Below are 96,523 nucleotides of genomic sequence, written 5' to 3' on the forward strand. Positions count from 1 at the left end.
CGATTGTGGCACACGTGATTCATGGCTTGCCAATTCTTCATATCCCAGAACAGCTTCTGATTGCCTCGGTGCGGAATAACGTGGTCCACCACATCCGCAGGTAGCGGCTGGCCTGATGCCTTGCACCGCTCGCATTCACAGGTAGGATGCTCGGCTAAAAATGCTAACCTGGCCTTGTTCCACTTCGAACCGTAGCCTCGTTTGGCGGCGCTTTGCCGTCTGCTATCGTATGAAGTCTTGCGGTGCTTTTCGCAATACCTGTCACGGGTAAGCTCATGGCAGCCCGGATAACAGCACACGTGTAAACTCTTTTGCGGCATTACCTCACCTCCTTGAAGCGCCGTACCTGGAATGGTTCATGGCATGTTTGGCTGCAACGAAACACTTGCACGCGCCTGTCCCACCGATATGTATTACGTTAGCAGAGCATACACCTTTATGATTGTTTAAGCAGGACCTGCGACAGCATTGTACTTTCGTTTGATTCACCATGACTCTCCTTGATACGACGCCTCAATCATGTATCTAGATTACTAATTACCAAATAGCATTGCGCTTTGATAAATAAGAATAGACTACACCACATGTCGTTTCTCGCGCTCTTTTATACAAGAATTTTCTACATGTAGTATCTTCATCGCTCACAACCTATCCGATGAAATACTTTACAGCTTCTAAAATTAGATATATACTCGAGATGAATTTCGAATTCCATGATACCAAGTAAGACATGGATCACTTCATTTGCATCTTCATCTCTCAAGAAACAGCCCCGGGTCATAACGACTTGGGGCTGTTTCTTTGTTACGGCCCACACAAGCAAACGGCAAAGGCGACGCCTGCAATAGACGCCGCCTCGGCTGTAAATAAAACTACGTTGAAATTAGTAGTTGAGGGCTACCGCAGCAACCCTCATCGAACAGGTCTCCGCAGGGATGACTGCCCCATACTCGCACGGGGGCCCGTAGGCCTTTCCGTACTCTTCACACATACACTATATCATGTCAAGAGTGTATCATTTTAGTACCCCCCCCCCTAAATATTTTTGAAAATTTTTTAACGCTCGATGGTGCAGCCGATGCGTGCTCGGCCACGAAATCCCCATGCTAAACGCTATCGCCTCCCAGCGCTCATTAGAGATGTACCTTCGCGTTAATACTTCTCGCTGCTTTTCACTTTCAATCGCTGCAATAAGGCGCTTTGCCTTTTCCCTTTCGTCAATTAGCCTATCCCAGTCCTCGTTTGCCTTACGAATCAGCTCATCGAGTCTTACAATTTTCCCCGATATATCAATCGGGCTGCCGCCGGTAATCTTATCCCTGCTATAGTCCAACGCCTGTATGCTACAAATATCGTTCCGCAGTTGCGTTATCTCAAGCTCCTTTATTCGTAATCGAGTATCCAAACTTCGAACGTATTCCAAATACTCTTTAGCCGTCATTTCACGCCTCTTCCCAATGCTCGATAAGTTTAAACAGGAACTTAACAATGCCGGCATAAAGTAAAGCCCCCAGTGCCATCGCATAAAACAGGGTCATGTAAACGCCGGCTTCCTGGTTAATACATAAACCAAGAAAAATTAGAATTATCGTTGCAAAATCCACCAATAAAAACGTCCGAATTACAAATTCGATCACAATACCATTTTCTCTAATAAAATTCATAGCTCTCATCCTTTCACAAATATAATCCAGTGAGTCTTTCCTCGTTTATCCCCGAACAAGGGGTGTCGAATTGCTAACTCTAGTACCTGCTTCAAAGGTATCTGGTCTGTACTCCACTTAAATATCAGTACGCCGCCTTTCTTCAAAACTCGGAAACACTCGTAAAAGCCAACTCGTAAATCGCTTTCCCAAGTGTCTTTGTTTAATACCCCGTACTTCTTAGCTAACCAAGAGCTCTTCCCGACTCGAAGTAAATGGGGCGGGTCAAAGACAACCATGTCGTATGTCTCGTTGTAAAACGGAATCGCCCTAAAGTCTCCAACGATATCGGGTTTAACAGTAATCTTTCGTCCGTCGGATAATTCAACCTCTCCTTCTCGGATGTCCATATAAGTTACAAGAGGACTTTCTTTGTCATAATAAAACATACGGCTGCCGCAGCACACATCAAGAATTTTCATTGGCTTCCACTTCCTTGCTTAAAAGGGTCAGCATTTCATTGGATTTTGCATGAAGGACCCCTATCACTTCTTTTATCGCGCCTGCATTATCCGGCTCAATCTCACATCTTGCAATGGCAATGGCGGTAGCAGATATCTTTATGACTATCTCGGTAGCACAAAGCTCCGCTTCTTTTAATTGCAGTAATTTGTTTTCCATGTTTTTCTCTCCTTATCTTGTTATCCACAACACAAATTTTAGGGTTAATATTTCAACAGCAAGCCCAATCGTGGCGACTGCTACACCCAATATCGATAATTTTTCGTTAATGTACGCCCATAACGCGTTTGTTATGGCCAAGGCTACAATTATACTAACGGCTATGGTAAAACCACACAGAAGCCAAAATTCGATAAGATTTTTAGTATTCCTAATCATCAGCGTTTCCTTTCAGAACCATCAACATGTCAATGTACTGTTTGGCTTTCTGTAAATCTTTTAAAGGTGTGCCTTTCTTCGGATATCGGTACAAGTACTTCACAACAGCCCCGAGATAGTACGCCTCTTTACCCTCAGCCCCCTGTGTAAGCTCGCCTATAATTTCTTCGCACACCTTACCTCTCCAGGTATAGTGGTTCGGGCTCTTAATATCGTCGGCTTCAATTTGTCCGTTTATGGGGCTTCTTGATATGTTTGTCATTACGCATCACCCCCAGGGTTTTTAATTATGGAAACAATAACTACCGGTAATTCTTCACCCGCAATGTATACCCGAAGCACCCGATCGTCGTATACATCGATGCTTTTAGCTGACAGCGGCAAATATTCATATAAAAATTCTGACACTAAGATTTCCTGACCCTCTGTGCCATATATAAACTTTTTTGCTTTAATATTTCCCTCTACGATTTTTGTTTCACCAGTATCAAAAACACGTTCCGCTTTACCATTTGTAATTATTTTTCTCATACGTTGGCGTATGTTTTCATTTTTTCGGTCCGCTTTAAATGGATGCGGGCACCCCTTCGGAAGTCTTATGAGAACATACTTCTTGGCAGATACAAACCCTATATCGGGAATGTCTTGGCTATAGAATTTTTCTTCATCTATTTGCGCTATGTTCCATAATTCAAATATTCCCTGCACTAATTTCTTCTGAAGGTTATCCATGCTTTTGTTCTCCTTTCACTTTATCAATTCTTGCTTTTAGACTCTGTAATACGTACTCCTGTGCGTCGGCCTTTCGATTTAATGCTTCCATCATATCCTCATCTCGGGTACCGATACTGATGAGATGATGAATGATGACCTTCTCTCTTTGCCCTTGGCGGTGAAGTCTCTTATTAGCCTGTTGGTATAACTCAAGGCTCCAGTTCAGGCCGAACCATATAACGTGGTTGCCCCCGTCTTGAAGATTCAACCCGTATGCCGTACTTGCAGGATGCGCCAAGAGTACATCAATCTTTCCTTCGTTCCACTCTCGCTCTTCCGTGGCGCCTTTTAACTCCTTTACGATTAATTTCGACTTGTCCAGTGCCGCTTTCAACCGCTCAAGGTCATGCTTGAAGTTATAGAACACCAGTGCCGGCTTTCCGGATAGCTGTTCAATCAGTTCCTTAAACGCTTCAATCTTACAATCATGTATCTCATGTACGTTGCGAAGCTCATCGTATACTGCACCGTTTGCCAGCTGCTGTAATTTCGTTGATAGTGCTGCCGCCGATACGGCTGTAATTTCTTCGCCGCTTTCGACAAGCTCCAGTACCATCCGTGTTTCCATCTCGTCATAATCTCGTTGTGCCTTCGGCGATAATTGCACCGGTACGATATCTTCAATAACAGGCGGTAGCGTCAGGTAGTCTTCCGATTTCATAGACACACACAGATGAGATATGGCTCTAAGTACATCACCTTCTGCCGTATCTTTAGGCTTGTAACTGTAGATAACCGTCTGTGACCGCTGATCGGGTATAAAGTAGTGCTCCCTAAAGCTCGTGTATGTTCGCCCCAGGGACTGCCCTCGATCCAGCAAATAGATTTGCGCCCACAGGTCAATCAACCCTTTAGGTGTAGGCGTTCCCGTAAGAAGTACCATCCGTTTGATGTGATTATACATATGGGCTAACGACTTGAATCGTTTTGCCGCATGGTTTTTAAAGCTGCTGGACTCATCGGCCACTACCATATCAAACGGCCAGTCGTTCTTGTAGTAGTCGACCAGCCAGGTCACATTATCCCGATTGATGATGTAGATATCGGCCGGAGTGTTCAAGGCCTTTACTCTCTTACTAAGGCTCCCCAGGACCGTTGAAATCCGAAGGATTCCAACTCCGTCCCACTTCTGTGCTTCCCGTTGCCATGTCGCTTCGGCTACCTTCTTCGGGGCAATGATTAAAACCTTCTGCACGGCGAAGCGGTTATACTTTAGTTCGTATATTGCCTGTAAGGTGATGATGGTTTTCCCAAGACCCATATCCAGGAAGAGCCCTATCTTCGGCTGTTTTATGACCCTATCAATGCAATAGGCTTGATACGGATGCGGCTTAAACTCCATGTTTCATTGACCTCACATTGAGATATGCGTTCACGGCGTCCATGCCGTACAGGATATGTACGTTGCACTCCATCGCTTGCAGTCGGGCAATCTGTGTGGCCTGTGTTTTTGACAACTGCCCCTTTGCTGTTTTAAGCTCGATGAATTCGATACTGCCGTCAGGCCATATGACAATTCGGTCAGGTACTCCAATATTTCCCGGTGATACAAATTTATAAGCCCGACCGCCCAACTTTTTCACGCCTGCCACTAATTTTTTCTCGATGTCTCTTTCCAGCATTTTCCTATTGACACTCCTTTCCGTTTGTTGTATAATCGCGCGCATATTTTGCGCACACGCGCGCGCCCGTACACTTGCCCGTATTTAAGGGCGTAAAGGACGATATATATCCTTTAATTACTTACTTTTTATACCTTTTAAAATAAATGTTGACATTGTTTACAAGTCCTATAAATATAGATAAACACTAGTTCTATGCGGCAACATTAGGTGTCAACATTCTAAAAGTTTGTTGACATACCTCTGTCAACATTTTCCTGAGAATGTTGACAAAATCGGGTAGAATGTTGACGCTTTTCTAACATGTTGACGGTAGAATGTTGACACATCCCGATATAAATTAAACTGCCTTTTCCGCTTTTTCTTGATTGATTTTAAACCCACGCTGTTTTCCATACTCTCCAAATCTCATAACTTTACTTCCGCCTTCCGTATACGGCGAGTCCATCAGAATTTGATTTATCTCCCGGGTATCGACTTTCTTCATTCGTGCCGGGTCTTGGCCAAAGCATTCGTACCAGACTTCTACCGCACATATACGGTCTCTGTATTCGAGGTCTTCGTCGGGCGTGTGACTGCCCATGGTAAGGTACGTACGTCTGGCCGATCGGCTCATCGTATTCCAGTTTTTCGGTACTTTTTGTAATAAGAACTCATTGATAAGGCCTTGCTTAGAATTAGACTCCATATGGGCCTCTCGTGCTGTTTCTGCTATCTTTAAGGCCGCTTCATTGTCCTCGATAATGAGTGACTCACCATTCTTGTACCTTACGACGGCCTCCGCCCAGATTTGGTCTACTTCACCAGGAAGATTCACATATACGTTCTTCGTAGGCTTCTGCGCCTCGATGTCCACGGGCCAAAAGCGACGATTACCGGTAATATCCTTTAAAAACTCATACTGATTAGAACTTCCGAAAAATACGCAGCGTCTGGGGTACTCTTGTGTTCGCCTACCATACGCTTGCCTGAATACATCTACTTGCCGCGATAAGAATTGCTTTGATGCGTTCTCTTCGGCTCTTGTATACCCTGCCATTTCGCCTGCTTCGATAATCCATTTTCCTTGGATGTTCTCGGCCGCTTCTTTACCTTCAAAAGTTGATAAGCCGTCAGCGTACCACTTCTTACCCATCGTTCGAATTAATGTACTCTTACCGGCTCCCTGACGGCCGATTAATATCGGCATGGTGTCATACTTGCACCCGGGCTCAAACGCCCGTGCTACAGCTGCTGTGAGGGATTTACGGGCTACGGCGCGGGTGTAGACATTGTCCTCTGCCCCAAGGTAGTCGATAAATAGCTTATCGAGTCGTTCTATGCCATCCCATTTAAGGCTGTTCAAGTAATCCAGAACTTCATTAAACCCATTTTGTTCGGCGCACATGATCATCGCATCTTGGACTTTATCACGGCCTGTAACTTCGTATTTATTCTCTAAATACCAACGTAATCCTGCATCGTCAGCATCTGTCCAAAGCCTAGTTCCGGGTGTCATATTCCACGGCAGCGCCCCTTTGGCCACGTACCTTGACGCGAATCGGTCGTAAGCGACACGGCCTGAAAGGGCTTGGTCATGCACGAGTATCTTTAGCATGTTGTCAAGCGTCGGTTTGACCCGTCCGTTGTCGTCATACCGTAATGTCGAGGTCTTCATCCATTCGACATCTGTTAAGGCGTTCGGGTTTAGGTCCGTAATCTCTTGCTTGCCCTTTTCTTCCTTCTGTATGAGGTCGGCAAAGACGTTCTGCGCCGACTCCTGGGCTCTAGCGGCATTAAGCTCGGCTACAACCGCATTATCTTGCATCACAAGCTTACTCATAGCCGTATAAGACGGCAGCTTATGAACGGGCGTGCCGTCTTTGGCTGTCTCGTCCAAGTCGTGGAACTTGTGAAGCCGCACCAAGTCGAAGGCGTTCACGAGCTGACCGCCCCCCGGGTCGGTGTTGTGGTGGCTATATAAGAACTGGCCATCGTCGTAGATAACCGCCCCCGCTACCGTAGAGCCTGTAGCAAAGGTCAGACGGTCCGCGGAGCCTTCAACAGCCGTATACGCATGCGGTAGATACTCGTCGAGAGCCTCACGGATGTTGTAGACCCGGCAGAAGGCTCCGACGATACCGTGCTTCGTCTTCGGGTCCCCCTGCTTAGCTAAGAGCTGCCGTTCACGCTGTGACGCCTCGTGTCCCGGCACTTGCGGCCAGGACCGTACATCGTGCCAATCATCGTATAGCCCCAGCATGCCGTCTGCTGAAAGGAAGCGTTTATCGCCGTAGTGGAAGACGTACTGCGCGTCTTTCGGGCAACTCGGCCAATACATAAGCCTGGATGCCTCAAACGTCGTGCCATCACACATGCCGATGCCTATGAGAGACGCCAGTTTACGGGCTATCGGTTCATATTCGTCAACGGTCATCGTTCGATCCGTCGGTACAACTACCCGTAGCCTCGGACGGTGCTCCGTATGGGACCTCGTTGAGTAGATAGCGTATGCCATGCCGAGACTATCAACCGTACGCACGACATGGTCCGTGTCACCCGGGCTAATCGAGTCCAGATCAAGCGTAATGAGGTCACGACCAGTCACGTTGATAGCCTTACGCTGAAGACCGCTGAGAGTGCCGCCGACGAAGCCGCCGATGTCCTTGAGCTTGCCCTTGTCGGCCTTCTTCATCTTGTGATACTCTTCGACGGTCTCCTCGGTCCGTACAGGGGTCTTGAGGCGGTCGCACAGTTCGGACCAGAGCATCGTTGTCTGTGTCCACTGCATAGACCACCGACTCGCACCTATGCTGATTGATATTTTTTTGTCGTTATTCATCACTATCAATCCTTCATGTAGTAATCATTGGTGAATCCTGCGGCTGTGAGCGCTAATCCTTCCGCCCACGGGATAGGAAGCGCAAACGTCTTCTCGACAATATCCAGATACTCGTCTGCCTCGTCCTTCGGTACTTCTATCACCGCTTCGTCGTGGATGTGCATAATAGCCGGTAGACCGTTGCCTGATAACCGCATCAGTGTAAGAGCTAAGCAGTCACGAGCGACGGCCTGTGTGATGTTTTCAACGAGTTTCCCTCCGTAAGTTGACTCCGTTACCCAGGCGTTATTGAGCTGAGTCTTGAAGTGTACCGCTTCCTTATCGAAGTTATTCAACTTGATGTGCGGATCAGGATAGAAGAGCTTACGCCCAGACGGCAGCTCAATCGTCATATACCGATATCCGTAGAACGGGTCGACTTCCAGGCGAAACGTAATGCCGTGGTCAAGAGTCATCGGATTACCGGTCGTAACCGTGTACACGGCGGCCTTTTCAACCGTGTACCAGAACTTTACGATGTTAGGAGATGCTTGCCGCCAGAGCCCCACGATATTCGGCAGCTCTTCTTCCGTAAGGCCCATATCAAGAGCCCCCATGGCCTTCAAAGCGTTGACCCCGCCTTGATAGCCCAGGGCGAGTTCTGCTACTTTTCCTTTCTGCCTTAAGTGCCCGTTCACGCCGTGCTTCACAACGGGGACCCCGAACATCGAAGAAGCGGATGCACAATAGATGTCGCCACCTTCAGCGAAGACCTTCTGCCGCCACGTCTCGCCGGATAACCAAGCAATAACGCGAGCTTCAATAGCTGAGAAGTCGGCTACGCATAACGTATATCCTTCCTTAGCGATAATGGCCGTTCTGATGAGCTGTGAGAGCGTATCAGATACATCTCCGAATAAGAGCCCCAGGCCTACTCGATTGGAAGCTTTGACGAGGCTACGGGCGGTGTCGAGGTTCGTAATGTAGTTCCTCGGCAGGTTCTGTACTTGTAAGAGCCGACCCGCCCATCGACCGGTTCGGTTCGCCCCGTAGAACTGGAGCGTACCTCGTAGACGGCCGTCTTGACCTGTGGCGCTTGCCATCATCTCGTACTTCGATACGGACGACTTGGCAAGTTTCTTACGGATGGTGAGGACCTTCTTCGCCAGGTCGTCGGCGTCTGTCATGGCTGCGGCCACTGAGTCCTTCGTAAGCTTCTCAAGCTCAAGGTTCGTGTTGGAGTTGAGCCAATCGAGCAGTTGGTTACGACTGTTCGGATTGCTGAGCCCCGTCAGCTCATAGGCCTCTTCTAGGAGCGCCTTCTTGTTCTCTTCGTCGATTGTAAGGGCTCCGTCTACCAGCTGCCGGTCAATGCCAACACCCGTAGCGTTCATACGAATGTCTACTTGCCACTGCTTTTCGACTTCTTCAGGGACAGGGAACGCGGACAGTCTTCTGTAGCACTCCATCTCAGTGACGACGTCTTGCTTGTTGTAGGCGATATACGCCGCCCACTTGTCAGGATCATGCTTCGGCAGGTTTCTCGTGCGGCCGCCGTTCTTCTTCGTCGGCTTACAAGGCACCGAGAAGTACCGTATAAGTGCTGCCCCTGCTTTATCCTTCATCTTGTCTTGAGTAAGCCCCAGGGCCTTGCCGAGTTTTGCTAGACCCATCGGGTACCCGAGATATGCCCCGTGAATCATCGTGCATCTCCACTGTTCGACGAAGGTCTGATACCCGGCACGATTTAAGCAAGTAATTTCAAACTGCGCGTTATATGCATGCTTTATGACTTCGTCTCTTTTAAGGTCGAGTACTACATCATCGGGTATTGTCTCGCCTGACGCCAGGTCTACAACGTGAACCTCCCCGAAGGCGTAGGCATAAGAGAACAGTAATATCTCGAATTCTTCGGATTCGGAATATTTGTAAACGCCGAACGAGATGTCGTTCGGCGAATACGTTTCTATGTCAATGTTGAGGTGCCGCATTTGGGCCTACATCGGCTGACCGGTAATCGGGTTAACCTGCGGAGCCGCATCTACGCCGCCGTATACGTTTGCCGCGCTCCCTTGCGGTGCTCCGAATACTGAAGCTGCAGAAGCGGGGGCTCCTCCGAGGGCTTCACCGTCGCGGACTTTTTGAACAGGCCCTAAGCTGCACGCAATGCCTTGAGATTGGTTATCGTAGTAATAGAACGTTACAAGAACATTGGCGTACATACCAGAGTAAACTTGCGCATGATCGGTAATCGGTGCACCCGTCATATCAACGACTTCAACCTTATACTTGGGGTCTTGCCATGCGGTAAAGACCCAATGACCTTTCGCTTCAGGGCCGAACTCTTTGCCGTTTTGCGTATACCCGTCGCCGTCCCATACGGGGGTTTTCGGCTTAGCCGGTACGCTCTTCGCGCCGTACTTCTGACGGCCTTCTTCAACAGCGGCGGCAATGGCTGCGTCAATTGCTTGTTTTTGCGCTACGTCACTCTTCGGCAGGAGAATCGTAGTCGAGTACTTCGGCTTTGTCTGGTTCGGAGCCGTGTGCGGCTCCATGATATGAACGTAAGACAGACGAACATTCTTGAGTAATACTTCGGTTGCTTTCGGTGTAAACATAGTTAATACCTCCATGAATTAAGAATTAAATACGTCAGCCGCTGTCGGCTGGTTAGTGATTTTGGGTCTTTTATCAGATTCTTCGACAAGGGTCGGCTTACCGGGGTTCTTCACGACGAGATTCCCAACAATCTCTCCGAAGGCCTTCTTACCAACGGCCTTTTCCATTTGAGCCAGTGTCAAAACTCGGCGTTCGTAGAGAACACTCTCATCGATTCCGTTCTTGATGAGAATATCGACCGCCTCGTCTGTATCGGTAAATGCCCTACTACCGCGACCTTCAACAGCCTTCCAACCCGGTACATCTGCACCGGCTAGAGATTCAGACAGCGCATACTCCTTCATATCTTCGAGCCAGGCAGCCATATCACGACCACGCTTTAGATATTCACCAAGTTCCTCAAGCGTAATAAGCCTCGGATCGTGCCGTGCTGACAGCTCAGGATATAATGAGTCATTCGACTCGTACCGCGTCTTGCACTGCTGCTTGGCTCTACAGAAGCGGCACCAATCACCTGCTTCAAACGTTCCGTTGCCCGATATGGCCGCTTCGGCCTTCGGCTTAACGACCGTTTCACCCCATTCGATAAGTTCGTCGGCCGACATCGTGAACTCCGATATGTTGTTAACTCGAGGCTGTACGATAACCATATGGACCGATTTGAAGCGGTACAATAATGACAACTCGTCCATAGCTCCTAGAGCGTAGAGCATCATCTGCGGATTATGATCTGCATCGACCACAACACCCTTACCGTGCTTATAATCGATGACGTGCAGCGTATCGCCGGCTAATATTAAGCAGTCGGCTGTTCCAAAGCCCTCGGGGACGTAGCGACTAAAGTCGACCCTTTTCTCGATAAGTACAGCAGGGGCTATTTCGCACGCCAGCATAATTCCTTTAACGTACTCGAGATAGGCTTCTGACGTTCCTTCCATCTCGTTCTGCCACAGCTCGGACTTCATTATCTTGTTGTGCGCTCTTGTATACGTTCCCTTAGTCATTACGGTCGTATACTTCTTGAGCTTCAGTTCGCAGAGCTCATGCGCAAGCGTGCCCTCTTGCGCATAAACCGATGTAGTATCGGGGAATTCTTTTTCAAGAAGCGGGCTACCGGTGCAGTGCAGCCACCGGTGCGCGCTACTTGCGGATAATACTGCGTGTTGAGTCGGCATTAGATTTGCGCCCCCAATGCCCGTAAGTCAGCTGCAAATACGCCGTATTGGTCTTTCGGAAGGTCGACCAGGCTTACAACTTTGTACTTAGCAAGAAGGGCTTGAAGTTCTGCAAGTTTTGTATTGATGAAGGGCTGCATCGCTACTTGCAGCTCTTCTAATTTATATTCTTTGACGGCGGCAACGGGTACGGCCGCCATCGGATCTTCCGCAGGTTTAGCTTCTTCCTTTGCCGGTTCTTCGGGCTGTACGTCCTGAGTCGTCCAGTTCTTCGGCATTTCTACGGCCGATTCAGGTACCGGCGTAAAGACTTCCTTTGCTTCCTTCCCATTAGTGCTGCTTAACGCGTTTACGAGAGCCTTCATTTCAAACATTACTGATTTCGCGTTTCCTTCAAAGGTGATTTTTAACATAGTTTCATATGCCTCCTATTTTTCAGCTTCAAGTTTCTTAACTAATTGGTCGCGAGCATAAAGCAAGTCTTTAAACTCAACCGACTGATCCGCAAGGATGGTATATACGTCTTCTATGCTGTTCTTGTTAATCCAGTCGCACATAGCTTTTTCGGCTTTACCGACCTCTTTAATAAGTTTATTACGAGCTACTATATGCTCGATGTTCACGAAGTCGACAACTTGACGAGTTACGTTCTCCTCGCTCATGCCCGCGTTAAGCGCTAAGTTAATACCCCCGTCTGACTTCTTAACAATACGGCCGACGGCTAAGCCCCGGCACGTGTCTACGACTACATATTGCCCGATGCTAACGTCATCTAACGGCCCGAGGTCGTCTTCATAGAACTTGAACCAGTATATTCTTCCTATACTGAACCTCGTAATGTCCGTATAATCCATGTCGTTAAAGTTATGTGTCACACCTACGTATTTCATGTACATTCTCCTTTGTGTTATAATATTTGTATCCTCTTATATTTCTTTGCTTTGGTCGCTTCCTAATGCTGCAGGGAGCGGCCATTTTTCTATGCATTCATCGGGGATACAATAATCTTTATTAGGGCAGTTCTCGCAATTCATCTCATTACACCTTTACATCACAGCGAGAACTACTATAAACAAATGGGCTATTATTGCGCCAAAGATAACTTCTATGGCATCTTTATAAGTGAACCGGATGCTTTCGGGATTTTTTACCGGCCTGTTTCTGATTTCGTAGTACCGCCTGTTAACCCAATCAGGCGGCTTTTGTAGGGTTATCGCTTTCAACGCTTACCTCCTTTTTGAATTATGTCGAGCGCTATCCATAACGCCCAGGCAATTACAATTGCGCACGTAATAGTTACCAGTGTATTTACCATTTCAGTTTCCTCCCTATTCTCCGGTGCTCCCGAATCCGCCTTCACCACGATCGGTTTGACTTAATTTATCCGCTTCTTCAAACTCTACCGGGATGTTCCTTTCAATAAGGCCCTGCATGAATCGCTCCCCGGCTCGTATCCATTTCGTTGAATCTCTTCCTGTTGCCGCCTTGAAGATTCCTCTTACTTCTCCTCGATAGCTGCTATCGATAATCCCGACGCAGTTGGCAAGGAATATTTTCTTTTTCGCTCCATAGCTACTTCGCATGAAAAGCTTCATGTGGTAGCCTTCAGGAATTTCAAAGGCAAGTCCTGTCCTTACAAGTGTTGCCGGGCCTTTATGCATAGACCTGATCTCCGTGTCTTCCAGTGCGTAGAAGTCGAAGCAGGCGTTCCCTTGTGTAATAAGGGGTAAGCGGGCCTGGTCGTGAGTCTTTTTTATTTTTATTTTTAAAGGTTCCACGTCTTCTCCTTTAACGGAATCGTTCGCCTTGTCTCATTTCAGCTTTCTTCCGCAGCCACTCGTTGAGAGCCTCTACGTGAATGAGCCTTTTTCCTCCGCGCTGCCCGATTATGAAACTCGGGAAATCAACATCATTTGCTGCCCACCTACTCATTTGTTCGTAGGATACCGAAGCAGCTTTAGCAGCCTCTTCAACTGTCATGCACAACTTCATTGGCACTCAGCTCCTTTTTAATATCTGATAGCTAATTTCAAATGTGGTTTTGTGATTCGTTATGGGGTACACTATTGGGTATAAGGAGGTGATCAAGTTGAAAAAAACACCTGCATTGTCGTTTTATGAGTGGTTAGTTTTGTTCAGGGGCGTTGATAGGCCCATTGGCGATTTAGCACAAGATGCGCTACGAGACCCGGATTTTCCTAAACATAAAAACTTTGAAGAAATCCGTGACCATCTTCAAGCTAAACACGCATCACAAGAGGCGCTGAAAACCCTCGACGACTCCTATGTGTACTACAAACTTGATGAGCTGTTGTAGAGATTTCTAGTCATCAGATTCAGAGAAAGTGTGCACTCTACGTCGTACGCTTTCTCTATTCTTTTGAGCATTTCAACGGCTTTATTAATGGCCTTTTCATTATCTGTGTTTACAGTTACGTTGATTTTCATGTTTTAATCTCCTCTCTTTAATTCGCTAATCAGTAATAACACCGCTGTGGCGATGACAATCGCACACGTTAGATTCACCAGGATGATCATTGACGTCGCCCCTTTCTACCCTTTCAACTACATATTCGATTTCATCCGTCCCATATAAGATATTGAGTGCGACTTCTAGCGGCCGTTCAGGACGAAAGTTGATAAATCGTGCGGTCGGTATTTTCTTTTTCGTTTTAATCACCTTCTTTTTTAGTGATAAAATCACCTCAAAGAAAGGAGGTGATTTTATTGGCTAATGTTTACCACTTTCGAGACTTGTCTCAGGAGATGCAGGCTGCCTTGATTAAATACATCAAATCGCACTTCACGGTTCGCCCCAGCATAAACCCTTACGTATCTGCGTATGGTCTTAAGCAGCGATTTACTCGTCTTGCGCAATCCCCTGAGCACGTTACATCCCAGTGTTTCGCCGAAGCTATGGAGCTTTGCGGTTTTCGGGCTAAACTCATCGGCGACAAGATAACCCCCAACTCTAACTGGCGTTTCAACGTTTACGTTCTAAAAAAGCCTCGAGACTTGAAGTAATCTCATCTCTGGAAAAAGAATCGTTCGGTAAAGGCACGCAGAACGATTCTTTTTTCATGCACAAAGCAATGGCGCCTTCATGATTGCAGACCGCCATACACCCCGAACGAATAGAATCGCAATCCTCGGGAGCATAGACGTTTTTGAACCATGCGTTACGCAAGGTTTCTACCAGCTTTGTCTTACCTAACCCGGGGCCGTAAAAACTGATATGGCTTTTTCCTAAGTTCCGGGCTAATACGTCAATCTGGTCATCTGTTAACATCGAGCGAAGATAATCAATAAAATTAGTTTTTTCCATCCTTTTTATCTCCTTTCATTTTGTAAATCACTACGGTTTCACGGTATAATGCCCGTATGGGAGGTGGTTATGGTGGTAAGGGTTTACCACTTTAGGGATTTATCCCCTGAGATGCAGCGTGCCTTGATTAAATACATCAAGTCGCACTTTACGATTCGCTCCAGTATTAACCCTTACGTATCTGCGTACGGGCTTATGCAGCCGTTTATTCACGCAGTGCGCTCTGAGGAGCGCATCACTTCCCGGTGTTTTACCGAAGCCATGGAGCTCTGCGGCTTTCGGTCCAGGCCCATTGAAAATACAATCCACTCCGAGCCTAACTGGAGATTTAACGTTTATGTCTTACAAACCCCTCGAGACTTGTAAGGCCCCCCGGTTGTTAAAAAAAACCGGAAAGCTCCTTATTTAAATTGGTTTACTGTTGCCCCGTAAGGGGACGGAAACTTGCCGGGCCTTTATGCATAGACCTGCTCTCTGTGTCCGATTTAATCACCGTTACCCCGTAAGGGGACGGAAACGGAAACACTATTTAAAGTTGTGTCGAGCCAGTTTCAGTAGCTCTTCACGAATACCTCTATCAGCCAAGGAGTACAACAAGCTTAAGCGTTCCTGCTCGTCATCAATATCGCTAAGGTACTTCCTGGTTGTTTCTGCTATTCGCTCTCTAATCTCGATGTAAAGATGTAACAGTTTCAAGTGTTTCCTACTGTTAAACGGAGCTTCGTCCATACGAAGCTCTTTTTCTTTTTCTTCCATTTTCTTTTCTCCTTTTCTTATATTTTGTTTATCATGTTAAACTTATTCTGTAAAAAAAATAGAACATAGTCTTTCGTCAAGCGCATCAGCTATTTTAGTTAAAGTGTTGGTTCTAACAACCTTTATTGAACCATTTTCTATTCCAACAATAATTGTTCTAGCTACGTGTGCTTGATGAGCTAATTCGGCCTGGGTTAGACCGGCCGCTTCTCTTACCTCTTTTAACCGATTAGGTATTCCCATCTACTCACCTCCTCTGATTGTCACAAGTTTAACATGATAAACTATGATTGTCAACAATGTTAAACATAAATCTTGTAAATTTGTTTATCATGCTGTACAATCTGATTAATAGAAAGCGAGGTATCTAATGGAGAATATAGGAGATTTAATTAGAGAATATCGCCAAAGCCATGGGCTGAGTATGGAAGAGTTTGGGAAACGAGTTGGATTGAGCAAGGCATATATATCACTAATAGAACGCGGCAAAAACACTCGTTCAAACAAACCCATCGTGCCTTCTATTGATACCATGAAGGCTATTGCCGATGGGCTTGAAATGGATTTAGATGTTCTTTTAAGATCCATTGACCCTTCCCAGAAAATTAAAATCAACAATACTCACCCCAAAGGAGTCCAAATCCCCGTACTTGGCAGAGTCGTAGCGGGAGTGCCCTTAGAAGCCGTCGAGGAGATTCTAGATTACGAAGAGATCACACCGGAGCTTGCGGCAACGGGGGAGTTTTTTGCCTTACAGATTCGCGGCCGATCTATGGAGCCACGGATGCTTGAGGGCGATGTAGTGATAGTTAGGCGTCAAAGTGACGTGGACTCCGGAGATATCGCAATTGTCCTAGTAAACGGCGATGAGGCTACCGTTAAACGAGTCAGTAAGTCCGATAGAGGTATTACCCTTATCGCTACCAACCCAAACGTATACGAGCCACACTTTTACTCCAGTGAAGAAATAAACGACCTTCCCGTTCAGATCCTAGGGAAAGTCGTTGAGTTGAGGGGGAAACTTTAAATATCGGAGGCCAAATGTGCACCGGTTTTTCCGAACATTAGTATGAAAGAGCTTGTATTGAGCACTTTTATAAAACAAAGTGAAATAGATTAAATATAAAAGGAGATAATCATATGTTTAAAAAAACTTTATTGGCCACTCTTGCTATGTCTCTAGTATTACCCTTAAACTCTATGGCGTATTACACCGTTATAAAAAACGCAACCCCCCAGCAAATTCGCGATGCGATTGTTCAGACGGCAGCCCAGAGCGGGCAGCCATTCACTATTGAGTCCTCGACAGACTATGGCATAACTATTGTAACTAACAGCACTTTCGGCGCGGGGCTGTTCGGCGAAATACCCATCGCGGTCGAAGACAAGCATGCCTTCACATTCACTGACGCTCCTAATGGAGTAGGTGTAAACTGCAGTATCATAGAAACTCGCTCGGCAGCTACCGGAGCAAATTTTACGCAACCACTGCCGCCGATAGTTGAGGTTCAAGACCTAGCATCGATAAAAGAGAAATTTGACGGCCTATACTGGTTTGGATTTGACCTCGCTACGAAAAAAGAAAAAGGAGGATACGCGCTCACTGAAGTAACCCCTGGAATGCCGATGGCGCAGGCGGGGTTAGAAGTTGGTGATATTATTCTCAAAATCAACGGGAAAAAAATTCCGAAAAACAAAGCCACAGGGCAGATTGACACTATCATTCTTGGGCAGAACAGACTTGCTCAACAGGTGTGGAACTTTGAGGTCTTAAAAAAGAACGGGCAAAAGCAGACATACTCAGTATCCTCTCAGTTCTATACGCCCGAAGAAATGAAGAAAATCAGAGATTCACTGTATCAATAACTCACATACAAAGTGCCTTGCTGCCACTCTCATAAAAGTCGGGAATGTCGTTGTTTTAACCCATGAATAGCTATTGCATTTAATACTTCCATAGTGTATATTGATGATAGTGAACTATCCCCTTCGCATTGCGCGGCTGGGATACTGAGGACTTCGCCATCATCAGATGGAGGGGTCCTCTTTTAGTATTACAGTGAACTTATAGACGATGAATTGCACTTTTATAGAGCGCTGAGTAAAACACCTTTACCCAATAAAGGTATGCTTAAAATACCCTTATTTTTTAGAAATTTTTAAAGGTATTTCATTGATGCCTTTACGGAGTCTTTATTACTGAATAGTGTAGACGCTACTTCACCAATATTAAACTTGCAAAAATTAATTTTCTTTAAGGAGTCGATACGATGGAAGCTAGCTTTAATGAAAACCCCAATTGTGAATTTGTTGTGGACTATATTACAAATCGTAAATATTGGTTTGTTCGGACAAACGGTGGCGAATATTACGATGAATATTTACGTAAAGGCTTCATCGCTGTTGGCTTTAATTGGATTATCGACGCCTCTTTGATTAAACAAGCAGAAAAAGATAATGCATCTAAAAGAGCACTGTATGAAAAGATAAAAGCTGAAGCAGCTGAAGATGATGGAAAACAAATAAAACCCGGGCTTGTTGTAAACCAAATAAAGCGCTTCTTGCTGGAAATGAACCCGGGAGATATTGTTCTAATTCCTAGTGAAAATTCTCAGTATATCGCTTTTGGAGAAATTACAAGCGATACGTATATTATTAATGAGTCCGAATTACAGGAAAATTGCTGCCCCTTTATCAAACGTAGGAGAGTAAAATGGGGTAAAAAGCTAAGCCGAGACTCACTAGACCCTTACTTATTCAAGGCTATATATTCACATCATGTAATCACGGATGTATCAGATTCATCCAGCTTTATAAACCGCTCGTTGTCTGGTATGTACGTGTCAGGTGACAAGGCACATATTACATTTCGCGTTAGCACGCAAGAAGCGGTACGGCTTTCTGATATTCAACCGTTACTTTATGGTTTTGAAGAGGTCGCTATTGCCGCGCACTTTCCCGCCAACATAATCTCAGAAATCGAAGCCACTGAGCTAAAAATAAACGTTCAATCCCCCGGCCCAATAGAATACATAGTTACAACGGTAGGGCTTATTGGATTTTTAGCAATCACAATAGCAATTAATATGTTTCGTGCAACGTCTGCAGCAAAGAAAAACGGCGGAACGCTCAGCCTTAAAATTCTTTGGCTCTCTTATAAGTGTAAAATTAACAAACCCAATAATTCATCCCATGATATATCAACAGAGGATTTAGATAAGTTAATCGAAAAAATCGCTAACAATCCAGAAGCACTGAGCAAATTGGATAAAATGGCTAACGCCATCAATAAGTTGGATGCAAAGCTCCCAAATGAAAAAGAAGACCAGTAACCTAGTCTTCTTTTTCAAAGTCGATTCGTATTCGCAAGTATTTGATTTGTAAAAATATTGCAATCGCTATAGCCAGTGGCCCATTAATAAAAAAGCCATTCACGTATATATTTACGCTATCAATATATATGGACGGTAATAATAATAGTATTGTGATTACACAAATTGACAAAATATTAGATGCCAATTCCAACTGTTTAAAACAGTTCATATGAATCACCCCTACTCTGCATTAACCTATATTACGGATTTCAGTAATTCAATTATAAGTGTTTTATATCCTTTAGTGCAAGAATTTTTTTTCACTTCTAAAAAAAGCCCGCACTCTGCTACTAACAGAACACGGGCGCGCCGCCGTACCATCAATACCACGGCTAACATTACTCTACCTACGAAGGCTGATTACGATATAAGTATATCATAATCAGCCTCTTTTATAGCAGAAAGGAGCTGTATTTTTTATGTCTAAAATCAAAAAACGTCCTGACGGACGCTATGTAATGACATTTACCACTAACGGCAAGCGTAGATATTTCTACGGGCGTACCCGATCGGAAGCACAGGCCAAGTATGACGAATTTATAAAAAAGTCCGAAAACCTGGCTAACTTTGATGGGAATATTACTATAGCCGAATGGGCGAAAGAGTGGTTGAGAATCAAAGAACCTTCTATAACACCCAGCACCCTCGATAGCTACCGAAATGTTATTCGTCATTATATTGTTCCCGAAATTGGGACCATTAAACTTGTTGACTTAACAGCTCCGACAATTCGCCGACTGCTTACCATAAAGATGGAGACCCTCTCCAGTCGTACCGTTCGATATATCCATACGCTCTTAAACGCTATGTTAAAACAGGCTGTCTTGGATGAAATTATCGCTACTAATGCAGCCGCTAAGGTCCGCAAGCCTAAACTACACAGGACAAAAGAAATGGTGACGCTAACGGCTGATGAGGTCAAATTATTTTTGTCTAAGATCCCAATCCCTGAGCACCATATGCTGTTCAAATTGGCTTTCGCCTCCGGACTTCGTCGGTCAGAACTTTTAGGGCTGCCGTGGTCGAATGTAGACCTTGATAAGAAAACTATCACGATCACACAGACCGTCATAAAGATAGATAATGAGGCGGTTATATCAGAAACGACCAAAAACGCCTCTTCCAGACGTTCTATAACGCTTGACGACGAAACTATCGCCGAGCTCAAAAAACACGCGCAGAGAGTAAAAGCAACGCGATTGGCATCACCTAATTGGGTTCACAACGATTTAGTTTTTCCCGGCAAAGACGGAAAACCTATATTCCCTGACTCAGTCTCCCAACTTTGTAAGAGATACGCTGCCCAAATTGGAAAGCCTTCCTTTTCTATGCACGGGACCAGACATACCCACGCCACTCTTCTTATTGAGGCTGGAGTGAATTTTAAAGTAATTCAAGTACGCCTTGGGCATTCATCATTTACAGAAACAATGAATACCTATTCACACCTGACCCCTACTATGGAATACGATGCCGTAGAGAAGATAGAACAAATTTTATCGTAAGTGGTCAAAATGTGGTCAAATATCGCTTGACTTTATGTGGTCAAATAAAAATAGCGCTCCATAAGAGCGCTATTTTCCTTGGTGCCGGAGGTGGGACTTGAACCCACACGACTATTCATCGCTTGATTTTGAGTCAAGTGCGTCTGCCATTCCGCCACTCCGGCAAACAGACTTATGCGTTAGCACGTTCTTTATTATAAGCAAAAAGTCTGTCGTCGTCAAGTAAAAATGACGAGGTCTATAATTTTTTTCTTACACAAGCCCTAACCGTTCTCCACCACTGTTTCTCCGGTTTCTTTTTTCATTTCTATTTGCTTCACATGTTCAAAGTAAAGTTTCGTTTCACTTACTACTACACCGCTAAGTCCTATGAGTGCCACTAAGTTAGGTATCGCCATCAGACCGTTTACGATATCCGCTAAAATCCAGATAACATCAAGTTTAAGAAAAGCTCCGCAGGCTACGAGAATAATAAACACAATACGATAAGGCAAGATTCCCTTAACTCCTACCAAGTAATTAATGCAACGTTCGCCATAGTAATTCCAGCCTAAAATAGTAGTAAAGGCAAAAAGTGTAAGCCCGACACAAAGAAGCAGACTGCCGGCAACGGGATAGGCCTGGCAGAAGGCTTCATTAGTTAAAGCCGCGCCGTTCAAATCACCCGTCCAGGCACCGCTGATAACAATAACCAGTCCGGTTAATGTGCAAATGATAATGGTATCAATAAAGGTTCCTGTCATAGAGACAAGCCCTTGTTCAGCAGACCACTTCGTCTTTGCCGCTGCCGCTACGATGGGCGCCGAGCCAAGACCCGATTCATTGGAAAATACGCCGCGAGCTACCCCGTTGCGCATAGCCAACATAACAGTGGCCCCGGCAAAACCGCCGACAGCCGCTGTCGGTGTAAAAGCATCTGTAATAATTTGCATAATTGCCGACGGTACTTGTTCACGGAAAATAATTAAAAATACGACAGTAACGGCAATATACAAAACAGCCATGGCCGGAACAATTTTAGCGGCGGCCCGTGAAATGGATTGCAATCCGCCGATAGTAACGGCGGCAACCAATACGGTAAGTACGACTGCCGTATATTCAACGGGAATATCCGTTGCCAATTTTGTGATTTCAACGATAGAGTTTACTTGAGCAAAGGTGCCGATACCGAAGAAGGCTACAAGAACCCCGAATATAGCGAAGAGTTTTGCCAAAGGTTTAAACTTTTCCCCTAAGCCTCGTTCAATATAATACATGGGACCACCTGCAATATCCCCGTTTTCATCGGTTGTCCGAAACTTAACGGCCAAACAGCCTTCGGCATACTTCGTCGCCATCCCCACAAAAGCGGCAATCCACATCCAAAAAACCGCTCCGGGACCACCTGCATGAATAGCCGTCGCTACGCCGACAATATTACCGGTCCCGACAGTGGCCGCCAAGGCCGTACACAAAGCCTTAAAGCTGTCAATATCACCGTCACCCTTATTCTCAGCTGTGAAGATAAGTTTCAAAGCTTGCGGCAATTTAAAGAACTGAATCAACTGTAACCGAATCGTCAGCATCAAGCCGGTACCGATCAAAAGTACCAACAAGGGCGGCCCCCATACAAAGCTGTCAATACTGTTCAACACATCCGTTATCATCGTATCATCTCTCCTCAATAAAAAATTCCTGCTTCCGAAAACTCCGGAGACAGGAACAAGAAAAGACAATACAAATCGCCTTATAAATTCATCATTGCCCTCTGTCCTTTTGCCTGAGAGATAAGAAGCTATCGCTTCGTGCACCTTCGGCGCTCATTAAGAGACTCTCCAGAGATATGTCCGCATCCGGTCCCGTTCTTTCGAACACCTGAGAGTTTAACTCCTTCGGTTGACTTATGTCATCTCCCGGAATGCATCATCCATGTATATTCGGTTTTGTCGTTATTATAAACCCAAAAACGTTATTTATGCAAGTGTTTTTTTATTTTTAATCAATATTTATGAAAAATAAGTCGGTCTCCCGTCTCCATGGCCGCCGTAGCCGTTTGTTGCCATCTCAAAGGCGTAACCGTGATTTTCCCCGCTTTAATATTAGCTATGTCGCTGAATGTCGGCGCTGTCGACATATCAATATCACCGACAATGCGGATACAGGAATCACCGTTTTCATCCTTTTTCTCTACAATAACATTTTTGTAAAACTGTACCGTTTGCGGTGCTACAACAACGTTTTCCAGACAAATATCGCCCTTTTTTTCCGGTACGTTAACATTCAAAATCCCCGGAAACTTTCCGGTAAAGATGACTCTTTCGATTAACTGCATCACCAACTTTGCCGTTTGCCGGGCACGCCCCTCATTCATCTTACCGATAGACACGGCTACAGCCGGAGTCAAATAATAGGGGCCTTCCATGGCTGCCGAAACGGTCCCTGAATATAAGACATCGCTTCCCAAATTATATCCGTTATTAATTCCCGAAATAATCAAGTCCGGTCGATCTTTCTTCAGGATAAATTCCATGGCCGTCTTAACACAATCCACAGGAGTGCCGTCCAAAGAGTACTTAGTTACATTGTGTAAAGGTGACGCTATCCGCTTTAAATACAAATCCTTATTAATCGACATGGCATGTGATGCCGCACTACGTTGTCCTTCAGGCGCTACTACGGTCACCTTATCTGCAACGGTTGCGACAACTTCTTCCAAAATACTTAAGCCCTTAGCTGTAATTCCGTCATCGTTGGTAAGTAAAATATGCATGTACGTTCTCCTAATTATTTTTTATTTTCTTTACGCAAGAGAGCCGTACTGTCGTATGAAACGGCACGCGTATGAACCGTATGACTCCATTTCATGTCATGACGATCCTTAAACCCGAGAAAATTTACAGGTATCCAACTATACATAAAAAGCGGATACACAATTAAATAGACCCACGACTTTAAGGGTACCTTGATTTTCAAAAGGACGATAACGGGAATAGCATATTGAGCCACAAACAAAACCGTCCAAATTTCCATGGGCATAAGTTGATTGAGTATATTCGTATAAAAAACATACCACGTCGTATTAATATATGATAACCCGGCGTAAATCGTCGACATCATCATAAAAAACGGTTGTGATAATGTAATAATCCCGTCGAGCATACGAATATTTCCCGTACGAATGCCTTTGACAAAAAGTTTAGGTATAAAGCGTTCGCCGCAATCGGTCTGTCCTTGTGCCCAGCGCTTACGCTGACGACATGAAGCCATGAAATCGACAACTTTTTCATCATAAATAATGGCGTCGTGCGCCCAACAGGTACGAACGCCTTCGAGAAGGACCTTCATAGAAAATTCCATATCTTCCGTCAAGCAATCGCAGCCCCACCCATACTTACGGACCACATCGGTAGCAATACACATGCCCGTGCCTCCCAATGCCGTGGATAAACCGATATTGTACTTGGCACGATGCCACATATGATTAACCAGCCAAAACGCAATCGAAAAGGTACCGGAAATCCAAGAATCCGTCGGATTCTTAGAGTCCATATACCCTTGTATGACTTGTTCTCCTTTACAGAGATGGTTGTTCATTTCCCGTAAAAATTCGGGATGAACCAGGTTATCCGCATCAAAGACGACAAAGGCATCATACTGCTTTTCTTGTTGTAACAGCCGTTCAAACATCCAATCCATGGCAAAACCTTTACCCACGTCTTCCCTGTTCGTCCGTACGGCTACTATGGCTCCGTGTTCTTTACATACATCTGCAGTATGATCTGTGCAATTATCCGCTACCACATAAATATCGTACATATCTCGCGGATAGTTAAGACACTTCAGGTTATCAATGAGTTGCCCTACAACCGCTTCTTCATTATGTGCACAGATAACAGCCGCAAACGTATGCTGCGGCTGTACCGTAACTTTATCTTCTTTTTTTATGAGGCCGAATAAGGCGAGTACAAAGTAATACAAGGTATAAAACACAATAATTACTTGTACGGGAATCATGACCAAATCCGCTATATGTTCCATAATGAAGACTCCCGGTCTATACGAGCTTGCCGTTCATAGCCGTATTAATCAAGCCGTATACGATATAAAGGCCGAAAGGCAAGGTCAGTGCCAAATGCCAATCATAAATGACAACGGCTGCACCGATAAGCAGTGTAATAATAAGCGCCGATTTATGAAGTACATCGGCACTTTGTCCTTTAAAGTCGGGATGATGTACCTTGCTGACCAAATCGTAACCCACGAGTACGACCAGAACCGCAATGAGCGGTGCCGGCAACATGACTCCTGAAAGGACATAGGTAGCAAAAAGACAACCGCCGTTCGGAATCGGCATACCTTCAAAATATCCGTGTACGGTCGCCGTATTGATATTAAAACGTGCCAAGCGAATACCGCCGAGTGCGGAATAAATAAGTACGGGAATAACTCCGATCCAACCCAGAGTATGCAAGGTGTAATTATACATTAAGAAGGCCGATGCGGCACCGAAAGAAACACAGTCCGATAAGGAATCGAGCTCTTTTCCGAATTCACCGCTTACGCCCAAAGCTCGGGCCGAGCGTCCGTCCATAGCATCACAAAGCATGGCAAAGAAAATACATAGGGCACCCCAAAAGAAGTTCCCTTGCGATGATAAAATCATGCTGAGAACACCGAAGCACAAGTTACCAGATGTAAATAAACAGGGAATTACCTTTTTCATTCAACAATCCTCCCGATTATCGATTCTCCGCCGCGAACCCGGTCGCCTTTTTTGACGGAAATCTCTACATTATCCTGCACATATACTTCTATGCAGGAGCCGAACTTGATCATGCCGTATAGCTGACCGTGCTCCAGTGCATCCCCCAAGGTAACCCACGATACAACACGGCGTGCCAAAACGCCGGCGATGAGCGTTACCAACAACTGTGTACGCCCGTTATCAATGCCGATAGAATAGCGTTCATTTTCATAACCTACGCCATCTTGATAAGCAGGTCGAAACCGTCCGCACGTATATTGTTGGAACTTAATAACTCCCGACAAGGGGGTACGATTAACATGAGCGTCAAAGATGGACAAAAAGATGACCACCTTACGACAGTCCTGTCCTAAAAATAAATCTTCATGCACCGATTCCACGCTGACAACCGTCCCGTCTGCCGGTGAGACGAGAAGAGACGGATCATCAGGAATGATACGATGCGGATTTCTGAAAAAGTACGTAAAATAGGCTGCCAAAACAAGGGGAACAACGGCAACATACAAATTAATAAAATAAGCCGCCAATAGGGCCAGCACTAAGGGAACGGCTATAAACGGATAGCCGTCTTCAATAATAAACGGTTTATTCATAAGTCACCTCGCCTCAAACTCGGCTGCCGAATTTCACGGCAACCACAAATTTCGGCAAAGCAAGCATACGCATAGCTCGACTCGGTTCCTTGTACAGGCGGTAAAGCCATTCAAGACGATGTTCCTGCATCCACTTGGGGGCTCGACATACATGACCGGCCAATACATCGAAGGTACCGCCTACACCCATGCACACACAAGGTCCCAATTCATATAAATGACGATGTATCCACTTTTCCTGCTTCGGTACGCCGAGAGCTACGAATAAAACAGATGCCCCCGAATTCCGTATATCTTCAATGATTTTCGGCTCTTCTTCAGGCGTAAAAAAGCCGGACCGAATACCAACAACGGGAAATTCGCCCACCGACTCTTTCATATTTCGAGCCGCCTTTTCGGCAATTCCCGGAGCCCCGCCGAAGAAATATACCTTTGTCTGTCTTTCAACACAACGGGCCATAATCCGACAAGCTAAATCTACGCCGGCAACTCGTTCTTTGAAATGTTTTCCTTGTTGTTCCGCTGCCCAAAGCACTCCGGCTCCGTCGGGCACGACCAAGTCGGCTTCCGCCAAAATACGGGCCAACTCGTGATCTTCTTTGGCCCTCATAATCATTTCCGCATTGGCTGTAGCGACAGTCGTCGCTCGACCTTCGGCGATGCGGGAAAAGACAAAATCCGTCGCTTCGTCCATCGATACATTACGAACGGGAACGGACAATATTTCTATGGTCTCTTCCATTAGGACCTCCGTTTTCTAGTTTACGCTGTAATTGGGTGCTTCTTTCGTAATGCTGATATCGTGCGGATGGCTTTCTCTCAATCCGGCACTGGTAATCTGAATAAATTGTGTGTTTTCAATCATTTCTTTAATCGTATGGCAACCACAATACCCCATAGATGCTCGCAATCCGCCTACCATCTGGAAAATCGTGCTGGCTGCCGGTCCCTTATAAGGCACGCGACCTTCAATGCCTTCAGGAACAAGTTTTTTGGCATCTTCCTGGAAATAACGGTCCTTACTGCCCTTTTCCATAGCGCCGATAGAACCCATACCACGATATACTTTATAGCTTCTGCCTTGGTAAATAATCGTTTCACCCGGACTTTCTTCCGTTCCGGCTAAAAGGTTACCGATCATGACCACATTACCGCCTGCTGCAATAGCCTTGGCCATATCGCCCGAATACTTGATACCGCCGTCGGCAATGATAGGAATGCCGAAACGTTGCGCCACTTGTGCACATTCATAAACGGCCGTAATCTGCGGTACGCCGATGCCGGCAATAATACGAGTCGTGCAAATAGAGCCCGGCCCGATCCCCACTTTAACCGCATCGACACCGCATTCAATCAGGGCTTCCGTCGCTGCCGCCGTAGCCACGTTGCCGGCAATAACCGGAAGATGAGGATAATTCTTTTTAATTTCTTTCAATGTATTCAGCACGCCCTGAGAATGGCCATGAGCCGTGTCGATGACAACTACATCCACTTTAGCCGCTACTAAAGCATCAATACGATCAATCATATCATGCGTTACACCTACAGCGGCGGCAACGAGAAGGCGTCCGTCCGAATCTTTCGCCGAATTCGGATACTTTGTAGCCTTTTCAATATCCTTAATCGTAATAAGGCCTTTCAAGTTGTTGTCTTTGTCGACAAGGGGTAACTTTTCAATGCGGTGACGCCGCAAAATTTCTCGTGCTTCTGCCAAAGACGTCCCTACAGGTGCGGTAACGAGGTTTTCCTGAGTCATGGTATCCCCGATGCGTCGAGACATATCTTCTTCAAAGCGCATATCACGGTTCGTAATGATCCCTACAAGCTTCCCATCTACTGTAATAGGTACACCGGAAATGCGATATTTACCCATCAACTCATTGGCATCTGCCAAAATATTGTCGGGATGAAGGAAAATGGGGTCAATGATAATGCCGTGTTCCGACCGTTTAACCTTATCCACTTCACGAGCCTGTTCGGCAATAGACATATTCTTATGAATAACACCGATACCGCCCTCACGAGCAATGGCAATCGCCATAGGGGCTTCCGTTACGGTATCCATTCCGGAACTCATAATAGGCACGTTCAGCTTAATATCTCGTGTCAAATTAGTAGAAATATCGACGTCTTTCGGCAATACATCGGATTTTGCCGGTACCAGCAGCACGTCATCGAATGTCAAGCCTTGCATACCGAATTTATCAGTTCTCATATTCGCACCTCTATATTAATAAAATATAATAAAAGGGGAATTTCACCCTCAACAGCTTTATCCCTAATTATAGCCGATAAACACCTTTCTGTATATACAATTGAATTAATTGTCTAAAATACGTAAGAAGTCATTGCCGAAGCGTTTTTTCAGAGCCTCTTTCACGATCTTCTCCGTTCCCGGCAAGCGCAGGTACGCTTGTGCCCCGTCTCTTGCAGGAATGAGAAGGTCAGCGTCCTCAATAATGCGGGCCGCCTTCAAATCGGGTAACCCGTGCTGCATACTACCGAAAAGTTGGCCGGCACCTCTTAGAAGTAAGTCCTTTTCGGAAAGGGAGAAGCCGTCATGAATCGTCTCCATCCACTTAAGACGCTGCCTCGTTTCCTCATTGCCGCTCTTTGCCAGTAAAATGCAGTAGGCCTGCGCCGCTCCGCGCCCTACACGGCCGCGCAACTGGTGCAACTGAGCCAAGCCGAATCGTTCCGCACCGTCAACACACATAATTGTCGCATTCGGTACATTCACACCCACTTCTATAACACTCGTGGCAACCAGAAGTTTTATATCGCCCCTTTGAAAGCGTTCCATGACCTCGTCTTTTTCCTTGCCGCTCATACGGCCATGTACCAACCCACAGGAAATATCGGCAAAATCAGTACTTTTAAGGGATTCATACAGTGCCGTAGCAGCTTGTAAGTCCGCACTTGCCGACTCTTCCACCAAGGGGCATACAACATAACATTGATGTCCTGCCGCAATTTCTTTACGCATAAAGGCATATATCCGACTTCTCATTCCTTCCGTTACGGCATAAGTTTTGACCGGTTTACGACCGGGCGGCAATTCTCGCATAGTCGACACATCCAAATCCCCGTATACGGAAAGGGCCATAGTTCTCGGAATAGGCGTAGCCGTTAAAAACAGTGTATGCACATCCTTCCCTTTATTCCTCAAAGCTGCCCGTTGCCGCACACCGAAGCGATGTTGTTCATCTGTAACAACCAAGGCCAAGTCGGAAAAAATCACATCGTCTTGAATCAAAGCATGCGTACCCACTAAAATATCAACTTCTCTATGAGCTGCCTTTTGTAGTATCAATTCTCTTTCTTTACCTGTCGTCCTACCTGTAAGCAAGGCTATACGTACAGGCAAGTCTTTAAAAAGTCGATTCAGCTCTTCATAATGCTGTATCGCCAAAATTCCGGTCGGAGCCATCAGTGCCCCCTGATAGCCGTTTTCCACGGCCTTAGCCAAGGCCAACGCGGCAACAACAGTCTTCCCCGATCCGACATCCCCCTGTACGAGTCGTTGCATAGGTACTTGAGTCTCCGTATCGTTCACAATATCGGCAAACGCTTCCGTCTGCCCTTTTGTCAACAAAAAAGGCAGGTTGTTCAACAGGCCCTTAATCAGCTTGCCGTTCGGCCCGAATTTAACGGCTTGCCCCGACTGTTCCGCACGACGCTTCAATAACAACCCGGCCTGCAAAGCAAAGAGCTCTTCAAAGGCCAACCTCTTACGAGCCCTTTCCAGGGCTTCAAAGGACGCGGGAAAATGCAAGGCTTTATACGTCTCTACGCTTACTTCAGTGCCCTGAATATCCAACGATAGGCATGGCGGAATCAAGTCCTTTACAGACGCTTCATCGGCAAAGAGGGCCGCGACGGCCCTGCGTACATCGGCCTGACGCAAGCCCTCTGTCAAAGCATACACGGGGACCAGGCCGCCGGGGACAGCCGGACCCGGCTCCGCCTCCGGTGAATTCATTTGCAAGCGCCCGTATGCCCGTTCCGTTTTCCCGAAAGCATGAACGTCTTTCCCGACCTTAAACAGACGCTTTTTGAAGGGCTGATTAAACCACACCAGTTCTAAACCGCCCGTACCGTCACTGATTAGCACTTTGAGAATCGTCATACCGCGCCGCGGTCGTAGCTCAACGACAGACTTCACGGTTCCGTTGACAAGAACGGGCCGGTCGTCATTATTACTTATATCTTTTATGGCCCGTATTTTCGATCGATCTTCGTAAGCACGAGGAAAATACTGCACCAAATCACTTGCCGTTTCAAGTTTCATACGAGCAAACAGCTTAGCCCTGGCCGGTCCTATTCCTTTTATATCCTTTATAAACTTTATCATCTTTACACCGTCACTTCGCACACCCAAGGTGTACACCTTGTTATTTCCTTTTGTTTATTGTATCATATTTACGTATAGAATCAGGAATTTGAAGGTAAATAATTCTTGCTTTGCCTTATTTTTTATGCTATTATTTGTATGTTGTACTGTGACACTGCAAGGAGGTGTGTGCGTCATGGCAAATTATTGTGAAATTTGCGGCAAGGGTACCATGAGCGGTATGAACGTCAGCCATTCCCACTTGAAAACGAAAAGAACGTGGAAACCGAATATCCAAAGAGTACGTGCCATCGTAGACGGCGAAGCAAAACGCGTTAATGTTTGCACTCGTTGCCTTCGTTCCGGCAAAGTACAGCGCAATGCGTAAAGGAATATAAAAAGAGATGATTCTGTGACGAGTCATCTCTTTTTATGTGCCTTGAACGAACCGAAAAAGAACAGACCTGCCCTCAACTATACAAAAACAGCCGTCTTGAAGTGACCTTCTCCACTTCAAGACGGCTGTTTTTTTACTCATCGTACAGCTCTTTATTCCGTTTTACAATATCCAAAATCAAGTTAGCCGTTTCTTCAATAGCCTTTGCCGACACGTCTATAACCGGACAGTGAAGACGACGCATGACGTTTTGTGCATATTCCAGTTCTTCATTGATTCGTTCTACATCGGCATAGTTTGCATCCGGTTCAAGACCCATAGCCCGCAACCGTTCAGACCGGATATAATTCAGTTTATACGGATCAATAACAAGCCCTACGATTTTCCGCGCCGGTACTTCAAATAGCTCCTGCGGTAAAGGCACTTCCGGTACCAAGGGCAGATTGGCCGCCTTTACGCGCTTATGTGCCAAATACATGGATAAAGGGGTCTTCGACGTTCGAGAAACACCGATGATGACAATATCGGCCTTTAAAAACCCTAAGGGATTTTTGCCGTCGTCAAACTTAACAGCAAATTCGATAGCATCGACACGCTTGAAATATTCACCATCCAGACGATGAATCATACCGGCCTTAATGGTCGGTTCCGTATCGGTCAAATGGCCGATACCGTTCATCATAGGTCCGATAATATCGATAACGGGAATATGGGCACTTTGCGCCAATGTGCTCAAACGTTTACGCAAAACAGGAGAAATGATGGTATAGCAAATCATGGCATTTTCATCCGTTGCTTTTTGTACAATTTCTTCAATTTGCTGTTCCGAACGAATATAGGGAAGTCTTACTATATTAAATTCCTGTTTATCATATTGGCTGGCCGCCGCTCGAGCAACGCGTTCCGCCGTTTCCCCCAAGGAGTCGGAGCAGGCGTAAATAATAGGTCTATCCATTTAGGCTCTCCTTCCTGCCGCACAATCTGCAAATAAGCGTGTAATATTAGTCTTTGATATACGACCTAAAATATGAAGCTCTTTCTTTTTCGACTGTTCGTCTTCTTCAATACGCACAACGGGCAAGCAGTCAATTTCAAATTCCAGCAATCGCTGTGCCGCCACCAAGGCCTTTTCATCGCCTTCAACATAAATGATTTTACTTACAGGTGTCATAACCATCCGTACCGGTAAGGTCCGTAAGTCATTGTTGCCCATAGCGGCTTTCAACAAATCCTTTCGCGACACGAGTCCGACCAGAATTTCAGCGGCCGTTACGAATACAGTTCCCACATCTTCCGTAAACAAAGCAATAACCGCATCATAGGCCGTCATTTTCTCATCGATTACGACGGGTTGGGAAAGATAGTCGGTTACGTTAATTTCTGTCAAAGCACGTGAAAGTAAATCTTCTTCCTTATTGCCCGTATAGAAATAACCTAACTTGGGTCTGGCATCAATAAGGCCCAACATGGTAAGAATGGCCAAATCCGACCGCAATGCCGCCCGGGTAACATGCAATTGCTCCGCAATATGTTGACCTGTCACGGGGCTATTTGTCCGAACAATTTTCAAAATTGTTTCCTGTCGTTCCGTCAACACGTGCATCACCTCCGACACGTGAAAAAACAGCATATACTACTGTTATTTATCATACTATATTTTCTTTTTTAAAAAAAGCCTTGCTGCCAAAACAGCAAGGCTTTTAGTATGTCTGCAAGAAGGGAGGATTTTTTATTCCTACCAGCTGTAATCTTCCGTATCCGCCCTACCCTTTCCTGTAAGAGAATCCATGAGAATACGCTGTTCGATTTGTGCTACACTCTTACGCGTCGAAGCTACTACATCAGGGTTGACGGAAATAGAATCTATACCGCTCTTGATTAAGAATTCCGTAAAGTCCGGATATACACTCGGTGCCTGCCCGCAAATTGATACGGTCTTGCCTTCTTTATGTGCGACTTCGATTAAGTGACGAATAGCACGTTTTACAGCAAGGTTGCGTTCGTCAAAGAGAGGTGCTACCGTTTCGTTGTCTCTGTCGCAACCCATGACCAACATAGTCAAATCGTTTGAACCTATGGAATACCCGTCGACAAACTTATTAAACTGATCGGCCAGAATAATATTCGAAGGAATTTCAGCCATAAGCCATACCTTGAAGTCCGGTCCGCGATGGAGCCCTTCAGCATCCATTAATGCTACTACTTTTTCCATTTCATCAACGCGACGGCAGAAAGGAACCATAACATTCAAGTTCTTCAAACCGAATTCTTCACGCACTTTACGTACCGCTTTCAATTCCAATTTGAAAGCTTCAATGTATTTCGGATCATAGTATCTGGATGCACCGCGCCATCCGAGAAGAGCACTGCTTTCATTCGGCTCGAACTTATCTCCGCCTTTAAGGTCACGATATTCACTCGATTTAAAATCGCTGAAACGCAAAGTAACCGGGCGGGGTGCCATAGCCTGGCACATCTTGCGAATACCTTCAGCCAATTGATCGACAACGCGTTCGGGATGTCCGATTTCGATGAGATATAACGGATGTTCGTGAATGAAGGTCGTCCAAATAAATTCTTCACGCATCAAGCCGATACCGTCGCAGGGTAATACGCTGTATTTTTCAGCCATGTCGGGGTTACCGAGATTCATATAAATCTTCGTGCCAGTAATCGGGGCCGGTTCAACAACAGTCATCCCGCCTTGAGCCTGTTCCTGTTTCGGTTTTACCAGGTCTTCCACATACCCTTCATACACAACCCCGTTCGTTGCGTCAACCGTAATGTCGGCACCGTCATGAATCGTCGTTGTAGCTTCCGTGCTGCGACTCTTTGTACCCACAATGCAGGGAATACCGAGTTCACGACTGACAATGGAGGCATGGCAGGTCATTCCCCCTGCATCCGTTACAATGGCCTTGGCCTTCTTCATCGCCGGTACCCAGTCGGGAGCCGTCATGGTCGTAACCAGAATTTCTCCTTCTTTAAATTCATCAATACGCGAGGGGTCTAAAATAACGTGAGCCTTACCTGCTGCTTTTCCGGGGCTTGCAGGCAAGCCTTTAACGACGACAACACGTTCCGACGTAACTTCCATGGTTTCACCTTCCGTTGAGGGTTTCTTTTCCTTATTTTTCTTCGACCAAACTGTTTCGGGACGAGCCTGGAGCAACCAAATCTTATCGTTCCGTTCATCAACGCCCCATTCCATATCCATGTAACAACCGTAGTGTTTTTCTATGGCTTTAGCATATGATGCCAATTCTTTAATCTGTTCTTCTGTCAAGACTTGCACCTTTTGCAAATCTTCAGGAACAGGCAATTCTTCGCAATCTCCACCGGCTTTGCGAACAAGTTGAATGGGCTTCGTATTTACCATAGTCGATACGATGCTTAAATCATCTTTTTTAACCCGGAAGTTATCGGGTGTAACAGTACCTTGCACAACATATTCGCCCAGGCCCCAAGCGCCTTCAATAGTAATCGTCGAATCGTCGCCGGTTACAAGGTCAACAGTAAACATGACACCTGCACTCTTAGAGAATACCATCATTTGAATAGCTGCACTCAAGGCTACTTCCAAGTGGTCAAATCCTTTTTTCGTGCGATAGTATGTAGCTCTGTCCGTAAAAGTAGATGCATAACATTCTTTTACCTTCTGAATAACCATATCGGCGCCGCGTACATTCAAATATGTATCCTGTTGGCCGGCAAAGGATGCGTCAGGCAAGTCTTCAGCTGTAGCACTGGAGCGAACAGCCACGAAAGGATCCGGTTCGCCTACTTTTTGACCCAGCTCTTCATACCCTTTTCGAATCGATTCGGCCAATTTCGGCGGCATCGGAGCGGCACAGACGGCTTCACGAATCTTAGCTGTTACTATACGAAGTTGCACTGGATCTTCGACATCCGTCAATTCTTCAAGCATTTCTTTAATCTGTTTATCAAGACCTGTTTCGGTCATGAAATATCTATATCCCGCCGCTGTCGTAGCAAAACCGTACGGTACCGGCACGTTTGTAGCCGACGTCAATTCACCTAAAGACGACGATTTACCTCCGACTAAGTCCACATCTTCACGACGAAGTTCGTCAAACCATAAAATAAAAGCACTGTTTCTGTCCATGGCTCTACCTCCCGATAATCGGATATATTATTCGTAAACACTGAATTTATTACTTTGCTTCTTTATGGTATATTATTTAAATTTAAATGTCAACTACTTTGTGCTAAAAGGTGTGTTTTTATATATTTAGTATACTCTATATTTTATCTGGTGACTTTCCGAAAACTGCCATTATAGAGATTTATATGATATCTATGCCTTTTATCACATTTTTTCAAAATAAATTTCCCTTTCCTATATTAGATGATATATAATAGGAACGATAATATCGACGTGATATGCCTTAAACGGCCTTGCGCCTTAATCGAACACCCAATAGGAGGATATGATGTATACACCCAGACATAGAGTTCGAACGAAAAAGAAAGGGCCTTTTCGTTCTATTCGCGTCATGGCGGCTCTAGTGCTCGTCATTATTGCAGGCCTCATGTTCGGCTATATATTCGCGGCATACCAAAGCTTACCCGAAGTAGGTAATAACATGCGGCCTGCCGTCTCATCACAGGTTTTTGACAGTCAGGGAAAGCTGATTACGACTCTGCACTCCGATCAGAACCGGCTGCCCATTGATATTAACAAGGTCCCGAAAAACTTGCAGAACGCCTTTATTGCCGCCGAAGATAATCGATTCTACGACCATATCGGTGTCGATCCCATCGGGATTTTACGTGCCGTCGTAACCAACTTGACTAATCGCGGTATTGCTCAAGGCGGCAGTACGATTACTCAACAGTTAGCTAAGAATGCTTTTTTATCCCAAGACCAGACATTAAAACGTAAAATTCAGGAAGCCATCTTAGCTCTTGAATTGGAACGTAAGTACAGCAAAAAAGAAATTCTGGAAATGTATATGAATCAGATTTATTTTGGTCGCGGCGCTTACGGCATTCAGACGGCGGCCCACACATACTTCGGCAAAGATGTAGGCGATCTTACTCTGGCCGAATGCGCTATGATTGCAGGCCTACCGAAGAGCCCCAACTACTATTCCTCCAGTGTTAATGAAGCCACCGCCCGCAAAAACGTAGTGGTAGGCCAAATGGAAAAATACGGATACATTACACCTTCCCAAGCGGAAGAAGCTAAAAAATCAAGTCTGGATATTAAGCAAAAATCGACAAGCAATACACCGGACGAAACGGCATACTTCATCGACTATGTTACTCAGGAAATAGCACAAAAGTACGGTGACGACGCGCTTTACAAAGATGGATTGAAGATTTACACGACTCTTGATACGGATAAACAGCATGCAGCCGTTCAAGCTATGCGCCATCTCCCGGAAACACATACGGATGATCAGGGACTTACTCAACCGCAAGGAGCCATTATCTCTATTGACCCGAAAACGGGCCATATCCTTGCCATGGTCGGCGGCCGCGGCCAAGACAGCTTTAATCGTGCCAGCATGGCAGTTCGCCAACCCGGGTCGGCATTTAAACCCTTTGTCTATATGACGGCTATGGAACACGACATGACTCCCGATACGATAATGGAAGATAAGAAGGTTGAATACGGAGGGTGGTCACCGCATAATGCCGATAACAGCTACCAGGGCCGCATGCCTTTATGGAAGGCTCTGGCATTATCCGTAAATACGGTCGCCGTTCAATTGGCTGACAAGGTCGGCCCTTCCAATGTCATTGCCAATGCCAAAAAGTTGGGTATTACGACCTTGGTGGAAGACGGCAGTCCCAACGATGATAACTTGGCTTCAGCCGCTCTCGGCGGTTTGACTAAGGGCGTTACCCCGCTGGAAATGGCGGCAGCTTACGGAGCCTTTGCCAACAAGGGAGTATATATAAAACCGACAGCTATCGTAAAGATTCTTGACCGCAACGGCAACGTTTTGGAAGATAACTCTTCAGATGTGCAAAAGACTCAAGTTATGTCCGAAAAGACGGCCTACGAAATGACCAGTATGCTCGAAGGGGTTATTGCAAGAGGCACGGGCACGGCCGCTTCCATCGGCAGACCTGCGGCCGGCAAGACCGGTACGACCGACGACAATCATGATGCATGGTTCATCGGCTATACGCCTGATATTGTAACAGCCGTTTGGGTCGGCGATGACACGGGAAGTCAAAGTCTCGGAGAAATTTACGGCGGTACTGTACCTGCACAGATTTGGCATGACTACATGGCTTCTGCCGTCAGCGGCACATCGGCTGATGATTTCGATGTCCCTGCCGGTATGGGAAAAGCTTACTACGAAGAACCTAAAGAAGACGTCAAATCTGATAAAAAGAACGATAAAGAAGACAAAAAAGAAGAGTCCGCCTCAAAGGATGACTCTTCAAAACAATCCGTTTCGGACAAACCGCAAAAGCGAAAATCATCTAAGCGCTAAAAACGCTCCCGCCGACGGCACCGGAAAGTTAACCCCGACTTTCCGGTGCCGTTTTGTCAACGGGAGCGTTTTTTATTTTTTTACGCAGCCTGTCGTTTATCCGTCACTTTATGAACAAGGACAGATAGTAGGACAACTGCAACAATTACGGGGAAGGTAATTCCTAAAGGGGTATCCCAATCGAGAAGTTGCCGATAAAGGCAAAAACCCATAGCCCATAAAACTAAATTCGTAAGATTCACACTCGTGTCTCTGCGGTCAGCATGCAATACAAAATAATCGGCTATTAAGACAGCTGTCATAGGGGCAAAGACAGAACCGATGAAATAAAGAAAATCCTGAAAAGCATCTGTATCGAAAAAGACAGCCAGTATCACGCCCAGAACACAGGTTACTAAGGCACAAGGCGTATCTTTTAATCGAGGAGAAATGGAAGAAGCGCTGATGCCGGCTGACAGAGCATCCAGAAAAGTCGTCGTAACGGTCGACAACAAAACGATTAAGATACCCATACAGCCGAGACCGGCAGCAGCCATAACCGCCGCCAAGTCATCACTTCCCAAATAAATAACGGCTCCCATACCGATAAAGAACATCCAACAGCTGGCTATAAAATAAGACAGGCAGGAACTGACCGTCACTTTCACGGGAGATTCGGCCGTACGCGTATAGTCGGCAATAAGAGGCAACCACGACAAGGGCATGGCTACAGCCAACTCTACTGCTCCGCCGAAGGTTATATCCCCGCTCACAGGTTGAGGAATACCGTCAAAAACAAGACGACTTAAAAACAGGGTGAGAAGAAGCAAGGCTGCCATAATAACACGGTTAACCTTATCCAAGTTCTTAATACCCAATAAAATCCAAAGAGCAATTCCTGCACCGGCGATAACGCTCCACACTGCATTGCCCCAAGGCACTAAAGCATCCGCCGAAGTAGCCGCAGTCGCAATCATGACAGCTGTCCAGCCGATTAGCTGAATAACATTCAGCAAGGCAAACCAAAGCCTTCCCTTACTGCCGAAAGCCATCCCTACGGTTTCCATGGACCCCACACCGGTCCTGGCTCCGATCAGTCCGGCTGCAAACATAACGGCGCCGCCGATTAAATGGCCGATTAATATAGCCGTCGCCCCTTCGACAAAACCCAAGGGTGCTACGAGCATGCCTGTCAAAATTTCGGCAATGGAAATACCGGCCCCGAACCATAACAGCCCGTTACTTACTACTGAAGTTTTCATACACACAACCCCTCTCTTCAAGGGGTGCAAAAAACGGCCGCCTGAAAGACGACCGTCACATAAGTATATATGTCCCTACGTTGGCATTATCCACATCAGGTTACGGGTCGAATAAAATTTCCTCTCAGCCGGTTAAAGCTCCCCTTACATATATTAAGTATACCATAGGTGCTAAGCCTGTCAATTTCCCTACTGTCAAAGAGATGTTTAGATTTTTTAATTTATGAATTATAGGCGATACGTCAAATATATGATATACTGGTACTCATATTATTAAAATATTTTTCTTTATATAGAATCAGGTGAACTTATGAAGTTAAACGTACAAAATCTTAAAAAACGACCGAAACTTTTAATCGCCGTCGCACTTGTTGTCATCTGTTCAATAGGCGCCTATGCCTATTATGAGCATACGGTATCCGCCTCTAAAGCCGGTGCCGTGGAAACGGCGGAAGTCACACGCATGAATATTAAGTCCAGCATTTCCGCTACCGGTGTTATCAGCCCTGTAAATTCCGTTGAAGTATCTCCTAAAATTACAGCTCGAATCAGTACTGTAGCCGTAAAAGAAAATGACCGTGTCGAGAAAGGACAGGTCGTCGCCACCTTGGACGGTAAAGACTATGCTGCAAAGAAAGATCAAGCTCAATACAAATTGACCAATGCACAGCTCAAATACGAACGAGCCAAAGCCCTATACGAAGCCGGTGCCGGCAGCAAACAGGACTTGGATAATGCCCAGTTCGAATATGATACGGCTGCCAGCAGTCTGAGTGAAGCCGAATCAGATGTTGCCGAAACGGTCATTACAGCGCCCATGAGCGGAGTAGTGGTCGGTGAGCCTAAGACCCCCGGAACGATGGCCGTACAAGGCAACTCCAGTCCCACCGTTATTATGAGAATCGCCGACACGGGAACAAAACAAATCATCGCTAAAGTTGACGAAACTGACATCGGAAAAATCAAAGTCGGACAAGATGCAACTTTTACGGTAGACTCTTATACGAATAAGACCTTTACGGCTCATGTTTCAAAAATTTCTCAAACCGATACCACCTATTCATGGGACACGACGAATACGACCTCTTCAGCATCTGCTTCTTCAGCCAGTGTTATTTATTACTATGTAACCTTGGACGTAGATGACCCGAACGACGACCTTCGCCTCGGAATGACAGCTCGTGTCGATATCAGTACTTCTCAAAAGGAAAATGCACTGGTCGTTCCCATTGCCGCCTTGAAAACGAATAATTCCGGTTCTTATGTCGTCGTTGTTCACGATGACGGCTCAACGGAAAACGTAATGGTTCAAACGGGCATTTACAGCGACGACTATGTTGAAATTACAAGCGGCCTGTCCGTCGGCGATAAAGTTTCTATCGCCTATACTTCATCGGGTAAGTCATCGGAAAACAATAAACAACAGGGTCCGCCGCGGTTATAAGGCAGGAATCTCCTATGGATAATATTATGATAGCCCTTCAGGACATTCGCAAAATCTATCACATCGGTTCTCAAGATTTCGCTGCCCTGGCAGGCATTACTCTACAAATTAAAGAGGGCGAATTTGCAGCACTTATGGGGCCTTCCGGATCCGGTAAGTCTACACTCATGAACATTCTGGGATGTCTCGATCGCCCTACCTCGGGTTCCTATAAATTAGGGGGCAAAGAAGTCGCCCATTTATCGGATGATGAATTGGCTGTTACACGTAATAAAAGCATCGGTTTCGTTTTCCAGAATTTTAATCTTCTCGGCAAAATATCAGCCTTGGATAATGTGGCCTTACCGCTGGTCTATGCCGGCGTTGGCAAAAAAGAACGAACTGAACGAGCCATGGAAAAGCTCCGTGCTGTCGGCTTGGAAACATGGTCACACCACAAACCCAACGAATTATCCGGAGGACAACGTCAACGCGTCGCCATCGCTCGTGCTTTAGTCAACGATCCGCATATTATTATGGCCGATGAACCTACGGGTAACTTGGATACAAAATCAACACGGGAAATCATGGATATTTTCGAAGAGCTTCACAGTCAGAAAAAAACGGTAATTCTCGTTACCCACGAACCGGAAATAGCTGCCTGTGCAAGCCGTCAGCTGTTACTCAGTGACGGTTTGATTACTAAAGATGCCGGAAAAGGGGTGGTTATGGATGTTATTTAAAGAAAGCGTTACCATCGCTTTAACTGCCCTTTTGAGTAATAAACTACGCTCCATCTTGACCATGCTCGGCATTATTATCGGTATCGCCGCCGTCATCGTCATGATTTCCATCGGCATGGGAGTACGAAAAAATATTACGGACTCCATTGCCAGCTTGGGCAGTAATATGCTTATCGTCACCCCCAACTCGTCCAACTCCCGCGGTATGCGTGCCGCTGCCGGCTCAGGTAAGAAGCTGAAACTCGACGATGCAACAGCTATAAAAAAACGAATCAAAAACATTGATTATGTAGCCCCGACAGTCAGTGCTTCTTATCAAGTCGTCAACGGGAACGAAAACTGGAATACGAGTGTCTACGGAGTGACTCCCGAATACTTGCAAATCCGTTCCCTTACGGTTACATCCGGGTCCTTCATCAGCCAAGCCGATTTGGATTCACGCAATCGTGTCGCCGTCATCGGTTCTACCGTAGCCGGAAATCTCTATGGCTCTGAGAACCCTGTAGGTAAAAACATTCGCGTAAACAATCAGCCGTTTAAAGTCATCGGCGTCCTGGAAAAAAAGGGGCAAGCCTCTATGGGCGGTGACCAGGACGATGTCGTCCTCGTCCCCCTGACAACCGCACAGGAACGCTTAATGGGGATTACGTACATTCGCTCTATTAACATCCAAGTCTCTTCTTCCGACAAAATCGATGAAGTCCAAGACCAAGTCGGTACCCTTCTGCGCCAGCGGCATCACTTAGGTATAGGCAAGGAAGATGACTTTACCATTAACAATATGACGAGCCTCATGGAAACGATGAATTCCACGACGGCAACGCTTACCCTTTTTCTCGGTAGTGTAGCAGCTATTTCACTCCTCGTCGGCGGTATCGGCATTATGAATATTATGATTGTCTCCGTTACGGAACGAACCAGAGAAATCGGTATTCGTAAAGCCCTGGGAGCTACATATCGGACTATTATGACGCAATTCTTAATCGAAGCCGTTATTATCGGCCTCATCGGCGGGGTCTTGGGAATCGCCTTGGGCATCTCCCTCGTCGAAGTATTCAAAAAATTCGCCGAAGTACCTCCCGTTATCACCTTGGCTCCTATTCTTATTTCCTTTACCTTCTCTGTCGGTATCGGCCTCTTCTTCGGTATCTATCCGGCACGCAAGGCTGCACGCCTTGATCCTATCGAAGCCTTGCGCTACGAATAGCTTCACAAAATTAAAATCAACGATATAAGTAAAGAGCCGCTCAAAATCGAGCGGCTCTTTACTTATAAAATTTTACACCCTATTATGAAGCGGCGAATCCTACTTACCGTCTAAACGCTCTGCATTCAAGCCGTTATACGCATTGACATACGAATTGTACTGTTCGTACATGCCCGCTCTGGTTTCTTCATCGGGATTAGCCATAAATTCCCTAACGTCACCGATTAATTCATTTCCTTCGGTCTTCAGTATATCCCCTTCGCTTGAGCTGATACTTCCCAGAAGAGTCGAAACGGCTCCCAATTCTTGTTCAATTTTAGCTTTGTCGGGATTTTGATCATGCGTTCCCAATTCATCCATAATCGCTTTGAAACGCACAGTAGCTTCTAAAGCGGCTGCCATATTTTTCTTCCCGGCAGATTTATACTGTTCAATCTCTTTCTGACTGTTTTCTTGATTAACCTGTCCGATGGCATCGTCTAACTTATCCATAGCGGCATTAAACTTATCTACCGCTGCTAAATACTTAGGTGCTACTTCTTTAACTTTCGCATAATTATCATTTAAATAAGTCTTAGATTCGTAATAAGTCTGAAGATCCGTGGCTACGGGAACCAATTCATCTAAGGCACTTAAAACCTTATCAAGTTCCGCATCAACGTTCTTATAAGTAGCACCGCCGGCTTTTACGGCTTTCAGTGCTTCTTGCAGAGACTTGTAATCGGGAGCCACAAAACTCTGATCGTATACGCCGTTTCTTAAGCCGTCGTTAAACTGCTTTTCCTTGCCTCCGAATGAAAGTCTAAAGTCAATGTAGTTATTTTCCGCATCAATCAGCTTATTAAAATTTTCAACTTGACTACCGCTTGCTTTTTCCGCCGCACTGCTTATTTTACCTACAGTTCTGGAAAGGGAGCATCCCGATACAAAAGCGGTCGATGTCAATACGGTTACACACATAAAAACGGATAAAAGGCGTCTCGTAGATTGCTTCACTATAACAGTCCTCCTAAGACTCATTTATATTCTATACTGCACCCATTTTATCTTATTTCTTCCTCGTTTTACAATAGTCTTCTACTTTAAATAACAAAACCGCATACAGTCGATATCCGGAAATACCGACTGTATGCGGTTGTATCACTTTTCTTTATCGCTTTGCAATATCACGTAAGGCTGCTAATGCCGCTTCTACTTCTTGCTTCGTCGTAAAGAGGCTGAAGGAGAAACGAACAATACCTCGCTTATCCGTGTGTAATTCTTTATGAATCAAAGGGGCACAGTGGAAACCCGCTCGTGTTGCCATTGCATATTCTTCCCAAAGAATTTCACCGACCAAAGCGGCTTCAGCTTCACCGATATTAATGGCAAAAACATTGACGCGCGGCCGCGTCAAATCGGCATACAAGGTAAGGTTCGGGATTTCCTGCAGGCCTTTAATAAAAAGGTCCGATAATTCTCGCTGTGTTCGAACAATATCTTCTTCGCCCCGTTCCAACAACAGCTGAATACCCGCCTCCAATCCGGCTATACCGGCTATATTTTCCGTACCTGCTTCAAATACACCGGGAACTGTATGAGGAAATTCTTTGTCAAAGGTATGAATTCCGTCTCCCCCTGTAATAAGGGGCTTTACATCAACATCGGTTTTAACAATCATACCTCCCGTACCGCCCGGTCCGTATAAAGACTTATGCCCCGTAAAGCAGGCCGCCGTAACGATATCATCCGACAGGTCGATAGGATAGGCACCTGCCGTTTGCGAAATATCGACAATAAGCATCAACCCGTGACGCTTACAAAACGCCTTAATAAAATCCAAGTCGATAATATTTCCCGTCACATTGGAAGCATGGTTGCAGACCACGGCCTTCGTTTCGTGACGAAGTAGTTTTTCAAACTCCTCATAGCAGAGAGCCCCCGTCTTACTGTCAGACCTTACAAAGTCGAGAGTTACTCCCTCTTGCCCCATTTCATATAAGGGGCGTAGCACTGCATTATGCTCCCATGTAGTGGAGATAACATGATCGCCCTTACGTAAGAGCCCTTTGATTACCATGTTCAAGGCGGTCGTCGAGTTATGCGTAAAGGCTACATCGTATGCAGGGCCGGCGTGTACCAGTTGCTTTACACTCTCTTTAGCGGACAATACGACCTTATAAGCTCGTATAGCATAGTCATGCGCTCCCCGTGACGGATTGCCGTATTCCTTTTCTGCCAGTGCTTCATATACGGCTCTGGCTACCTCTTCCGGTTTATGAGCTGTTGTTGCGGCATTATCAAAATACATGTTAATCTCCCCGATCTTTTTCTTCAGTCGCCGGATTTATCGTATCGCTTATAACCCGAATCGAGCAAAAATCGTGTCAACGTGACTGAGCATCTTCTTTACGTCAAAGCAAGCTTCAATTTCTTCATGCGTCATAACGGTCGCAATATCTTTATCTTTTTTCAGGTTTTCCAAGAAGTCTTCCCCTTCAAGCCAACGTTTCATAGCATTACGTTGCACCCAGCGATAAGCCTGTTCACGAACGGCACCTTTTTCAACAAGGGTATTTAAAAGAATGGGGCTATAAATCAGTCCGCCTGTCAATTGCAGATCTTCCATCATCTTTTCAGGATAGACAATCAGCTTATCGACAACGCGAGTAAACGTTGTCAACATATAATCAAGTGCAATCGTACTGTCCGGCAAGATGATACGTTCTACGGAAGAATGGGAAATATCCCGTTCATGCCACAATGCTACATCTTCCAAGGCAGCCTGTGCGTTGCCGCGAATAACGCGAGCCAAGCCGCACATGCGTTCACACGTAATAGGATTCCGCTTATGAGGCATAATGGATGACCCTTTTTGTTTAGGGCTAAAATATTCTTCAGCTTCACGTACTTCCGTTCTCTGTAAGTGACGAATTTCCGTTGCAAACTTATCGATGGAGCTGGCAATAACAGCCAAGGTCGTAACGAATTCGGCATGACGATCACGTTGCAATGTCTGTGTAGAAATGGGCGACGGCGTAATGCCCAACTTCTTGCACACATACTCTTCTACAAAGGGATCTACATCGGCATAAGTACCGACAGCACCGGAAATCTTACCGACAGATACGACTTCCTTAGCTCTTTTCATGCGTTCAATATTGCGTTCCGTTTCGGCCAACCACATGCACAGTTTCAAACCGAAAGTCGTAGCTTCGGCATGAATACCGTGGGTACGACCGATAGTCGGTGTATATTTAAATTCAACAGCACGACGACGCAAAACATCACGAAAGGCTTCCAAATCGGCCAAAAGAATTTCGGAAGCTTGTTTCAACATGTATCCCAAAGCCGTATCTTTTACGTCCGTTGAAGTCAACCCCAGATGCACATATTTACCGGCTTCTCCTATGTTCTCGGAAAGATTAGAGACGAAGGCGGCAATATCATGGTGAGTTTCCGCTTCGATTTCATGAATACGGTCAACGGAAAAAGCAGCTTTTTCCCGAATCTGTTCGGCAGCTTCCTTGGGAATATTACCCAGTTCCGCTTGAGCTTCGCTGGCAAGAATCTCTACCTGCTTCAGTGTATCCCATTCATTTTGTTCGCTCCAAATACTGCCCATTACTTCATTGGTATAGCGTTCAATCACGTCAAATCTCTCCTTTTTCTGTATATGAGTTTATAATACCTCTATATTATAACAGCCGCCTTGTGAATCCTCAATGAATTTACCTACGGAGGATTTTCTTTCTAAAAAAAGCAGACAGGCCAGCCCATGCGTGCCTGTCTGCTTGTATGAATTATTTCCGGACCATTAAATCCGTACCTTCTTTTGCCGTTACATAGCCGATGATTTTACCGCACGGCAAGTTGTCACTCAATTCCTTTTCCAACGCCGGCGCATCCTTTTCACTGACGGCAATCATCAAACCGCCCGAAGTCTGCGGATCGTAAAGAATATCCAATTCCGCTTCACTAATCGGCCCTTCGGTACGTACATGACCGTCCGTATAATCACGATTACGATAAGCACCTGCAGGAATAAATCCCTGTTTTGCCATTTCAATCGCTTCTTTATGATAGGGCATGTTGTTCATATCAAAATGAATAGTCATGCCGCTACCGGACGCCATTTCATAGGCATGTCCCATAAGGCCGAAGCCCGTAATGTCAGTACAGCTGTGCACATCATACTTCATCATAATATCACGGCCGTACTTGTTCAGTTCCGCCATTTCCTTATAAAGCTGCTGTTCCAAAGATTCGTCCACAAGTCCGACCTTAGCCGCCGTCGTTAAGATACCGACACCCAAAGGTTTGGTCAATAAGAGAACATCCCCTTCACGAGCCGACGAATTGCTGAGCAGATCCTTCGGATGCATAAAGCCCGTTACGGATAAGCCGTACTTCGGTTCCTTATCTTCAATCGTATGACCGCCCGTAATCAATACACCCGCTTCATAAGCCTTGCTATAGCCGCCTTGTAAGATTTCCCGAACCGCATCTTGACCCATAGCCGAGTTAATAGCCATGACATTCATTGCCAATTTGGGATCGGCTCCCATAGCAAAAATATCGCTCAACGAATTGGCCGCCGCAATTTGTCCGAACATATACGGGTCATCGACAATAGGCGGGAAAAAGTCTACCGACTGAACAATGGCCAAATCATCGCGCACAACATAGACAGATGCATCATCACTCTTATCGTACCCTACAATAAGTCGATCATCTTGATGTCGGGGAATGCCGTTCAACATTTGTGCCAGTACACCGGCACCGATTTTTGCGCCTCAACCGGAGCAGGACGCCATTTCTGTTAATTTTACTTTATCACTCACTGTAATCATCCTTTACATCGAACTGTAAATCTTTTCAAATCCGGATTCCGTTTCCCGGACTACTTGTTCGACTTCACCACTTTCATCGCCTGAATAGGTGTAGTCGTCAGGTGCCTCAAAGCGGGCACAGGTGCCGCAAGACGAGCTCAGGTTTCGCGGCACGGGCATCAATTCAATAGATGTCACCGACGGATGAGCTTCGTTTTTAAAACGAATAGCACCGAAATGCGAATAAAAAGTAGCGATAAATTTCATGTTTACACCGACCTTACCTACTATTTTTTCTTGAAGACAAGTTTGTAGTCGTCTCCTTCGGCTGTCGAAACAACCGTATACCCGTTATGGGATACATATCGAGTTACGTTTTCCATAGCCGTCCGAGAGTCTACCAACATTTCATATTCCTGTTCCTGTGTCGCCAATGCCTTTTGAGCCATAATTACCGGCTCGGGGCAAGAATATCCTCTAGCATCTATCATCACGATTCCTCCTTATGCACCCTGTTTACGCGTATTGACAACGGCAATAATCAAAGCTACGACAAAGCCCAAAACAACAGCTACTTCACCATTGAATGTAGGCCCGTTGCCGCTTGCGGCAAGACCGAAATTATGAGCAAATGCCGCACCGATAACAAGACCCAAAACCGTAATGGCCGAGTCCGTATTACCTTCACCCGTCATAATAAGCTGACGCATGGGGCAACCGCCGAGCAAAATACTGCAAAAACCTGCCAAAGCCATGCCGAGGAAGTTCCATAAACCGTCCGTATGGGCAATAGGCTGATTGGCAAAGCCGGGATGGAAGTTACCGAAAGCGAGGTTAACGAGGAATGCCGCTACAAAAACAGCAACGAAGCCCATCAACAATTTCGTTTCATGGAATAAGATTATATCACGAATACCGCCAACCATGCAAAGGCGTGTGTATTGCGCCAAACCGCCGACGACAATTCCGGCAATAAGAGATACGGCCCAGAAAGCATGTACCGCCCCAGGACCTTTTTCACTGAAGAAAATGAAAGCCGGAGCCATTACGACGAGAATCAACAATCCTACCATAAGAACCGGCATAACTGCCGTATCAAACTTGGGAAGGCTATACGTACGCTTTAACGAATACCCTCTCTTCAAGAAGAAGGTCCCCGCACCGATGCCGACTGCAAAGCCTACAAAGCCTAAAATAGCATTCCAGTCGCCGCCGGCAAGACGCAGAATCAAGCGGAAGGGGCAACCGAGGAACATGAGGCAACCAATCATAACGAAAAAGCCGAGAATAAAACGCGTCATGGGAGCGCTGCCGCCCTTAGCCTGATGTTCGCCGCGAATAAAAGATAATAAGAACGCACCTAAAACAAGACCGATGATTTCCGGACGAATATACTGTACCGGTGCCGCCCGGTGCAACCCGAGTCCGCCTACAGTATCACGAATAAAGCAAGCAATACAAAAACCCATGTTCGCGGGATTCCCTGCCAGGACCAAAAATCCCGCAATGGCGCCGATGATTAAACCGGCAATGATAATAGCGCGTTTTTCATGTGCTAAACCCAAAATAAATCCTCCTCTCAAACTGAACCCATGCACCGTTCTGCATTAATAAATTATTTCTGTATTAAAACTCCTTATCGATTTACCTAAAACGAACATTTGTAAAACGACCGGATGTCGACTATACTGAACGGAGCAAGTCATTTCATCCATAGGAGACAGAAAATGCGAAGAATATACCTTGATAACGGGGCTACGACTTTCCCCAAACCTAAGAGTGTTCCCGAAGCCATGAGCCGTTTCATCAGTGAAAGCGGCGTCAATATTAATCGAGGTTCGTACGCTCCTGCTTACGACACGGAAGAAACAGTCTACCTGACCCGACTTTGGCTAAAAGAAATGTTCGGCGGCGACGATGTGAAGAATGTCATCTTCACACAAAATGTCACGATGAGCCTCAACATGGCCATTAAGGGGTTACTCAAAAAAGGCGATCACATTCTCGTATCGTCCATGGAGCATAATGCGGTCATGCGGCCTCTTGTCCAGATGGAAAAAGAAGGCCTGACCTTTGATCGTCTGCCCTGTCGGTCTGACGGTTCACTCATTCTTGAAAGCCTTGACGATTTCGTCAAAGAAAACACGAAAGCCGTTATCATGACCCATGCATCCAATGTCTGCGGGACCGTAATGCCGTTAAAAGAAGTCGGGGCCTTTTGTCGCAAACACGGCCTGCTTTTCATCGTCGACTCGGCACAAACGGCCGGTACGATACCTATCAATATGAAGGATATGAATATCGACATCTTATGCTTCACCGGACACAAGGGACTTCTAGGACCTCAAGGTACAGGCGGCATGGTTATTCCCGACTCGTTGGCAACAATCATGACCCCTCTCATTGCCGGCGGCACGGGGAGCCTTTCACATACGGAAGAAATGCCGGACTTTCTTCCCGACCGTTTCGAATCGGGTACTTTAAACCTACCCGGAATCATAGGCCTTCATGCAGCCCTTGACTTTATCAAAGCGGAAGGCATGGAAAATATCCATCATAAAGAAATGGCTCTTACGTCTCGTTTCTTAGACGGAATCTCCGACCTGTCGAAACTGACCGTTGCCGGCAAAAGGGATTTACAGGACCGTACGGCCGTCGTATCTGTTGCCGCTAAAGAAATGGATAATTCGGCAGTGGCCTTCAAGCTTGAGTCCGAATACGGAATCCTCACCCGCGTCGGCCTCCACTGTGCCCCGTCAGCTCATAAAACATTAGGAACCTTTCCGGGCGGAACAGTCCGCTTCTCCTTTGGATATTTCAACACGGAAGATGACGTTGATACGGCCGTGAAAGCTCTGCGTGAAATCTGCGGCTAAGCCGTATTAAGACCTGCTGTATAAGGCAAGTCTTTTTTTATTCACAGCCCAATTTACCGCAAGCATCGGCACGACAACGACTGCAATGCGTCATTTGTTTCATCGAACCGCTGATAAATTGCCGTACTCGGTGTATATCTTCCTTAGACGGTGTTTCAATGCCGGCAAAGGGAGTGTCATGCACAGGGATCATGGCCATACAATTCATAATATCGGCCTTCCATTCTTTAGCCTTAGCGGCAATTTGCGGTACATGATCCATATTAATTCCGGGAATGACGACCGTATTAATCTTGACGATCATACCCGCTTCCTTCAGCTTGCGAATCCCTTCATCTTGACGAGCCAGTAAAATGGCAGCTCCTTCTTCGCCCGTATAAGTTTTGCCGTTGTAACGAACCCAAGCATAAACTTTACCGCCCACAGAGGGAGTAACGGCATTGACCGTTACTGTCACATGACTGACTCCGATACGCACGATGTCATCTACATGTTCGGGTAAGGCCAAGCCGTTGGTGGAAAGACACAGCATGAGGTGCGGGAACCGAGCACGGCACTTTTCAAATGTCGGCAAGGTCTTATCGGCATCACACATGGGATCTCCCGGTCCGGCAATGCCGATAACCGAAATATCCTGTCTGTCCTTAAAAAGTTTTTCCAAATAAGCCACGGCTTCATCAGGAGTGTACACCTTCTGAGTAACGCCGGGACGATTTTCATTAGCGCAGTCGTACATACGATTGCAGAAGTTACATTGAATATTGCAATTCGGAGCCACCGGTAAGTGAACCCGCCCCCAATTAACCGAAGCCCCTTTGTTGAAGCAGGGATGATTATTTAAAAAGCTTTGTGTATGTACGTCCATTACTGTTTACCTTTCCGCCCGAATTTAATAGCGTTCTTATGGCAAACATTCAAGCAATCCCCGCAGTTCGTGCAGTTCATTTCGTCAGGACGCGTACCCATATCACACTTACGCAGGCAAGCATCACAGTTGTCACAGGCATCGGTCTTGAAAATACGGAATATGGAAATCTTGCGTATCAATTCCATGGCCCCGCCGACAGGACAAATAAACCGACACCAGAAATTCGAAATAATGAGCGATGCCGCAATAAGTGCTACGACGATAACCGTACGAACAGCCCAATACCAATCGGCAAAGCGAATGGACATAATAAGCGAGTTAAAGTATTCATCACTCGTACGAATAGGTATCATAACGCGCGGGTTGTCATAAATGAAATATACACCCAGTCCGATTAAAATCGTAACAACCATCCCCAACTGAGCCCATCTCATCTTTTTGTTGCGTATCTTCAGCTTCGTAATTGCTACCTTACCGAGCATTTGATTGACAAAACCGCTCGGGCAGAGCCAGCCGCAAAAAGCTCGTCCCAGGAAGATAGCCAACAGAGGAATGAATAACCAGAATCCGAAGAAGTAGGCTGTAATACGCCCCCAACAGGTGATTACGGGACATCGTTCACAGTTGACAAAGGGGACGATGAAGGGACATCGGAAAATTCCGTAGTATATCCACTTACCCATGACGGCCAAGAATATAAGTTGTACCAAATGCCGTAACTTCGGTAAGTAGAATTCTTTTTTCTGTGCACTTGTATTATTGGACATCTTTTACGCCGAACCTTTCTATTAAGTCTAAGCCTCGTGCCGAGTGGACGGATGTGAAACCGTTTCTTTCCAGTATTTCCTGACCGTCGGAACGGACGAAATCCGAATAGTCTTCAGCCAACTTTTCATCCTTTACATACTTCATTACATTGAGAGTAAAGGTAAGAGGTGCCGGCGGAATAAACTTCGGATCAATAGGCATGTACTCAATTTTATCCTTAAAGCGATCGTGTGTAGTCAAACGTTTTTCAATAATGGAAGCATCGCCTTTTCCTTCTACGAGGCCGCACATCATCTTAATGACACACGTTTCGTTAACCGTCATATTCTGCATGACAGGATCCGTAAGACCCGACTTCTTCAGAATCCCCTTGACGGAAGCACTGCCCGGAGGTGAAGCCCCTAACGGCAACATGACACGAACCCCCGGTTCCGCCAAATCCTGCAAGTCGCGAATACCTGCCGGATTCCCCTTAGGAACTACAAGAACATAGTCCGTAAAGCAAAGGGGTTTAAAACGAAGGCTGATTCCCTTTTTACGTAAATTTTGGGCCAGTTCCAAACCGCGTGCTCCGAACATCTCCGTTTGTCCTTTTAAGGTTAACAGAGATTTACCCAATGCCCCCGCAAAAGCACCGGTGTACTGAATGTTATGGCCTGTTTTTGCTTCATATGCATCGTTGATTTGCAAAAAAGCTTCCGATAAGCCGCCGCAAGTCCACACCTCTAGCGAATCGGATTTAAAAGGTGTATACCCGGCGGAGATCAGCTTAGGCCCAGCCGCCGCTACGGCAGCCGTCGCTACAGCGCCCTTTAAGAACTGCCGTCGCGAAATTTTGTCTTTCAAAAACTCCATACTTTGTACTCCTTCTTAATAAAGAATAATATTAAGGTCCCCATTATTGTATCACTTTTTACCTTCCTTTTTCTCATCTCATTTATAAAAAATTATCCATAATTAACAGGGTGTTAATTATGGATAATAATAAATGGATGCGTATTGATAATTTTTATTACTGTTTGCCTTTCCGCTCGAATTTAATAGCGTTCTTATGGCAAACATTCAAATAATCCCCGCAGGTCGTGCAGTTCATTTCATAGGAATGCGTCTCTATCACCAAACAATGATTGCTCCTTCTTTTTACATCATATATTTTTCGCATGTAATCATAGGAATCCCCTATGATCCGGTAAAAGTCCGAAAAACTGACGTAACAACGATAACCTATGGTATAATGTCATCAATGTACCTTGTTTCGAAAGGAGTTACCCTCATGAGTCAACGACACCGTGACCATATACACGATTCAAAACAGGATTTGCATCTGCAAATCGGCATTTTTCTTTGGACTTTAATTCTCGCTCTCCTCTTATTGTGTGAGTTTTTCTTCTCACTACCGCTTTACGGTATGGTCGCCACGGCTTTCATCCTTATCATTTCATCCTTATTTTTTAAAGTTAAATACAAAGATTTCTACACCTATCGCGATCGTGGTCAACGAACCCAATGCGCGGTCATAGCCTTATATATCAGTCTCCTTTTCACCGGTACCTGCCTTTACTTATATAGCCGGTCAACGGAACTTACCTGGGACTACGGCCTTGTCTTTTTATTCGGCTTTCTCTTCTTTACGAACATGGCCTACCAAACCCTCAGCCGAACCATGGTTGTCGGCAACAAGCGTATGCCCAGACGCTATGAAAAATAAACAAGAAGCCTCTGTTATAATATGGCGAGGCTTCTTGCATCGGCATGTACATAGTTTTATATATAAAAAGAAATTGAACGGTATATTCAATGAATATACCGTTCAATTTCTTTTTTGGTGGGCGATGACAGGATCGAACTGCCGACATCTTGCTTGTAAGGCAAGCGCTCTCCCAGCTGAGCTAATCGCCCGAGTGTGGTGACCCCTACGGGATTCGAACCCATGTTATCGCCGTGAAAGGGCGGTGTCTTAACCGCTTGACCAAGGGGCCATATAAAATTGTGGTGATCCACCCGAGATTCGAACTCGGGACACCCTGATTAAAAGTCAGGTGCTCTACCGACTGAGCTAGTGGATCAAGAAATATGGCAGGGGTAGCTGGATTCGAACCAACGATGACGGAGTCAGAGTCCGTTGCCTTACCGCTTGGCGATACCCCTACATGGCTCCTCAAGTAGGACTCGAACCTACGACAAATCGGTTAACAGCCGATTGCTCTACCAACTGAGCTATTGAGGAATATTCTTTCCTCCTAAGAGAAAAATGGAGCGGAAAACGAGGCTCGAACTCGCGACCCCCACCTTGGCAAGGTGGTGCTCTACCACTGAGCTACTTCCGCATGACAACAAGTATCTTACCATAGACTCTTAACGTCTGTCAACAGTTTTTACCCATACTGCCTGCATCTTTTTTCCAATAGCATAATCAGGATGCTTATTTATTATACGTGAAACTGCGGATAAGTGTCAAGACAACAGATTTAAATCAAACCTTTGACCAAAGCATATACGTCTTCGTGAATAGCCCCGGGAGAACGAAGCACTCCCTCTCTTGTACAGTCAATCTTATACCAACCGTACTTAGCGGCCAATCCGACGTAGGCGGCGTGACATTTGCGCAAAAATTCCCGGTCTTTTTCATGAATATCTCCCGTCGTACCGCCCGTCTTACCGGTACGTTCGGACATCAATCTTTCCGTCACTTCTAAAGGCACGTCTAACAGTATGACAGCATCGGGTTCGGGCAAGCCCAACTTTTTAAACTCAAAATCCCATAGCCAGTCCAAGTAAGCATCCTGGTCAGCTTTCCCGGGTATTTTGATCATTTGGTATAGCATATTACTCGTCGTATACCGATCAGCCAAAACGATTCCGCCGTCCTTAAAAAACCGCTTCCATTTCAACTCATAAGAGGCAATACGATCAACGGCATAAAAGGCCGACGCCGCATAGGGATTAATCGTATCCGCATCAGTTCCGAAGTCGCCTCGCAAATACATTTTTACGAGTGCACTCGATTCGCTGTCATAATCGGGGTACGATACCGCTTTAACAAATTCCCCGTCGTCCGCCAGGTGCCGTCGCAGTAATTCGGTCTGTGTCGCCTTACCGCTTCCGTCGCCGCCTTCTATAATAATCAAATGTCCCTTCATGACTTCTCCTCTTCACTTTTCACCGTTTTAATAAAGGTCGCCGTTTTATCTTCACACCCGTGGGGTCCATATCCTTCAGCAATCTTTCTCTGAATATAACGTACACATTGAGCTGTTATCTCTTCCCCCGGTGCCAGAACGGGAATACCCGGAGGATAGAAAATCACGGATTCCGCGGCAATCGAACCGATTGCTTCATCCAATCGTTTGTCAACAGACGGCATATGCCACGCGGCCCGCGGTGCCAAACGCACTACCGGGTCCGGCAAGGGGACTTCCTTCATTTCGACTCTTTCGGTTTTTTCTCCACCTTCGGAAATATGCCGACAAGCTTTGATTAAGGCCTCCGCACTTTCATTATCATCGCCGGGAGTAATTAAACATAAGACATGGTGCCCCGCCGTCAACTCGACTTCTATCTTTTCACGACGCAATAACCGTTCCGCTTCAGCCCCTGTAAGGCCCAATCCGGAAAAGTCTATGGTAATTTTCGTTTCATCGAAATCCTGCACACCGTCATAGTCTAAAATATCTTTTCCGAAAACACGAATTCCCGCAAGAGTATTCAACTCTCGCCGAATACGTCGCGCCATTTTTAAAGCTTTTTCTTCATCATCATGTCCGTATAGTGCGGCCCGCCGTCTGGCACTGTCTAATGATGCTAAAAACCAATAATGGGGGCTCGTAGACTGCAGCAAATGCATAGCCGCCGCCACTTTATCTACATGCAAAAATCCCTTCCGACAATGAAGCATGGACGTTTGGGTCAAAGAACCACCCAACTTATGAGTGCTCTGTGCCGCCATATCGGCGCCGCACGACAACGCCGTTGCCGGCAAGTCTTCGTGTAATCCGAAATGAGCTCCGTGTGCTTCATCAACAAGAACAAAGAGCTTGTGTCTATGGGCTGCCTCGCACACCGACTTCAAATCGATACAAAGGCCGTCATAAGTCGGATAGGTAATAACTATCCCCTTCGCCTTCGGATGAGTCTCCATCAAATCTTCAATTTCCCTTGTGTCGGGGCCGAGAGAAATTTCCTCCTGCAACGCAAACCGGCTCTTCATATATACAGGTACGGCACCGCTCAAAATAAGTGCATTCATAACACTTTTATGAGCTTCACGCGGAATAATCAATTCATCTCCGTCACCGCATACTGCTAAAATCATGGCCTCAATACAAGCTGTCGTTCCGTTAACGGAAAAAAAAGTCCGACCTGCCCCGTATAATTCAGCAGCCAAATCCATGGCTTCGCCTAAGGGCCCGACCGGATCAAATAGGTCATCCAGGGCATACATAAGCCCCAAATCCCGCCGCAAGGCTGCCCCGAAGAGCTTTCGTTCCTCTGCAGAACTTCCTTTCCCGCCTTTATGTCCGGGCGTATGGTAGGGATAAAAACTTTCTCTGCAATAAGCTTCCAATGCCTCTGTAAAGGGAGCTCTCCCTTGTTTTTTTCTATTCACGGGCCGCCTCCCGGGGAGCTGTCAAAAATTCTTTAAGAAGTTCTGTCGAAAACGCGGGTATCTTTTCCATTTGTCGCAAAGCGGTATGCAAAGATGCATGGATGGGGTATTGATTCAATTCATCGGGCCGGACCCACGCATAGTCCGTGTGTTCTGATGAAATCATAACCTCTTGCCGTGTCGCCGTAGCCGTATAAATCACACCGTTTAAAAACTGACCGTTTCGCTTGCGATACTGCCAGGTTCCGGCAAGTCCGTCAACATGAACGGACAGCCCCGTTTCTTCTTTTACCTCTCTATACAGGCCGTCCAGGAAATTTTCACCGCGCCGTAATCCGCCGCCGGGAAATTCCCAATGGGATACGGTCTTCCCGTCATTTTTCCGCAACAATAAAAGTTTTGCTTCGAAAAAAATCATGGCCTTCACGCTGAGCCCCATGGCAACATCTCTGTCTTGCCCCATAATTACCTCCCCCGAGACAATCGTTAGTTTTAATTACATATTGTATCATATGTCTTTATCCATAGATAGGTCGAGCACGCCAGATGGAAGCGGACTTTACGTAAAACTGTCTATTTACATATCCCGCATATTCTTCATAATATACATAGACAGATAATAAAGGAGGCAGTTTCATGTCTACAAAAAGAGTCTTGGCAATTCATGATTTATGTTCCTTCGGCCGTTGTTCTCTAACGGCGGCAATCCCCGTTATATCAGCCTTGGGAAGTCAGGTTTGTCCCTTTCCGACAGCCTTGTTCAGCAATAATCTTACATACGGTACCTTTAAAAGCACCGATTTATCCGCGACCATGCCGGATATGATGGCAGCCTGGTCGAAATTAAATCTTACATATGACGCAGTCTACAGCGGTTTTCTGGCCGGACCGGATCAGGCAGAAACGGTTAAAGAGGCCGTGTTACAATTCGGTAAGGGCGGTTTGTCCATTATTGACCCGGCTATGGCCGACAACGGCAAATTGTACCCGGTCTTTGACGAGTCCATGATAAAGGCTATGAAATCGCTGATTACCGTAGCCGACTTAATCACTCCCAACTATACGGAAGCCGCACTTCTCTCCGATACGGAAGTTGATTTCTCCGCTACACCTACAACCAAATCAGTCCTTGAAATGTGTAAAACGCTATCAGCTGACGGTCCGCAGCGAATCGTTATCACCAGCGTACCGTCACGAGACGGCATTAAAAATATCAGCTACGATGCTACCACAGCCACCTTCGATGAGGCAGTCACTTATAAGGTAGATTTCAGCACTTGCGGTACCGGCGATATCTTCACGTCCGCACTTACGGGGCTGTTATTGAAAAAAGATGATCTGCATGCTGCAACGGCAGCTGCCACACGCTTTCTTACAAAGGCCATTGAGTTCACAGCCGCCTCCGGAGCGGATCCGCGGGAAGGCGTCCAGGTTGAACCCTGCCTGGCGGATCTCATCGCCGAAAATCGGCCCTAAAAATCCTTTAGTCCATACATACAATACTCAAAAACGGCGAAACCCTTCGGATTCGCCGTTTTTTTTAAAACTGCAACATTGAGCTGAGAAAATTCTTCGTTCGTTCATTTTGAGGATGTTCAAATACATCTTCAGGACGACCTTCTTCCTGAATAACTCCGTCGGCCATGAAAATAATACGATCTGCCACTTCTCTGGCAAAGGCCATTTCATGCGTTACAATAACCATGGTCATGTCTTCATCGGCTAATTGCTTTATCGTTCGCAACACCTCACCGGTCAGTTCCGGATCCAAGGCCGATGTCGGTTCATCAAACAACATAATGTCCGGTTTCATTGCCAAGGCTCTGGCAATAGCCACCCGCTGTTTCTGACCGCCCGATAAGCTGGAAGGGTAGACATCCCGCTTATCCCATAAGCCGACCTTTCGTAAAAGTTCTTCCGCCAGCGGTAAAATATCCGCATCCTTCATACCTTTTACAACTCGTGGCGCTTCCAGAATGTTATCAAGAACCGTCATGTGCGGAAAAAGGTTAAATGACTGAAAAACCATACCCATGCGACGGCAAATTTGACGTACCTTATCAGGAGATGAGTACACAGTCTTACTTGCCCCCTCAGGTTGTTCAGCCATCACTTCTCCACCCACGCAAATATCACCTTTATCTATTTTTTCCAATTCGCACAAGCATCGCAAAAAAGTACTCTTACCACTTCCCGACGGGCCGATAATAGAAACCACTTCACCTGACTCCATGTGCAAGGATACATCTTTCAAAACTTCCAGGTTACCGAAGCTTTTACCTATATGATTCATCTCAATAAAACTCATATTATCGCCTCCTATCCTTCATATACATTGAAGCGTTTTTCAAGATACATAAAGAAACGGGTCAAAATAAAGGTAAATACCAGATAAAATACAGCCGCTACAATAAAGGCCGTCGTATCGAAGTCTCGCTGTACAATAGAGCGGGTAATGCGCAATACGTCATTCATAGCCAAGATGTAAACTAAGGACGTATCCTTCAGCAAGTTGATGGTTTCATTGGCTACCGGCGGCAGGACGCGCTTTAACACTTGCGGTAATACAATGCGACGCATGGTTTGCGCATATGTCATGCCCAGAACTTTAGCTCCTTCATATTGACCTCGATCAATGGACTGAATGCCGCCTCGAAAGATTTCGGCAAAATATGCGGCATAGTTTAAAACAAAGGCGATAATAGCCGCAGGATAATCGGCCAAGCGTAACCCGGGAATCAGGAACGGAAGGCCGTAATAAATAAATAAGATCTGTAACATGAGCGGTGTACCGCGCATTAAGTAAATATAACCTTCCAAAAGCTTACGCAAAACGGCTAAAGGACTTAGCCGCGCCATGGCCATAATAATCCCCAAGGGCAGGCTGAGAACAATGGTGATGACAAATATTTTTAATGTAACTTGAAGCCCGTCGGCAATAGCCGGAACGATTGTTGATAAATAATCCATAAGAACTCCCTCTGAAACAAAGTAAATGAGGAATCGTGCGATTCCTCATTATACTTGTCGTTTTTATAACTTCATCGAAATATCTTCACCGAACCACTTTTGTGAAATTTTAGCCGTCGTGCCGTCTTCACTCATTTGTTTGAGAACGCTGTTAAGTTTATCTCTGAGCAGAGTATCTTCTTGACGCATACCGACGCCGAATTCTTCTTCACCCATGTTTTTATCGATGACCTTGAATACGCCCTGTTTCTTCTGCATGTAGTATCTGCCTACGGAGCTGTCAACCAATACCGCATCGACACGTCCCAATTCAAGATCCATCAAAGCCGCTACATTATCTCCGTACAGTTTAACATTCCCTAAGGACGCTTTAAAGTCGGCTGCTTTATTAAGGCAATCAATCGAGCTGCTGCCGTCTTGTGTTGCCAAGGTCTTTCCTGCTAAACCGGCACGGTCCGTAACAGGTGAGTCACTACGAACCACGATAATCTGACCGTTTTTCATATACGCATCGGAAAAAGCGATTTCCTTTTTTCTATCTTCCGTAATACTCAAACCATTCCAGAGCATATCTACTTGCTTGCTCTTCAAGGCAGCTTCCTTACTGTCCCAATCGATAGGTTTAAATTCTACTTCAATACCGAGACGTTTTGCGGCTTCTTTAGCCAAATCAATATCGGACCCGACGAGATTACCGCTTTCATCTCTGAATCCCATGGGCGGGAAATTATCATCCAAGCCGATAATAACTTTATCAGGTAACTTTTGTTCCGACTTGGCCGAGTCGGAACCGCACCCGGTTGCAAGCATAGCTGTCATTGTCATAATTGTTGCGGCCAATATCCATTTTTTCATATTCATTGTTATTCCTCCCTAATTACCGTTTATTGTCTCCTCAGACCGCGTTTCCGGATACCCGCCGTCTTTCGATGTCTTCATTATACTTTAGTACGTTAAATTAGTAAAGTATTTTTTCGAAAATTTTTCGATTTTTTTATTTTCCCGCATTTCAGGTGTCTTCAGGCTCTTCTTGAGCCGCACGAATCCTCGCCAGTATCTCTTTTTTATTCTTTGCTGACAAATACCTGAGCCGCACAGGCTGCACAACAAGACCGCCTATCTCGGCACTGCCTAATTCAAAAGTTACCCAATTAGACGGTATATCAAAAATAGCTTTATACGGTATAAACACAAGATGCTCAGCCCCAAAAAGAATCTCGCTCATAAACTCATAAAAAGTTCGATAATGGCTGCGTACAACCAGTCCCTTCTCCGTTACATAACATACCGTATCGCCTTGCCGATACATCCGCACAAGACAAAACACCAGCCCGAGGAACGGATAAATGCGAAAAGCGGCTTGAGTTTCTACCATAAAGGAGTGAAAACAATACATACCCGCCAGGGCAAACACAGCCCGTAAGAGAAAAGATATTTTCCGGCTATTTTCATACATTTTTTCAACCTTGCCGCAATCAAAGCGCTGTTGTAATTCTTTTGCCTTCATCTTCACCCCTCCTTATGGCTCTTATTGTACACTACACACTGAACGACTCTCAACCAAGACAACCTTTATACCTGATGCTCATACTTGGCAAGATTCTCGCCGATAGTATATGATAAGTATATATACAAAGATACGATTTTCTTTATATTTACGATACTCACCTTAACATAACGGGATTGGCCTCGTTATACAAATACTGCAAGCGAAGAACAACCACCTCTGAACCATGATTACTTTCTATAGGAGCTAGGATGAAGAAGAATGCCGCACCTGCGTTAAAAGAACAAGTATATAAAACGGTTAAAAATCGGCTTCTCGACCAAACTTACAAAGATGGCCAAGTATTAACGGAAAGGGCTTTGGCTGAAGAGTTATGCGTCAGTCGCACACCTGTGCGCGAAGCCATGAGGCAGCTTCAAAAAGAGGGCTGGCTTCGTTATATCCCTCGCAAAGGAATTGTCGTCCGTCGTCTTGACGAAAAGAATTTGACCCACATCTTTCAAATTCGCACGGCACTGGAAGTCTTAGCCGTCCAATTAGCCAGTACGTCAATTACCAAGGATCAGCTGGAACTATTACGGCTTCTCGTAGAACAGCAGAAAAAGTTAATCCATCACAAAGATCCGGCATATAAGGAGTTTATTTTCAGCGACACGGAATTTCATAATATCATTATTGCTTCTACGGGAAACACATTACTTCGTTCCCTCGTAGAAGAAATTCGAGATAAAATTCGTCGTACAGGTATTAATTCTCTGTACAGCCACGCTAACCGGGTGCAAGAGGCGGCCGATGAACATGCGGCAATTTTAGATGCCTTAAGTGACGGCAATACGCAAGAAGCCGTACGCATGATGGAAGAGCATCTGCGTATTTGCTATACGTCCGCCTCGTCTTACATTGCGACGGAATCGGGAGAGGATTCCCTATGACCGCACAGGATGTGAAAACCTTTTGCAGGACTTTAGGACTCACTGCCGTAGGCATTGCAAGTGCTTCATTACCGATACCGCCCACACAAGGAGACATTTGTCCTTTAGCCTCCGGACGCGGTATCGATCGCTATGACCCTTGCCGGTTACTGCCTCTATGTCGGTCTATCATTGTTGTCCTCTTCCCGTATTTTTGCGGCTATCCGAAAAGCAGTAATTTATCCTTGTACACTCATAGCTATGATTATCATACAATTATACACTCTTACTTAAACCGCATAGGACAGTTTACGGAAAAGGCCTTTCCCGGCTCGTCTTATTATTCGGTAGTAGATACATCACCGTTGTCCGACCGCCATTTGGCCGTCACTGCCGGCCTCGGTTTTATCGGCGACAACGGTTGTCTTATACATGAGACCTACGGATCTTACTGCTTTATCGGTGCCGTTTTAACAACAGCCGATTTAGAAGTAGATGAGCCGACAAAAAAAGAGTGTTTCCACTGCGGCAATTGCGAAAAAATCTGCCCAGGCAACTGTTTTTCAGGAACAGCTTATAATTTTGTCACCTGCAAATCTTACTTAACTCAAAAAAAAGGCGACCTTACATCTCAAGAACAAAAAATTGTCGCCAAAACACCGTACATTTTCGGTTGTGACGAGTGTCAGCGAGTCTGTCCTCACAACAAGGATATTCCCGTAACGCCACTTGCAGACTTTCGTACGGATCTCTTATCTTATGTAGATACCCGCTCCTTTAAGAATCTCACAAACCGCCAATTTAAAGAAACCTACGGAAAGCGAGCCTTTTCTTGGCGCGGAAAAGCCATACTCATTCGAAACTTTACTTATATAGAACAAGAAAACACGCCCGAATCAAAAAAATAATTCGGGCGTGTTTTTATTGCGGCACTTCGCTATGTCGAGTATCCAAGTTCATAAATAATGTATACTCACCTTTAAAGTACAGTCTGACTGTACCGGTAGGGCCGTTTCGATGCTTAGCCACAATAACTTCCGTAATATGTTGGTCTTCCGTCTCTTTATTATAGTAATCTTCCCTGTACAGGAAAGAAACGATATCCGCATCCTGTTCCAAAGCACCCGATTCTCGCAAATCACTGAGCATAGGTCGCTTATCCTGTCTGCTTTCAACACTACGGCTGAGCTGTGACAAAGCAATAAGCGGCACCTTCAGCTCTCTTGCCAACGCCTTCAGGTTTCGCGATATGTCGGAAATTTCCTGTTGCCGACTTTCGGCATTTTTCCCTTGCATAAGTTGTAAGTAGTCAACAATAATCAGGTCCAAGCCATGTTCCGCCTTAAGGCGTCTGGCTTTGGATCTCATTTCGCCGACGGATATCCCCGGCGTATCGTCTATATAAATAGGTGCATCATATAATTTACTGCAAGCTTCTGTCAGTTTCGTCCACTCTTCATCCGTATTCAACTGCCCGGTCCTCAGCTTTTGTGAGTCTACATGGGAAATTTGACACAAAAGTCTATGAACCAGCTGTTCTTGAGACATTTCCAACGAAAAAAAAGCAACGGTCTTCTTTTGACGAACACCTACATTTTGTGCAATATTCAGGGTGAACGCCGTTTTCCCCATACTGGGGCGAGCTGCCACCAACACAAGGTCCGACGGTTGCAAACCTGAAGTCAGCATATCTACATCTTTAAATCCTGTCGGCAGACCCGTAAGCCCTTCCTTGTTTTCATACATTTTCGTAATATGGTCCAAGGCTGTACCTACAACCTCTCCCACAGAGGCAAAATTGCCGTGTTTACGACTATCACCCAGACGTAAGATCTGTTGTTCTGCCATATCCAGAATATCTTCTGTCGATTTTTCGCCGTTATAAGCATCGGCTGCCACGTCCGTACAGGTTCGAATAAGCTTTCTGCCCAACGCCTTTTCAGCCACAATCCCGACATGATATTCAATATTGGCCGCTGTAGCCACCAGATTCGGTAAAGATAAAATATACTGTATACCGCCTGCTTCTTCAAGCTTTTTCATGCGTCGCAACTCTTCATCGAGAGTAATAACGTCAACTTCTTTATTGGCACGATTAAGGTTTACCATGGCTTCAAAAATAAGCCTATGTGTATCCCTATAAAAATCTTCAGCATCCAATTTTTCCGTTGCCGCAATGACGGCACTGCGATCAATCAACATGGCTCCTAAAACGGCCTGTTCCGCTTCCACATTTTGCGGAGGTATGCGCTGTTCCATATAACTCTCCTATTCGACAAAGAGGAGACTCATGACCTCCTGAATTGTCGTAACGGCATGAATATTTAGATTTAAGTGATGTTTCGTAATTTCATCCTTGTTTTCGACAGGAATAATCATGTCTTTCATTCCGGCTCGAGATGCCCCGTAAGCTTTCTCGAAAATACCGCCTACAGCACGGACCTGTCCGCTCACGGATATTTCGCCCGTAACAGCCGCGTCTTGACGAACCTTTTTCCCTGTAAGTGCGGAAATGAGAGCAACCGTAACGGCCGTTCCCGCCGACGGGCCGTCAATTTGGCCGCCGCCGACAAAGTTGACATTTATGTCGAAGTCGGAGATTTCCTTTCCCGTTACAGCCCTAACGACAGCCGCCGCATTAAATAGTGAGTCCTTTGCCATAGAGCCGGCCGTATCGTTAAAACGAAAATACCCTTTCCCCGCTTCACGGGCCGGAAATGCCACCGCCTCGATTTCTATGACCGAACCTAAATACCCGGAAACACCGAGCCCGAAGACCTTTCCCGCTACCGGAAGGGATGACGCTTTTTCCGCTGCATACGGGATAAAGTGACCGATTCTTACCACATGCTTGGCGTCTTCAAGGGTAATAACCGTATTTTCTCCCGATCCCTGCTTATAAACGGCATACCCGTACATATCGGCCAAAAGATTAATAGCCTTACGCCCTTCGACTGTAAATTCAGAAATATATTCAGCCACGCCGTCTTCCAAAGATACTGATAAATCATGAGCCGCGTTGCGAACAATAGCCTGAATATCCGTTCCGTTCAAGGGCTCAAAGTACACTTCCGCACAGCGAGAGCGAATGGCAGGATTGATTTCCTGAGGACTACGAGTCGTCGCTCCGATTAAAATAAAGTCTGCCGGAGCTCCCTCTGCAAAAAGTTTGCGAATATAAGCCGGTACTGCCGGGTCCGATGCATCATAGTAAGCCGAATCGAACTTTACGCGCTTATCTTCCAATACCTTCAACAACTTATTCAATAAGAGCGGATCCATTTCACCTATTTCATCGATAAATAAAATACCGCCGTGGGCATCCGTTACCAAACCCGGTTTGGGTTCAGGTATGCCCGTATCAGCCAAATCTCGACGTGCCCCCTGGTAAATAGGATCATGAACGGAGCCGATAAGGGGATTCGTCATATCGCGGGCATCCCATCTCAAGGTGGTTCCGTCCGTTTCAACGAAGGGAGCGTCAACCGAAAACGGAGTATACGGAAGTTTCTTCGCCTCTTCCAAAATAATGCGGGCAGCCGTGGTCTTACCGACTCCGGGCGGCCCGTATAAGAGAATATGTTGAGGATACACGGAAGCCACCTTACTGCGCATGGCTTCGACAGCTCGTTCCTGGCCGACAATACGCTCCATTTTCTGAGGACGTACCTTTTCCATGACCGATGCGGCCAGTTTTACCTTATCCAAAGATTCCAACCGTTCCAGCTTTTCCTTCGTCTGCGGGGTCTCCACATCATGCAACTCTTCTTGTATAAGCTGCATCTTAATTTCCTGAACATATTCCTGCTGCTTTTCATCCATCCGTCTGGAAATCTTCTTTTCAAGACGCTCTTCTACAGCCTGACGAGCCAGCATTTCAGCCAATACATTTTCCAAATCGTTCAAAACGTCTACGACCTCATCATCTGTAGGTACTTTGTCATAAGATGAATCTTCATATATAAGACGTTGCAACCCTGTCAGCCGTTCGCGCGGATCTTCAGAGTGGATATAGGCCAATGCCGAATATTTCCCGGCACGAAGCACCATTTTTTCCGGCCCCATAAGTCCCGTAAAAGCACCATACAGTACATTTACCTGACGTCGAAGTTCGTCTTCCGCCGTCGGTTCCAAATATTTGTGGCGCTGCAACAGTTTATCCAATAATTCTTTCATATAATTATCCTTCGACAATATGTACCTTAATGACCGAAGTAATGGTCGGATGTACCCGGATTGTCACTTCAAACGTCCCCAGAGCTTTAATGGGTTCCTTGATTTCTACTTTTCGCTTATCCAGATCAAGGTCATATTGTTTTTTCGCCGCATCACTGATATCCTTCCCCGTTACGGCGCCGAAAACTTTACCTCCTTCACCGATACGCACGGGAATCGTCAGTTCCACTTTCTTCAACTCACTGGCCAAAACCAGCGCTTCATCCGATGCTACTTGTGCCTTATGGTCGGCCGCCGCCTTTTTCTGTTTTGCATCATTCAGATTTTCCGATGTACCGGGAACAGCCAATTTGCGAGCCAGTAAATAATTCCGGCCGTATCCGTCTGAAACTTCGACGATTTCACCTTTTTTACCGAGCTTTTTTACATCTTGCAATAAAATAACCTTCATATTATTCAGACTCCTTTTCTTCCGGAATTTCTTCCAGCGCCTTCCGAACGACTTCTTGTGCCTCTTCAATCGTAAGACCCTTCAACTGAGCACCGGCTACATTGCTGTGACCGCCGCCTCCCAAGACTTCCATAACACGTTGAACGTTAACTTCGCCCTTTGAACGGGCGGAAATACCGACAGTTTTTTCGGCCAGTTCGTAAAAAGTAAAGCTGGCTCTTACATTATTAAGATTGATCAACATATCGGCTAATTGGGCCGCCAACATAGTCGCATTTTCTTTTAAATCACCGCAATCAAGCATAGCCACGCCGTCTTCAATGGTTGCCTTTGCCAAGAGGCTTGATTTGAGCCGTACAGTAGCAAAATCGGAGCTGAAAATACTGCGCACAATTTCGGGGTCTGCCCCGCATCGACGTAAGTATGCGGCTGCATCAAAGGTTCGAACCCCGGTCTGGACGGCAAAATTTTTCGTATCCACAACAATTCCCGCATACAGAGCCGTTGCCTCCAAACTGGTCAGCTCCACTTCGTCTTGATAATACTGAATCAATTCCGTGACAAGTTCACTCGTCGATGAACTGGATGTTTCCATATACGTCAATAACGGATGTTTAATAAAGTCTGCACACCGACGATGGTGATCAATGACGACCCGATTCGGCGTAATATCAAGTAATTTACTGCCTGCCGCCATATCTCCGCGATGTGTATCAACAATGAAAAGAAGAGACTTATCCGTACACAAACGCGCCGCTTCATCCGCTGTGATAAATAGTGAATACAGCTCGTCTGCCTTCAGTCGATCCAAAAGCGGGTGCACCGCATCCAATTGTTCACTGAGAATAATGTATACAGGTCGGCCGGATAAACGTGCCATATGAGCTACGCCGATAGCCGCACCTAGGCAATCATAATCTTCCCGCACATGTCCTGTAATAAATACGGAATCACAGCCGTATACCAATTCTCTCATAGCCTGTGCCACAACACGTGCACGAACGCGCGTCGCTTTTTCTACGGACTGACTCTTACCGCCGTAAAAATGAGGTGTCCCGTCTTTTTCATAAACGACGACCTGATCGCCGCCTCGGCCGAGTGCCAAATCAAGTCCGGCTTTGGCCTTTTCAGCCAAAACATCAAAATTCGTATCGCCTTCATTCAGCAACTCTTCTTGAATAGCCGCAACCCCCATGCTGAGCGTAACGGGAATACGATTTGCCGTATGAATCCGACGAATTTTATCAAGAAAAGAGAAATTGGTTTCCGTCAATACATTTAAGGCTGACCGACTGAGGCAGGCAAAGTATTTACCGTTAGTATACGAATGTATATAACACCCCAGCTCCGTCAACTCACTGACAATACAGTTGTTGACGTTAGTCCACAACGTTGCCTGTTGTACTGCCGACATTCCCTTTGCAACTTCTTCCATATTGTCGATTTCAATGCTTGCAAATACGGGAATGGACTTCATGAAGAGAGTCTTCTGATGTTCCGTTTCCGTCACATCATCAAAATACAAAATCAGATACCCGTTTCCATCGCTGATTTCATCAGACAAACCCTTATATACAACCCGATATTGGCGGTCATTGATAGTTTCATAAAAATATCCGGTCTTCCCCCAAATCCGATCAACATTCAGATTTTCCATAGCCTTGTCAATCCGTTCATTTTCCTGAACGGAAGCCCCGACCCAATCGAGAAGGACACTGTTTGCCCAACACAAAGCTGAATCTTTGTCGACAATCGCAATGCCTATGGGCAAATTTTGAACGGCATACGTCGTCGCCTGATCGACACTTTGCGAAATAGCGTCAAAATATCGCGTAATTTCGCGGTTCCGTTCTGTATCACTTTTATGTGTCAAAACAGAAACGCCGGCAATCAAAATACATGCCAAAGCGGCAATAACCCAGTTATATACGGCAATCAACGCCAACAGAATCAGTATCACCGTTAAATAAACAAATTCGGCTTTACCGGAAAACAATTTCTTAAGCATAGGATCTCCTACAATCAGTTAATGCGATATTTACGACGGAAATGAAACAGGGCATCCGCCAAACCGAGTAAAAACGTCAAGTACTGCACGGGAACGGGAATGAAAATATAAACAAGAATAACCAAGGTCCGTGTCCATACAGTAACATGAATACGTCGTTCCAAAAAGAAAAAAATGACAGCCAAACCGTTGACGGACAAAAGGAAAAAAGTAAAGTTATCCAAGTTGATCCCGCCTGCATTCAGCCAGAATATATGTCGTGTCGTCCCCCAGTACTGCATAACCTGAGCCAACACATATAAGTATAACACAGGCCTACCGATTTCCCAATAACGCAGCGGCAGGACCGGGCTTGTATCCAAACCGCCCTTAGCCATAATCAGTCGACTCAATTGAGCTTGTACATATACAAAGATCAGAGATAGCGTGATTAAGGCCGAAGGAATCATATACGGCATAATTTCCGTTAAAACCTTGCCGTTCGCCCGTGCATTTATTAAATCTACTTGTGATACCCCGGCCGCAGCCGCATTATGTAAGGCCTGTTCAAAAATCGTCGTCATAGCCTGTCCGGCAACCACAAAAATATTAATATCAAAGGCTACGTAGAGACCCGTAAAAAAGGCCGAAAACAAGACGGAACTGAAAACGCCGCTAATGATAATCAGACGTTTTAATGACCATGCGTTTTTAAAAAAGAGTCCCGTTAACATGCCGAAGGGGGCACAGAAGGCCAAGAGCATCAAAGCTACCCCGGGCGTCGACAAAATACCGGCCAATACCGTCATAACAGCAATGACCGCTAAACACCTTCTCAGTCCATATGCATTATATGCGATACCAAGGGGCAACGGGAAAAGCATGCAGGCAACGGGGAATGTGGCGGGAACCACAAGCGATAAATCTGCCAGAAGCACCAACAGAATTATAAGTTTGGCAAGAACGGAAAGATTGCGTAACTTCTCCATAGGTGTCCCTCCTTTGCTTTTATAATAATTCAACAGCGGAGGCAAAATACGACCTCCGCTGTTATTATATCATCTTATTTAAACTTCCATAATAATCGGTAAAATCATGGGACGGCGTCTAGTTTTTTCAAACAAATACCGACTTAACGTGTCCCGTACTTGCGACTTAATGACAGACCACTCACGAATATTTTCATCTTCACACCGTTCCAAAACGGCTGCCACCTTATCGTGAGCCTCATTCATTAATTCTTCCGAGTCTCGCACATAGACGAATCCTCGCGAAACGATATCGGGACCGGCCAAGGCATGACTGGAACCTTTAGCTAACGTCATTACGACAATAACCATACCCTCCATAGCCAACTGCTGGCGATCGCGAATGACAATATTGCCCACATCTCCGACACCTAACCCGTCAACAAAGACACGGCCCGCGTTAACGCGACCTCCCTTTTGTCCGGAACGACTGGTAAACTCGAATATCTGCCCGTTGTCGCCGAGCAGAACATGGTCCTTCTCGACACCCATTTCCACTGCCAATTCGCCGTGTTTTTTAAGCATTCTATACTCACCGTGAACCGGCAGAAAATACTTCGGCTTAATAAGACCGAGCATAATTTTAAGTTCTTCCTGGCTGCCGTGTCCGGATACGTGGATACGTTTATTACTGCCGAAAACAACCCTCGCTCCTAAGCGCATCAGGTTATCAATCGTTCGACCTACACCCGTTTCATTCCCGGGAATAGGCGTTGCCGAAATAATAACCGTATCGCCGGGCATAATACTGACACTGCGATGATTATTCGATGCCATTCTGGACAAGCCGGCCATCGGTTCCCCTTGGCTTCCCGTTGTCAAAATAAGTACCTGATCAGCCGTATACCGATTCAGTTCATCGGCTTCTATTAGAACACCTTCCGGCACGTCCAAGTATCCCAATTCCTGAGAGATCGCCACATTATTTACCATACTACGCCCCAAGACAAGGACCTTGCGCTTATACAAAACAGCCGTATTGATAGCTTGCTGAATGCGGGAAATATTGGATGCAAAGGTTGCCAATATAATTCGGCCTTCAGCATCCTTAAACTCTTTGCGGAAGGCTTCTCCTACCGTTCTTTCCGACTCCGTATAGCCCGGTCGCAATGCATTCGTACTGTCCGACATGAGAAGTAATACTCCTCGACGCCCCAATTCGGCGAACTTGTGCATATCCATCAATAATCCGTCAACAGGTGTCAAGTCGATTTTAAAGTCACCTGTATGTACGATCGTTCCTACAGGGGTCTTGAAATACAAGGCACTCGCATCGGGAATGGAATGATTGGTATGAATAAAGCCGACCTTCATACAGCCGATCTGCACCTCGTCACCGTGGCGCACTTCATTTAACGTATAATTTCCTATATGATTTTCTTTCAGTTTTCCTTCTACAAGACCGCAAACCAACTTGGTTGCGTACACAGGTACATTCACTTCATTCAGCAAGTATGCCAACCCGCCTATATGATCTTCGTGACCGTGTGTAATGACGACGGCACGTACCTTGTCTTTATTCTCAATAAGATAACTCATATCGGGAATAACCAAGTCGATGCCGAACATATCATCGTCAGGAAAGGCTAACCCGGCGTCCAGAACAATGATGTCATCACCATAACAAATGGCCGTCATGTTCTTACCGATTTCCCCGAGACCACCCAAGGGGATAACCATAAGCTTTTCCTTCTTAGCCAAAATTCTTACCTCCTATTCAGTTTTAAACTAAACGTTCTTTATTTGAATGCCTTTGGTAGGCTTTATCAAGTCACGTCCGTTTACATTTCTTAATATTTTCCGCTTTTTTCCTCTTTCTGTCAATATATTTAAATCTTTTGCCATAAAAAAGACAGATTCGGCATAAATCCGAATCCGTCTTTTCATCACTTTTCCCTTCGGCAACCTATTATATACCTTTATCTTGTAGAAGGTTCGCACTGCCCCGTCTTTATTGCATCCTTAAAGCGGTCAGCGGCACTTTTCTTTACATAGTCGGGAACCTGTAAATCTACATTATCCGGCAAGGGTGCATAATCTACGGTCAAGATTACGGAGCTGTAATCCGTCACCTGATCCGCAATGAGGCGTTCTGCCGGGGTCAGCACATCGACAGACATAACCCCGTATTTCATCAAGCTACGCAACTGCCCCGTCAAGGGCACTTCGGCATGTCTGATTTTATTCGAGCTCTTATCAATGTATGTCGTAATATCGATGGGTCCGCTTTCTTTTAAAGCCTGTAATACTCCTGTAATCGTTTTTAATTCTTGCGAATTATACGCCTTAGCCGTCGGCACGGAGTTCAATCGCACCAAAATAGCATCTATATTCAGTTTGGAGGGATCGACCGTCAGGACATACGTGTCGGCACCTGTCTTTCTCACACCTTGGAAATAAGTCGTGTCGATTTTCGGGGTTGCTGTCATCTTATTTTCTATGGGTACGGAATCATTTAATTTTACCGAATCCCGTATCCATTCGCCCTCATTTTCACGATGATAGACATCTACAGCATCGCCTTCCTGTCGGGCATATACATCCGCACGCATCGCTACCGGTTGCACACCTTGCGATTGTACATCCGTATGTCCTTTTACGGCAAAAGGACGGGTCTGTATACTAAGAGTCTGATTTGCCCTGGCATTCATCAGAAACGGAATGGTCGTATCCAGGTGCAGTGTATACATGCCCTCAGGATGGGCTGCCATATTGGTCAGGGCCGATACATATTCCTCTTGCGGTGTCTGGGCCGCAGCAACACCGGCTACAACACAGACAACAAGAGCCCCTGCGCAAATTCGTTTAACAGATCGTACAATATTCATAATCGTCTCCTTTTATTCCATACCCGCTTTTTTATATAAGCCGTAAAAATGATGAATGGGACCATGCCCCTTACCAATCGGTTGCGCATGTGCAATGCCCTCAAAAACAAAGCGTTTAGCCTCTCTCACCGCGTCAATTAAAGACAGGCCGTTGGCCAAATCGGCTGCAATAGCACTGGACAGTGAGCACCCCGTTCCATGCGTACTCGTGCTGTCAAGATGTTCGCCCTTAAAGTAAGTGAACTCCTGATTGGCATACAAAATATCCGTTGCGTCACCGACACGATGACCGCCCTTAACCAATACGGCTTGAGGCCCGAGCGCGGCAATACGCCTTGCGCTTTCTTCCATATCGGTAAAAGATTCTATTTTCATGCCGGCCAATACTTCCGCTTCGGGAATATTGGGCGTCACTATAGAAGCTTTAGGTAACAATACTGTTTTTAATGTTTCTTCCGCTTCAGTGGCCAACAGACGATGTCCGCTGGTTGCAACCATGACCGGATCGATAACCGTTACCGGCGGTTTGTACTGATCCAATTTGCTCGCAATAATACGAATAGTCTCAGGCACACTGACCATACCGATTTTCACGGCATCCACAGAAATATCTTCAAATACGGCATCTATTTGCGAAGCAATTAATTCAGGCGTTACGTCCATATAATCACGGACACCGCAAGTATTCTGCGAAACAACGGCCGTAATGACATTCATGGCATAGCACCCGTGTGCTCCGAATGTCTTGCTGTCCGCTGCAGCCCCCGCACCGCCGGACGGATCCGTGCCGGCAATAGACAAAACATGTTTCATCATAAACCTCACCCTCTCAATTTAATTATCCAGGTAATGCAGAGGGATTCAAATAGGCCAGTATTTTTCCCTGCCCTACAGCCCCCTCATCAAGGTCGCAATCTATCAATGCGGCTGCCGCTCGGGAAAACTCGAGAGATGTCCCTGTCCACAGTCGTAACCACGCCTCTAAATACGGCGTATGTCCCACCAAGATTACCGTAGAGTTTCTGTTATTAATCAGTATATAGCGATACAGGGCTCCCAAATCGCCGTTTTCCAGATACACGGACGGCACGGCTCTATCTATACCGAAAGCAGAGCAGACGATATCAGCCGTCTCCGCTGTTCTTACCGTCGGACTGCAATAGACAACAGTTTGACCGGTACGAACATATGTCGCCATAGTCCCGGCCGTCTTAGATACATCGGCTAATCCCCGTGGAGATAATTGACGTTTAGCATCTTCCCCGTCTGTCAGAGGCGCTCTGCCGTGCCTCATTAGCCAAATATACACCGAGTTCTCCTTTCTCGTCTATTCGGAAACATGTTCCAGCCCTACTTCCAGTAGGGTGTAGACATGACGGTCAGCCAAGGAGTAGTATACCTCCTTGCCGGCTCGTCTGAACTGTACCAACCGGGCGTTTCTTAAAATGCGTAATTGATGTGACACTGCTGATTGCCCCATATCGATTTTACGCGAAATATCATATACACATACTTCGTTATGTAAAAGCACATGTAAAATGCGCAAACGCGTCGGATCGCCTAACACTTTATAAATATCCGCTAACGGCTGTATATACCGTTCTTCCAATACAGGTCCGTCTCCTTGCGTTACGTCAGATGCCTCTGTCGGCAAGGTTACCTTGTCATTATCGCTCATCCCGTACGCCTTCCTTCTTTATAAGATTTTCCGAATGCTTACTGTCTTTTATTATATCATAATGAAGTAGACTCAAGTTCCGGCAGTCAATACGTCATACGCATAGCGTACAAAATACGCCAATTCCCAAACAGTACGGCTTTCCGCCGTAACATTTCGGGCTCCTATGGCACAAATCAGCGGCTTTTTCCTTCCGTAAATAATGCCGCAATCATGAAAAAGGCCCTCTAATTGCCCCGTCTTATGGGCAACCGTTAAATTATGCGGCAGTTGGGCCGGCAATAAACAATTATCTTCCTGGGCAGCTAGTATTTCGATCATGGCCCGATCCTCTGTGGGGCCTACACACCGCCCCTGTGCCAACAAAGATAGAAGTTCCGATGTTTCCCTCATTGTCGTCGTATTCTCTTCTCCGCGCCGAGCCGCTTCAAAGTCCATCATGTGGCGACGTAATTTTGTCTTCACAAGTCCGAAAGACCGAACGGTTTCATTAATTCGTTCAACTCCCAAACTACGAATCAACATATTCGTACATGTATTGTCACTTTCCGTAATCATGTGAAAAATCAATTCATATATCGGCACTGAGTCGTCTCTTCTCTTGATATAAAAGGAACCGCCTTCTACGACATCATTTACCGTCAAGCATTCTGAGAAATCAAGGGTTCCTTCTTTCTTTCGACGAAAAGCCTCTATCATGACGGCAATTTTTATTAAACTGGCCGCCGGCATAAGAACGTCTTCTTTCCCACCGCACCCCGCTTCACCTACCGGTGCAAAATACCAAGACAACTCCAAGCCCGCCTCTACATTATTTTTTATATACTCTTCAAGAGTTTTCTTTTGTTCTTCTGTATAAGCACTCATGTCGGTTACGTATTCTCCCCTTGAGGCCGACACTCGCTACAATAGCCGAAGAGTTCAAGATTATGGCCCCGAATATCAAACCCCGTTTCGGCTGCAACCCGACATTCAAAATCACCCAGAGGACAATGTGAGATATCGATCCTCTTATGGCACTTCATACAAATAAGGTGATGCATATGCTCCGCAGTTTTTAAAGAAAAGCCGTAACTTCTCGAGTCGGAAAAAAAGGTTTTAGTCACCAGTCTCTTTTCAGCAAACAACTCGAGAACCCGATATACTGTCGAGAAGTTTACCCCGTCTCCCTTTTGAACCAATGCACGATAGATTTCTTCTGCCGTAAGAGCACAATCTTTCTCTCCCAAAACGGAAAGCACCGCGTTTCTCGGCTTTGTACTCTTCATTCTGTGGCTATGAAGCAACCGCTTATAGTCCTGACCGTCAATCATCAGCCCCGACCTCCTTCATCTCGTTTCTTTGCAATCATTCGACCTTGTCTCCACGCCATTACGGCAAGCAAAACCAATACGGATATAACGGCCGTCAAACCGCCCGGTGCCGTGCCGACTTCATAAGAAAGTCCCAGACCTACAATAACATCGAACAAGCTGAAAACAACAGCCCAAAGAAGTGTCTTCTTAAATCCCTGCTGCAACTGTAATGCCGTTGCTACAGGCAATGCAATTAAAGAACTGATAACCAAAATACCTACAATTCGAATAGATACGGATACGGTTGCTGCAACGAGCACTGAAAAGACATAATTAATCAGTCGTGTTTTTACACCGGCAATCTTAGCCGCATCTTCATCAAAGGTAAGCATGACTAATTGCGGAAAGAGAAGCCAAACAGTCAGAAACGTTACGACACTTAGGATGACAACGGATATGACATCTTCATTCGTAACCGTAAGAATACTGCCGAATAAAAAAACCTCAACATTAGCTCGTACAGCGCCCGAGCTGATAATCGTAATAGCTATTCCGACGGAAAAAGTCAATATAATGACCAGAATCAACTCGGAATAACGACTAAAGCGACGTCTCAATCCTTCAATAAGGAGTCCGAAACAGGAAGTAATGACAAAAGCACTCATAATCGGATTGGCATGCAAGGCCAAGCCCACGGCTACGCCGGCTAAAGACGCATGTGATAATGCGTCGCCAATCATGGAGTATCGACGCAACACAAGAAATATTCCGATAAGCGGACACACCAACGAAATAAGAACGGCGACGACAGCGGCATTTTGCATAAATGCATACTCAAACATAAGACTCACTCCCCGTATTGGCAGAAACATATTCCTTTACATAATCGCAAGGAGAACATAAATGCCCCATTCCGTCAGTAATATGAAACATGTATTTGGAATTTCGTTCTGCGGCTCGCAAATTGTGCTCTACCGTTATAATGGTCATACCTTCCTGATTCAATCGATGCAGCAAGTCGTACATTTCCGTTTGACTACGCACGTCAATACCTACTGACGGTTCGTCTAAGATCAACAAATCCGGTTGTGCCATAAGAGCCCTGGCAATAAATACTTTTTGGCACTGACCCCCTGACAAATTTCCTATTAATCGGTTCGTATACTTCTCCATCCCTACTTGATGCAAGTATTTCTGAGCGAGGCTCGCATCTTTCAGCTTCAGAATTTTCCGGTAATAATGCATAACCTCACCCACTGTAATGGGAAACTGAGAGTTTAATGCCTCAAACCGTTGCGGCACATACGAAATGCGCGAAAACGAATTCTCTACGGTGCCGCTCGTCGGTTCCACTAAAGCAAGTAAAATTTTCATAAGTGTACTTTTACCGGATCCGTTTTCACCGACAACGGAAATATAATCGCCGTCGTGAACTTGAAGATTAATATCCTTCAGCACGTACGGCGATCCGATATCATATGCAAAATAAATATGTTTTAATTCAAGCATGTGTATCTCCCCCTCTTACATATGAACAATTATATAGTTGCGCAATTGCAAATGCAAGCGATTTGCATATTTCTCAGGAAAGCACATCTATGAGTAAGAATATATTTAAAATCGTGACAATAAGAGCAATTAGACTCAAACCAGTCCGCTGTAACTTCGTGTTGGCGTAGACTCCCATAACCTTAGGTGACGACGTCAAATAAATCTGTGTAAAGACGGTCAGAGGTAATTGGACGGAGAGAACAATTTGAGAATATACCAATCCTTTAAAAGGATCGGTTATGAAGCAAATAACGACCACAGCCAAAACATACGTAAGGGCTACACCGTGCCACGAATGATAATCTTTAATATTATACACTTCCCCGAAGATTCCCGCACAGATTGTACCGCCGGCCATGCCGGCCGTCATAGTAGACGCAATTCCGGCAAAAAAAGCGCTACGGCAAACAATAGTGCCGCTCCCTTCCCCAACATGGGCTCCAACATAATCTGCGCCTGTGCAATTTCCGTAACATCCGAACGGGTCGAAAAAAACAGTGCCGCCGGAATAACAGGCATACCAGTCAACATTGAAATAGCTAAAGCACCGCCCAAGATTTCAGCTAATGCCGTTGCTATCGATGCAGCAACAGCCGTGAGAAGGAGAAATCCGGACAAAAACAGCGGCAAATGTGTCGTCGCCGCCTCAGCCAGACACAGACCCGTGACAATCCCCAAGTGGGCTACGTTATGTTGTAAAAAAACAAGCATAATGAGGAATAACGGGCTTTATAATAAAAAACCTCCCATGACAAAATAATTTGTCGTGAGAGGTTTTATTATTATATAAAGCGGCCTGCCTTATTTCATAACCGCACCCGTATTAGCCGATGTTACAAGGCGTGCATAACGAGAAAGGTATCCGGTCTTTACCTTCGGTTCAGGCTGTTTCCACACCGCTTTACGAGCCGCCAACTCTTCATCAGGCACGCATAAGTCAAGTTTTCGTTCAGGAATATTAATACTGATTTTATCGCCGTCTTTAATGAGTGCAATAGGGCCGCCTTCCATTGCTTCCGGCGAAATATGACCGATGCAGGCACCGCGACTGGCACCGCTGAAACGTCCGTCCGTCAAAAGAGCTACCTTCAATCCCATGCCTGTAATAACCGCTGTAGGATTGAGCATTTCACGCATACCGGGTCCACCCTTCGGGCCTTCATAACGAATAACAACGACATGACCTTCTTTAATTTCTCCGCCGATAATAGCTTCAATAGCCGCTTCTTCCGAGTCATAGCATTTAGCCGTACCTACATACACGGAAAGTTCCGGATCGACGGCGCTTTCCTTAACGACAGATCCGTCAGGAGCCAAATTTCCCGTCAGTATAGCAATCCCGCCCTTATTCATATAAGCATTTTCTACGGTATGAATAACTTCCGGCCTCGTAATCTTAGCACCGGCAATGCGTTCTCCTACCGTGCCCGTTACGGTTACGGCATCGGTATGAATCAGGTCTAACTTTGTCAACTCCTTCATGACCGCCGAAATGCCGCCGGCCTCCCCCAAATCCTGCATATGATACGTACCCCCGGGACTGAGCTTTGTAATATAAGCCGCTTTTTTGCTGATTTCATCAAACAAAGACAGCGGCAATTCTACACCGGCTTCGTGTGCGATAGCCGGTAAATGTAAAACCGTATTGGTCGAACCGCCGATAGCCATATCAACGGCAATAGCATTTTCAAACGCTTCGCGGGTCATAATATCGCGAGGTTTAATATCTTTTTTAACCATATCCAAAATAACCGAACCGGCCTGTTTGGCCAACATACGCCGAGCCCCGAAATAAGCGGCAGGGACAGTACCGTTTCCGGGCAATCCCAAACCTAATACTTCGGTCATACAATTCATCGTATTGGCAGTAAAAAGACCCGAGCAAGAACCGCAGCCGGGACAGGCCGAATTTTCCATATGGTGAAGTTCCTCTTTCGTAATCTGTCCGGATTCGAATTTACCGGCCGCTTCAAACACTGTGCTGACACTGATATCCTGTCCTTCATAACGACCTGCCAACATAGGACCGCCACTGACCACTACGGTCGGAATATTAACACGACCGGCTGCCATCAACATGCCGGGCACTATCTTATCACAGTTCGGGATCATGACCAAACCGTCAAAAGCATGACCGTTTGTAACGGCCTCAATGGAATCACAAATAAGTTCACGACTGGCCAACGGATATCGCATACCCCCGTGACCCATTGCAATGCCGTCACAGATACCGATAGCCGGAAATTCAATAGGCGTGCCGCCGACTGCGGCAATTCCGAGTTTTACCGCTTCCGCAATTTGACGCAAATGAATGTGGCCGGGAATAATTTCATTAAATGCATTTACAACACCGATTAACGGTTTTTGCAAATCTTCATCCGTATATCCCATGGCATGGAAAAGAGCCCGATGTGCAGCTCTGGTACTGCCTTTTTTTACAATATCACTTCTCATACTAAAATCCCCCCTGAATAAAAAAACTTCCGGTTTACGGGTTATGCCGCCGACCGGAAGCGTAATAAACTTATTTTACAACAATGACCGGAATCTTCGTATGTTCCAGTACATACGTGCTGACCGAACCTAAAGCTACACCGGCAAAGGTTCCCAGACCGCGTGAGCCCATGACAATGAGATTCGCGCCTACCCTTTCAGCAACATCCGTAATGACGGCACCCGGAGAGCCTACTTCAAAAAGTTCTTCCGTCGCAATTTCCGCAGGAATAGTTGCCTTGGCTTTATGCAAAATTTCTTCGCCTTTTTCACGAACTCGATCAGCTACGGCGCCGGCATCATAATTGCCGAAAAAACCGCTGATACGGGTAGCTGCCGATGTTAATGATGCTACATATAGAACGGAAATGGTTCCGCCCGATAATTTTGCCAAAAAGGCTGCATGTTCTAACGCTAACTGAGAGTGCGTCGATCCGTCATAAGGAACGACAATTTTTTTATACACTTCCATGATTAAGACCCCTAACTGATTTATACCTTTTTCGGTGTCGTCTTAATAACGACATTATTACCGTCTCTGACAACTTTCAACGACACTTCGCCGACGCCGTCTTTGTAGTAGGCTAATTTTATATCCAGAAGAAGCGCTCCTACCTGTTCTTGCAACTCCTTCGTAAAAAACTCTTTTCTCAATGAATTATGCTGTCGCCCTTGGGGAAGATTGGTCAAACCGACTTGAGGTTCATCCTCGACTCCTCCCGTTTCAAAGGTAAGCTCTTCTTTTACGCCTGCAAACATTTCATTAAGAGAACGGTTTTTAGGAATTTTATGCTTTGCCACTGCCTATACGCCTCCTTTATTTAGCGTTATCGGCCTTATCAGACGCTTCATGCATACTGTCCAAAGTAATTTTATTAAAATCTTCAGGCGTAGAATAGGTTGCAATTTTCGTAAAACCTTGACGTAATCGACCGCGGTATGCTGCCGTCACCTTCCCGTCCTTATTTACCTCGGCAATGTAAATTTCCTGCCCGTCTATACCCACAAGACGGAACCGACCGTTAGGTGAAATTTCTCGCCACGTTCCCGTATCACCTTCAAGCATATAGACAACGCCTGTACGCAAGTTATCGTAGAAGAACACATCGCTATCATAAAAGACGGCAATGCGACCGATATTTTCAGCTTGTACGGGAATTCTCCGCGTATCATAATTGGCATCGGTCCGATAAATACGGAACTTATTTTCACCGACTTGAAGTTTCATGTATACGACATTGGTCGCCACCGAATACGCTACATCGACAATCTTACTGTCTTCCGGGGCTTTTTCAATTTCCGTATCCAATTCACGATCCGGTGCTAAAGGATTGTACTGAGCCAAGTATACACCGTATTCTCCTGTACGCTCATCTCGTCCATATGTGGCGAAAATCGCCAAATCCCGATCGGGCAACCATTCGAAGAAAGACAGTTTGCGACCGTGCAAACTGATTTTTTGCGACTCTCCTTTTTTACCGGCTTGGTAAATCGTTACCGTATCACCTACGACGGTGGCCATAAACCGTTTATCAAAAGAATAGTATGCCTGCCCGTCCGGCTCGACGCCGAATCCCATGGCTTCCTGCTTATTCGTTCCGTCAATCTGATAGTCCGATGTAGCCGCAAAAAGAACGTTATCCAAATAATAGTATATGCCGGCTTGCAGGGCAAGACCGGCTGCAAAGGTAAGTACTACTTTTTTTAATTTCATACGCCACTCCTACTTCACAATGAACGCCGTCGGAATCATGCGCTCACCCAGAAGGTCTGCCGGCTTGTTGACGACATTACCGTTCATATATAAGGTAGAACTCGAACCGCCGTCCAAGTTAGCCGCAATATAGGCGCCTTCTTCATACAAAATATTTTGTACATCTCGCAACGTGGCTCCGATGGAGTAAGACGGCTGACGCCCGTCAATGACGAGGAATAAAACAGTACCGTCTTTCTTTTGTCCGATAGCCGTACGCGGACCGACACCCCAACCGCCGTCACCGCTGGTAATCATGCGTTCACCGTTAACGATTAAGGCCGGACCGAAGGAGATACCTTCTTTCACATCCATGGAAATCAGCTCACCCTTGCTATAGTTACCGGCTATGAGGTTTCCGTCGTCTGTCAATCCGACAAATTCATTAACTTCGCCATCTGCCACATTTTGTCCTAAAATAAATTTCCCGTCGTGAATAATAAATCCGTACGGACTGCGCCCCGTACCGGTTCCGTTTGCATCATAAAAGCCGCCCGCATTAATGGCCGCTACGGCACCGTTGCGCTTAGCAATACTGCTCGTCGTTTCACCTTTTTCATCAAGATTTTCCGCCGTCGCAATCTGCACCCGTTTCGGGTCGGGTATTTCCAATAAGAACCCCTTAAAGCGGCTGGAATCGATATTCTTCAGTTTTAAGGAAGAATCGGTACGTGCCGTAAACTTGAATAACTCCTGTTTCGGCGCCGTGCTGATTCCGCCTAAGATACGGTCTATTTCTTCCTGAGAAAACAACCAAGTAATATATTGCGGATGGCGACTTTTCAAAATTGCCCCTACAACAGTGCGTTTAATGTTGTCAAAGGGTCCGAAAAGGACGACAAAGGGTGACGACACTGCAAAAAAGAGTAATGTCACCAACAAAAATTTACCGATTTCTTTTGCTATCTTCATATATACCCCAATCCCGTAAAGCTTGCACTTTTATCGGTCTTCGTATGCTTCGGTAGTAACCCGTTGCTTAAAGTTTTCTATATCTACAGCATTTCCGATCCAAATACGCTTAAGTGCATACGGATTATCCCCGTATTTCACCCAACCGGGATTCATGGTAAACGCCAACTTGATACCGTTCTTCTTCATAGCTTTCTGCGATGCTTCGTCGTTAGAGCCGTAAGGATAGCAATAGTATTCATTCGTGATCCCCAATTGTTCCTTCAGCTCTTTCTGGCACATAGCCACTTCTCTATTGAGCACGTCTTCATTCATTTGTGCCAAACGTTCGTGGTGATATCCGTGCCCGGCAATGGTCATACCCGACGCTTGCATCTCCTTAATCTGATTCCATGATAAGCGAGTTCCCTGATCGGCATCATAGGTGGGAATAAAGACGGTACAGGCAAAGCCATATTCTTTCATAAGCGGCATTACGATAGAGTACGTATCGACATAGCCGTCATCAAAAGTAATGACTACGGGCTTTTCCGGAACAGGCTTATTAAACATCACATATTCGTAAAGCTGATCCAATGTCAAAGGGTGGAATCCGTTATCCTTGAGAAACTTCATTTGCTCTCTCAGGTGTGATTCTTTTAATACCGCATCGTTATCCTCTATATCACCAATCATGTGGTACATAAGAACCGGAATCCCTTTTTCCGGAACGGCCATCTTCGTTTCAGCCTTTGTTGCTCCGTCCGAGGTCATCGAGTTCTCCTCTTTGGTCTTACCGCACCCGACTAAGACGACTACCGCTAGCAGTAAGCAAAGAATCAGTTTCCAACTACGCATGACAGTCTCCTCCCGTTTTTACCGTCTTACAACGTTTCAGTCGCCTATTCTTCTTCAGAGGATAAGCTCACAAAAGGAATATCTTCCATCTTATCATCCAGAAAGAGGCGAATGTACCGTTCCGCATCATCGTATTTCGCTTTCTCCGCCTCTACCGAATGTGCCCGAACATCAGGTGTGAGTAAAAACTCGGGGCGCTCCAGCATTTCCAAAAACATGGTGCTCGGGTGCTCCGTTGTCAAGGTATCCAAAGCAACACTGCGAATATGCCCGTCATCAACGGCATGATATAAAGCCGCCTCGTCAACGAGCCCGCCACTGCCGCAATTAACCAACATGGAACCCTTTTTCATGCGTTCCAACTGTTCTTCTTGAAACATGTTCTGCGTTGCCTCTTCAACCGGCAAGTGCAAGGTAATCAAGTCACTGGTCTTTAATAATTTATCAAAATCCACAGGCGTTACACCGTTGTCGAGCATGGTTTTCTCACTCACAAAGGGGTCGTATGCCTGTATGCCGCACCCGAAGGGGCGCAGACGTTCCGCTACCAGCTGTCCGATCCGACCGAAGCCGACAATCCCTATAAGGTTTGCCGATACACGATGTAACGGCCAAGGCACGGATCCGAACTGCCAACGGTTGTTATCACGTACATCATAGGCATATTCGGGAATTTGACGTAATAAAGCTAAAATCATGGCACATGCATGATCTGCCACATCTTCATCAAAATAATCATGAAGACACACGACCTTGATATTACGATCTTGTGCCGTCTGTAAGTCGATATGAGAAGTTTCCTCCCCCATTACGACAATAAGTTTTAAATCATCTGTTTCTTCCAGAACTCGGCCCGATACAGGCTCATCGTCACAAATGAGTATATCCGTGCCGTCCAGTTGATCTATCAATTCATCTTCATCTTCAGCAGAGCAATATTCCACTTCGGCAATATCGCTCAACCGCTCTCCAAAATCATCTTCGTCTTGATGTCCTGTCAGAACGCTTATGTGATACATATCACTGCCCCTTTTCTCTAAAACCTGTTTTAAGATATAAACGTACAGTTAAATATATAACATAAATACCGTGAAATATCAAGGATAAGCCGCTTGACAAGGCTATCTGTCAATCATTTTGTTTTTAACGAAAGCCGGCTAAGTCGAGGTTTACTTTTATAGTATTTCTTTCTAAACAATATCATGGCAATTCTGTCTTTAACTTATATTTATATGTCTTTTTATCTTGATGACAAAGAAAAACACGGTCACCTATCGGCAACCGTGTTTATTATCCCAATTTTTTCAAGCGACAGACCATAACCGTATCCGTTTCTATCCGTTTCTCTTCCAAGACATCGACCGCATAGGCTATGCCTTCATGAGATACGATGCGGCCTTCTCCGTATTCTCGCTTAAACCGTGCTTTTCGGTTCGGCTCGCTATCGGAAAAACCGCTGACTTCTATACGTAATGCCCCGTCGTCCTCTTTTACAAACTTCAACGCAAAGGGTGATTGATCCGTACGATTTTTCCGACCGACTGCATAAAAAGCAAGACAAATAATGATGAATACGGCGGTCGATGCTGCCAAGACAGTCTCTGATGATACTAAAGACATATCACAGGCCTCCTTCATATATCTGAAAAAAGAGGAATCGAGTCATACGATTCCTCTTTTTTTCTCTACTGGCGGAAGGGGTGGGATTCGAACCCACGGTACCTTGCGGTATCACTAGTTTTCAAGACTAGCTCCTTAAACCACTCGGACACCCTTCCGTAACGGAATAAGTATATCAAATTCCAAAGACGACAGTCAAGAATCCCTACACGGTAAGTAACCCGGCCATCCCCAATATAAGTCCCAAGACTCCCGAAGCGAAAAGAATTGTAATGACACCTATATGGCGCCGCACGGCGACCAGCGTCACAATAAGCAACACTAGCCCCCCCAAACTGAGATCGCTCCAGTGTACGGGTAATTCCTCTGTGTTCCATAGCGCCAGAAGAATAAAGTCGATGGATGCGGCACAAATAAGCCCCACTACAGCAGGTCTCAAGCCGTTTAGAGCACCTCGTACAGGACCGATATCACCGTACTTCAAGAAAATTTTAGCCAAGGTAATGCCGATACAAAGAGAGGGTACGACAAAGCCGACAGTTGCCGCTACACCACCGAAAATACCGGCCGTCTTCATACCTGCAAAGGTTGCCGCGTTGATGCCGATGGGGCCCGGCGTCATTTGCGAAATCGTAAAAATATCAACGAATTCACTCATAGTGAGCCAATGATACCCGTCCACAACGCCGGCCTGGATGAGCGGCATAGACGCATATCCGCCGCCGACACAAAAAACACTGACCTTACAAAATTCCCAGAATAATAAGAGATATATCATCTGTCCGCTCCCTAATTATACTTCGCCGAACGCATAAACAAGAGACCTATGAGACCGTCCGTTAAAATAAGGTACATTATATTAATTTCAAAGACCACATTGGCTATAAAGGTGGCCAGGACAATAAAAATAGGCAAGATTAGTTTGCGCTTACACTGTTTTAAAAATAAATCAATGCCCACATTAACGATAAGTGCCGTCGCCCCGCACTGCATACCTCGCAAAACCAATTTAATATAATAATTCTGAATAAAAAACTCATAAAAAACGGAAATAATCGACAAAATCAATAAAGGCGGCAATACAGTGGCCGTTGCAGCTACTAAAGATCCCATAAGACCGGCCATACGATAACCGAGAATGATTGCGGAATTAACGGCTACAACCCCCGGCATGGATTGGGCGATCGCTACAAGGTCCAGAGTCTCTTTTTCTGTCAACCAACCGAAATCATCAACATACTTTCCTCGTAAAAGGGGAATGATAACAAATCCCCCGCCTACAGTTACGGCACTGATAATAAATGTGGAACGAAACAGGTCCCAATAAAAAGCGGCCGTTCGTTCGGACTTAGACAGTTTTATGTCGTTCACAGCCTCTTCCTCCGAATCCAATCCTGTCGGTTCTCATATCCATATAACAGTATACACCCAAAAAAGCGGGACACAGTCCCGTCTTATGTTCTTTCATGTTTTTTCTGAAAATGCGGAGCATCTCCCCACTTCCCGAAACCTACCCTATCCCCCACCGAGGCAACACGGGCGGCAATACATTGGCGACACTGCGACGGCGTGTCGTCCACACACGGCTTGTTATCGTAAAGTAAATAGTCTTTGCGAAACTTCGGCAGGGTAATAATGGGCATAAGCACATTGGCCCCCGCCTTTAACCCCATTTCTCTTCCCAAAGGATGCAAAGCTTGCAAGGCTGTTGTCGCCGCAATATTGCAGTCAGGTAAGAAAAGCCGGGTTACGGCAATCATAATCAATCCCAGCCGCAATCTCCGATTTCGTTCAGACTTTATATCAAGATCTTCGTTCACAGCATATTGTCCCAAAGGAGTCTCGCCATGAATGACATACGGCCCCATGCCGATCATGTCAATATTTTCTTTTTTATAAAAGAGGATGTCATCAGCCAGATCTTCCACCGTCTGTCCCGGCAAGCCGATCATAACGCCGGTTCCTACTTGATACCCTATGCGATCCAACGCCTTTAAACAATCGTACCGCTTCTGCCAACTGTGTAGCCCGTCATGAGGATGCAAGGTCTCATAAAGCTTACGGTTTGATGTCTCAATGCGCAATAAATAGCGATGGGCACCAGCTTCGAACCAACGACGATAGGTTTCTTCCGATTGCTCCCCCACACAGAGAGTGATGCCCAAGGCACCGTCGCCGATGGCCTTCACAGTACGAATCATGGCCTCTACATCATGAATAAACGCTTCGTCTTGTCGTTCTCCCGATTGCAACGTAACGGATCCGTAACCGTTTTCATAAGCCCATTGTGCCATACTTTCTATATCTTTGAGAGCCGTCCGAAATCGCTTCACTTTCCCATTTTCTCGACGAATTCCGCAATATAGACAGTTTTTCATACATTGATTGGAGAACTCCATTAAGCCGCGATAATACACGATATTTCCTACGTGACGTACCTTCGTTTCATAAGCGGCTCTATATAAGCTTTCCAAATCCTCCGCTTCCGTCAGGGAAAGTAAGCTGACTAAGTCGTCACGATTCATAGCTTCTCCGCGGCGGACTATATTATGCAACGACTCCATTCATATCCCCTCGTTCTGCCGAATCCTTAATGGTAGTTATCAATATGAAGCCTTTCAAACAGTAAAAAGGCCAAGCTCAAAATCATGGCTACAACAGTCGCCAAACCCATCCCTTTTAACTGTACGGGGCCGACAGCAATCGTAGCCCCCGACAGGCCGCAAATCATAGTAACAGCTGTAAGAATAAGATTTTTCGAACGTGTATAGTCCACATGTTTTTCAACAAGCATTCGAATCCCCGATGCGGCAATAAAACCGAACAAGAGTATGCATACGCCGCCCATAACGGGAACGGGAATACCGTGAATCAAAGCGGCAATCTTACCGACAAAGGAGAAAATAACCGCCAGCAAAGCCGCCCCACCGATAACCCAGGTACTGTACACACCTGTAATCGCCAAGACCCCCATATTTTCGCCATATGTCGTATTCGGTGTAGATCCGACTAAGCCGGAAAGAACATTGGACAAGCCGTCGGCAAACAGAGAGCGATGAAGACCCGGATCTTCAATAAGGTTGCGCCCCACAATATCACTTGTGACGAAAAGATGCCCCAAGTGCTCGGCAAAAACGACGAACAAAGCAGGCATAATCATCATAATGGCACTGAGATTGAACTTCGGTTCATAAAAAGTCGGCACGGAAATCCACGGTGTAGTTTCTACTACCGAAAAGTCTACAACGCCCATAAACCAGGAAAGGATATATCCCGAAATGACACCGATAAGAATAGGAATAATACCGATAAAACCGCGACCCAGCACCGTCGCCAACAAGGTTACAATGAGTGTAAAAGTGGATATAATCATGGCCGTTTCATTTGTCATGCCCGACGCCTCGCCGAGATAACCGGACATAGTCATAGCCAAAGGAGCCAGTTCCAAACCTATAATGGCAACGACCGCTCCCATAGCTGCCGGCGGGAAAAGGACATCTATCCAGCGTGTCCCCACTTTATTTACAATGCCGGCCAAGACGATAAAGGATAAACCGAAAACAATGAATCCGCCTTGGGCATCGCCGTAATCCATCCCCGATGTCGCACACACGGCCAAAACAGGGGATATAAAGGCAAAGCTCGATCCTAAGTAAGCCGGCAAGCGCCCTTTGCAAATGAGAAGATACAAAATCGTACCTATGCCGTTCATAAAAAGAGCCGTAGCCGGATCAACATGCAGTAAAAACGGCACTAAAACCGTAGACCCGAACATGGCAAATAAATGCTGTAAACTCAAAGGAATAGTCTGCAATAAAGGCAGACGTTCGTCAACTTGAATGATTCTGTGTTGTCTCATGACTACTCTCCTAACAATTAGTGACGGCCCGGTCTGAATACACTCCGAGTTTCATCTCTCATAGAGGTGAACTCGCGTTCTTCGGCAAGTCGCGTTTGCCGTTCCGCTTCCCGCCTGTTTGACTTACAAATATTTAATAAAATAGCCGCTGCAATCATATTAACTATCAAGGATGTCCCACCGTAGCTGATAAACGGCAAAGGCACTCCGACAACGGGAAGCAACCCGCTAACCATGCCGATGTTGATAAATCCCTGAACGCCGAAATACATGGTCGTCCCGAAGGCCAACAATCTTCCGAACGGGTCTTGACACATAACGGCACACTTACATCCGTATACTAAAATAATGCCGAAAAGCACGATCATTCCCAGAGAGGCTCTTAACCCCAATTCTTGGGCTAAGACGGCAAAGGCAAAGTCTGTATGGGCTTCCGGTAAGTAACTGAATTTACTGATCCCCTCCGCCAAGCCTTGGCCGAAAATCCCCCCCGACCCGATAGCAATCAACCCCTGGACGGTCTGGTAACCCAAGGTCTTCTCATACTCCCACGGATCGATCCACGCGATAATGCGATCTCTTCGATACGGCTCGTAGAGAACGAAAAAAATGGCGCCTACGGCAACAAGCAAAGCGGGCCACTTTACTTCCATAAGCTTAGCCCCGCTGATCCAAACCATCAAAACAGGCAAAATCAAGATAATAATAGCCGTACCCGCATCGGGTTGCTTAAAAACGGGAACTGCCAAGACCAGCGTCAAGAGCAGGGCTCTTTGCGGCCACCAGGGAAAGCGTTGCCAAACAGGTGCTTTCTTATTATGCGAAAGAGGTGCCAAAAATGTAACCTCCTTACCGGCCTTCAACATAGGTGTCAGCAAAGAAGCCGTACATAAGATGGCCGTCAATTTTGCCAGTTCCGAGGGCTGAAAGGTAAGCTTACCGATGCCGAGCCAACGTCTGGCACCGTTTGCTTCTATGCCGATTAAGGGTACGGCCAACAAAAGCAAAAGGGTTACAAAGTACATGAGTTTAGAATATTTCGACAACCGGTGATAGTCGCTACGAAAAACCATAACTGCAGGAATCAGACCGACTGCGGAAAAAACCAATTGTCGCAATAAGTGTCCGTAAGCACTGCCTGAAAGACGGTCCTCCGCAAAAGTAGCACTGAAAACGTTAACCGTACCGATAACCCAGAGGAGCGCAAAGGCTCCTAAGAGCAACAGCATGGCCCGATACATCTGTTTAGCCTTCTTGTTGTTCATCATCAACATCCTTTGCCGGCTTGGCGGCTACACAATGAAAAATCGGTTGTCCGAGGCCGCTGAACTTCGCTTCATACTCGGTCATAGCCTCATTTAAAATGTCACTGCCGTGTAAATCGTAGGTTACCTCTGACAAAGGCCAGTGACGAGCGTTGAACTCTTCCAACGTAAAGTCGAAAAGTCCCGCATTATCGGACTTAAAGTGAATTTCTCCGTCAGCAGCCAACAAACGTGCATAGCGATCCAAAAACCCCCTGTAGGTCAAGCGGCGTTTGGCGTGCCGTTTTTTAGGCCAAGGGTCACAGAAATTGATAAAAAAGCGATCTACTTCGCCGGGTGCAAAGAGAGTTTCCAAAAAAGCGGCATCAAACCGTAACAAGCGTACATTGGTAAGTTCGGCAGCCGCACATTTCTTAGCGGCATAGTATAAAACCCCCAATTGCACTTCAATGCCTATAAAATTAACCTCTCTGTGAATATCGGCTAAGCGAGATATGAAGTTTCCCTTTCCCGTACCGAGCTCAACCCACAAAGGCGCCGTCGGATTATCAAAGACCTCACGCCATCTTCCTTTCAGGCCCTCCTGCGGTTGCAAGTATACGAAGGAGTCGTACTCCCGTATTGCCTCGTCAATCCACGGTTTTCTACGTAATCGCATGCGTGCCTCCTCTAAAAAAGGCGGCTGTCGAAGTATACAGCCGCCTTCATCTCCCTTGTCCGAAACGGGTGGAGAAATATAACCTTCGACTCCCATTTCTTTTTTCTTTACTCATTATAGGTAAAGCCTATTTACCTGTCAATTTTTCGACTCTCATCAGCCTTGTAAAGAGTGCGGCATAAGCAAATTCTTATACCGCACTGCTTTATGATTTTTCCTTATGCGAAATAATTTTCTTTACGGATTTTTCGAATTTAGGTCGCGATACCATGACGCGATGACCGCAACCGCAACAAACAATAATAAAATCGACACCCGTCCGTACTACTTCCCATTCAAATGAACCACAGGGATGTGCTTTCTTCAATTGCACAATATCTCCGATTGCGTATTTGACAAAATCGGTCATATTTTCACTCCTTACGCGGACATACCGTTTTCTTTAACAAGTTCGGGACCACCTATACGAATACTGCGTAGGACGATACCGGCAGTATACAGACGCTTGGCTGCCTCGTACTGATAAGCCGCACACACGGTATATGAGTCGACCCACGCCGACGGCAGATTCACATCATAGAAAAAAGAGTCTTTGTCCATAGAAGACAGGCCCGACACGGCGGCTCCGGGTTTCAATTCCTTGAGCCCCGACACGGCAGCCAAAGAATCATTTAAAATTTTCATAACCTTTTCCGGGTCGTAGTCTTGGGAGACACAAATGCGGACGGCTCCGAAATACGTTTCTTTCGAGTAGTTTGTCACCGTATCAATTAAGCCGTTCGGAACAATGTGTATCACATGGTCCGACCCTTCCAACTTCGTAGTTCGCAAGGTCAGTTCCAAAACCTTTCCCGTTAAGCCTTTGATTCGAATAATATCCCCGATTGCATATTGGTTTTCAACGAGTATAAAAAAGCCGGCTACAAAATCCTTAACCAAGCTTTGCGCACCGACACCTACGGACAAACCGATAATACTGACACCTGCCAGAAGCGACGTCGTATCAATATCCAATTCCCTCAAGAGCGACATAAGCCCGAAAAAGCAGAAAGTAGCAAAAAGAACATGTTGAATAATAGACAGCAGAGTTTCCCCGCGCCGCCGACGCTTACCGCCTAAATGCCCCATAGGGACCCCGCCGACACGGGCAACAATAAATTCACATAATCGATAGGCCGCATAAGTACATATTAATATTAAAATAATTCTAAGGCCTTTCGTGGCAAGAGTTTCTCCGTACTCTTGTAAGATCGCCTGCATATAAGTGCTCACGTTAATCCATTCCTTTCGAAACCGTTTCGTCTTATCTTACCGTATGACATCTTCTTTCGCAAGCAACCTTACTGGTTAGGCGTCATAAAGTATGCTAATATAAAATAAATTCTTTAACTGCTTAACAACATTCTCACTCGGAGGTTTTTTTCATGTCCACTTCAGCAACCCCCGGTAAATCCGCATATACCCTACTCTATACGCTGGGAACCGTATCACTCTTGTTTTGCGCCGGCTTTATGATTCGTATTGCCTGGTATATTTTGGCCGGCGCCGAACCGTTAGCAGCCTTGAACTTTCTACCTGCGGATTACCGCATATTCGCACCGCTTGGCTTGATTTCCATTGCCGCTATCGGAATTTTCTGTTGGCATAAAGGGGCTCAATTACAAGAAAGAGCTAATCACAACTCTTCAGGAAGGTAATACAGTGAAAAAAAATGAATTTATGGATCTCCTACGTTACTACTTTCGCCACAGTAACAAAAAAGACCTGCGTGAAATCCTGGACGATTGCGAAGAACGCTTTATACGCGGCCGGCGTCTTGGCATGAGCGACGACGAGATCAGTAGAGAGCTCGGTTCACCGCGAGACATTTATCGATATTACATGGGAGAAGAAATAGACACGGCACCTCATCGACAGACACGTCGGAATCGTCGTCAAATTTTCAATTATGACGGCCCGAGTGAGCGACACCCCGAATTTAGCGACAACTATAATCCCCCTTTCTATGATACGGATGATTACGAGCAAGAAGAGCCCGAGGCGCATGGTACTCACCGGGAAGCGCCGCCGCTAAATATGTTCGAACGTTTTCTATACACCCTTTTGGGCCGTCTCTGCGCCTTCTTGGGCAGTATTTTTTTACTCTTATTCCTTGCCGCTGCCGTCGTAACCGCTCTTATATCATATTTTCCCAACTTTATGTCTCTTTCACCCGTTCCTTTACCTCAAGTCGGTTCAATTTCGACCCTCTTCATAGCTATCTTTTTACTGGGACTCACCATCGTTACCAAGTATCTGGCTTCTATCTGTCGCAACGCCTTAAAACGTTCAAAGGGTCGTCGAAAGTAATTATGCATTTACGACGTTTTAAATTATGCGCAAATAATATCGCTTCCGGTTTTCTTATATCCTTGACGCCTTCATAAAAAAGGATATAATGTAATCAATAACAAATATTAGTTATTGATTACATTTATCGATTACAGGAGGTTCACTATGGAATTAAAAGGAAGCAAGACCGAAAAGAACCTGCAGGCAGCTTTTGCAGGCGAATCTCAAGCTCATACAAAATACGGTTACTATGCAAGTGTTGCAAAAAAAGCCGGCTACGAACAGATTTCCGCGTACTTTGACGAAACATCTCATAACGAAAGAGAACATGCTAAAATCTGGTTCAAACTTCTCCATGACGGTATGCCCGATTTAGACGGTGCTCTGAAAGATGCTGCTGACGGTGAAAATTGGGAAAATACGGAAATGTATCCTGAATTTGCTAAAGTTGCTCGTGAAGAAGGGTTCGACAAAATCGCATTTCTCTTCGATCATGTAGGTAAAATCGAAAAACACCATGAAGAACGTTATCGCGATCTCTTGGCTAACGTTGAAAGCGGTGCTGCTTTCAAACGCCCTGAAAAACGTACATGGGTTTGTCGTAACTGCGGTTTCATCCTGGAAGCAGAAGAAGCCCCGAAAGTATGTCCCGTTTGTTCGCATCCGCAAGCGTTTTTCGAACTTTTGGTTCAGGATTACTAAAAGATACAAAAAAGCAAGGCTGTTTAACAGCCTTGCTTTTTTTATGTCTATCTTCCCAACTGTAAGCGTCTGAAGCCGTAGTCCAAAATAGCCGGAGCGTCAGTCCAGCGGTTATCATCATTAAAGAGAGACACGACCAGAGTGTGTCCGTTTCTCGTGGCCGAGGCGACGAGGCAAACACCGGCTGCATCCGTATACCCGGTCTTAACACCGTCAGCCCCTTTATAACCGCTCGTCAAAAAGCGATTCGTTGTTTCCACGTATTTGGTCCGTCCGTCCAGATACTTCACCGTATAATTCGGTAATGACACGGTATACTTAAATTCAGGATAGTGCTTTAACCCGTAAGCAGCTATTTTAGCCATATCCACGGCTGTCGTATAATGTTTCGGTGCCGTCAATCCGTTAGGATTGACAAAATGTGTATGCGTTGCACCCAACTTAGCGGCTTCGGCATTCATCATGTCCGCATAGGCCCCTACGGTTCCACCCAAGGTCTCTGCTACGGCTACGGCTACATCGTTACCGGATACGACCATCATACCGCGCATAGCTTCCCTTAGGGTCAGCTTGTCGCCGGGAGCAATCCCCAGAACGGACGGCTCCGTATCGGCTGCATATTGTGAAATATGAATCGGCTGATCCAACTTGTCAGCCCCTTTATCCAGAGCGGTAAGCATCGTTACTATTTTTGTCGTACTCGCCGGATGAACCCATTTATTAGGATTCACTTGATATAAAATCCGACCTGTATCGGCATCGATAAGGCAAGCCGCCTCTGCCCCCGTCGTCGGTACGGCTGCAGAGGCGACGATTACGGTCACAGCCCACAGCAATGCGGTAAATAAGGCCATGCGGCCTTTTCTTAATAATTTTTCCATGCATGTCTCCTCTGACTCACTCAAAACTACCGGCGGGCAAAATCCCTGCTAAGCCCTGCCGAAACACTGCCTGTACAGATACAAAGCCGCACCTTGCCGGACATACCGATAAAGTGCGGCTCTTATATTCAAGTCTCTATCTATTGCGCCTCGGATTATAGCGATTCATGCCTTTAGACACGCCAAGCTTTAAGCAGCCTTCTACAGCCTCGGCCGCATAAGCGGCACCGTCTGCAAAAGTCTGACGATATTCTTCCGGAAAAGGCGTCAACACATGATGTATAACGTCCATATGTCCCAAAGGGCGTCCGATGCCCAAACGAAAGCGAACAAAATCACGACACCCGTTGGCAAATAAGCTCTTAATACCGTTATGACCGCCATCACTGCCGTTTTCACGAATACGTAATTTACCTATAGGTAAATCCATATCATCATACACGACATACACGTCTTTTTCATCAATCTTATACCAACGCATAAGCGGACCGACAGACTTACCACTGTCATTCATATACGTTTGCGGTTTAACAAGTAAGACCTGTTCACCGTCAACATTGGCAATTGCCACTTCCGCATCCATTCTGGTCTGCCAAGTATTAACGCCCCACCGACGTGCCAACTCATCGATTACCGTAAACCCCGCATTGTGTTTACTGCCTTCATACTCACGACCCGGATTACCGAGTCCCGCAATCATATGCACGGCTTAAAACTCCTCTTTATTTTTCAAACAGTTTACTTACCGATACTTGATGGAAAATCCGCATAATCGCTTCACCCAGTAAAGGCGCTACGGAAAGAACCTTAATCTTGTCGATAGCCTTTTCTGCCGGCAAGGGGATGGTATTAGTAATTACGAGTTCGGAAATATCGGAGTTTTGAATTCGTTCTACAGCCGGATCGGTCAGCACGGCATGTGCACAGGCTGCCATAACCTTAGCCGCACCGCGTTCTTTCAATGCTTTGGCCCCGCCGCACAAAGAACCGGCCGTATCGACAATATCATCAACAATAATACAGGTCTTGCCTTCTACGTCGCCGATAATATTCATAACTTCGGCAACACCCGGACGGGGTCTTCTTTTTTCAATAATTGCAATAGGAGCATTTACGCGATCTGCCAAATCACGAGCGCGCGTAACGCCGCCTAAGTCGGGAGAAACTACGACAATATCACCTAAGTCCGTTTCTTCCTTTTTCTGGTTAATATATCGAGCAATAATCGAGGCCGATCCCAAGTGATCTACAGGCACATCAAAAAAGCCCTGAATTTGCCCGGCATGCAAGTCAACGGTCACAACTCGCGTAATACCCGACGTAGTCATCAGATCGGCGACCAGTTTCGACGTAATAGGTTCTCTACCGCGAGTCTTCCGATCCTGACGAGCGTATCCGTAATAAGGAACCACTGCCGTAATATGATTAGCCGAAGCTCTTTTCAAAGCATCCGCCATAATTAAAAGCTCCATCAAGTTATCATTGGCAGGTTGGCTGGTCGGCTGAATTAAAAAGACATCCTTACCGCGAACGCTTTCATCAATCATAACCTGTACTTCGCCGTTATTAAACTTACCTACAAAAGCCTTTCCCAATTCAAGGCCCAAATAATCGGCAATTTCTTTCGCCAACTTCGGGTTTGCATTACCCGAAAAAATTTTAAGCTTCTTGCCGTCCTCGTAACTCATCATATCCTCCTGGCGATTATCATATAGTTAGTTATGCGAAAATCCAGATTTTTACTTCTTATAGGTATCGTCATTAACCCAATTTTCAATATTGCGCTGTTTAGCACGGCCGACAGCCAAGGACTTCGGCGGCACGTTCTTAGTAATCGTAGAACCCGCCCCGACATACGCCGACTCGCCGATTTCTACAGGTGCAACTAAGTTGCTGTTACAGCCTACAAAAGCGTGGTTACCGATAGTCGTGCGATGTTTAACCTTGCCGTCATAGTTAACCGTAATCGTGCCGCAGCCGATATTGACACCGGCCCCCACATCGCTGTCACCGATATAGCTGAGATGCGGTAATTTCGTTCCTTCACCGATATGTGAATTCTTGACTTCCATAAAGTTCCCCACTTTTACATGGTCTTCAATATGGGTTTTCGGTCTGAAGTGAACGAAAGGACCGGCGGTCAGATTATTTTCTATCGTACAGTCATGAGCATAGGTGTATTGCAAGCTGTTACCGTCTCCCATGGCAACATTTGTCAATCGCACAAAGGGACCAATTTCACAATTCTCTCCGATTACCGTTCGACCTTCCAAGACCGTGCCCGCATATAAAACCGTATCGCGCCCGACCGTTACCGTAGTTTCCACATACGTATTGGACGGATCCTGTACCGTAACGCCTTCTGTCATTAACTCTTCCAGTTTGCGTTCTCGCAAAATTTTTTCCGCCTGGGCCAACTGTAATCTGGAGTTGACACCCAAAGTTTCTCTATAATCTTCAGCCGCTACGGCGCTTACCGTCTTACCGTCAGCAACAAGCATGCCGATAATGTCGGTTAAATAATACTCGCCTTGGGCATTATTATTGCCGATGCGATGTAACAACTCCCATAATTCGGGTAATTCAAAGCAATAAATTCCCGCATTGACTTCGTTTACAGCCAGTTCCTGCGAAGTACCGTCTTTTTGTTCGACAATCTTCGAAACCTTTCCGTCCGCACTTCGAATAACCCGGCCGTATCCTGTAGGGTCAGGCATACAGGCTGTCAAAACTGTAGCCGATGCTTGCGTCTTTTTATGACAATCCAAGAGGGCCCGGAATGTTTCTGTCCGTACTAACGGGGTGTCGCCGCACGTAACAAGCAAGATCCCTTTTTCGCCTTGCAATAAAGATTCGGCTTGCAACACGGCATGGCCCGTGCCGAGCTGCTCCTTCTGGACAACGGTCTCCGCCGTCTCGCCTACATAGGCCGTAACCGCTTCCGCTCCGAAACCGACAACCACGATTTCCCGCTTTGTTCCGGCATCTTTTACCGCCCGCAACACTTGTCCGACCATGGGGACGCCGCCGGCCTTATGCAAGACCTTCGGCAATTTAGACTTCATACGAGTCCCTTTACCGGCAGCCAGAACCAGTGCAATTACCTCTTCCATCTTCATCGAGCCTCCTGCTACGAATAACTGTCTAATGCCTTATAAGGATACCACAAAATCCGCGGAAAATACATACTTTTACGTAAACGGACCTATAAAACACGGCAAATCATAACCACCCGTTAAACGGGTGGTTTG

Annotated in this window: 103 protein-coding genes, 8 tRNA genes and 2 riboswitches; of the genes, 18 read left to right on the forward strand and 93 right to left on the reverse strand. The window is 45.9% G+C overall.

The features are described 5' to 3' along the window. The 17 genes from HMPREF9429_RS01845 to HMPREF9429_RS01930 all read right to left on the reverse strand — a co-directional run. Positions 1–320: HNH endonuclease (locus tag HMPREF9429_RS01845; RefSeq protein ID WP_006941207.1), on the reverse strand; the 320-nt coding region annotated here is incomplete at its 3' end. A gap of 695 nt (positions 321–1,015) precedes the next feature. After that, positions 1,016–1,441 (reverse strand): RNA polymerase sigma factor, encoded by a 426-nt coding sequence (locus HMPREF9429_RS01850; protein ID WP_006941208.1) that lies wholly within the window; start codon positions 1,439–1,441, stop codon positions 1,016–1,018. Position 1,442: 1 nt separating this feature from the next. After that, positions 1,443–1,664, reverse strand: coding sequence for a hypothetical protein (locus HMPREF9429_RS01855; protein WP_040773347.1), 222 nt, complete (start codon positions 1,662–1,664; stop codon positions 1,443–1,445). A 5-nt stretch (positions 1,665–1,669) separates the two neighbouring features. Then, entirely contained in the window at positions 1,670–2,125 is a 456-nt protein-coding gene (locus HMPREF9429_RS01860) for a class I SAM-dependent methyltransferase (RefSeq protein WP_006941210.1), read from the reverse strand. Beyond that, positions 2,112–2,324: a hypothetical protein gene (locus HMPREF9429_RS01865; protein WP_006941211.1), complete on the reverse strand. Its 213-nt coding sequence runs from the start codon at positions 2,322–2,324 to the stop codon at positions 2,112–2,114. The genes HMPREF9429_RS01860 and HMPREF9429_RS01865 overlap by 14 nt, the downstream gene beginning before the upstream one ends. Positions 2,325–2,535: 211 nt before the next feature. Next, the gene (locus tag HMPREF9429_RS01875) at positions 2,536–2,805 is read right to left on the reverse strand and encodes a DUF3310 domain-containing protein (RefSeq protein WP_006941213.1); all 270 of its coding nucleotides are present in this window, start codon (positions 2,803–2,805) and stop codon (positions 2,536–2,538) included. Continuing rightward, positions 2,805–3,275 carry a hypothetical protein gene (locus tag HMPREF9429_RS01880; RefSeq protein WP_006941214.1) on the reverse strand — a complete coding sequence of 157 codons (471 nt, stop codon included), beginning with the start codon at positions 3,273–3,275 and terminating at the stop codon, positions 2,805–2,807. Before HMPREF9429_RS01880 ends, HMPREF9429_RS01875 begins: the two co-directional genes overlap by 1 nt. Beyond that, on the reverse strand, positions 3,268–4,659 hold the full coding sequence (locus tag HMPREF9429_RS01885; RefSeq protein ID WP_006941215.1) for a DEAD/DEAH box helicase: 1,392 nt from the start codon (positions 4,657–4,659) through the stop codon (positions 3,268–3,270). The genes HMPREF9429_RS01880 and HMPREF9429_RS01885 overlap by 8 nt, the downstream gene beginning before the upstream one ends. Then, entirely contained in the window at positions 4,649–4,939 is a 291-nt protein-coding gene (locus tag HMPREF9429_RS01890) for a VRR-NUC domain-containing protein (protein WP_040773350.1), read from the reverse strand. The genes HMPREF9429_RS01885 and HMPREF9429_RS01890 overlap by 11 nt, the downstream gene beginning before the upstream one ends. Positions 4,940–5,279: 340 nt before the next feature. Then, positions 5,280–7,760, reverse strand: a complete 2,481-nt coding sequence (locus HMPREF9429_RS01895; protein WP_006941217.1) for a virulence-associated E family protein — start codon at positions 7,758–7,760, stop codon at positions 5,280–5,282. 5 nt (positions 7,761–7,765) lie between these two features. Further along, complete coding sequence (locus tag HMPREF9429_RS01900) at positions 7,766–9,208, reverse strand: DNA polymerase (RefSeq protein WP_269479164.1); 1,443 nt, start codon at positions 9,206–9,208, stop codon at positions 7,766–7,768. 528 nt (positions 9,209–9,736) lie between these two features. Further along, positions 9,737–10,357, reverse strand: a complete 621-nt coding sequence (locus HMPREF9429_RS01905) for a DUF2815 family protein (protein WP_156780696.1) — start codon at positions 10,355–10,357, stop codon at positions 9,737–9,739. Between the two features lie 18 nt (positions 10,358–10,375). Continuing rightward, a complete protein-coding gene (locus tag HMPREF9429_RS01910) occupies positions 10,376–11,533 on the reverse strand; it encodes a DUF2800 domain-containing protein (RefSeq protein WP_006941220.1) in 1,158 nt (385 codons plus the stop codon). Beyond that, positions 11,533–11,946 carry a hypothetical protein gene (locus tag HMPREF9429_RS08825; protein ID WP_006941221.1) on the reverse strand — a complete coding sequence of 138 codons (414 nt, stop codon included), beginning with the start codon at positions 11,944–11,946 and terminating at the stop codon, positions 11,533–11,535. The genes HMPREF9429_RS01910 and HMPREF9429_RS08825 overlap by 1 nt, the downstream gene beginning before the upstream one ends. 15 nt (positions 11,947–11,961) lie before the next feature. After that, positions 11,962–12,423: a hypothetical protein gene (locus HMPREF9429_RS01920; RefSeq protein ID WP_040773353.1), complete on the reverse strand. Its 462-nt coding sequence runs from the start codon at positions 12,421–12,423 to the stop codon at positions 11,962–11,964. Positions 12,424–12,861: 438 nt separating this feature from the next. After that, on the reverse strand, positions 12,862–13,311 hold the full coding sequence (gene dut, locus HMPREF9429_RS01925) for a dUTP diphosphatase (RefSeq protein ID WP_006941223.1): 450 nt from the start codon (positions 13,309–13,311) through the stop codon (positions 12,862–12,864). Positions 13,312–13,321: 10 nt separating this feature from the next. After that, positions 13,322–13,525, reverse strand: coding sequence for a helix-turn-helix domain-containing protein (locus tag HMPREF9429_RS01930; RefSeq protein ID WP_006941224.1), 204 nt, complete (start codon positions 13,523–13,525; stop codon positions 13,322–13,324). Between the two features lie 97 nt (positions 13,526–13,622). On the opposite strand from HMPREF9429_RS01930, the gene HMPREF9429_RS01935 reads away from it, so the two are divergent. Beyond that, entirely contained in the window at positions 13,623–13,850 is a 228-nt protein-coding gene (locus HMPREF9429_RS01935; protein ID WP_198005669.1) for a sterile alpha motif-like domain-containing protein, read from the forward strand. Positions 13,851–14,516: 666 nt separating this feature from the next. Here the strand turns inward: HMPREF9429_RS01935 and HMPREF9429_RS01940 are convergent. From HMPREF9429_RS01940 to HMPREF9429_RS01950, 3 genes are all read right to left on the reverse strand, one after another. After that, positions 14,517–14,858 carry a hypothetical protein gene (locus tag HMPREF9429_RS01940; protein WP_006941227.1) on the reverse strand — a complete coding sequence of 114 codons (342 nt, stop codon included), beginning with the start codon at positions 14,856–14,858 and terminating at the stop codon, positions 14,517–14,519. Positions 14,859–15,383: 525 nt separating this feature from the next. Next, a complete protein-coding gene (locus HMPREF9429_RS01945) occupies positions 15,384–15,614 on the reverse strand; it encodes a hypothetical protein (protein ID WP_006941228.1) in 231 nt (76 codons plus the stop codon). A gap of 42 nt (positions 15,615–15,656) precedes the next feature. Next, entirely contained in the window at positions 15,657–15,857 is a 201-nt protein-coding gene (locus HMPREF9429_RS01950) for a helix-turn-helix transcriptional regulator (RefSeq protein ID WP_006941229.1), read from the reverse strand. A 127-nt stretch (positions 15,858–15,984) separates the two neighbouring features. Between HMPREF9429_RS01950 and HMPREF9429_RS01955 the strand changes: the two genes are divergently transcribed. From HMPREF9429_RS01955 to HMPREF9429_RS01975, 4 genes are all read left to right on the forward strand, one after another. Then, a complete protein-coding gene (locus HMPREF9429_RS01955) occupies positions 15,985–16,641 on the forward strand; it encodes a LexA family protein (RefSeq protein ID WP_006941230.1) in 657 nt (218 codons plus the stop codon). A 113-nt stretch (positions 16,642–16,754) separates the two neighbouring features. After that, on the forward strand, positions 16,755–17,480 hold the full coding sequence (locus HMPREF9429_RS01960; RefSeq protein WP_006941231.1) for a PDZ domain-containing protein: 726 nt from the start codon (positions 16,755–16,757) through the stop codon (positions 17,478–17,480). Between the two features lie 404 nt (positions 17,481–17,884). Further along, positions 17,885–18,946, forward strand: coding sequence for a hypothetical protein (locus tag HMPREF9429_RS08830; protein ID WP_006941232.1), 1,062 nt, complete (start codon positions 17,885–17,887; stop codon positions 18,944–18,946). Positions 18,947–19,407: 461 nt separating this feature from the next. Beyond that, complete coding sequence (locus HMPREF9429_RS01975; protein ID WP_006941234.1) at positions 19,408–20,493, forward strand: tyrosine-type recombinase/integrase; 1,086 nt, start codon at positions 19,408–19,410, stop codon at positions 20,491–20,493. Between the two features lie 79 nt (positions 20,494–20,572). Here HMPREF9429_RS01975 and HMPREF9429_RS01980 read toward each other — a convergent pair. The 9 genes from HMPREF9429_RS01980 to recG all read right to left on the reverse strand — a co-directional run bounded on the left by HMPREF9429_RS01980 (position 20,573) and on the right by recG (position 30,184). After that, a tRNA-Leu gene (locus tag HMPREF9429_RS01980) sits at positions 20,573–20,657 on the reverse strand. 99 nt (positions 20,658–20,756) lie between these two features. Beyond that, positions 20,757–22,139 (reverse strand): alanine/glycine:cation symporter family protein, encoded by a 1,383-nt coding sequence (locus HMPREF9429_RS01985; RefSeq protein ID WP_198005670.1) that lies wholly within the window; start codon positions 22,137–22,139, stop codon positions 20,757–20,759. Positions 22,140–22,230: 91 nt separating this feature from the next. Further along, positions 22,231–22,321, reverse strand: a riboswitch (glycine riboswitch). Positions 22,322–22,471: 150 nt separating this feature from the next. Beyond that, positions 22,472–23,242: a 5'/3'-nucleotidase SurE gene (gene surE / locus HMPREF9429_RS01990; RefSeq protein WP_006941236.1), complete on the reverse strand. Its 771-nt coding sequence runs from the start codon at positions 23,240–23,242 to the stop codon at positions 22,472–22,474. Between the two features lie 14 nt (positions 23,243–23,256). Continuing rightward, a complete protein-coding gene (locus HMPREF9429_RS01995) occupies positions 23,257–24,510 on the reverse strand; it encodes a glycosyltransferase family 2 protein (protein ID WP_006941237.1) in 1,254 nt (417 codons plus the stop codon). A gap of 16 nt (positions 24,511–24,526) precedes the next feature. After that, positions 24,527–25,195 carry a CDP-alcohol phosphatidyltransferase family protein gene (locus tag HMPREF9429_RS02000; RefSeq protein ID WP_006941238.1) on the reverse strand — a complete coding sequence of 223 codons (669 nt, stop codon included), beginning with the start codon at positions 25,193–25,195 and terminating at the stop codon, positions 24,527–24,529. Then, positions 25,192–25,830 (reverse strand): phosphatidylserine decarboxylase, encoded by a 639-nt coding sequence (locus HMPREF9429_RS02005; protein WP_006941239.1) that lies wholly within the window; start codon positions 25,828–25,830, stop codon positions 25,192–25,194. Before HMPREF9429_RS02005 ends, HMPREF9429_RS02000 begins: the two co-directional genes overlap by 4 nt. A gap of 13 nt (positions 25,831–25,843) precedes the next feature. Continuing rightward, entirely contained in the window at positions 25,844–26,572 is a 729-nt protein-coding gene (locus HMPREF9429_RS02010) for a WecB/TagA/CpsF family glycosyltransferase (RefSeq protein ID WP_006941240.1), read from the reverse strand. Positions 26,573–26,587: 15 nt separating this feature from the next. Beyond that, on the reverse strand, positions 26,588–28,045 hold the full coding sequence (gene guaB, locus HMPREF9429_RS02015; RefSeq protein ID WP_006941241.1) for an IMP dehydrogenase: 1,458 nt from the start codon (positions 28,043–28,045) through the stop codon (positions 26,588–26,590). Between the two features lie 105 nt (positions 28,046–28,150). After that, entirely contained in the window at positions 28,151–30,184 is a 2,034-nt protein-coding gene (gene recG / locus HMPREF9429_RS02020; protein WP_006941243.1) for an ATP-dependent DNA helicase RecG, read from the reverse strand. A gap of 175 nt (positions 30,185–30,359) precedes the next feature. On the opposite strand from recG, the gene rpmB reads away from it, so the two are divergent. Then, entirely contained in the window at positions 30,360–30,551 is a 192-nt protein-coding gene (gene rpmB, locus HMPREF9429_RS02025) for a 50S ribosomal protein L28 (RefSeq protein ID WP_006941244.1), read from the forward strand. A gap of 142 nt (positions 30,552–30,693) precedes the next feature. Here rpmB and HMPREF9429_RS02030 read toward each other — a convergent pair whose 3' ends face one another. The 3 genes from HMPREF9429_RS02030 to ppsA form a co-directional block, all read right to left on the reverse strand. After that, on the reverse strand, positions 30,694–31,515 hold the full coding sequence (locus HMPREF9429_RS02030) for a pyruvate, water dikinase regulatory protein (protein ID WP_006941245.1): 822 nt from the start codon (positions 31,513–31,515) through the stop codon (positions 30,694–30,696). Further along, complete coding sequence (locus tag HMPREF9429_RS02035) at positions 31,516–32,163, reverse strand: helix-turn-helix transcriptional regulator (protein WP_198005671.1); 648 nt, start codon at positions 32,161–32,163, stop codon at positions 31,516–31,518. Between the two features lie 132 nt (positions 32,164–32,295). Then, positions 32,296–34,686 (reverse strand): phosphoenolpyruvate synthase, encoded by a 2,391-nt coding sequence (gene ppsA, locus HMPREF9429_RS02040; protein WP_006941247.1) that lies wholly within the window; start codon positions 34,684–34,686, stop codon positions 32,296–32,298. A gap of 328 nt (positions 34,687–35,014) precedes the next feature. Here ppsA and HMPREF9429_RS02045 point away from each other — a divergent pair, with 328 nt between their 5' ends. Beyond that, entirely contained in the window at positions 35,015–37,036 is a 2,022-nt protein-coding gene (locus tag HMPREF9429_RS02045; RefSeq protein WP_040773359.1) for a transglycosylase domain-containing protein, read from the forward strand. An 80-nt stretch (positions 37,037–37,116) separates the two neighbouring features. On the opposite strand, the gene cytX is transcribed toward HMPREF9429_RS02045, so the two are convergent. Continuing rightward, positions 37,117–38,277: a putative hydroxymethylpyrimidine transporter CytX gene (cytX, locus tag HMPREF9429_RS02050; RefSeq protein WP_006941249.1), complete on the reverse strand. Its 1,161-nt coding sequence runs from the start codon at positions 38,275–38,277 to the stop codon at positions 37,117–37,119. Positions 38,278–38,332: 55 nt separating this feature from the next. Further along, positions 38,333–38,432: riboswitch (TPP riboswitch) on the reverse strand. A 155-nt stretch (positions 38,433–38,587) separates the two neighbouring features. Here cytX and HMPREF9429_RS02055 point away from each other — a divergent pair. Genes HMPREF9429_RS02055 through HMPREF9429_RS02065 form a run of 3 tightly spaced genes read left to right on the forward strand, consistent with a single transcriptional unit; the run spans position 38,588 to position 41,650 of the window. Beyond that, positions 38,588–39,721: an efflux RND transporter periplasmic adaptor subunit gene (locus HMPREF9429_RS02055; protein ID WP_006941250.1), complete on the forward strand. Its 1,134-nt coding sequence runs from the start codon at positions 38,588–38,590 to the stop codon at positions 39,719–39,721. 14 nt (positions 39,722–39,735) lie between these two features. Continuing rightward, positions 39,736–40,443, forward strand: a complete 708-nt coding sequence (locus tag HMPREF9429_RS02060; protein WP_006941251.1) for an ABC transporter ATP-binding protein — start codon at positions 39,736–39,738, stop codon at positions 40,441–40,443. After that, a complete protein-coding gene (locus HMPREF9429_RS02065; protein ID WP_006941252.1) occupies positions 40,433–41,650 on the forward strand; it encodes an ABC transporter permease in 1,218 nt (405 codons plus the stop codon). Before HMPREF9429_RS02060 ends, HMPREF9429_RS02065 begins: the two co-directional genes overlap by 11 nt. A 99-nt stretch (positions 41,651–41,749) precedes the next feature. Here the strand turns inward: HMPREF9429_RS02065 and HMPREF9429_RS02070 are convergent, their stop codons facing one another. The 7 genes from HMPREF9429_RS02070 to yedE form a co-directional block, all read right to left on the reverse strand. Next, a complete protein-coding gene (locus HMPREF9429_RS02070; protein ID WP_040773362.1) occupies positions 41,750–42,646 on the reverse strand; it encodes a DUF3829 domain-containing protein in 897 nt (298 codons plus the stop codon). A 154-nt stretch (positions 42,647–42,800) separates the two neighbouring features. Then, positions 42,801–43,940: an aminotransferase class V-fold PLP-dependent enzyme gene (locus tag HMPREF9429_RS02075; RefSeq protein WP_006941254.1), complete on the reverse strand. Its 1,140-nt coding sequence runs from the start codon at positions 43,938–43,940 to the stop codon at positions 42,801–42,803. A gap of 48 nt (positions 43,941–43,988) precedes the next feature. Then, positions 43,989–45,281: an adenylosuccinate lyase gene (gene purB, locus HMPREF9429_RS02080; RefSeq protein ID WP_040773368.1), complete on the reverse strand. Its 1,293-nt coding sequence runs from the start codon at positions 45,279–45,281 to the stop codon at positions 43,989–43,991. Between the two features lie 151 nt (positions 45,282–45,432). Beyond that, positions 45,433–46,482 carry a selenide, water dikinase SelD gene (gene selD / locus HMPREF9429_RS02085; RefSeq protein WP_083801171.1) on the reverse strand — a complete coding sequence of 350 codons (1,050 nt, stop codon included), beginning with the start codon at positions 46,480–46,482 and terminating at the stop codon, positions 45,433–45,435. Positions 46,483–46,485: 3 nt separating this feature from the next. Then, a complete protein-coding gene (locus HMPREF9429_RS02090) occupies positions 46,486–46,728 on the reverse strand; it encodes a DUF3343 domain-containing protein (RefSeq protein WP_006941257.1) in 243 nt (80 codons plus the stop codon). Between the two features lie 20 nt (positions 46,729–46,748). After that, positions 46,749–46,952 carry a sulfurtransferase TusA family protein gene (locus HMPREF9429_RS02095; protein WP_006941262.1) on the reverse strand — a complete coding sequence of 68 codons (204 nt, stop codon included), beginning with the start codon at positions 46,950–46,952 and terminating at the stop codon, positions 46,749–46,751. A 12-nt stretch (positions 46,953–46,964) separates the two neighbouring features. Next, the gene (gene yedE / locus HMPREF9429_RS02100) at positions 46,965–48,026 is read right to left on the reverse strand and encodes a YedE family putative selenium transporter (protein ID WP_040773374.1); all 1,062 of its coding nucleotides are present in this window, start codon (positions 48,024–48,026) and stop codon (positions 46,965–46,967) included. A gap of 162 nt (positions 48,027–48,188) precedes the next feature. Here yedE and HMPREF9429_RS02105 point away from each other — a divergent pair, with 162 nt between their 5' ends. Further along, positions 48,189–49,337 carry an aminotransferase class V-fold PLP-dependent enzyme gene (locus tag HMPREF9429_RS02105; RefSeq protein WP_040773377.1) on the forward strand — a complete coding sequence of 383 codons (1,149 nt, stop codon included), beginning with the start codon at positions 48,189–48,191 and terminating at the stop codon, positions 49,335–49,337. A 37-nt stretch (positions 49,338–49,374) separates the two neighbouring features. Here HMPREF9429_RS02105 and HMPREF9429_RS02110 read toward each other — a convergent pair whose 3' ends face one another. The 3 genes from HMPREF9429_RS02110 to HMPREF9429_RS02120 are packed head-to-tail and all read right to left on the reverse strand — an operon-like array spanning position 49,375 to position 51,828. Continuing rightward, a complete protein-coding gene (locus HMPREF9429_RS02110) occupies positions 49,375–50,202 on the reverse strand; it encodes a radical SAM protein (protein ID WP_040773380.1) in 828 nt (275 codons plus the stop codon). Further along, positions 50,202–50,972: a 4Fe-4S binding protein gene (locus HMPREF9429_RS02115; RefSeq protein WP_006941266.1), complete on the reverse strand. Its 771-nt coding sequence runs from the start codon at positions 50,970–50,972 to the stop codon at positions 50,202–50,204. Before HMPREF9429_RS02115 ends, HMPREF9429_RS02110 begins: the two co-directional genes overlap by 1 nt. Then, positions 50,962–51,828 (reverse strand): substrate-binding domain-containing protein, encoded by an 867-nt coding sequence (locus HMPREF9429_RS02120; RefSeq protein ID WP_006941267.1) that lies wholly within the window; start codon positions 51,826–51,828, stop codon positions 50,962–50,964. Before HMPREF9429_RS02120 ends, HMPREF9429_RS02115 begins: the two co-directional genes overlap by 11 nt. 418 nt (positions 51,829–52,246) lie before the next feature. On the opposite strand from HMPREF9429_RS02120, the gene HMPREF9429_RS02125 reads away from it, so the two are divergent. Beyond that, positions 52,247–52,681, forward strand: a complete 435-nt coding sequence (locus tag HMPREF9429_RS02125; protein WP_040773383.1) for a hypothetical protein — start codon at positions 52,247–52,249, stop codon at positions 52,679–52,681. Positions 52,682–52,796: 115 nt separating this feature from the next. Here HMPREF9429_RS02125 and HMPREF9429_RS02130 read toward each other — a convergent pair. The 9 genes from HMPREF9429_RS02130 to HMPREF9429_RS02170 all read right to left on the reverse strand — a co-directional run bounded on the left by HMPREF9429_RS02130 (position 52,797) and on the right by HMPREF9429_RS02170 (position 56,042). Then, positions 52,797–52,872, reverse strand: a tRNA-Val gene (locus HMPREF9429_RS02130). A 5-nt stretch (positions 52,873–52,877) separates the two neighbouring features. Then, positions 52,878–52,952: transfer RNA gene (locus tag HMPREF9429_RS02135), tRNA-Glu, on the reverse strand. 11 nt (positions 52,953–52,963) lie between these two features. Beyond that, positions 52,964–53,039: transfer RNA gene (locus HMPREF9429_RS02140), tRNA-Lys, on the reverse strand. A gap of 8 nt (positions 53,040–53,047) precedes the next feature. Continuing rightward, positions 53,048–53,121 (reverse strand) — tRNA-Gln (locus tag HMPREF9429_RS02145). A gap of 3 nt (positions 53,122–53,124) precedes the next feature. Then, positions 53,125–53,200, reverse strand: a tRNA-Asn gene (locus HMPREF9429_RS02150). 25 nt (positions 53,201–53,225) lie between these two features. Then, positions 53,226–53,300 (reverse strand) — tRNA-Gly (locus tag HMPREF9429_RS02155). 141 nt (positions 53,301–53,441) lie between these two features. Then, entirely contained in the window at positions 53,442–54,113 is a 672-nt protein-coding gene (locus HMPREF9429_RS02160) for a dTMP kinase (protein WP_006941269.1), read from the reverse strand. Continuing rightward, the gene (locus HMPREF9429_RS02165) at positions 54,110–55,579 is read right to left on the reverse strand and encodes an aminotransferase class I/II-fold pyridoxal phosphate-dependent enzyme (protein WP_006941270.1); all 1,470 of its coding nucleotides are present in this window, start codon (positions 55,577–55,579) and stop codon (positions 54,110–54,112) included. Before HMPREF9429_RS02165 ends, HMPREF9429_RS02160 begins: the two co-directional genes overlap by 4 nt. After that, positions 55,572–56,042 carry an NUDIX hydrolase gene (locus HMPREF9429_RS02170; protein WP_006941271.1) on the reverse strand — a complete coding sequence of 157 codons (471 nt, stop codon included), beginning with the start codon at positions 56,040–56,042 and terminating at the stop codon, positions 55,572–55,574. The genes HMPREF9429_RS02165 and HMPREF9429_RS02170 overlap by 8 nt, the downstream gene beginning before the upstream one ends. A gap of 173 nt (positions 56,043–56,215) precedes the next feature. Between HMPREF9429_RS02170 and HMPREF9429_RS02175 the strand changes: the two genes are divergently transcribed. Further along, positions 56,216–57,055, forward strand: coding sequence for a pyridoxamine kinase (locus HMPREF9429_RS02175; protein ID WP_040773386.1), 840 nt, complete (start codon positions 56,216–56,218; stop codon positions 57,053–57,055). A gap of 64 nt (positions 57,056–57,119) precedes the next feature. On the opposite strand, the gene HMPREF9429_RS02180 is transcribed toward HMPREF9429_RS02175, so the two are convergent. From HMPREF9429_RS02180 to HMPREF9429_RS02195, 4 genes are all read right to left on the reverse strand, one after another. Further along, positions 57,120–57,887, reverse strand: a complete 768-nt coding sequence (locus HMPREF9429_RS02180) for an amino acid ABC transporter ATP-binding protein (RefSeq protein ID WP_006941274.1) — start codon at positions 57,885–57,887, stop codon at positions 57,120–57,122. Positions 57,888–57,898: 11 nt separating this feature from the next. Next, on the reverse strand, positions 57,899–58,549 hold the full coding sequence (locus HMPREF9429_RS02185; protein ID WP_006941275.1) for an amino acid ABC transporter permease: 651 nt from the start codon (positions 58,547–58,549) through the stop codon (positions 57,899–57,901). Positions 58,550–58,612: 63 nt separating this feature from the next. Next, entirely contained in the window at positions 58,613–59,410 is a 798-nt protein-coding gene (locus HMPREF9429_RS02190) for an amino acid ABC transporter substrate-binding protein (RefSeq protein WP_006941276.1), read from the reverse strand. Positions 59,411–59,558: 148 nt separating this feature from the next. Continuing rightward, on the reverse strand, positions 59,559–60,056 hold the full coding sequence (locus HMPREF9429_RS02195) for a hypothetical protein (RefSeq protein ID WP_006941277.1): 498 nt from the start codon (positions 60,054–60,056) through the stop codon (positions 59,559–59,561). 251 nt (positions 60,057–60,307) lie between these two features. Here HMPREF9429_RS02195 and HMPREF9429_RS02200 point away from each other — a divergent pair, with 251 nt between their 5' ends. Then, a complete protein-coding gene (locus HMPREF9429_RS02200; RefSeq protein ID WP_006941279.1) occupies positions 60,308–60,988 on the forward strand; it encodes a GntR family transcriptional regulator in 681 nt (226 codons plus the stop codon). After that, positions 60,985–61,875 (forward strand): epoxyqueuosine reductase, encoded by an 891-nt coding sequence (locus HMPREF9429_RS08950; protein WP_040773389.1) that lies wholly within the window; start codon positions 60,985–60,987, stop codon positions 61,873–61,875. Before HMPREF9429_RS02200 ends, HMPREF9429_RS08950 begins: the two co-directional genes overlap by 4 nt. A 13-nt stretch (positions 61,876–61,888) precedes the next feature. On the opposite strand, the gene dnaB is transcribed toward HMPREF9429_RS08950, so the two are convergent. The 33 genes from dnaB to HMPREF9429_RS08850 all read right to left on the reverse strand — a co-directional run bounded on the left by dnaB (position 61,889) and on the right by HMPREF9429_RS08850 (position 90,630). Further along, positions 61,889–63,226, reverse strand: coding sequence for a replicative DNA helicase (gene dnaB, locus HMPREF9429_RS02210; RefSeq protein ID WP_006941282.1), 1,338 nt, complete (start codon positions 63,224–63,226; stop codon positions 61,889–61,891). A gap of 9 nt (positions 63,227–63,235) precedes the next feature. After that, positions 63,236–65,143: a Lon family ATP-dependent protease gene (lonC, locus tag HMPREF9429_RS02215; RefSeq protein WP_006941287.1), complete on the reverse strand. Its 1,908-nt coding sequence runs from the start codon at positions 65,141–65,143 to the stop codon at positions 63,236–63,238. Positions 65,144–65,147: 4 nt separating this feature from the next. Then, positions 65,148–65,594, reverse strand: a complete 447-nt coding sequence (gene rplI / locus HMPREF9429_RS02220; protein ID WP_006941288.1) for a 50S ribosomal protein L9 — start codon at positions 65,592–65,594, stop codon at positions 65,148–65,150. A 1-nt stretch (position 65,595) separates the two neighbouring features. Continuing rightward, positions 65,596–67,602, reverse strand: coding sequence for a DHH family phosphoesterase (locus tag HMPREF9429_RS02225; RefSeq protein ID WP_006941290.1), 2,007 nt, complete (start codon positions 67,600–67,602; stop codon positions 65,596–65,598). Between the two features lie 14 nt (positions 67,603–67,616). After that, the gene (locus HMPREF9429_RS02230; protein ID WP_006941292.1) at positions 67,617–68,570 is read right to left on the reverse strand and encodes a DUF2232 domain-containing protein; all 954 of its coding nucleotides are present in this window, start codon (positions 68,568–68,570) and stop codon (positions 67,617–67,619) included. Positions 68,571–68,648: 78 nt separating this feature from the next. Continuing rightward, a complete protein-coding gene (locus HMPREF9429_RS02235; protein ID WP_006941293.1) occupies positions 68,649–70,310 on the reverse strand; it encodes a ribonuclease J in 1,662 nt (553 codons plus the stop codon). 218 nt (positions 70,311–70,528) lie between these two features. Next, the gene (locus tag HMPREF9429_RS02240) at positions 70,529–71,437 is read right to left on the reverse strand and encodes a hypothetical protein (RefSeq protein WP_006941295.1); all 909 of its coding nucleotides are present in this window, start codon (positions 71,435–71,437) and stop codon (positions 70,529–70,531) included. A gap of 12 nt (positions 71,438–71,449) precedes the next feature. Beyond that, positions 71,450–72,253, reverse strand: a complete 804-nt coding sequence (thiD, locus tag HMPREF9429_RS02245; protein ID WP_006941296.1) for a bifunctional hydroxymethylpyrimidine kinase/phosphomethylpyrimidine kinase — start codon at positions 72,251–72,253, stop codon at positions 71,450–71,452. A 22-nt stretch (positions 72,254–72,275) separates the two neighbouring features. Then, positions 72,276–72,746 (reverse strand): SixA phosphatase family protein, encoded by a 471-nt coding sequence (locus HMPREF9429_RS02250; RefSeq protein ID WP_040773392.1) that lies wholly within the window; start codon positions 72,744–72,746, stop codon positions 72,276–72,278. 18 nt (positions 72,747–72,764) lie between these two features. Next, positions 72,765–73,115: an ArsR/SmtB family transcription factor gene (locus HMPREF9429_RS02255; RefSeq protein ID WP_006941298.1), complete on the reverse strand. Its 351-nt coding sequence runs from the start codon at positions 73,113–73,115 to the stop codon at positions 72,765–72,767. 72 nt (positions 73,116–73,187) lie between these two features. Beyond that, positions 73,188–73,982: a serine hydrolase gene (locus tag HMPREF9429_RS02260; RefSeq protein WP_006941299.1), complete on the reverse strand. Its 795-nt coding sequence runs from the start codon at positions 73,980–73,982 to the stop codon at positions 73,188–73,190. Positions 73,983–73,987: 5 nt separating this feature from the next. Continuing rightward, positions 73,988–74,428, reverse strand: coding sequence for a Fur family transcriptional regulator (locus HMPREF9429_RS02265; protein ID WP_006941301.1), 441 nt, complete (start codon positions 74,426–74,428; stop codon positions 73,988–73,990). Then, positions 74,428–75,252, reverse strand: a complete 825-nt coding sequence (locus HMPREF9429_RS02270; protein ID WP_006941303.1) for a metal ABC transporter permease — start codon at positions 75,250–75,252, stop codon at positions 74,428–74,430. Before HMPREF9429_RS02270 ends, HMPREF9429_RS02265 begins: the two co-directional genes overlap by 1 nt. Beyond that, a complete protein-coding gene (locus HMPREF9429_RS02275) occupies positions 75,245–75,919 on the reverse strand; it encodes a metal ABC transporter ATP-binding protein (RefSeq protein WP_006941305.1) in 675 nt (224 codons plus the stop codon). Before HMPREF9429_RS02275 ends, HMPREF9429_RS02270 begins: the two co-directional genes overlap by 8 nt. A 73-nt stretch (positions 75,920–75,992) precedes the next feature. Beyond that, positions 75,993–76,373 carry a divalent metal cation transporter gene (locus HMPREF9429_RS09215; RefSeq protein WP_198005673.1) on the reverse strand — a complete coding sequence of 127 codons (381 nt, stop codon included), beginning with the start codon at positions 76,371–76,373 and terminating at the stop codon, positions 75,993–75,995. Continuing rightward, positions 76,328–76,672 (reverse strand): divalent metal cation transporter, encoded by a 345-nt coding sequence (locus HMPREF9429_RS09220; protein ID WP_006941307.1) that lies wholly within the window; start codon positions 76,670–76,672, stop codon positions 76,328–76,330. Before HMPREF9429_RS09220 ends, HMPREF9429_RS09215 begins: the two co-directional genes overlap by 46 nt. Positions 76,673–76,762: 90 nt before the next feature. Next, positions 76,763–78,415 carry a dihydroxy-acid dehydratase gene (gene ilvD / locus HMPREF9429_RS02285; protein WP_006941308.1) on the reverse strand — a complete coding sequence of 551 codons (1,653 nt, stop codon included), beginning with the start codon at positions 78,413–78,415 and terminating at the stop codon, positions 76,763–76,765. Positions 78,416–78,485: 70 nt separating this feature from the next. Continuing rightward, positions 78,486–78,926, reverse strand: a complete 441-nt coding sequence (locus HMPREF9429_RS02290; protein ID WP_006941311.1) for a universal stress protein — start codon at positions 78,924–78,926, stop codon at positions 78,486–78,488. A 20-nt stretch (positions 78,927–78,946) separates the two neighbouring features. Continuing rightward, positions 78,947–79,255: a hypothetical protein gene (locus HMPREF9429_RS02295; protein WP_006941313.1), complete on the reverse strand. Its 309-nt coding sequence runs from the start codon at positions 79,253–79,255 to the stop codon at positions 78,947–78,949. A gap of 16 nt (positions 79,256–79,271) precedes the next feature. Further along, positions 79,272–80,168: a hypothetical protein gene (locus tag HMPREF9429_RS02300; RefSeq protein WP_006941315.1), complete on the reverse strand. Its 897-nt coding sequence runs from the start codon at positions 80,166–80,168 to the stop codon at positions 79,272–79,274. Positions 80,169–80,177: 9 nt separating this feature from the next. After that, positions 80,178–81,119 (reverse strand): phosphodiester glycosidase family protein, encoded by a 942-nt coding sequence (locus HMPREF9429_RS02305; protein WP_006941317.1) that lies wholly within the window; start codon positions 81,117–81,119, stop codon positions 80,178–80,180. Between the two features lie 30 nt (positions 81,120–81,149). Beyond that, positions 81,150–81,956, reverse strand: coding sequence for a polysaccharide deacetylase family protein (locus HMPREF9429_RS02310; protein WP_006941318.1), 807 nt, complete (start codon positions 81,954–81,956; stop codon positions 81,150–81,152). Positions 81,957–82,000: 44 nt separating this feature from the next. Continuing rightward, positions 82,001–82,975, reverse strand: coding sequence for a C-terminal binding protein (locus tag HMPREF9429_RS02315; protein WP_006941319.1), 975 nt, complete (start codon positions 82,973–82,975; stop codon positions 82,001–82,003). Positions 82,976–83,246: 271 nt separating this feature from the next. Then, the gene (locus HMPREF9429_RS02320) at positions 83,247–83,576 is read right to left on the reverse strand and encodes a hypothetical protein (RefSeq protein ID WP_040773395.1); all 330 of its coding nucleotides are present in this window, start codon (positions 83,574–83,576) and stop codon (positions 83,247–83,249) included. Between the two features lie 69 nt (positions 83,577–83,645). Next, a tRNA-Ser gene (locus HMPREF9429_RS02325) sits at positions 83,646–83,734 on the reverse strand. 47 nt (positions 83,735–83,781) lie between these two features. Beyond that, a complete protein-coding gene (locus HMPREF9429_RS02330; protein ID WP_006941321.1) occupies positions 83,782–84,354 on the reverse strand; it encodes a chromate transporter in 573 nt (190 codons plus the stop codon). A gap of 11 nt (positions 84,355–84,365) precedes the next feature. Beyond that, positions 84,366–84,947, reverse strand: coding sequence for a chromate transporter (locus HMPREF9429_RS02335; RefSeq protein WP_040773398.1), 582 nt, complete (start codon positions 84,945–84,947; stop codon positions 84,366–84,368). 83 nt (positions 84,948–85,030) lie between these two features. Continuing rightward, positions 85,031–86,140, reverse strand: a complete 1,110-nt coding sequence (gene hydE, locus HMPREF9429_RS02340; RefSeq protein ID WP_006941323.1) for a [FeFe] hydrogenase H-cluster radical SAM maturase HydE — start codon at positions 86,138–86,140, stop codon at positions 85,031–85,033. 26 nt (positions 86,141–86,166) lie between these two features. Further along, complete coding sequence (uraA, locus tag HMPREF9429_RS02345; protein WP_006941324.1) at positions 86,167–87,435, reverse strand: uracil permease; 1,269 nt, start codon at positions 87,433–87,435, stop codon at positions 86,167–86,169. A gap of 17 nt (positions 87,436–87,452) precedes the next feature. After that, positions 87,453–88,700 (reverse strand): FtsW/RodA/SpoVE family cell cycle protein, encoded by a 1,248-nt coding sequence (locus HMPREF9429_RS02350; RefSeq protein WP_040773401.1) that lies wholly within the window; start codon positions 88,698–88,700, stop codon positions 87,453–87,455. Then, complete coding sequence (gene trmB / locus HMPREF9429_RS02355; protein ID WP_040773404.1) at positions 88,681–89,358, reverse strand: tRNA (guanosine(46)-N7)-methyltransferase TrmB; 678 nt, start codon at positions 89,356–89,358, stop codon at positions 88,681–88,683. The genes HMPREF9429_RS02350 and trmB overlap by 20 nt, the downstream gene beginning before the upstream one ends. A gap of 205 nt (positions 89,359–89,563) precedes the next feature. Next, positions 89,564–89,767 carry a DUF951 domain-containing protein gene (locus HMPREF9429_RS02360; RefSeq protein ID WP_006941327.1) on the reverse strand — a complete coding sequence of 68 codons (204 nt, stop codon included), beginning with the start codon at positions 89,765–89,767 and terminating at the stop codon, positions 89,564–89,566. Between the two features lie 11 nt (positions 89,768–89,778). Next, on the reverse strand, positions 89,779–90,630 hold the full coding sequence (locus HMPREF9429_RS08850) for a mechanosensitive ion channel family protein (RefSeq protein WP_050777757.1): 852 nt from the start codon (positions 90,628–90,630) through the stop codon (positions 89,779–89,781). Between the two features lie 152 nt (positions 90,631–90,782). Between HMPREF9429_RS08850 and HMPREF9429_RS02370 the strand changes: the two genes are divergently transcribed. The 3 genes from HMPREF9429_RS02370 to rbr all read left to right on the forward strand — a co-directional run bounded on the left by HMPREF9429_RS02370 (position 90,783) and on the right by rbr (position 92,391). Beyond that, positions 90,783–91,055, forward strand: coding sequence for a hypothetical protein (locus HMPREF9429_RS02370; RefSeq protein ID WP_006941329.1), 273 nt, complete (start codon positions 90,783–90,785; stop codon positions 91,053–91,055). A 4-nt stretch (positions 91,056–91,059) separates the two neighbouring features. Then, the gene (locus HMPREF9429_RS02375; protein ID WP_040773406.1) at positions 91,060–91,707 is read left to right on the forward strand and encodes a DUF1700 domain-containing protein; all 648 of its coding nucleotides are present in this window, start codon (positions 91,060–91,062) and stop codon (positions 91,705–91,707) included. A 147-nt stretch (positions 91,708–91,854) separates the two neighbouring features. Continuing rightward, positions 91,855–92,391, forward strand: coding sequence for a rubrerythrin (gene rbr / locus HMPREF9429_RS02380; RefSeq protein ID WP_006941331.1), 537 nt, complete (start codon positions 91,855–91,857; stop codon positions 92,389–92,391). 47 nt (positions 92,392–92,438) lie between these two features. On the opposite strand, the gene HMPREF9429_RS02385 is transcribed toward rbr, so the two are convergent. From HMPREF9429_RS02385 to glmU, 4 genes are all read right to left on the reverse strand, one after another. Continuing rightward, positions 92,439–93,272, reverse strand: a complete 834-nt coding sequence (locus tag HMPREF9429_RS02385; RefSeq protein ID WP_006941332.1) for a D-alanyl-D-alanine carboxypeptidase family protein — start codon at positions 93,270–93,272, stop codon at positions 92,439–92,441. Between the two features lie 136 nt (positions 93,273–93,408). Then, a complete protein-coding gene (gene pth, locus HMPREF9429_RS02390) occupies positions 93,409–93,972 on the reverse strand; it encodes an aminoacyl-tRNA hydrolase (RefSeq protein ID WP_006941333.1) in 564 nt (187 codons plus the stop codon). Positions 93,973–93,994: 22 nt separating this feature from the next. After that, positions 93,995–94,960, reverse strand: coding sequence for a ribose-phosphate diphosphokinase (locus HMPREF9429_RS02395; protein WP_040773408.1), 966 nt, complete (start codon positions 94,958–94,960; stop codon positions 93,995–93,997). Positions 94,961–95,011: 51 nt separating this feature from the next. Beyond that, the gene (gene glmU / locus HMPREF9429_RS02400; RefSeq protein WP_040773439.1) at positions 95,012–96,385 is read right to left on the reverse strand and encodes a bifunctional UDP-N-acetylglucosamine diphosphorylase/glucosamine-1-phosphate N-acetyltransferase GlmU; all 1,374 of its coding nucleotides are present in this window, start codon (positions 96,383–96,385) and stop codon (positions 95,012–95,014) included. Between the last annotated feature and the right edge of the window lie 138 nt (positions 96,386–96,523).

Origin of the sequence: Megasphaera micronuciformis F0359 (assembly GCF_000165735.1) — a bacterium.
Taxonomy (GTDB): Bacteria; Bacillota; Negativicutes; order Veillonellales; family Megasphaeraceae; genus Megasphaera; species Megasphaera micronuciformis.

What these genes read in the sequence shown, in the direction of transcription:
- HMPREF9429_RS02030 (WP_006941245.1), bottom strand. Translation starts at nt 31,515, where the DNA reads ATGGATAGACCTATTATTTACGCCTGCTCCGACTCCTTGGGGGAAACG.
- HMPREF9429_RS02230 (WP_006941292.1), bottom strand. Translation starts at nt 68,570, where the DNA reads ATGGAGAAGTTACGCAATCTTTCCGTTCTTGCCAAACTTATAATTCTG.
- HMPREF9429_RS02060 (WP_006941251.1), top strand. Translation starts at nt 39,736, where the DNA reads ATGGATAATATTATGATAGCCCTTCAGGACATTCGCAAAATCTATCAC.
- HMPREF9429_RS01850 (WP_006941208.1), bottom strand. Translation starts at nt 1,441, where the DNA reads ATGACGGCTAAAGAGTATTTGGAATACGTTCGAAGTTTGGATACTCGA.
- HMPREF9429_RS02370 (WP_006941329.1), top strand. Translation starts at nt 90,783, where the DNA reads ATGTCCACTTCAGCAACCCCCGGTAAATCCGCATATACCCTACTCTAT.
- HMPREF9429_RS02330 (WP_006941321.1), bottom strand. Translation starts at nt 84,354, where the DNA reads ATGATATATCTCTTATTATTCTGGGAATTTTGTAAGGTCAGTGTTTTT.
- thiD (WP_006941296.1), bottom strand. Translation starts at nt 72,253, where the DNA reads ATGATGAAACATGTTTTGTCTATTGCCGGCACGGATCCGTCCGGCGGT.
- HMPREF9429_RS02300 (WP_006941315.1), bottom strand. Translation starts at nt 80,168, where the DNA reads ATGAAATTAAAAAAAGTAGTACTTACCTTTGCAGCCGGTCTTGCCCTG.
- HMPREF9429_RS01875 (WP_006941213.1), bottom strand. Translation starts at nt 2,805, where the DNA reads ATGACAAACATATCAAGAAGCCCCATAAACGGACAAATTGAAGCCGAC.
- HMPREF9429_RS02010 (WP_006941240.1), bottom strand. Translation starts at nt 26,572, where the DNA reads ATGGAAGAGACCATAGAAATATTGTCCGTTCCCGTTCGTAATGTATCG.
- HMPREF9429_RS01955 (WP_006941230.1), top strand. Translation starts at nt 15,985, where the DNA reads ATGGAGAATATAGGAGATTTAATTAGAGAATATCGCCAAAGCCATGGG.
- HMPREF9429_RS02170 (WP_006941271.1), bottom strand. Translation starts at nt 56,042, where the DNA reads ATGGGGCAAGACAGAGATGTTGCCATGGGGCTCAGCGTGAAGGCCATG.
- HMPREF9429_RS02120 (WP_006941267.1), bottom strand. Translation starts at nt 51,828, where the DNA reads ATGGAGTTTTTGAAAGACAAAATTTCGCGACGGCAGTTCTTAAAGGGC.
- HMPREF9429_RS02110 (WP_040773380.1), bottom strand. Translation starts at nt 50,202, where the DNA reads ATGGACGTACATACACAAAGCTTTTTAAATAATCATCCCTGCTTCAAC.
- HMPREF9429_RS01975 (WP_006941234.1), top strand. Translation starts at nt 19,408, where the DNA reads ATGTCTAAAATCAAAAAACGTCCTGACGGACGCTATGTAATGACATTT.
- HMPREF9429_RS02045 (WP_040773359.1), top strand. Translation starts at nt 35,015, where the DNA reads ATGTATACACCCAGACATAGAGTTCGAACGAAAAAGAAAGGGCCTTTT.
- HMPREF9429_RS02360 (WP_006941327.1), bottom strand. Translation starts at nt 89,767, where the DNA reads ATGACCGATTTTGTCAAATACGCAATCGGAGATATTGTGCAATTGAAG.
- HMPREF9429_RS02270 (WP_006941303.1), bottom strand. Translation starts at nt 75,252, where the DNA reads ATGTTTGAGTATGCATTTATGCAAAATGCCGCTGTCGTCGCCGTTCTT.
- HMPREF9429_RS02090 (WP_006941257.1), bottom strand. Translation starts at nt 46,728, where the DNA reads ATGAAATTTATCGCTACTTTTTATTCGCATTTCGGTGCTATTCGTTTT.
- rpmB (WP_006941244.1), top strand. Translation starts at nt 30,360, where the DNA reads ATGGCAAATTATTGTGAAATTTGCGGCAAGGGTACCATGAGCGGTATG.
- dnaB (WP_006941282.1), bottom strand. Translation starts at nt 63,226, where the DNA reads ATGGAACAGCGCATACCTCCGCAAAATGTGGAAGCGGAACAGGCCGTT.
- rbr (WP_006941331.1), top strand. Translation starts at nt 91,855, where the DNA reads ATGGAATTAAAAGGAAGCAAGACCGAAAAGAACCTGCAGGCAGCTTTT.
- ppsA (WP_006941247.1), bottom strand. Translation starts at nt 34,686, where the DNA reads ATGGACAGAAACAGTGCTTTTATTTTATGGTTTGACGAACTTCGTCGT.
- HMPREF9429_RS02275 (WP_006941305.1), bottom strand. Translation starts at nt 75,919, where the DNA reads ATGCTTGAATTAAAACATATTTATTTTGCATATGATATCGGATCGCCG.
- HMPREF9429_RS02185 (WP_006941275.1), bottom strand. Translation starts at nt 58,549, where the DNA reads ATGGATTATTTATCAACAATCGTTCCGGCTATTGCCGACGGGCTTCAA.
- HMPREF9429_RS02115 (WP_006941266.1), bottom strand. Translation starts at nt 50,972, where the DNA reads ATGTCCAATAATACAAGTGCACAGAAAAAAGAATTCTACTTACCGAAG.
- HMPREF9429_RS01880 (WP_006941214.1), bottom strand. Translation starts at nt 3,275, where the DNA reads ATGGATAACCTTCAGAAGAAATTAGTGCAGGGAATATTTGAATTATGG.
- HMPREF9429_RS01885 (WP_006941215.1), bottom strand. Translation starts at nt 4,659, where the DNA reads ATGGAGTTTAAGCCGCATCCGTATCAAGCCTATTGCATTGATAGGGTC.
- HMPREF9429_RS02315 (WP_006941319.1), bottom strand. Translation starts at nt 82,975, where the DNA reads ATGTATCACATAAGCGTTCTGACAGGACATCAAGACGAAGATGATTTT.
- HMPREF9429_RS02350 (WP_040773401.1), bottom strand. Translation starts at nt 88,700, where the DNA reads ATGAACAACAAGAAGGCTAAACAGATGTATCGGGCCATGCTGTTGCTC.
- HMPREF9429_RS01995 (WP_006941237.1), bottom strand. Translation starts at nt 24,510, where the DNA reads ATGGAACATATAGCGGATTTGGTCATGATTCCCGTACAAGTAATTATT.
- HMPREF9429_RS02265 (WP_006941301.1), bottom strand. Translation starts at nt 74,428, where the DNA reads ATGATTGACGGTCAGGACTATAAGCGGTTGCTTCATAGCCACAGAATG.
- HMPREF9429_RS01910 (WP_006941220.1), bottom strand. Translation starts at nt 11,533, where the DNA reads ATGCCGACTCAACACGCAGTATTATCCGCAAGTAGCGCGCACCGGTGG.
- HMPREF9429_RS02260 (WP_006941299.1), bottom strand. Translation starts at nt 73,982, where the DNA reads ATGAGTGCTTATACAGAAGAACAAAAGAAAACTCTTGAAGAGTATATA.
- HMPREF9429_RS01855 (WP_040773347.1), bottom strand. Translation starts at nt 1,664, where the DNA reads ATGAATTTTATTAGAGAAAATGGTATTGTGATCGAATTTGTAATTCGG.
- recG (WP_006941243.1), bottom strand. Translation starts at nt 30,184, where the DNA reads ATGATAAAGTTTATAAAGGATATAAAAGGAATAGGACCGGCCAGGGCT.
- HMPREF9429_RS02105 (WP_040773377.1), top strand. Translation starts at nt 48,189, where the DNA reads ATGCGAAGAATATACCTTGATAACGGGGCTACGACTTTCCCCAAACCT.
- HMPREF9429_RS02175 (WP_040773386.1), top strand. Translation starts at nt 56,216, where the DNA reads ATGTCTACAAAAAGAGTCTTGGCAATTCATGATTTATGTTCCTTCGGC.
- rplI (WP_006941288.1), bottom strand. Translation starts at nt 65,594, where the DNA reads ATGAAGGTTATTTTATTGCAAGATGTAAAAAAGCTCGGTAAAAAAGGT.
- HMPREF9429_RS01860 (WP_006941210.1), bottom strand. Translation starts at nt 2,125, where the DNA reads ATGAAAATTCTTGATGTGTGCTGCGGCAGCCGTATGTTTTATTATGAC.
- HMPREF9429_RS02005 (WP_006941239.1), bottom strand. Translation starts at nt 25,830, where the DNA reads ATGAATAAACCGTTTATTATTGAAGACGGCTATCCGTTTATAGCCGTT.
- HMPREF9429_RS02125 (WP_040773383.1), top strand. Translation starts at nt 52,247, where the DNA reads ATGAGTCAACGACACCGTGACCATATACACGATTCAAAACAGGATTTG.
- pth (WP_006941333.1), bottom strand. Translation starts at nt 93,972, where the DNA reads ATGATTGCGGGACTCGGTAATCCGGGTCGTGAGTATGAAGGCAGTAAA.
- HMPREF9429_RS02055 (WP_006941250.1), top strand. Translation starts at nt 38,588, where the DNA reads ATGAAGTTAAACGTACAAAATCTTAAAAAACGACCGAAACTTTTAATC.
- HMPREF9429_RS01950 (WP_006941229.1), bottom strand. Translation starts at nt 15,857, where the DNA reads ATGGGAATACCTAATCGGTTAAAAGAGGTAAGAGAAGCGGCCGGTCTA.
- HMPREF9429_RS01865 (WP_006941211.1), bottom strand. Translation starts at nt 2,324, where the DNA reads ATGGAAAACAAATTACTGCAATTAAAAGAAGCGGAGCTTTGTGCTACC.
- HMPREF9429_RS02395 (WP_040773408.1), bottom strand. Translation starts at nt 94,960, where the DNA reads ATGAGTTACGAGGACGGCAAGAAGCTTAAAATTTTTTCGGGTAATGCA.
- HMPREF9429_RS02225 (WP_006941290.1), bottom strand. Translation starts at nt 67,602, where the DNA reads ATGCTTAAGAAATTGTTTTCCGGTAAAGCCGAATTTGTTTATTTAACG.
- HMPREF9429_RS01985 (WP_198005670.1), bottom strand. Translation starts at nt 22,139, where the DNA reads ATGATAACGGATGTGTTGAACAGTATTGACAGCTTTGTATGGGGGCCG.
- HMPREF9429_RS02195 (WP_006941277.1), bottom strand. Translation starts at nt 60,056, where the DNA reads ATGAAGGCAAAAGAATTACAACAGCGCTTTGATTGCGGCAAGGTTGAA.
- HMPREF9429_RS01900 (WP_269479164.1), bottom strand. Translation starts at nt 9,208, where the DNA reads ATGGAGTGCTACAGAAGACTGTCCGCGTTCCCTGTCCCTGAAGAAGTC.
- HMPREF9429_RS02180 (WP_006941274.1), bottom strand. Translation starts at nt 57,887, where the DNA reads ATGAGTTTTATTGAGATGAATCATATAGGTAAAAGCTTCGGTAACCTG.
- HMPREF9429_RS02035 (WP_198005671.1), bottom strand. Translation starts at nt 32,163, where the DNA reads ATGCACGTGTTGACGGAACGACAGGAAACAATTTTGAAAATTGTTCGG.
- HMPREF9429_RS02290 (WP_006941311.1), bottom strand. Translation starts at nt 78,926, where the DNA reads ATGGAAGTGTATAAAAAAATTGTCGTTCCTTATGACGGATCGACGCAC.
- HMPREF9429_RS08825 (WP_006941221.1), bottom strand. Translation starts at nt 11,946, where the DNA reads ATGTTAAAAATCACCTTTGAAGGAAACGCGAAATCAGTAATGTTTGAA.
- HMPREF9429_RS02000 (WP_006941238.1), bottom strand. Translation starts at nt 25,195, where the DNA reads ATGAAAAAGGTAATTCCCTGTTTATTTACATCTGGTAACTTGTGCTTC.
- HMPREF9429_RS08830 (WP_006941232.1), top strand. Translation starts at nt 17,885, where the DNA reads ATGGAAGCTAGCTTTAATGAAAACCCCAATTGTGAATTTGTTGTGGAC.
- HMPREF9429_RS02310 (WP_006941318.1), bottom strand. Translation starts at nt 81,956, where the DNA reads ATGCGTAGTTGGAAACTGATTCTTTGCTTACTGCTAGCGGTAGTCGTC.
- lonC (WP_006941287.1), bottom strand. Translation starts at nt 65,143, where the DNA reads ATGAAAGAATTATTGGATAAACTGTTGCAGCGCCACAAATATTTGGAA.
- HMPREF9429_RS02255 (WP_006941298.1), bottom strand. Translation starts at nt 73,115, where the DNA reads ATGAGCGATAATGACAAGGTAACCTTGCCGACAGAGGCATCTGACGTA.
- hydE (WP_006941323.1), bottom strand. Translation starts at nt 86,140, where the DNA reads ATGGAGTCGTTGCATAATATAGTCCGCCGCGGAGAAGCTATGAATCGT.
- guaB (WP_006941241.1), bottom strand. Translation starts at nt 28,045, where the DNA reads ATGAGAACTGATAAATTCGGTATGCAAGGCTTGACATTCGATGACGTG.
- HMPREF9429_RS02305 (WP_006941317.1), bottom strand. Translation starts at nt 81,119, where the DNA reads ATGAAGATAGCAAAAGAAATCGGTAAATTTTTGTTGGTGACATTACTC.
- uraA (WP_006941324.1), bottom strand. Translation starts at nt 87,435, where the DNA reads ATGAGACAACACAGAATCATTCAAGTTGACGAACGTCTGCCTTTATTG.
- HMPREF9429_RS08950 (WP_040773389.1), top strand. Translation starts at nt 60,985, where the DNA reads ATGACCGCACAGGATGTGAAAACCTTTTGCAGGACTTTAGGACTCACT.
- HMPREF9429_RS02065 (WP_006941252.1), top strand. Translation starts at nt 40,433, where the DNA reads ATGTTATTTAAAGAAAGCGTTACCATCGCTTTAACTGCCCTTTTGAGT.
- HMPREF9429_RS02160 (WP_006941269.1), bottom strand. Translation starts at nt 54,113, where the DNA reads ATGAAGGGACATTTGATTATTATAGAAGGCGGCGACGGAAGCGGTAAG.
- HMPREF9429_RS02240 (WP_006941295.1), bottom strand. Translation starts at nt 71,437, where the DNA reads ATGAATATTGTACGATCTGTTAAACGAATTTGCGCAGGGGCTCTTGTT.
- cytX (WP_006941249.1), bottom strand. Translation starts at nt 38,277, where the DNA reads ATGAAAACTTCAGTAGTAAGTAACGGGCTGTTATGGTTCGGGGCCGGT.
- HMPREF9429_RS01895 (WP_006941217.1), bottom strand. Translation starts at nt 7,760, where the DNA reads ATGAATAACGACAAAAAAATATCAATCAGCATAGGTGCGAGTCGGTGG.
- HMPREF9429_RS02095 (WP_006941262.1), bottom strand. Translation starts at nt 46,952, where the DNA reads ATGATAGATGCTAGAGGATATTCTTGCCCCGAGCCGGTAATTATGGCT.
- HMPREF9429_RS02200 (WP_006941279.1), top strand. Translation starts at nt 60,308, where the DNA reads ATGAAGAAGAATGCCGCACCTGCGTTAAAAGAACAAGTATATAAAACG.
- HMPREF9429_RS02320 (WP_040773395.1), bottom strand. Translation starts at nt 83,576, where the DNA reads ATGTCTTTAGTATCATCAGAGACTGTCTTGGCAGCATCGACCGCCGTA.
- glmU (WP_040773439.1), bottom strand. Translation starts at nt 96,385, where the DNA reads ATGGAAGAGGTAATTGCACTGGTTCTGGCTGCCGGTAAAGGGACTCGT.
- HMPREF9429_RS01920 (WP_040773353.1), bottom strand. Translation starts at nt 12,423, where the DNA reads ATGAAATACGTAGGTGTGACACATAACTTTAACGACATGGATTATACG.
- HMPREF9429_RS01940 (WP_006941227.1), bottom strand. Translation starts at nt 14,858, where the DNA reads ATGGAAAAAACTAATTTTATTGATTATCTTCGCTCGATGTTAACAGAT.
- trmB (WP_040773404.1), bottom strand. Translation starts at nt 89,358, where the DNA reads ATGCGATTACGTAGAAAACCGTGGATTGACGAGGCAATACGGGAGTAC.
- HMPREF9429_RS02075 (WP_006941254.1), bottom strand. Translation starts at nt 43,940, where the DNA reads ATGTATTTTGATAATGCCGCAACAACAGCTCATAAACCGGAAGAGGTA.
- HMPREF9429_RS02385 (WP_006941332.1), bottom strand. Translation starts at nt 93,272, where the DNA reads ATGGAAAAATTATTAAGAAAAGGCCGCATGGCCTTATTTACCGCATTG.
- HMPREF9429_RS01905 (WP_156780696.1), bottom strand. Translation starts at nt 10,357, where the DNA reads ATGTTTACACCGAAAGCAACCGAAGTATTACTCAAGAATGTTCGTCTG.
- ilvD (WP_006941308.1), bottom strand. Translation starts at nt 78,415, where the DNA reads ATGAGAAGTGATATTGTAAAAAAAGGCAGTACCAGAGCTGCACATCGG.
- surE (WP_006941236.1), bottom strand. Translation starts at nt 23,242, where the DNA reads ATGCATATTTTACTTACCAACGATGACGGAATTACAGCTAAGGGCTTA.
- HMPREF9429_RS01930 (WP_006941224.1), bottom strand. Translation starts at nt 13,525, where the DNA reads ATGAAGTTGTGCATGACAGTTGAAGAGGCTGCTAAAGCTGCTTCGGTA.
- HMPREF9429_RS01890 (WP_040773350.1), bottom strand. Translation starts at nt 4,939, where the DNA reads ATGCTGGAAAGAGACATCGAGAAAAAATTAGTGGCAGGCGTGAAAAAG.
- HMPREF9429_RS02190 (WP_006941276.1), bottom strand. Translation starts at nt 59,410, where the DNA reads ATGAATATGAAAAAATGGATATTGGCCGCAACAATTATGACAATGACA.
- HMPREF9429_RS01945 (WP_006941228.1), bottom strand. Translation starts at nt 15,614, where the DNA reads ATGGAAGAAAAAGAAAAAGAGCTTCGTATGGACGAAGCTCCGTTTAAC.
- HMPREF9429_RS09220 (WP_006941307.1), bottom strand. Translation starts at nt 76,672, where the DNA reads ATGCTTGTTTTTTTACAACATAACGTAGCCCACTTGGGGATTGTCACG.
- HMPREF9429_RS01960 (WP_006941231.1), top strand. Translation starts at nt 16,755, where the DNA reads ATGTTTAAAAAAACTTTATTGGCCACTCTTGCTATGTCTCTAGTATTA.